This is a genomic window from Neisseria sp. P0018.S001 (assembly GCF_051957355.1).
GTDB lineage: Bacteria > Pseudomonadota > Gammaproteobacteria > Burkholderiales > Neisseriaceae > Neisseria > Neisseria subflava_A.
In genome coordinates this window covers 57,672-139,244 of record NZ_JBQCWN010000006.1, presented here as the reverse complement: position 1 = coordinate 139,244, position 81,573 = coordinate 57,672, and the positions used below count along the sequence as shown (strand labels likewise).

Annotated in this window: 75 protein-coding genes, 2 tRNA genes, 4 pseudogenes and 1 riboswitch (1 of these 82 cut by a window edge); of the genes and pseudogenes, 49 read left to right on the top strand and 32 right to left on the bottom strand. The window is 49.1% G+C overall.

What is annotated here, in order from left to right:
• Positions 1-100 precede the first annotated feature (100 nt).
• Entirely contained in the window at positions 101-514 is a 414-nt protein-coding gene (locus ACTHTJ_RS06005) for a type IV pilin protein (RefSeq protein ID WP_440362660.1), read from the top strand.
• Positions 515-584: 70 nt separating this feature from the next.
• Here ACTHTJ_RS06005 and ACTHTJ_RS06000 read toward each other — a convergent pair whose 3' ends face one another.
• The 6 genes from ACTHTJ_RS06000 to metK all read right to left on the bottom strand — a co-directional run bounded on the left by ACTHTJ_RS06000 (position 585) and on the right by metK (position 6,485).
• Positions 585-1,409, bottom strand: a complete 825-nt coding sequence (locus tag ACTHTJ_RS06000; protein ID WP_070583696.1) for an undecaprenyl-diphosphate phosphatase — start codon at positions 1,407-1,409, stop codon at positions 585-587.
• 44 nt (positions 1,410-1,453) lie between these two features.
• Complete coding sequence (locus ACTHTJ_RS05995; protein ID WP_070583709.1) at positions 1,454-2,095, bottom strand: thiol:disulfide interchange protein DsbA/DsbL; 642 nt, start codon at positions 2,093-2,095, stop codon at positions 1,454-1,456.
• Positions 2,096-2,106: 11 nt separating this feature from the next.
• Positions 2,107-3,222 carry an SPOR domain-containing protein gene (locus ACTHTJ_RS05990; protein ID WP_070583694.1) on the bottom strand — a complete coding sequence of 372 codons (1,116 nt, stop codon included), beginning with the start codon at positions 3,220-3,222 and terminating at the stop codon, positions 2,107-2,109.
• Positions 3,223-3,375: 153 nt separating this feature from the next.
• Positions 3,376-4,872, bottom strand: a complete 1,497-nt coding sequence (locus ACTHTJ_RS05985) for a YifB family Mg chelatase-like AAA ATPase (protein ID WP_070583690.1) — start codon at positions 4,870-4,872, stop codon at positions 3,376-3,378.
• Between the two features lie 13 nt (positions 4,873-4,885).
• Positions 4,886-5,206, bottom strand: a complete 321-nt coding sequence (locus ACTHTJ_RS05980) for an accessory factor UbiK family protein (RefSeq protein ID WP_003684455.1) — start codon at positions 5,204-5,206, stop codon at positions 4,886-4,888.
• Positions 5,207-5,315: 109 nt separating this feature from the next.
• Entirely contained in the window at positions 5,316-6,485 is a 1,170-nt protein-coding gene (gene metK, locus ACTHTJ_RS05975; protein WP_070583688.1) for a methionine adenosyltransferase, read from the bottom strand.
• A 173-nt stretch (positions 6,486-6,658) separates the two neighbouring features.
• Positions 6,659-6,769, bottom strand: a riboswitch (SAM-I-IV-variant riboswitch).
• 239 nt (positions 6,770-7,008) lie between these two features.
• Between metK and ACTHTJ_RS05970 the strand changes: the two genes are divergently transcribed.
• From ACTHTJ_RS05970 to ACTHTJ_RS05960, 3 genes are all read left to right on the top strand, one after another.
• Complete coding sequence (locus tag ACTHTJ_RS05970) at positions 7,009-7,206, top strand: hypothetical protein (protein WP_107858221.1); 198 nt, start codon at positions 7,009-7,011, stop codon at positions 7,204-7,206.
• A gap of 67 nt (positions 7,207-7,273) precedes the next feature.
• The gene (locus ACTHTJ_RS05965; RefSeq protein WP_070583685.1) at positions 7,274-7,738 is read left to right on the top strand and encodes a hypothetical protein; all 465 of its coding nucleotides are present in this window, start codon (positions 7,274-7,276) and stop codon (positions 7,736-7,738) included.
• A 151-nt stretch (positions 7,739-7,889) separates the two neighbouring features.
• Positions 7,890-8,768: a lysophospholipid acyltransferase family protein gene (locus ACTHTJ_RS05960; RefSeq protein ID WP_440360848.1), complete on the top strand. Its 879-nt coding sequence runs from the start codon at positions 7,890-7,892 to the stop codon at positions 8,766-8,768.
• 48 nt (positions 8,769-8,816) lie between these two features.
• On the opposite strand, the gene ACTHTJ_RS05955 is transcribed toward ACTHTJ_RS05960, so the two are convergent.
• A tRNA-Pro gene (locus ACTHTJ_RS05955) sits at positions 8,817-8,893 on the bottom strand.
• Between the two features lie 199 nt (positions 8,894-9,092).
• On the opposite strand from ACTHTJ_RS05955, the gene recC reads away from it, so the two are divergent.
• Positions 9,093-12,392, top strand: coding sequence for an exodeoxyribonuclease V subunit gamma (recC, locus tag ACTHTJ_RS05950; RefSeq protein WP_440360849.1), 3,300 nt, complete (start codon positions 9,093-9,095; stop codon positions 12,390-12,392).
• A 3-nt stretch (positions 12,393-12,395) separates the two neighbouring features.
• Positions 12,396-12,902: a thioredoxin family protein gene (locus ACTHTJ_RS05945; RefSeq protein WP_070461305.1), complete on the top strand. Its 507-nt coding sequence runs from the start codon at positions 12,396-12,398 to the stop codon at positions 12,900-12,902.
• A gap of 114 nt (positions 12,903-13,016) precedes the next feature.
• Here the strand turns inward: ACTHTJ_RS05945 and lapB are convergent, their stop codons facing one another.
• Both lapB and ACTHTJ_RS05935 read right to left on the bottom strand, forming a co-directional pair.
• Positions 13,017-14,186, bottom strand: a complete 1,170-nt coding sequence (lapB, locus tag ACTHTJ_RS05940) for a lipopolysaccharide assembly protein LapB (RefSeq protein WP_070461306.1) — start codon at positions 14,184-14,186, stop codon at positions 13,017-13,019.
• Positions 14,187-14,211: 25 nt separating this feature from the next.
• Complete coding sequence (locus tag ACTHTJ_RS05935; protein ID WP_070583678.1) at positions 14,212-14,535, bottom strand: LapA family protein; 324 nt, start codon at positions 14,533-14,535, stop codon at positions 14,212-14,214.
• Positions 14,536-14,748: 213 nt separating this feature from the next.
• Between ACTHTJ_RS05935 and ilvE the strand changes: the two genes are divergently transcribed.
• Positions 14,749-15,747 carry a branched-chain-amino-acid transaminase gene (gene ilvE, locus ACTHTJ_RS05930; RefSeq protein WP_107768908.1) on the top strand — a complete coding sequence of 333 codons (999 nt, stop codon included), beginning with the start codon at positions 14,749-14,751 and terminating at the stop codon, positions 15,745-15,747.
• A 1,076-nt stretch (positions 15,748-16,823) separates the two neighbouring features.
• Positions 16,824-19,064 carry a right-handed parallel beta-helix repeat-containing protein gene (locus ACTHTJ_RS05925; RefSeq protein WP_440360861.1) on the top strand — a complete coding sequence of 747 codons (2,241 nt, stop codon included), beginning with the start codon at positions 16,824-16,826 and terminating at the stop codon, positions 19,062-19,064.
• Between the two features lie 90 nt (positions 19,065-19,154).
• Here the strand turns inward: ACTHTJ_RS05925 and metE are convergent, their stop codons facing one another.
• The 3 genes from metE to iscX form a co-directional block, all read right to left on the bottom strand.
• On the bottom strand, positions 19,155-21,431 hold the full coding sequence (gene metE / locus ACTHTJ_RS05920; RefSeq protein WP_070814297.1) for a 5-methyltetrahydropteroyltriglutamate--homocysteine S-methyltransferase: 2,277 nt from the start codon (positions 21,429-21,431) through the stop codon (positions 19,155-19,157).
• An 89-nt stretch (positions 21,432-21,520) separates the two neighbouring features.
• Positions 21,521-22,402 carry a methylenetetrahydrofolate reductase gene (gene metF, locus ACTHTJ_RS05915; protein ID WP_070583669.1) on the bottom strand — a complete coding sequence of 294 codons (882 nt, stop codon included), beginning with the start codon at positions 22,400-22,402 and terminating at the stop codon, positions 21,521-21,523.
• Positions 22,403-22,573: 171 nt separating this feature from the next.
• Positions 22,574-22,771, bottom strand: coding sequence for a Fe-S cluster assembly protein IscX (iscX, locus tag ACTHTJ_RS05910; RefSeq protein ID WP_070583668.1), 198 nt, complete (start codon positions 22,769-22,771; stop codon positions 22,574-22,576).
• Between the two features lie 311 nt (positions 22,772-23,082).
• On the opposite strand from iscX, the gene ACTHTJ_RS05905 reads away from it, so the two are divergent.
• On the top strand, positions 23,083-23,703 hold the full coding sequence (locus ACTHTJ_RS05905; protein ID WP_070583666.1) for a hypothetical protein: 621 nt from the start codon (positions 23,083-23,085) through the stop codon (positions 23,701-23,703).
• Between the two features lie 76 nt (positions 23,704-23,779).
• Here the strand turns inward: ACTHTJ_RS05905 and fdx are convergent, their stop codons facing one another.
• The 3 genes from fdx to hscA form a co-directional block, all read right to left on the bottom strand.
• The gene (gene fdx, locus ACTHTJ_RS05900) at positions 23,780-24,121 is read right to left on the bottom strand and encodes an ISC system 2Fe-2S type ferredoxin (RefSeq protein WP_003745561.1); all 342 of its coding nucleotides are present in this window, start codon (positions 24,119-24,121) and stop codon (positions 23,780-23,782) included.
• A 92-nt stretch (positions 24,122-24,213) separates the two neighbouring features.
• The gene (locus ACTHTJ_RS05895; protein WP_070583664.1) at positions 24,214-24,576 is read right to left on the bottom strand and encodes a TIGR02328 family protein; all 363 of its coding nucleotides are present in this window, start codon (positions 24,574-24,576) and stop codon (positions 24,214-24,216) included.
• Positions 24,577-24,654: 78 nt separating this feature from the next.
• Positions 24,655-26,514: a Fe-S protein assembly chaperone HscA gene (hscA, locus tag ACTHTJ_RS05890; RefSeq protein ID WP_070583662.1), complete on the bottom strand. Its 1,860-nt coding sequence runs from the start codon at positions 26,512-26,514 to the stop codon at positions 24,655-24,657.
• Between the two features lie 245 nt (positions 26,515-26,759).
• Between hscA and rpsF the strand changes: the two genes are divergently transcribed.
• The 5 genes from rpsF to mltB all read left to right on the top strand — a co-directional run bounded on the left by rpsF (position 26,760) and on the right by mltB (position 29,421).
• Positions 26,760-27,131: a 30S ribosomal protein S6 gene (gene rpsF / locus ACTHTJ_RS05885; protein ID WP_004519252.1), complete on the top strand. Its 372-nt coding sequence runs from the start codon at positions 26,760-26,762 to the stop codon at positions 27,129-27,131.
• The gene (priB, locus tag ACTHTJ_RS05880; protein WP_180947864.1) at positions 27,128-27,430 is read left to right on the top strand and encodes a primosomal replication protein N; all 303 of its coding nucleotides are present in this window, start codon (positions 27,128-27,130) and stop codon (positions 27,428-27,430) included. Before rpsF ends, priB begins: the two co-directional genes overlap by 4 nt.
• 6 nt (positions 27,431-27,436) lie before the next feature.
• On the top strand, positions 27,437-27,667 hold the full coding sequence (gene rpsR, locus ACTHTJ_RS05875; RefSeq protein ID WP_003678863.1) for a 30S ribosomal protein S18: 231 nt from the start codon (positions 27,437-27,439) through the stop codon (positions 27,665-27,667).
• Positions 27,668-27,683: 16 nt separating this feature from the next.
• A complete protein-coding gene (gene rplI, locus ACTHTJ_RS05870) occupies positions 27,684-28,136 on the top strand; it encodes a 50S ribosomal protein L9 (RefSeq protein WP_036490126.1) in 453 nt (150 codons plus the stop codon).
• A 202-nt stretch (positions 28,137-28,338) separates the two neighbouring features.
• A complete protein-coding gene (gene mltB, locus ACTHTJ_RS05865; RefSeq protein WP_070583660.1) occupies positions 28,339-29,421 on the top strand; it encodes a lytic murein transglycosylase B in 1,083 nt (360 codons plus the stop codon).
• A gap of 60 nt (positions 29,422-29,481) precedes the next feature.
• Here mltB and ACTHTJ_RS05860 read toward each other — a convergent pair whose 3' ends face one another.
• Positions 29,482-30,195 carry an aldose epimerase family protein gene (locus ACTHTJ_RS05860; protein WP_070583705.1) on the bottom strand — a complete coding sequence of 238 codons (714 nt, stop codon included), beginning with the start codon at positions 30,193-30,195 and terminating at the stop codon, positions 29,482-29,484.
• 198 nt (positions 30,196-30,393) lie between these two features.
• Here ACTHTJ_RS05860 and dnaX point away from each other — a divergent pair, with 198 nt between their 5' ends.
• Together dnaX and ACTHTJ_RS05850 are read left to right on the top strand one after the other, a co-directional pair.
• Positions 30,394-32,397 (top strand): DNA polymerase III subunit gamma/tau, encoded by a 2,004-nt coding sequence (gene dnaX, locus ACTHTJ_RS05855; protein WP_070583656.1) that lies wholly within the window; start codon positions 30,394-30,396, stop codon positions 32,395-32,397.
• A gap of 90 nt (positions 32,398-32,487) precedes the next feature.
• Complete coding sequence (locus ACTHTJ_RS05850; protein ID WP_003678854.1) at positions 32,488-32,823, top strand: YbaB/EbfC family nucleoid-associated protein; 336 nt, start codon at positions 32,488-32,490, stop codon at positions 32,821-32,823.
• 149 nt (positions 32,824-32,972) lie between these two features.
• On the opposite strand, the gene ACTHTJ_RS05845 is transcribed toward ACTHTJ_RS05850, so the two are convergent.
• A tRNA-Asn gene (locus tag ACTHTJ_RS05845) sits at positions 32,973-33,048 on the bottom strand.
• A gap of 139 nt (positions 33,049-33,187) precedes the next feature.
• On the bottom strand, positions 33,188-33,673 hold the full coding sequence (locus ACTHTJ_RS05840) for a NemA protein (protein WP_070583654.1): 486 nt from the start codon (positions 33,671-33,673) through the stop codon (positions 33,188-33,190).
• A gap of 180 nt (positions 33,674-33,853) precedes the next feature.
• On the opposite strand from ACTHTJ_RS05840, the gene dapF reads away from it, so the two are divergent.
• From dapF to ACTHTJ_RS05820, 4 genes are all read left to right on the top strand, one after another.
• Positions 33,854-34,705 carry a diaminopimelate epimerase gene (dapF, locus tag ACTHTJ_RS05835; protein ID WP_070583651.1) on the top strand — a complete coding sequence of 284 codons (852 nt, stop codon included), beginning with the start codon at positions 33,854-33,856 and terminating at the stop codon, positions 34,703-34,705.
• Positions 34,702-35,304 (top strand): hypothetical protein, encoded by a 603-nt coding sequence (locus ACTHTJ_RS05830; protein WP_070713376.1) that lies wholly within the window; start codon positions 34,702-34,704, stop codon positions 35,302-35,304. Before dapF ends, ACTHTJ_RS05830 begins: the two co-directional genes overlap by 4 nt.
• Positions 35,305-35,410: 106 nt before the next feature.
• Entirely contained in the window at positions 35,411-36,343 is a 933-nt protein-coding gene (gene cysK / locus ACTHTJ_RS05825) for a cysteine synthase A (protein ID WP_100066632.1), read from the top strand.
• A 154-nt stretch (positions 36,344-36,497) separates the two neighbouring features.
• A complete protein-coding gene (locus ACTHTJ_RS05820) occupies positions 36,498-36,998 on the top strand; it encodes a membrane lipoprotein lipid attachment site-containing protein (RefSeq protein ID WP_371444493.1) in 501 nt (166 codons plus the stop codon).
• An 84-nt stretch (positions 36,999-37,082) separates the two neighbouring features.
• Here ACTHTJ_RS05820 and ACTHTJ_RS05815 read toward each other — a convergent pair whose 3' ends face one another.
• Positions 37,083-37,466, bottom strand: coding sequence for a YkvA family protein (locus ACTHTJ_RS05815; RefSeq protein WP_049329785.1), 384 nt, complete (start codon positions 37,464-37,466; stop codon positions 37,083-37,085).
• Positions 37,467-37,927: 461 nt separating this feature from the next.
• On the opposite strand from ACTHTJ_RS05815, the gene sdhC reads away from it, so the two are divergent.
• The 16 genes from sdhC (at position 37,928) to ACTHTJ_RS05735 (ending at position 53,822) form a co-directional block, all read left to right on the top strand.
• Positions 37,928-38,305, top strand: coding sequence for a succinate dehydrogenase, cytochrome b556 subunit (sdhC, locus tag ACTHTJ_RS05810; RefSeq protein ID WP_004519263.1), 378 nt, complete (start codon positions 37,928-37,930; stop codon positions 38,303-38,305).
• On the top strand, positions 38,299-38,640 hold the full coding sequence (gene sdhD, locus ACTHTJ_RS05805) for a succinate dehydrogenase, hydrophobic membrane anchor protein (protein ID WP_004519264.1): 342 nt from the start codon (positions 38,299-38,301) through the stop codon (positions 38,638-38,640). Before sdhC ends, sdhD begins: the two co-directional genes overlap by 7 nt.
• 2 nt (positions 38,641-38,642) lie before the next feature.
• The gene (gene sdhA / locus ACTHTJ_RS05800) at positions 38,643-40,406 is read left to right on the top strand and encodes a succinate dehydrogenase flavoprotein subunit (protein WP_440360850.1); all 1,764 of its coding nucleotides are present in this window, start codon (positions 38,643-38,645) and stop codon (positions 40,404-40,406) included.
• Positions 40,407-40,525: 119 nt separating this feature from the next.
• The gene (locus tag ACTHTJ_RS05795) at positions 40,526-41,233 is read left to right on the top strand and encodes a succinate dehydrogenase iron-sulfur subunit (protein WP_002241462.1); all 708 of its coding nucleotides are present in this window, start codon (positions 40,526-40,528) and stop codon (positions 41,231-41,233) included.
• A 3-nt stretch (positions 41,234-41,236) separates the two neighbouring features.
• Positions 41,237-41,485: an FAD assembly factor SdhE gene (locus tag ACTHTJ_RS05790; protein ID WP_003678830.1), complete on the top strand. Its 249-nt coding sequence runs from the start codon at positions 41,237-41,239 to the stop codon at positions 41,483-41,485.
• 124 nt (positions 41,486-41,609) lie between these two features.
• On the top strand, positions 41,610-42,893 hold the full coding sequence (gltA, locus tag ACTHTJ_RS05785) for a citrate synthase (RefSeq protein ID WP_070583645.1): 1,284 nt from the start codon (positions 41,610-41,612) through the stop codon (positions 42,891-42,893).
• A gap of 209 nt (positions 42,894-43,102) precedes the next feature.
• Positions 43,103-45,931 (top strand): 2-oxoglutarate dehydrogenase E1 component, encoded by a 2,829-nt coding sequence (locus tag ACTHTJ_RS05780; protein ID WP_070583643.1) that lies wholly within the window; start codon positions 43,103-43,105, stop codon positions 45,929-45,931.
• 99 nt (positions 45,932-46,030) lie between these two features.
• Positions 46,031-47,212, top strand: a complete 1,182-nt coding sequence (gene odhB, locus ACTHTJ_RS05775) for a 2-oxoglutarate dehydrogenase complex dihydrolipoyllysine-residue succinyltransferase (protein WP_063075931.1) — start codon at positions 46,031-46,033, stop codon at positions 47,210-47,212.
• A 259-nt stretch (positions 47,213-47,471) separates the two neighbouring features.
• Positions 47,472-48,905: a dihydrolipoyl dehydrogenase gene (lpdA, locus tag ACTHTJ_RS05770; RefSeq protein ID WP_070583641.1), complete on the top strand. Its 1,434-nt coding sequence runs from the start codon at positions 47,472-47,474 to the stop codon at positions 48,903-48,905.
• Between the two features lie 124 nt (positions 48,906-49,029).
• Complete coding sequence (locus ACTHTJ_RS05765) at positions 49,030-49,317, top strand: hypothetical protein (RefSeq protein ID WP_002242554.1); 288 nt, start codon at positions 49,030-49,032, stop codon at positions 49,315-49,317.
• A 71-nt stretch (positions 49,318-49,388) separates the two neighbouring features.
• Positions 49,389-50,555: an ADP-forming succinate--CoA ligase subunit beta gene (gene sucC, locus ACTHTJ_RS05760; RefSeq protein WP_049352726.1), complete on the top strand. Its 1,167-nt coding sequence runs from the start codon at positions 49,389-49,391 to the stop codon at positions 50,553-50,555.
• A 10-nt stretch (positions 50,556-50,565) separates the two neighbouring features.
• The gene (gene sucD / locus ACTHTJ_RS05755; RefSeq protein ID WP_002244992.1) at positions 50,566-51,456 is read left to right on the top strand and encodes a succinate--CoA ligase subunit alpha; all 891 of its coding nucleotides are present in this window, start codon (positions 50,566-50,568) and stop codon (positions 51,454-51,456) included.
• Positions 51,457-51,644: 188 nt separating this feature from the next.
• Positions 51,645-52,013, top strand: coding sequence for a DUF883 family protein (locus ACTHTJ_RS05750; RefSeq protein ID WP_070583639.1), 369 nt, complete (start codon positions 51,645-51,647; stop codon positions 52,011-52,013).
• Positions 52,014-52,123: 110 nt separating this feature from the next.
• Positions 52,124-52,537: a phage holin family protein gene (locus ACTHTJ_RS05745; RefSeq protein ID WP_070461328.1), complete on the top strand. Its 414-nt coding sequence runs from the start codon at positions 52,124-52,126 to the stop codon at positions 52,535-52,537.
• Positions 52,518-52,784: a hypothetical protein gene (locus tag ACTHTJ_RS05740; protein ID WP_049330958.1), complete on the top strand. Its 267-nt coding sequence runs from the start codon at positions 52,518-52,520 to the stop codon at positions 52,782-52,784. Before ACTHTJ_RS05745 ends, ACTHTJ_RS05740 begins: the two co-directional genes overlap by 20 nt.
• Positions 52,785-53,009: 225 nt before the next feature.
• A complete protein-coding gene (locus tag ACTHTJ_RS05735; RefSeq protein ID WP_070583637.1) occupies positions 53,010-53,822 on the top strand; it encodes a phosphatidylserine decarboxylase in 813 nt (270 codons plus the stop codon).
• A gap of 84 nt (positions 53,823-53,906) precedes the next feature.
• Here the strand turns inward: ACTHTJ_RS05735 and znuD are convergent.
• Positions 53,907-56,187 (bottom strand): annotated as a pseudogene (gene znuD, locus ACTHTJ_RS05730) (TonB-dependent zinc receptor ZnuD).
• 300 nt (positions 56,188-56,487) lie between these two features.
• Positions 56,488-56,964, bottom strand: a complete 477-nt coding sequence (locus tag ACTHTJ_RS05725) for a cupin domain-containing protein (RefSeq protein WP_070583635.1) — start codon at positions 56,962-56,964, stop codon at positions 56,488-56,490.
• A 160-nt stretch (positions 56,965-57,124) separates the two neighbouring features.
• Here ACTHTJ_RS05725 and ACTHTJ_RS05720 point away from each other — a divergent pair, with 160 nt between their 5' ends.
• Positions 57,125-57,487 carry a nuclear transport factor 2 family protein gene (locus tag ACTHTJ_RS05720; protein ID WP_045074377.1) on the top strand — a complete coding sequence of 121 codons (363 nt, stop codon included), beginning with the start codon at positions 57,125-57,127 and terminating at the stop codon, positions 57,485-57,487.
• A gap of 105 nt (positions 57,488-57,592) precedes the next feature.
• On the opposite strand, the gene ACTHTJ_RS05715 is transcribed toward ACTHTJ_RS05720, so the two are convergent.
• A complete protein-coding gene (locus ACTHTJ_RS05715; protein WP_070583633.1) occupies positions 57,593-59,002 on the bottom strand; it encodes a leucyl aminopeptidase in 1,410 nt (469 codons plus the stop codon).
• A 158-nt stretch (positions 59,003-59,160) separates the two neighbouring features.
• On the opposite strand from ACTHTJ_RS05715, the gene lptF reads away from it, so the two are divergent.
• The 4 genes from lptF to hflX all read left to right on the top strand — a co-directional run bounded on the left by lptF (position 59,161) and on the right by hflX (position 63,888).
• Positions 59,161-60,276, top strand: coding sequence for an LPS export ABC transporter permease LptF (gene lptF, locus ACTHTJ_RS05710; RefSeq protein ID WP_440360851.1), 1,116 nt, complete (start codon positions 59,161-59,163; stop codon positions 60,274-60,276).
• Positions 60,273-61,343, top strand: coding sequence for an LPS export ABC transporter permease LptG (lptG, locus tag ACTHTJ_RS05705; protein ID WP_440345730.1), 1,071 nt, complete (start codon positions 60,273-60,275; stop codon positions 61,341-61,343). The genes lptF and lptG overlap by 4 nt, the downstream gene beginning before the upstream one ends.
• Before the next feature lie 119 nt (positions 61,344-61,462).
• Positions 61,463-62,683: a glycosyltransferase gene (locus ACTHTJ_RS05700; RefSeq protein WP_440360852.1), complete on the top strand. Its 1,221-nt coding sequence runs from the start codon at positions 61,463-61,465 to the stop codon at positions 62,681-62,683.
• A 44-nt stretch (positions 62,684-62,727) separates the two neighbouring features.
• Complete coding sequence (hflX, locus tag ACTHTJ_RS05695; RefSeq protein WP_440360853.1) at positions 62,728-63,888, top strand: GTPase HflX; 1,161 nt, start codon at positions 62,728-62,730, stop codon at positions 63,886-63,888.
• Positions 63,889-63,956: 68 nt separating this feature from the next.
• Here hflX and ACTHTJ_RS05690 read toward each other — a convergent pair whose 3' ends face one another.
• Positions 63,957-64,082: a hypothetical protein gene (locus tag ACTHTJ_RS05690; protein WP_003678791.1), complete on the bottom strand. Its 126-nt coding sequence runs from the start codon at positions 64,080-64,082 to the stop codon at positions 63,957-63,959.
• Between the two features lie 360 nt (positions 64,083-64,442).
• Between ACTHTJ_RS05690 and ACTHTJ_RS05685 the strand changes: the two genes are divergently transcribed.
• Together ACTHTJ_RS05685 and ACTHTJ_RS05680 are read left to right on the top strand one after the other, a co-directional pair.
• On the top strand, positions 64,443-66,929 hold the full coding sequence (locus tag ACTHTJ_RS05685; RefSeq protein ID WP_070583627.1) for a heavy metal translocating P-type ATPase: 2,487 nt from the start codon (positions 64,443-64,445) through the stop codon (positions 66,927-66,929).
• Between the two features lie 37 nt (positions 66,930-66,966).
• Positions 66,967-67,407: a DNA polymerase III subunit chi gene (locus tag ACTHTJ_RS05680; protein ID WP_070583702.1), complete on the top strand. Its 441-nt coding sequence runs from the start codon at positions 66,967-66,969 to the stop codon at positions 67,405-67,407.
• Between the two features lie 87 nt (positions 67,408-67,494).
• Here ACTHTJ_RS05680 and ACTHTJ_RS05675 read toward each other — a convergent pair whose 3' ends face one another.
• The 3 genes from ACTHTJ_RS05675 to rph form a co-directional block, all read right to left on the bottom strand.
• The gene (locus tag ACTHTJ_RS05675) at positions 67,495-68,145 is read right to left on the bottom strand and encodes a hypothetical protein (RefSeq protein ID WP_070583625.1); all 651 of its coding nucleotides are present in this window, start codon (positions 68,143-68,145) and stop codon (positions 67,495-67,497) included.
• 336 nt (positions 68,146-68,481) lie between these two features.
• Positions 68,482-69,702, bottom strand: a complete 1,221-nt coding sequence (locus ACTHTJ_RS05670; RefSeq protein WP_070583623.1) for an aspartate kinase — start codon at positions 69,700-69,702, stop codon at positions 68,482-68,484.
• A 172-nt stretch (positions 69,703-69,874) separates the two neighbouring features.
• The gene (gene rph, locus ACTHTJ_RS05665; RefSeq protein ID WP_070583621.1) at positions 69,875-70,603 is read right to left on the bottom strand and encodes a ribonuclease PH; all 729 of its coding nucleotides are present in this window, start codon (positions 70,601-70,603) and stop codon (positions 69,875-69,877) included.
• 137 nt (positions 70,604-70,740) lie between these two features.
• Here rph and ACTHTJ_RS05660 point away from each other — a divergent pair, with 137 nt between their 5' ends.
• Together ACTHTJ_RS05660 and ACTHTJ_RS05655 are read left to right on the top strand one after the other, a co-directional pair.
• A complete protein-coding gene (locus ACTHTJ_RS05660) occupies positions 70,741-71,628 on the top strand; it encodes a YicC/YloC family endoribonuclease (protein ID WP_283120562.1) in 888 nt (295 codons plus the stop codon).
• Between the two features lie 203 nt (positions 71,629-71,831).
• Positions 71,832-72,782, top strand: a pseudogene (locus tag ACTHTJ_RS05655) (bile acid:sodium symporter family protein).
• Positions 72,783-72,850: 68 nt separating this feature from the next.
• Here ACTHTJ_RS05655 and ACTHTJ_RS05650 read toward each other — a convergent pair.
• On the bottom strand, positions 72,851-73,396 hold the full coding sequence (locus ACTHTJ_RS05650; protein WP_070583616.1) for a TIGR00645 family protein: 546 nt from the start codon (positions 73,394-73,396) through the stop codon (positions 72,851-72,853).
• Positions 73,397-73,592: 196 nt separating this feature from the next.
• Here ACTHTJ_RS05650 and ACTHTJ_RS05645 point away from each other — a divergent pair.
• Together ACTHTJ_RS05645 and ACTHTJ_RS05640 are read left to right on the top strand one after the other, a co-directional pair.
• Positions 73,593-74,159, top strand: a pseudogene (locus ACTHTJ_RS05645) (sulfite exporter TauE/SafE family protein); the annotation flags it as partial.
• A pseudogene (locus ACTHTJ_RS05640) lies at positions 74,146-74,316 on the top strand (IS3 family transposase); the annotation flags it as partial. The pseudogenes ACTHTJ_RS05645 and ACTHTJ_RS05640, both read left to right, overlap by 14 nt.
• A 24-nt stretch (positions 74,317-74,340) precedes the next feature.
• Here the strand turns inward: ACTHTJ_RS05640 and copM are convergent.
• The 5 genes from copM to ACTHTJ_RS05615 form a co-directional block, all read right to left on the bottom strand.
• Positions 74,341-74,724 carry a CopM family metallochaperone gene (copM, locus tag ACTHTJ_RS05635; RefSeq protein WP_036491551.1) on the bottom strand — a complete coding sequence of 128 codons (384 nt, stop codon included), beginning with the start codon at positions 74,722-74,724 and terminating at the stop codon, positions 74,341-74,343.
• A 241-nt stretch (positions 74,725-74,965) separates the two neighbouring features.
• Positions 74,966-76,561 (bottom strand): peptide chain release factor 3, encoded by a 1,596-nt coding sequence (locus ACTHTJ_RS05630; protein ID WP_070583614.1) that lies wholly within the window; start codon positions 76,559-76,561, stop codon positions 74,966-74,968.
• 213 nt (positions 76,562-76,774) lie between these two features.
• Positions 76,775-77,917 (bottom strand): NADH-dependent flavin oxidoreductase, encoded by a 1,143-nt coding sequence (locus ACTHTJ_RS05625; RefSeq protein WP_070583612.1) that lies wholly within the window; start codon positions 77,915-77,917, stop codon positions 76,775-76,777.
• Between the two features lie 118 nt (positions 77,918-78,035).
• Positions 78,036-79,100, bottom strand: a complete 1,065-nt coding sequence (locus tag ACTHTJ_RS05620; protein ID WP_003745670.1) for a 2,3-butanediol dehydrogenase — start codon at positions 79,098-79,100, stop codon at positions 78,036-78,038.
• Between the two features lie 233 nt (positions 79,101-79,333).
• Positions 79,334-80,392, bottom strand: a complete 1,059-nt coding sequence (locus ACTHTJ_RS05615) for a histone deacetylase family protein (RefSeq protein WP_070583609.1) — start codon at positions 80,390-80,392, stop codon at positions 79,334-79,336.
• Between the two features lie 177 nt (positions 80,393-80,569).
• Here ACTHTJ_RS05615 and yajC point away from each other — a divergent pair, with 177 nt between their 5' ends.
• Positions 80,570-80,836, top strand: coding sequence for a preprotein translocase subunit YajC (gene yajC, locus ACTHTJ_RS05610; RefSeq protein WP_003675720.1), 267 nt, complete (start codon positions 80,570-80,572; stop codon positions 80,834-80,836).
• A gap of 75 nt (positions 80,837-80,911) precedes the next feature.
• Positions 80,912-81,573, top strand: the 5' portion of a protein-coding gene (secD, locus tag ACTHTJ_RS05605; RefSeq protein ID WP_070583607.1) for a protein translocase subunit SecD. 1,192 nt of this gene lie beyond the right edge of the window; only the first 662 of its 1,854 coding nucleotides appear in the window; the start codon lies at positions 80,912-80,914; its stop codon lies off the right edge, out of view.

The window sequence follows — 81,573 nt, the reverse complement described above, 5'->3', positions numbered from 1 at the left end:
AGATAAAGGGAAGAAAGATATGTACTTAAAAGCATTTGACGGAAAACGGAATGGGGCAGCTGTACAGAGGGGCTACTCCTTGATACAGCTGTTGGTGGTGATGCTGCTGGTTTCGATATTGGCGACGGCGGCATTGACTGCCTATCGGGAGTCAGTCCGTTCGGCCAACTTGCGTGCGGCTCATGCTGCCCTGCTGGAAAATGCGCGCTTTATGGAGCAGTTCTATACGAAAAAGGGCAGCTTTAAGCTGACGTCGACGAAGTGGCCGGAGCTGCCGGTCAAGGAGGCGGGCGGTTTCTGCATTCGGATGAACGGTCAGGCTAAGGGGATCCTGGAAGGGAAGTTTACCCTGAAGGCGGTGGCGCTGGACAGGGAGGCGGAGCCGAGAGTATTACGCTTGAACGAGTCGCTGACGGTGGTGGTGTGCGGGAAGATGAAGGTGAAGGGAAGCTGTACGGACGGTGAGGAGATATTTAAGGGCAATGATGCGGAGTGTCGTCCTTTTACGGGGTAGAAATATGATCGAAAGGGAGGAAGCGGATAAAGAAAAGGACGTGCTCAGGCACGTCCTTTCGGGAGAGGGGTTATTCGCTCCAGCTGACCCAGCCCAGCATCCAAGTAAGGAGAATCAGACCACCAAATACAATACGGTAGTAGGCAAAAGGCACATAGTTTTTACTGGAGACAAATTTCAGCAAAGCTTTTACTGCCAATAAACCGGCGATAAATGCTGCGATAAAGCCGATGGCAATTTGTCCGACATCTTGCAAGGTAAAGAGTTTGTAATTTTTTAAGATGTCGTAACCTGTTGCCGCAATCATCATTGGTACAGCAAGGAAAAATGAAAATTCGGTAGCCGTTTTACGTTCCAGTCCCCACAACATACCTCCCATAATCGTACTGCCTGAACGTGATGTACCAGGGATAAGGGCGCAAATTTGGGCGCATCCTACAACAAATGCGTCGATTGGACGCATATCGTCTACATGATTGACTTTGGGTTTAGCTGTTGTTTGGCGTTTTTCAACCCATAAAATGAAGAAACCACCGAGTACCAGCATGGTAGCAACGGTAATTGGGTTGAAAAGGTGTAATTTGATTTGTTTGCTGAACAAGAGGCCAACAACCGCAGCAGGTATGAAGGCAATAAATAAATTCAGTACAAAGCGATTGGCTGTCCGTTCTTTACCGAGTCCTTTTATGATATGGGTGAATCGTTGGCGGTATTCGAATACGACAGCTAAAACTGCACCGAGTTGAATAGCAATTTCAAATACTTTTCCGTTGCTCTGAAAGTTCATTAAGTCACCGAATACAATCAAGTGACCGGTACTGGAAATAGGGAGAAACTCGGTTAAACCTTCGATAATACCGAGAATAAGTGCTTTAAATAAAATTAGAATGTCCATAAGTTTTCAGACGGCCTTGAGGCCGTCTTTCTTTTGTTGATTAGTTAAAGTGGTTTTGAGTATTGTTCGCGGCGGACTTTGACGATGAGCTCGTCTATGGTTTTCATACCGGCTTTCCAGTCGCCACCATTGAAATTGACTTTGTATTTACCACCGACAATGACAGTTGGTGTGTTTTCAATTCGATAAGTTTCCGTCAATTGCTGCATTTTTGCAGCAGTCGATGCGGCAGCAGGACTGTTGTAAGCTTGAAGCAGTTTTTTACTGTCAAAACTTGTCTGTTTACCCACCCATGATCGGAATACATTTGCATCAGCCAGGTTGATTTTTTGTTCGTAAACTGCTTTGAAGATGACTGGATTGGCCTGATATTTTAAACCTGAAAGATTGACGGCAGCGGCTACTTTGGCCAAGCCTAACATTTCAGGCATCCAAACGACGTGTTCTGTCCGTAAGGAAACATCTTTGGCAAAGGTTTTGCTGTGTTGCAACAAAACTGGATCGAGATGGTAACAATGGACACAGAAGTAGCCGAAAAATTCTAGCACTTCAATTTTTCCGGCTTGTTGCTGCGGAATAGGGCGACTGAGGACAGTATAGTCCACGCCCTCGGTAGCAGCCTGCGCACTCAGACTGAGCAGGCTCAGGCTGAGTGCGGCAATGGTTTGTTTTATACGCTGCTTCATCAGTGATTCCATTATTTGGTAGAACGAATCAAGCTGTTGATATTATGGCCTTGCAGGTTTTTTTGCAGTTTTACAGCGGTTTCCTGCGGCATGGTGTTACTTTGAACTCGGTAAATGGTTTTATCGCCGTTTTGCGATTCAACCACTTTGGAAGACACACCTAAAATAGCCAGTTTTGCACGTTGTGAGTCTGCGCTGGAGCGGTCTGCATATGAACCAAGTTGCAGGAAGGCTTTTTTACCGCTGTTGGCAGTTGCTTCAGCTTTTTCTGCTGACTGTTTACTTGCAGCGTTGCTGCTTTCTTTTGTTGCAGAGGCATTTGCTGCTTTACGTGCTTTTTCGATGCTGCCGCTGTTGAGGATTTGCTCAGGTGTCGGCTTGTTTTGTTTTTTGGCTTCGGCTGCTTTTTTCTCGGCCAGTTTGCGCTCGGCACGCTCTTTTTGTTTGGCAGTCAGTTGGTCGGCTGCTTTTTTGTCTTTAGCAGCGTTATCAGCAGCTTCTTTTTCCGCTTTGGCTTTTTCTTCGCGTTTTTTCTCTAATTCGGCTTTTTTCTCAGCTAGTTTTTTCTTAGTAGCTTCTTTTTCTGCTTCAGCTTTTGCAGCTTTTTCTTTGGCTTCGCGTTCGGCTTTATCGGCAGCAGTTTTGTCTGCTCTTTCTTTGGCTTCACGTTCGGCTTTATCGGCGGCGGCTTTTTCAGCTTTTTCTTTAGCTTCGCGTTCGGCTTTATCAGCAGCGACTTTCTCTGCTTTTTCTTTAGCTTCACGTTCTGCTTGTTCGGCTTTTTCCTGAGCTTCTTTTTCCGCTTGAGCTTTTTCTTCAGCTTCTTTGGCAGCCTTTTCAGCCGCTTCTTTAGCTTTGGCTTCTTTCTCGGCCGCTTCTTTTTCTGCTTTGGCTTTTTCTTCATCTGCTTGGGTAGATGAAGTGTCGGTAGCTGGGCGTTTCTCTGCTTTGTCCTGAGGTTTCAGGATTTCAGGTTCTTCGCTTTGTTTAGGCTGAGTCAGCTCTTTAAAAACGTTTTGGTTACCTTGGTTCAAGAAGAACAAAATACCGGCAATAATACCTGTTGCCAGTATCAGGCCGAAAAAGAAACCGGACAAGCCTTTACCATATTGTGTAGATTTTTTCATGACTTACCTTGTAATAATGTGTTCAGACGGCCTGAAAGGAGGCTGTCTGAGTTGGATTCGATATTTTATCAATAACCGTTATGGACGGCAAAATCCTGATGCTTTGTTTACTCTAGTTTTACTTAAACATAAAGATTCAGGCCGTCTGACAAGTTAAAGGGCGCGACGGAAGCCGATGGCTTTCATCACATGGGTTTTGCTGACTTCTTCGTCGCCTGCCAAATCGGCAAGAGTACGGGCAACGCGCATGATGCGGTGGAAACTTCGTGCGGAAAGGGACAGTTTTTCAAGCATGGTTCCCAAGGCTTCTTGCGCTTCTTTTTGAATACGGGCTTTGCCATCGAGCTCGCTGACACTCAATTCGGCATTAACTTTGCCTTGTCGATTGTATTGGATTTTGCGTGCGGCGGTAACGCGTTCCAATACGGTGGCACTGGATTCGCCTGCTTCTTGTTGCATCAGCTCGGCAGCGGAAAGGCTGGGTACTTCGATGGTTAAATCAATACGGTCGAGCAATGGCCCTGAAATTTTGTTGCGGTAGCGGGCAACGCTTTCAGGCGTACAGCGGCAAGGTTTGGACGGATGGCCAAGATAGCCACAAGGGCAGGGGTTCATGGCGGCGACAAGTTGGAACTTGGCCGGATAAACTGCTTGGCGTGCGGCGCGGGAAATATGGATTTCGCCGTTTTCCAAAGGTTCGCGCAATACTTCTAATACTTTACGGTCAAACTCGGGTAATTCGTCTAAAAACAACACACCGTGATGCGCCAATGAGATTTCGCCCGGACGTGGGTCTGAACCACCGCCTACCATGGCTGCCGAGCTGGCACTGTGATGAGGACTGCGGAAAGGACGGTTGCTGTCGAGTTGCTGTTGATGGTTGGGCAGGAGTGAACGCAATGCCCATACTTCGACCAATTCGTCTTCAGTCAAAGGCGGAAGGATACCGGGCAAACGTTGCGAAAGCATCGATTTGCCCGTACCCGGAGGGCCCATCATCAGCAGGCTGTGTCCGCCTGCCGCTGCGATTTCCAAAGCAAGGCGGGCGGTATGTTGGCCTTTAACATCGGCTAAATCAGGAATTTTACTTTGTTCAGACGGCCTTTGCGTCAGCTTGCATTCAGTTTGTGTCAACGGTTCGATACCGTTTAAATGCGCGGCCACTTCGCCTAAAGAACGCGCTCCATAAACCGCGATACCGCGCATGACGGCAGCCTGTTCGGCATTTTCTTGCGGCAAGACGAATGAACGGCCGGCCTGCATTCCCTGCCATGCCATGGCCAGCGCGCCGCGCACGGGACGCAGCAGGCCGGACAGTGCCAATTCTCCGGCAAACTCATATTGCACGAGCTTTTCAGGATTGATTTGTCCCGATGCGGCAAGAATGCCTAAGGCAATAGGCAAATCGAAACGGCCGGATTCTTTTGGGAGGTCGGCCGGTGCGAGGTTGACGGTAATTTTCTTGGCGGGAAAGTCGAAGCCGCTTTGGATGATGGCGGCACGTACACGGTCGCGGCTTTCTTTGACTTCAGTATCGGGCAAACCGACGATATTGAAATGTGGCAAGCCGTTGGCAAGGTGGGCTTCCACTTCGACCAACGGCGCATTCATGCCGCTTAAGGCGCGGCTGTAAACCAAAGCAAGCGACATGTTTCAGACGGCCTTATTCGGCAGCTTCGGTTTGTTGTTTGATTTCGGCAACAGCTTCTTCAGCAGCGGCTTCGGCAGCTTTCAAAGCCGCTTCTTCAGGCTCTTGAGCAGCTTCGAGTTTGGCCAAACGGGCTTCCAATTCGGCCAGTTTGGTACGGGTTTTAATCAAAACCTGTTGTTGGATGTCGAATTCTTCGCGGGTCACCAAATCCATGCGGTTGAACGCGCTGCCGAGCATGGCTTTAACGTTTTTCTCCATGTCTTTGGCAGGGCTGTTGGCGATGGTTTCGCTTATTTTAGAGCTGACTTCTTCGAAAAGTTGTTTGCCGAACATAATCCGTATCCTTTATTCAGAATGTATATAGAAATTTAAGTGGCTATTGTATAAGGAAAAAGGCCGTCTGAAAACGTTTTGCTTTTCAGACGGCCTCAAATGCGGAAGTTTACACGCCTGCGGCTGCTTTCAATGCGGCTGCTTTGTCGGTGCGCTCCCAAGTAAATTCAGGCTCCTCGCGGCCGAAGTGGCCGTAGGCGGCGGATTTTCCGTAAATTGGGCGCAGCAGGTCGAGCATTTGGACGATGCCTTTAGGGCGCAGGTCGAAATGTTCGCGAACCAGAGCGATCAGTTTTTCTTCGCTGATTTTGCCGGTACCGAAGGTATCGATGGAAATCGAAGTCGGTTCGGCAACGCCGATGGCGTAGGAAACTTGGATTTGGCATTGGGTTGCCAAACCGGCAGCTACAATGTTTTTCGCAACATAGCGGCAGGCGTAAGCGGCGGAACGGTCGACTTTGGACGGGTCTTTGCCGGAGAATGCGCCGCCGCCGTGCGGAGCTGCGCCGCCGTAGGTATCGACGATGATTTTGCGGCCGGTCAAACCGCAGTCGCCTTGCGGGCCACCGATAACGAAGCGGCCGGTCGGGTTGATCAGGTATTTGGTTTCGTCGGTCAGCAGTTCAGACGGCAGAACCGGTTTGATGATGTGTTCGATAACAGCGTTTTTCAGCTCTTCGTAACCGATAGACGGATCGTGTTGGGTAGACAGGACGACGGTGTCGATGCGTTTTACTTTGCCGGTTTCGCTGTCGTAAACCACGGTCAGTTGGGCTTTGGCATCAGGGCGCAGCCAAGGCAGGCGGCCGTCTTTGCGCAATTCGCTTTGGCGTTGCATCAGGCGGTGGCTGTAATAGATGGCAAACGGCATCAGGGTAGGGGTTTCGTCGCAGGCATAGCCGAACATCAAACCTTGGTCGCCTGCGCCTTGGTTCAGGTCGATACCTTCGCCTTCGTTCACGCCTTGGGCGATGTCTGGAGATTGTTGGTCGTAGTACACGCCGACTGCGCAGCCGTTGGCGTCAAAGCCCAGCTCGGAGGAGTTGTAGCCGATGCGTTTGATGGTCTCGCGTGCGACTTTGATGTAGTCCACTTGGGCAGTAGTAGTAATTTCGCCTGCCAATACGCACAAGCCTGTATTGACCAAGGTTTCTGCGGCGACACGCGCTTTTGGGTCTTGCGCCAAGATGGCATCCAAAATCGCATCGGATACTTGGTCGGCAACTTTATCCGGATGGCCTTCGGATACCGATTCGGAAGTAAACAGATATTCGCTCATTGCTATTCTTTCATTAAAAACAGGCTGCTGTGTTTTCAGACGGCCTTTTATTTCGGACAGCGGAAATCATAACAAAAACTCCGCTTTTTCTCTATACAAGTGAGAAACATTCGCACTTGTCTGCTGTTTCGGAATCCTGTTGCACGTTTCTTACAGGCAAAAAAATTCCCGCATTAAGCGGGTTTGGATTGCTCTGGCGAGCCACATCGGTTTTTCAACCGTCCACCTTACCTTTCTTTCGGAAAAGCAGGTTGGCATGGAATTCCCAACTCTTAATGCAGCGCGGATAGTAGCAGAAAAGCAGGTGTGCCGCAATATATTTGCCCGAAGTCTGTTTTGTTACCTTCCTTTTGCAAAAAAGAACTTTTAGTATTAAACTTCTAGAATGAAATAATTCCTTTATTTCACACAAAGAACGTACTTATTTACATAAAATAGTTCAGCATTCGCGCGTATATACATTTGTATGTGCATTTGTACAATTTAGTGAATAAGAAGAAAAAAGTTTTGAAAAGGATAAATCATGAGTAATAGACAAAAGAAACGTAATCCTCATGCGTATAGCTATGTCGATAAACGACCAGCTACTAAGCATCGAAATAATTTGCAACGATATGAACAGGATAATGACAATTATGTCATTCTTCAAAGGGATCCCTTTGAAATTGTAATGGGGCTATGCGCTATTGCTTTCATGGCTATTTTATTTTTCCTAGCTTAATTTTTTGCCTTTCATATATTAAATGCTATGCGTTATCGCAGTATTTTTTATTTGAAAGGAAATTCCTGTGGAAGATATGTACACCAAAAAAACCAATGCTCCTAGAGCTAATAACGTTAAAAAAATTAACTCGAAACCTTTTAATAGGTTCGTTACATTCCTATCGTTATTGATAATTATAGTAGCTTTTAGTATGGTGATCTTACCTAAAAAAACAATTAAGGTTGAAAACAAGACTGGAATACCAGCCTCGTCTTTACCTTATAATTTTACCGGTAATGGTTGGGATTCAAGTTTGGTTATAAAAATATCCTCACTTGGTCCAGAGATAGAAAGAACGATTTATTCGCCTAAAGGCGAAAGAAGTTATTTTTATGCTCAAGCAACATATTGTGATAAAAAAAATATTTGCTTCTATGATTACCAGACGAAATCTGATGTTGTAATTAGCCGTATTGATGATAAGTCAATCCGATATGATGCAACCTTTAAAGCAACAGGAGAAAAACAAACTCTTGTTTTTTCTCATTAATCACCAAAGAAGCCTTCGGGCTTCTTTTTTTGGTTAAGCTTTATATATATCATCAATCTGAGTCATAATTTCCAGTGTTTTTGATAAAGTCAAAATCACCCAGACGGCTTGTTTCGTTTACAATCTGTCCACTTCATTTTGGTAAAACCTTATGCAAACGCTTGTTACCTTTATTTTTAAATTTCTGGCCGCACTGCCTTTGGCTTGGTTGCACAAATTAGGCAATCTGCTGGGCAGTTTGGGTTTCCGCTTGCTGTCGAAAGATCGCCGGCGAGTTTTTGAAAACATGAAACTTGCCGGATTGAACCCGACGGACGAGGCGGTGAAAAAAGTTTTCCGTGAAACGGCAAAAGGCGGCTTGGAATTGCCGGTGGCGTTTTTCAGACGGCCTGAGGAAATTGAAAACCTGTTTGTCAGCGTCAACGGTTGGGAACATGTTCAGACGGCTTTGAGTGCGGGCGAAGGTTTGCTGTTTATCACGCCGCACATCGGCAGCTATGATTTGGCGGGCCGCTACATCAGCCAGCAACTGCCGTTTCCGCTGACGGCGATGTACAAGCCGCCGAAAATCAAGGCTTTTGATGCGGTGATGCAGGCGGGGCGCGTGCGCGGCAAAGGCAAGACTGCGCCGACCAGTATTCAGGGCGTCAAACAAATCATCAAAGCGCTGCGCGGCGGCGAAGCAACCATTGTGTTGCCGGACCATGTACCGTCTCCGGAAGAAGGCGGCGACGGCGTCTGGGTGGACTTTTTCGGCAAACCTGCCTACACCATGACGTTGGCGGGCAAGCTGGCGCAAGTCAAAGGCGTGAAGGCTTTGTTTTTCTGCGGCGAGCGTCTGCCTGACGGGAAAGGCTTTGTCTTGCACATCGAGCATTTGCGCGGCGAATTGAACGGCGATAAGGAGAACGACGCGCGCGTGATCAATGAAAATACCGAATATTGGATACGCCGTTTTCCGGAACAATATTTGTTTATGTACAACCGCTACAAACATCCCGAAGGCGCGCCTTTCCCGCCGGAAGTATAGGCTTGCCGAATGTAAAAAACCTGCTTGGACTCAAGCAGGTTTTGTATTTGGTCGGAATGAGAGGATTCGAACCTCCGACCCCTTCGTCCCGAACGAAGTGCGCTACCGGGCTGCGCTACATTCCGAATGTGGGAAATTATAGGATAGGAGAAGCCGGTTTGTACAGGGGTCGATAAATAATTAATAATTGGCTGCCGATGGGTTTGTTTTAGGCCGTCTGAAGCGATGCGTTTCAGACGGCCTGTGTTTTTGTTTGCCGCTTCTGCTGAAGCATTTGTCCTAATGGCATTATAATGTGGGCAATTGTTTTTTAGATTGTCTGCTATGTTTTATCTTTATCAGTCCGACCGTTTGGAAGCGCTTGCCGAAATGTGCGCGCATATTCATCAGGCCTTGCCCTTGGATTCTGTATTGGCGCAGGAAGAAGTGGTGGTGCAGAGCCAGGGGATGCGGCGTTATCTGAATGTGTTTTTCGCGCGCAAACTCGGCGTGGCGGCGAATTTGAAGTTCAGCCTGCCTGCCGGTTTGGCGTGGCAGCTGATGCGCAAATTGGTTCCCGATGTGCCACCGCTCAGTCCGTTTTCGCCTGAAGTCATGCGTTGGCGTTTGCTGGATTTGTTCCGCAGCGAAGCGTTTCAGACGGTCCCGGAATACGAAAACGTGCGCTTGAAGCTGGAAAGTTATTTGCATAGCTCGGCATCGGCGGATTATCAGCTTGCCGGACAGATGGCGGATATTTTCGACCAATATTTGGTGTACCGTCCGGATTGGATTGATGCGTGGCAGGCTGGGAAGCTGCTGGGTTTGGGCGATGATGAGGATTGGCAGGCGCGGCTGTGGCGTTATTTGGACGATGGCAGCCAATCTGCGCCGCATCGCGTGGCCTTGTGGGAAAAGCTGTTGGCGCAGTTGGATAAATCGGTCTTGCCGCAAAGGTTGTTTGTATTCGGCATTTCGACAATGGCGCCGATGTATCTGCAACTGCTGCACCAAATTTCCAAGCATTGCGATGTGTTTGTGTTTGCACTCAATCCGAGCAGCCAATATTGGGGCGAGGTCATCGACGAGGCGCAGATTTTGAAAAGGGGCGATGAGGCGGATTTGTCGCAGGCAGGGCATCCGCTGTTGGCTTCTTTGGGCAAGCAGGGGCGCGATTTCTTTGATTTTCTGTCGGAAGTGGAAACCGAGCAGGATATTCAGGTTTATGAAGAGGGAAAAGACGATACCTTGTTGCATTGCCTGCAAAACGATATCCAAAACTTAATCATGCCGTCTGAACGCTTATATCAACAGGAAGAAAGCGAAGCAGGCGCGCAACAGGCTTTGGTTCAGGTTCACGATGCGGACGGCAATTTAGTGTGTGTTGAGCCGGACAAGCTGTTGAATGACGGCTCGGTCAAAATCGTTGCGGCACACAGCCCTTTGCGCGAATTGCAGATTTTGAAAGAAGAGCTGTCGCTGGTGTTGCAAAAAAATCCCGACTGGCAACCGCACGATATTGCTGTTTTGACGCCGAACATCGAGCCCTACAGCCCGTTTATCGAAGCCGTTTTTGGACAGGAGCATGCAGGCAGTCAGGCTTTGCCGTATTCGATTTCGGATGTGAAACTCAGCCGCCGTCAGCCCTTGCTGTATGCTTTGGCGCAAACTTTGGACTTGCTGGAAAGTCGGTTTGAAGTGGACAAGGTTTTGCCTTTGCTGGAAAGCCGGTTGGTGCTGCAACGCTTCGGTTTGAGCGAGGAGGATGTGCCGCTGCTGCATGAGACTGTTGCCGGATTGAATGTGCATTGGGGTTTGGACCAAACCATGCGCGAGGGCAAAGACAACCTCTTTACTTGGCAGCAGGCGGTAGAGCGTTTGGCCTTGGGCTGGATGCTGCCTGAAGGCGGCAACGGTATGTGGCAGGGTGTGAGCGCGTGGCATAGCAATGTCAATCAGCTGGACGTGTTCAGCGGTTTCGCCGAATTTATCCGTACTTTGGCCGATATGGCGGCGCAATGGCAAGAGCCTGCCAATGTGGAAAGCTGGGTGCAGCGTTGCCGCGATTTGCTGGAGAAACTGTTTACTCCGGATACGGACGACCAATACGCCAAGCAGCAGTTTGAGCAGTCTTTGGCGAAATGGCAGGAAGAAGCGCAGTTGGCCGAATTTGACGGATTGTTGCCGTGTAAAACCGTTATCCGCCATATCCGCCGCTTTTTGGACAGCGAAAGCCAAGCCGGATTTTTGAGCGGCGGCATCACTTTTTGCAGTATGGTGCCGATGCGCAGCCTGCCGTTTAAAATGGTTTGCCTGTTGGGTCTGAATGACGGCGATTTTCCGCGCAATACCAAAGCGGTGGTGTTCGATCTGATTGCCAAACATCCGAAAAAAGGCGACCGCGCCCGCCGCGACGACGACCGTTATCTCTTCCTCGAAGCCTTAATCAGCGCACGTGAAATGCTGTATTTGTCTTATATCGGCCGCGATATACGCAATGATGCCGAGTTCGCGCCGTCTTCGTTAATCAGCGAGCTGCTGGATACCATTGCCGCCATGACGGGGAAAAGCGGGCGCGAGTTGTCGGAGAAATGGGTGAAACATCATCCGTTGCAGGCGTTCTCACGCCGTTATTTCCAAAAGGACGCGCTTTCAGACGGCCTCTTCAGTACGCGCCAAGATTACGCCGATGCGTTGAACCAACCGCAAGCGGAAGCGCAGCCGTTTTTCCTTGAGGCCTTAAGTCAGGAAGAGCCGGGCAAAACCATTCACCAGGGCGAGCTCATCAGTTTTTGGCGCAACCCTGTCAAAGTTTGGCTGAAGAAAAATTTAAGCTGGGATCAGCCGTATCTGGACGGCGCATGGGAATCTGCCGAACCGTTTGAGCCGCAACATGAAGGTCGGATTGCCGATGCTTATTTGGATGCGCGGCGCAAAGGTGAAGATTTTGAAGATACGGCCATTCGGCTGAATGCAGAAAGTCTGATGCCGGTAGGCGAGTTAGGCGGTTTGTGGCAGAAGCAGTATCAGATATCTGCGAAAAACGTGGATGTCGAGCTGATACGCAGTGACAAAAGGCCGTCTGAACCTTATGAAGAACACTTTGACGACTTGGTGTTACAAGGCACCATCGGCAATCTTTACGAATGCGGCCGCATTGTGTTCCTAAACCAAAAAGACAATGCACCCAACCGCATTGCCCGTTTATTGGAACATTTGATTTTTTGTGCCGTCGCCCCTAAATCCGTTGCAAACCGACAAACCTATATTGTCAGCTTGGGGCAGACCGAAACCTATGCCGCCATCGAGCAACAAACAGCAAAAGAACTTTTGAAAAAATGGTTGGTATATTTCCGAATCGGACAAAATACCCCCTTGCCGTTTTTTGCCAAAACCAGCCTTGCCGCAGCGGAGGAGTACAACAAGAAAGAGGATTGGGATGCTGCCTTGAGAAAAGCCCATGAGGTTTTTAACGGCAACAAAATGAGTAAAGGGCAGAAAGAATATACCGAAGTGAAGCTGGTGTTTGGTCATTCGGAAGAATCGCCTCTTGATGAGCCGCTATTTGAAAACCTTGTCGTCAATCTACTTGTGCCGCTTTTGACCGGCGTGGCAGGGAAAACCGATACAACAGAACAGGAGTAAAGCATGGCTACTTATGCAGAATATTTGGATTTTGATACCGAAGAAGACAAATTGAAACAGCAGCAACTCTATCAGGCGACCGAGCTGTCGGCGCAAACGGTAGCGGCGGTCAAAAAGATCAGCCGTCCGCAAAACTGGCTGCTTGCCGCTGCACCATATTGCCCTGATTGCCGCGTGTTTGTGCCGTTTATTCAGAAAATAGCGGAGTTGAATCCCAATATCCGCGTCAACTATATTGCCCGCAACGATTTTGATGACAGCAGCCGTTTTGAGAATCCGCGCCAACAGGAAATCGTCCGCGCCAATCAAAAAATCCCTGCGCTGTTTTTGATGGGGCATGAAGAGGCTGGGCCTGTGTTTAAAGAGTTTCCGCAAGTGGTGTTGAACCAAATTGCGGCAGATGAAACCCGTCGCACAGAATTGCGCGATGCGTACCGTGCCGGTGAGTTTAATGCCGATATTGAGGCTCAGATTGTAGCGGCGTTGGCATGGGCAGAGCAGCGTTGTTGAGCAAATAGTGCTGGTGTGTGCGCCTATGTTTTGAACTGTTTTGATATTTTGCTTCGTAATAAAAAGGCCGTCTGAAAAGATTTCAGACGGCCTTTTTTGATGCTTAACGCTTTATCAAATCTCGATTTTATTCGGCGTAAAGGTTTGCCATTTATTGCAGGCAGGACAGTGCCAGAAGAAGACTTGAGATTTGAAGTGGCAGTTGCGGCAGCGGTACATGACACTTTTTTGCAGCTGGCGGCCGATAATGGAACGAATCATATCGGTATCGGCTTTCCACTCTGGATTCATATTGCTGAGTTTCAATCCAAGCAGGCGGTACACGCCGTTGAGATCGGGTTTTTGGCGGACGAGTTCGACAGCGATTTGCGCCGCTTCGTTTTCGCCCTTGAGCAGCAAGGCTTTCTCGTAAATGACGTTGATCAGGTCAAGATCGGGGAAGGTCTGCATATAGCCGATAAGGCGGTTGAGGCCTTCTTCCTGTTTGCCTTGCGCAGCATAGGCTTCATAGAGTTTCTCGCCCACCATGCTCAAATAGGCGTGGTTTTGCTGCTCAATGGCGGAATACGCTTCCACTGCGGCAGGGAAATTGCCCTGACGGTATTCGATGTCGCCGAGGATGATGTTGGCACGCGTACATTTTTTGTTGGCTTCGAGTGCTTTGCCGATGTTGTAGCGTGCGGCATCGAAGTTGGATTTGAACAGCGCGGCTTGGGCGATTTCGCAATAGAACTGGGCGATTTCAAACTGGTAGGTCTGTTCGTCATGGCTCAAGAGCTGCGCCATTTCGATGGCTTTTTCCCAGTCTCGGTCTTGTTGGTAGATGCTCAAAAGGTGTTGGCGGGCTTCGCGTGCCATATCGCCTTCCTGCAAACCGAGGAAGATTTGTTCGGCACGGTCTACCAAGCCTGCGCTTTGGTAGTTTTGCGCCAATTCAAAAAGCACGCGTGCGCGTTTTTCGTTGACTGTGTCGGGCGAATCGAGCAGGGCGCGGTGCATATTGATGGCTTTATCGTTTTCGCCGCGCTGACGGTAGAGCTTGCCTAGGGTCAGGTTTAAGTCGTATGACTGCGGCTGTTGGTCAATCACTTCCGCCAATTCGCGCGCGGCGCGGCCGCTGTTGCGGTCAACGAGGGCGTCAAGGCTTTTGTAAAACCCTGCCGGTATGCTTTTAGCCTGTTTCAGGACAGTCTTCATATCGACGCGCGCGGCAAACCAGCCCATAGCGAAGAAAACGGGGAGGAGGACGATGGGCAGTAAGATGACCCACAATTCGTTGTCCATGGTATTCCTTTATTGATTGGTGGCGTTACGCTTTGGGAGTGGCTTCGGAAGTCGTTGCCGGTGTTTCGGTTTTGACCGGGGTCAGGTCTTTTTCGGAAAGGTGGGCGTATTTTTTCACTTCGGCACGCAGGCGGTTGTTTTCGCTGCGCAGGGACAGCAGACGGCCGAAGAGGGCAAACATACCGAACACGATGCCGATAATAAAGGCACCGAAAAGCACGACAATCAGTGGCAGATTGACGTTTTGGCCGGGCAGGTAGAAGAAGGATACGGTGTGGGTATTGGTGATGGCCAGCAGGAGGAAAACAAGAAGAATCAGGATTTTGATGATGGTAGAGATGAGTTTCATGGGTTACTCCGGGTTGGCTGCGGTTGGGGCAGGCCGTCTGAAAAATGGTATCAGTTTAAACGATTTGCCGGATTTCGGATAGGACGGCATGTTTCAGACGGCAGGGGGCGGTGTCTTTATGCTGACGGGTACTTGTCAAACCTATATTGAAAGGCGTATTGTTCAGTCTTTAATTAATTTATTTTGCACATCAGAATAAGAAAGGCAATCATCATGAGCAGACCAGTTCCAGCCGTATTCGGCAGCGTTTTTCACGCTGAAATGCCCGTTATCGCTTATCGTGAAGGTAAATGGCAGCCGGTAGAATGGCAATCTTCCAAAGACCTGACAATCGCCCCCGGCGCGCACGCCTTGCATTACGGCAGCGAATGTTTTGAGGGTTTGAAGGCATTCCGTCAGGCAAACGGCAAAATCGTGATGTTCCGCCCGACCGCCAATATCGCGCGCATGCAGCAAAGCGCAGATATTCTGCACCTGCCGCGTCCTGAAACGGAAGCTTATTTGAATGCTTTGATCGAATTGGTCAAACGTTCCGCCGAGGAAATTCCTGATGCGCCTGCCGCTTTGTACCTGCGTCCGACTTTGATCGGTACCGACCCTGTGATCGGTAAGGCCGGTTCTCCTTCCGAAACTGCTTTGCTGTACATTCTGGCTTCTCCTGTCGGCGACTATTTCAAAGCCGGTTCGCCCGTTAAAATCTTGGTGGAAACCGAACACATCCGTTGCGCCCCGCACATGGGTCGTGTGAAATGCGGCGGCAACTACGCTTCCGCCATGCCTTGGGTATTGAAAGCCAAAGCAGAGCACGGTGCAAACCAAGTATTGTTCTGCCCGAATGGCGATGTTCAGGAAACCGGCGCGTCTAACTTTATCCTGATTAACGGCGATGAAATCATTACCAAACCGTTGACCGACGAATTCTTACACGGCGTTACCCGCGATTCTGTACTGACTGTTGCCAAAGATTTGGGCTACACCGTTACCGAGCGCAACTTTACTGTCGACGAGCTGAAAGCCGCGATTGAGAATGGTGCGGAAGCGATTCTGACCGGTACGGCTGCGGTTATTTCTCCGGTAACTTCTTTCGTGATTGATGGTAAAGAAATTGAAGTGAAGAGCCAAGAGCGCGGTTATGCAATCCGTAAGGCGATTACCGACATCCAATACGGTTTGGCAGAAGACAAACATGGCTGGTTGGTCGAAGTTTGTTAAATAGAACGCATTCAATAAAAAAGGCCGTCTGAAATATTTTTTCAGACGGCCTTTTTTATTGGATTTTAGAGAGGGAAGACAAATAATAAAATGCTAAATTTTACAAACAAACGGTAGCATTTTAAGATAATCGGTATATAATGCGCAATTATGTTGTAAAAATACACATTGAAAATATCGAATTTTATTGATTTTTCGATGAAGTTAAAAACATTTATAGATATTTATTTTGTATATTTTGTAAATTTAGTTAAATGGGGAATGCTAAAAACATATTGTGTTAGAATTCCCCTCCTTTTTGGCTTCGCGGTATTAACTCTGTCACGCCAAAAAAGAAAACAATGCAAGATAAAACCATTTTTATTTTGCTATAAAAATCAAAAATAACTTAACTTTGGATGAACTAATCAATTAAAAAGGGACTCTGATACATTTTCCGTCAAAAATAACCGGACACATGGTGCGCGGACAGATTACCTATAAAAGTCATCCAAGGGTTCTGTCCAAACACCATTACCGTTTTCAATCAGAAAATCGGCAGAAGGGGAAACGCTGCCGAGTTTCTCAAAGTGGCCAGCTTTATACAGGCAATTGCTGTTACGACAGAATCCGTCTTACCTCTTTATTCATCGAACTTTTTTGTTGCACGCTTGTGCGGTGGGAAAGGACGATATTTGATACAAGGAAATACGCTGATTATGTCACATAAACTTGCCCCTCTTGGCCGTACCCATATCCGTCAAGGCTCCTCAACTCCTGAAACCACTTCCGAATCATCTTCTCCTCTAAAAGAATGGATACACACCCAAAATTTTGGGGGAAGTCCGTCTGTTTTTCCTGAACCCAAGCAATTAAGCGGTAAAAATACTGTAACGAGAGATGCGGTTCATGTGGCTGAGGCGGCAAGATTAAACAGTACCTCATCATCTTCAGACGGCGTTGTAACAAAAATGCGTGTCGTACGGGCCAGTGTTGCTTCTGCAAGTAGCGTTTCCGGTAAAAATACCATTGCGTCTAAAGTAATGGACAAACAGGTTGTTTCAAAAGAGCCGGTAAACAAACCGGTTAATCAATCAATGGAAAAAATTCTGGCTGAAAAGCAAAAAAAATACGAAGAGGCTAAAGCAAAAAAAATAGCCGAAGCCGCCACAGCCAAAGCAAACGCCGTCGAGCATGCAAAAGAAGCGCATAAAGCAGCAGTCGAAAAAGCGATTGCAGAGCGTAAAGCCAAACAAGACGCTGCCCGCAAAGAAAAAGAGGCAGAAGACAGAATTGCCGAAGGAAAAAAAACAGTCGAAATTGTGCATAAAAAGATTTTGAACGATTCAGACGGCCATAACAAAGTCGTGAGTGTTTCTTCAGGCAAACAAACAGCCATGAGTCACGATAGCCACCTCAGTTCAGTCAAAGAAAACAAAATTGACGATCATGCCGAAAGCAGGGCCGGTGTCTCTGGAAAATACCGCGTGTATCAATCTAAAGAGTACGGTAATTATGTTCGCGTGAATGATTTTGGTGCCGATGCGCAGGGTAAAAAAGACAGCCTTCAGGCATTTAAAGCGGCTTTAGAAGCGGCTCATAAAGAAAAAGCCATGGTCTTCTTGGATGGTACCTACTATATTTCCAACCAGATTGTGATGGATAAAACCGTTTCCGGCGCACGCGGTTTGTTTGGTTCGGGGATGGGTAAAACCAAAGTAACGTTTGATAAGGTGCAGACAGGCGTGTTCAATCCGAACACCAACCATGATGACATTCGCCAATTTGCCGGTATCTTGATCGATGGACAAAACAATAAAACCATTGCCAACTTGTCGGTTCAATATACCAACCCTGATTTTTACCGCAAAGGCTTAAGCTATTTTGGCAAGGTAAACGGCATTTTGGTGAACGATGCGGACAATACTTTAATCAGTAAAGTAGAGGTTTCCGGTGCCAATCGTGCTGGTGTGATGTTCACGTCGACCGCTTCTTTGGAAAAGGAAAAAGGTCATAAGCTGACCTTTAAAGAGCGCGTACAAAGCGGCGAAATTGATGAAAAATATGAAGCGCTGCCTTTGGGTGAAAACAACCGTATTGTTGATTCGTATCTGCACCACAACCGCGTTGCCGGTGCGCTGATCGGTTTCCAACAAAACTTTATCGGCGAGGGCAACCGTTTGGATTGGAACGGCCACGAAGCGGACGGCGGTACCGGCTACGGTATGGCTGTGGTTGCGGGCAGCTACAATTACGGTGTCACATACCGTAAAAACACGACCAACCACAACTACCGCAAAGGCTTGGATGTGCATGATGGTACAGGCATTGTCATTGAAGACAATGTGTTAACAGGTGACCGGCTGTATGGTATTGCTGCTTACAACCGCCAGTTTTCTATGGATAAAGTCAAAATTACCGGCAATACCATTATCCAAGACCCGAGCTTCCGTTTGAATGTTGATGATGACTTGGGCAAGTACTATCACATGTATTCAGGGATTCAGGTGCAAACCAATACCCAATACAAAGATTTGCACTCGGCTAACAAAGGCTATTTCGATATCAGCAATAATGTCATTAAAAATCTGACGGTTTATCAAAACAATATTCAGACTTACGCGATTGAGTTCCGTAACCATGAAAGCAAAATGGATTACACGCTCAATATGGCAAATAACAAGATCAGCGGCGAATCCACCAAATATCTGATTGCCGTCATCAACGATACCTACGACCGCGTTTTATCTAAAAACGGCATTGGCAGCGGTACTATTACCATTAGCGGCAATGATGCCGATATCGGCAAGATTATGAAAGGCGCAGTACCGGTTTATGTGGAAGAACACCATGGCAATGTCGCTATGCATGGTGCGGTGACAATTCACAACAACAAAATTTCCGTGCGTGAAAAATCTGACGGCTATGTCGAATTTGCTTATTTGAAAAGCAATGCCAAAGAGTACAACATCACTAATAACACATTGAAACTTGGTGGTGCCCTAGATGATGTTTTGGTAGACGTATACAGTACCAACCCTAAGGGCAAGGCATCTTTAAATGTAGCCAACAATAAAATCATGACGGACATCAAAGACGAACTGTATGATTCATGGCTGCGCTTTGAAAATAACATCAAAACGTATTCAGAAGGCAATAGCCATAATGGTGCAGCACTGACAAAGGTGAATACGACCGGCAGTAAAGTTGCCTTGAGCGATATCTTGTCAGAAGCCAACTATATTGTCGCAACAACTAAAGATGCTGTGTATCACCATACTAAGAACGTGTATACATCAGGAGTGGAAGAACATCATATAACGACAGGGATTTTGTAAACTGTTGAATTCATGATATTTATTTTTTAAATATCGATAAATAAAAAAGGCCGTCTGAAAATTTTCAGACGGCCTTTCATCTAACTCACATTATTTAGCCAGTTCGGCACGCAGTTTGTGGGTTACGTTCATCATCACTTGGAGTTGTTCCAGAGTTTCTTTCCAGCCACGTGTTTTCAGGCCGCAGTCTGGGTTAACCCACAGACGTTCAACCGGTACAACCTCGATGGCTTTGCGCAACAGATGCTCAACTTCAGCTTCAGTCGGTACGCGTGGGCTGTGGATGTCGTAAACGCCCGGGCCGATGTCGTTCGGATATTTGAACTCGCCGAACGCAGTCAAGAGCTCCATGTCGGAACGTGAAGTTTCGATGGTGATGACGTCAGCGTCCATGGCGGCGATGGCAGGCAGGATGTCGTTGAACTCAGAGTAGCACATATGAGTGTGGATTTGGGTGCTGTCTTCGCAACCGGTAGAGGACAGGCGGAAAGATTCACCGGCCCAGTTCAGGTAGGCATCCCAATCGGCACGTTTCAAAGGCAGACCTTCGCGGATGGCAGGTTCGTCAATTTGGATGACTTTGATGCCGGCTTTTTCCAGATCCAATACTTCGTCGTTCAGAGCCAGTGCGATTTGTTTGCACACGGTAGAGCGAGGAATATCGTTGCGGACGAAAGACCATTGCAGAATGGTTACAGGACCGGTCAACATACCTTTCATCGGGCGGTTGGTCAGGCTTTGTGCGTAAGTAGACCAGGCGACAGTCATGGCTTCAGGACGGCTTACGTCACCGAAGATGATAGGTGGTTTAACGCAGCGTGAGCCGTAGCTTTGTACCCAGCCGTATTGGGTGAATGCAAAACCGCTCAACAGTTCGCCGAAGTATTCGACCATGTCGTTACGCTCGGCTTCGCCGTGTACCAGTACGTCCAAGTCCAGTTTTTCTTGCTCTTCAACCACCAAGGCGATTTCTTTTTTCATCGCAGCTTCGTAATCGGCGGCAGACAGTTCGCCTTTTTTGAAGGCTGCGCGTGCTTGGCGGATTTCGGTAGTTTGTGGGAAAGAACCGATGTTGGTAGTCGGCAGCAGAGGCAGGTTCAACCATGCTTGTTGCGCTTTGATACGGTCGGCAAATGGAGATTTGCGTTGGTCTGCGTTGGCAGGCAAATCGGCCAGGCGTTTGGCAACGTCTGCACGGTGGATTTCGCTGCTGTTGGCACGGGAGTCGGCAGCAGCTTGGCTGGCGGCCAGTTCTTCGGCAACAGAATCACGACCTTCATTCAATGCGGCTTTCAGAACGCGCAATTCTTGGGTTTTTTGCAGGGTGAATGCCAACCAAGAGTACAGGTCAGGTTTATTGGCTTTCAGTTTTTCTTCAACTGACAAGTCAAATGGAGTGTGCAGCAGAGAGCAAGAGCTGGAGATCCACAAACGGTCGCCCAGTTTGGCTTGCAGAGGCTCAACAGTTTCCAAAACTTTGTTCAGGTTGGCGCGCCAAATGTTGCGGCCGTCGATAACGCCGGCAGACAGAACCTTGTCGTAGTCGGCAAATGCGTCCAGTTGCTCAGGGGCGCGTACCAAGTCGATGTGCAGGCCGTCAACAGGCAGGGATTTCAGCAAAGCAGCGTGTTCGGCAACAGAACCGAAGTAAGTGCTCAACAAGATTTTGGCGTTTACTTTGCTCAAAGTGGCGTAAACGTCTTTGTAGGCTTCCACCCATTCTTTAGGCAGGTCGACAGCTAAAGCAGGCTCGTCGATTTGAATCCATTCGGCACCGGCTTCAACCAAAGCGTTCAGGATTTCAACGTAAACAGGCAACAGTTTAGGCAACAGGCTCAGACGGTCGAATTCGACAGCGCCTTTTTCTTTACCTACCCACAGGAAAGTCAATGGGCCGACGATGGTCGGTTTGGCTTTCAGACCCAAAGCTTGGGCTTCTTGCAGTTGTTGAACGTAGTGTTTGGCGTTGGCTTTGAATTCGGTATCGGCGTGGAATTCAGGCACCAAGTAGTGGTAGTTGGTGTCGAACCATTTGGTCATTTCGATAGCGAATTGGTCTTTGTTACCACGCGCCAGTTGGAAGAATTGTTCCAAAGACAGGTTTTGGCTGTCGAAGCCGAAACGGGCAGGGATGGCACCGGTGGCAACTTGCAGGTCGAGGATGTGGTCGTAGAAAGTGAAATCGCCTACGGCAACGTAATCAGCGTTGGCCGCGGCTTGGTGTTTCCAGTTTTTCTCGCGCAAGTCTTTAGCAACAGCCAGCAATTCTTGCTCGCTGATTTCTTTGCGCCAGTATTTTTCTTGTGCGAATTTCAATTCGCGGAAGGCACCGACGCGCGGGAAGCCTGAAAAATGCAATGTTGTCATGTTAACTCTCCTAGTTGGAATTTTGAATCAGGCCGGTATGGCCTGAATGTTCGATATTGTAAATCAGAATGGGGAGGCCGTCTGTTTTATTAACGCGGACGCACGCCCAAAATATGGCAGATGGCGTAAGTTAGTTCGCTGCGGTTGAGGGTGTAGAAGTGGAAGTCTTTGACACCTTCGCGCGAGAGGACTTTGACCATGTCGATGGCGATGCTGGCGGCAACAAGGTTGCGCGTGCCTTGGTCATCATCCAAACCTTCGTACATTTTAGACAGCCAGCTTGGGATTTTGACGTTGGTCACTTGGGCCATTTTGGTCAATTGTTTGAAATTGGTTACGGGCAGGATGCCGGGAACGATTTCAACGTCAATGCCCATCATCACGCAACGGTCGCGGAAGCGCAGATAGCTTTCCACGTCGAAAAAGAATTGGGTAATAACGTGGTTTGCGCCCGCATCGATTTTGCGTTTCAGATTGATTAAGTCGGCTTGTGCGGATTTGGCTTCCGGGTGCACTTCTGGATAGGCTGCTACGGAAATATCAAAGTCGGCAACGGAGCGCAACAGCTTGACCAAATCTTCGGCATAGAAAGGTTTTTTCTCGTAGCCGGGCGGCTCGTCGCCACGCAGGGCGACAATGCGGCGGATACCGCTGTCCCAATAATCTTTGGCGATTTGGCGTAACTCGTCAGGGCTGGCATCGATACCAGTCAAGTGAGGGGCGGCTTCAAGGCCGGTTTCTTGTTTGATGCGTTTAACGATACTGTGTGTGCGGTCGCGTTCGCCGGAGTTTGCACCGTAGGTTACGGAAACGAATTTCGGATGCAAGGTTTGCAGACGATGGATGGAATCCCACAGCATGGTTTCCATTTGTTCGTTTTTCGGCGGGAAAAATTCGAATGAAACATTGATGTCGCCTTTCAAATCGGAAAGGCTGTTGTTTAAAGCGGCGATTTCTCGAGCGTGATTCATGGTTATGCACCTTCTGCATATCTTTTATTTGTTGTCAGGTTGCATAATAAATTTGAGGTTGGTATGAGTCAATTTCGAAATTTTCCGAAATTGTATGAATAGATTTAATAAAGACCTCAGGCCGTCTGAAAAAACAGCCTGAGGTCTTGTTTGATAGGGAAGGGAGAAAGATTATTCTGCTTCATCTATCCATGCTTGTTGCACGGCTTCGAGAATACGCTCGCCGCAACGCGCCGGATCATCGTCAAATTCAGGCAGAGTCATAATCAAATCACGCAGTTGGGTAAAACGAACGGTTTTCGGGTCGATGCTGTCGCCGTGTAAATCGTAGAGTTCTTCGGCGATGCGTTGAGTATCTGTCCATTTCATGATGTGTTCCTTTATTGGGTTTCGACTATTGCCAATTATTTTAATCAAGAAGAAGTCGGACTGCCAGATTGTTTTACGGAAGAAGGGCAGATAAATGATGGCGCTATTTTTTAACAAAATAGCATAGTTGCGTTAAAATACGGCAAGACACTTAAAATTCACGGCATATTCCTTTTGAATCTACCGTTTTATACTTTCTATTCCGTTTTGAATGATTTGGTTTCCATGCAAAATTTACATTTCGCTATGCAACCAAATTTTTTGGAACGGCTCTTAAGACAATCCATCGCTTAAAAATAAAAGGAAAAAAGATGAATAACGCACTCAACGCCAAGCTGTCCAAACTGATTTACGCGCTCGCTTCCGATGAGCCGGAGTATCTGTCCAAAGCAGGTGCATTTGACCGTTTGCTGTTGTTGGTTCGCGAATTTTATCGGATGCTGGACGAAACAGAAGGTTTGAAACAGCTGGTGTTCCGTCTGTATTACGGCAAACATTATGGCTTGATTAAACTGGATGCTGCTTCATCCAATGACGATGCAGGCGCATTGAGGTTGAAACGTTGGATGGTTTATTCGCGCATCGCCGAGCGTATCGAAAATTGCAGCAAGCATTTGTCGGTCGTGCTTGAAGATGCGGTGTTGGAAAATGGCGCGGACAAATCGCGTTATATAGAGGAAGCCAATGCCATTATCGAGCGTTTCGGTTTGGCAAGGGATGAGGCTGCACTTTCGGCGATTGAGGCAGAGGAAGCTTTGAAGGCTGAGGCTGAACTGCCGACAGTCAACAAATCTCAGAACGTTGCTCCCCGTTATAACGGCAATCTGCATCAAATCAGAATGCAAGAAAAAATTGAAAATTACTCCGCTACGCAGAAAGTGGCCTCCATGCAGATTTCGCGTATGCGTTTTATTTTTCCTCATATCAAATAGTTTGCCGCATAAGCAACAGGCCGTCTGAAAACCATGAATTTGTGGTTTCAGACGGCCTTTTTCATTAAGCCTTGTTCTAGTGGTCTTCACGTGCATGGTTGATCGTATATTTGGGAATTTCTACGACCAAATCTTCATCGGCAACAACTGCCTGACAGCTCAAGCGTGAATCGGCTTCCAAGCCCCATGCCTGGTCGAGCAGGTCTTCTTCCAGTTCGCTCGGCTCTTCCAAGCTGTCAAAACCTTTGCGGATGATAACGTGGCAGGTGGTGCAGGCGCAGGATTTTTCACAGGCGTGATCGACTTCGATATCGTGGTCGAGCAGTACGTCAAGGACGGTTTGACCTTCCGGTGCGTCTTCGATAACCGCGCCTTCGGGGCATAATGTCGCGTGTGGGAGTACGGTAATTTTTGGCATTTTTATTGTCTCGGTTGTTTAAGAGTGGTTGTGGTTAAAGTAGTTTCAGACGGCCTTGGGTATTCAATATTCAGGCCGTCTGAAAAATGGGTTTATAACATGATGCCTTTACTTTTTAAATTTTCCAGACATTCGTCCAAGTAAGCATCATCATGTTCGGCATAAATCGGCGAAGTAGCTGTTTCAGCCGCGTGCGAATGGTATGGGGCAATGGCTTTGCCGCGATATAGCGGGTCTTTCCATAAGGCATCGGGTTTGTAACCGCGCTTTTCCATCTCTTCCATAATCAAGGAATGGTAAAGATAGAGTTTGTAGGGCGAATGGGTAAAAACGTAATTTACCGTTGCATGCGTCCTGCCCCAGCCCGCCCCGCGTAAAGCAGCGCATTCGCGGTGTTGCCCCAAAAGCTGGGCACGGGGGAGTAGGGGGATAAGGGTTTGGTGCCAGAGTCGCATAAAAGAAATCGTTTCAGTTTTTGGATATTTAGATAGACGACCTTTGTATCTTCCGAGGCCGTCTGAAACTGTTTGCCGTCAAATATCATCCACACTCTGCCCTGTCAGCGCACGTTGGATGTTGCGGTTCATGCGTTTGGCGGCGAAGTTGTCAGTGCTGTGGCTGAGTTTGGCGACGGCGGCGCGGATGTCTTCGGCTTTGCCGTCTTTCAGATAGCCTTGCAAAGCGGCGATGTCTTGTTGAATCTGTTGCAATTCTTCGGCTTCCAATAAATCGCTGTCCAACTCAAGGGCGGCATTGACGGCGTCGGTCAGGCTTTCGGCTTCGACTACGGCTTCGGCGCGTGCGCGTGCGGCCATGTCTTCGGCGGCGTTGTTCATACTGTCTTTGAGCATTTGGGTGATGGTGCTGTCGTCTAAACCGTAGGAAGGTTTGACTTCGATTTGCGCCTGTACGCCGGTGCTTTGTTCTTGTGCGGAAACAGACAGCAAACCGTCGGCGTCAACTTGGAAGGTTACGCGGATACGCGCTGCGCCTGCGGCCATCGGCGGAATGCCGCGCAGGGTAAATTTGGCCAGGCTGCGGCAGTCGGAAACGAGTTCGCGCTCGCCTTGTACGACGTGTATCGTCATGGCGGTCTGGCCGTCTTTGAAAGTAGTGAAGTCCTGCGCGCGCGCGGTAGGAATGGTGGAGTTGCGCGGGATGATTTTCTCAGCAAGGCCGCCATAGGTTTCCAAACCGAGCGACAGGGGGGTAACGTCCAGCAGCAGCCATTCGCCGTCGGTTTTGTTGCCGGCAAGGACATTTGCCTGTATGGCGGCACCGAGTGCAACCACTTCGTCTGGGTTGAGGTTGTTTAGCGGAGTTTGTCCAAAGAAGGTGGCGACCGCTTGTTGAACATGTAACATGCGGGTCGAGCCGCCGACCATAATCACGCCTTTAATGTCGGCTTTGGTCACGCCTGCGTCTTTCAGTGCTTGTTTGACCGGCTCTATGGTTTTTTGCACCAGATTTTGGGTCAGATTGTGAAACTCTTGGCGGGTAATGACAGTATGGACTTTATGGCCGTCTGAAAGTGTAGTTTCGATGACGGCTTCGGTTTGAGTGGTCAGTTTTTCTTTGGCGGCACGGACAAGGGAAAGCAGAAGCTGGCTGTCTTGTTCGTTGAGTTTGGAAAGGTCGTTTTGTTCCAGCAGGTGGCAGAACAAGCGATGGTCGAAGTCGTCGCCGCCCAATGCGCTGTTGCCGCCGGTGGCTTTGACTTCAAACAGGCCTTTAGTCAGTTGCAATACGGATACGTCGAATGTGCCGCCGCCCAAGTCATAAACGACAAACGTGCCTTCTGAGGCGTTGTCCAGTCCGTAGGCGATTGCGGCGGCAGTCGGCTCGTTGAGCAGGCGCAATACATTCAAGCCTGCCAAACGCGCGGCATCTTTGGTGGCTTGACGTTGGGCATCGTCGAAATAGGCAGGAACGGTAATGACGGCGCCGACCAAATCGCCGCCCAATGTTTCTTCGGCGCGCAATTTGAGGGCTTTGAGGATTTCTGCCGATACTTCGATAGGCGTTTTCGCACCTTGACGGGTGTTTAATTCGACCACGCGCTCATTGGGGGTAAATTGATAGGGCAGGTATTGCGCATCTTGTGTAAGGTCGGTAAGGGTGCGGCCGATCAGGCGTTTGGCGGAGCTGACGGTATTTAGCGGATCGGTTTTTTGGGCAGAAAGGGCGTTTTTGCCGACTTCGACTCCGCCATCCAAATAACGGACAACCGAAGGCAGGGTGGTACGGCCGTCTGAATCGGGCAGGCAGACTGCGCTGCCGCTGCGTATGGTGGCCACCAAGCTGTTGGTTGTGCCTAAATCAATGCCTACGGCGAGGCGGTGTTGATGGGGGGCGGCGGACATGCCGGGTTCGGAAATCTGCAAAAGAGCCATGATTGTGTGCCTTCTGATGCTGTATTTATTAGGATGGGGCAGATTTTAGCAGATTTTTAGCAGATAGTTGAGTGGTTTGCTAGGAAATAACCCTAAGGCCTAATGTTGTTTTTTAATTGAAAAGAAAGTGGATTTTGAATCCGGACTTGTATTTTTTAAGAAATGCGGATAAAATTCAGCCTCTTTGCCTTGCCTTTTACTTCGCATGGTGAAAGGCTGTTTTTAATCATCCATAAGGAGATAACATGCGTCATTACGAGATCGTGTTTATCGTTCATCCTGATCAAAGCGAGCAAGTGCCTGCTATGGTTGAGCGTTACAAAACCATGATTACTGAAGCCAACGGTAAAATCCACCGTTTGGAAGACTGGGGCCGTCGTCAATTGGCTTACCCAATCAACAAAATCCACAAAGCACACTATGTTTTGATGAATATCGAAACTACTCCTGAAGTGGTTGAAGAGTTGGAAACTGCTTTCCGCTTCAATGATGCCGTACTGCGTCACCTGACCATCAAAACAAAACACGCTGTAACTGAAGCTTCCCCAATGCTGGGTGGCGAAAAAGCAAAAAACTTGCTGAACGGTGCGGCTGAAGAAGTTGCAGCAGCCGAATAAGATTGAATAATCTGATTAAGCTTACCGCCCGTATCTTGCAGGTTCAGCCTTTGAGATATACGCCGGCAGGAATTCCTGTTTTAGATATTGTGTTGCAACATGAATCTTGGCAGGAAGAAAACGGACAGAAATGTCTGGTCAAATTTGAAATTCCTGCACGGATTTTAGGTAAGCAGGCTGAGGAATGGCAGTATCGGCAAGATGCCGTCATCGAGTCGGAAGGTTTTTTGGCGCAACGCAGCCAACGCTTCCCCAAGCCGGTACTACGCATACAGAACATTAAAGAATATAAAGGTTAAACGACAATGGCTCGTCAATCATTCAAACGTAGAAAATTCTGCCGCTTTACGGCTGAAAAAATCCAAGAAGTTGATTACAAACAAGTTGATTTGTTGAAAGACTTCATCTCTGAAAACGGCAAAATCATCCCTGCCCGCATTACTGGTACTAAAGCACACTACCAACGTCAGTTGGCTACTGCTGTGAAACGTGCCCGTTTCCTGGCTCTGTTGCCTTACACCGATCAACACAAATAATTTTGGAGTTTAAATCATGCAAATTATTCTGTTAGAAAAAATCGGCGGTCTGGGTAACTTGGGTGATATCGTTACCGTTAAAAACGGTTACGCACGCAACTTCCTGATCCCTGCCGGTAAAGCAAAACGTGCAACCGAAGCCAACATGAAAGAATTCGAAGCACGCCGCGCTGAATTGGAAGCCAAACAAGCTGAAATCTTGGCTGATGCTAAAGCCCGTCAAGAAAAACTGGAAGGCCAAACCATTACTGTTGCTCAAAAAGCCGGTGTTGATGGTCGTCTGTTCGGTTCTGTTACCAATGCTGACATCGCTGAAGCGATTGTTGCTACCGGTATCCAAGCTGCTAAAGCAAACGTACGTCTGCCTAACGGTCCTCTGAAAGCTGTTGGCGAATACGAAGTTGAAGTGGCTCTGCACACCGACGCTGTTGCTAAAATTACCGTTGCTGTTGTTGCAGCCGCTGAGTAATTGATTCATTCAAGGCCGTCTGAAAATCAAGGGTTTCCTTGAATTTCAGACGGCCTTGTTTATCTGCTTGAGCCGAATTAAGTAAATATCGATTTGTCTATATTTTTTAAGTCTGTCTGGAAATATAGCGGAAGAGATGATGTATTGGCCGAATATTCATTCGTGTTCGGGTTTGTCGTATTATTTAGTAAAGAGATTATTTATGAATAAAATCAAAATCTTTGGGATAGGTCTGACTGCTTTGGCTTTAGCTTCATGCGGCACTCCGCAAAAGCCTGCTGTTGATACGGCAAAACCTGTCGAGCCTGTTTCCTCTGCAAAACGACCTGTATTTGATGCTGCGGCTGAATCTGTTGCCAGCAGTGGTTTTAATGAAAACGTCAATGTTCAGCAGTTTATCCAATATGAAGTGAAAAACCGTCGTTTCAGTGCGGAAGAATTGCGTAACTTCTTCAATGGCGTGGTGTATAAAGGCAATATTATTACCATTATGTACCGCCCAAGCACTTCGCGTCCGTGGTATGAATTCCGTACCGGTAACTCCGGTGTAGCCAAATTTAACGGCGGCAGACAATTCTATGCGGCAAACCGTGCCGTAATCGATGATGTGGCGCGCAAATACGGCGTACCTGCCGAATTGATTGTGGCGATTCTCGGTATTGAAACCAATTACGGCAAAAATACGGGCAGCTTCCGCGTTGCCGATGCCTTGAGTACATTGGCCTTTGATTATCCCCGCCGTGCCGAATTTTTCCAAAACGAATTGAGCGAATTTTTGCTGATGGCAAAAGAAGAAAAAGAAAATATTTTTGACTTCAAAGGCAGCTATGCTGGCGCGATGGGCATGCCGCAATTTATGCCTTCAAGCTACCGTAAATGGGCGGTGGACTATGATGGTGATGGTCATCGCGATATTTGGAATAATGTCGGCGATGTGGCGGCTTCTGTTGCCAATTATATGAAACAGCATGGTTGGCAGACCGGCGGTAAGATGGTTGTGCCGGTCAGTCTGACGATTACTCCACACTTGCAGGCGATTATCGATGAGAAAACTGCCTTGACGCGCACTGTCGCAGATTTCAAAGCTTTGGGTGTCGTGCCTCAAGCTGCTGTTGCGGATAATGAAAAGGCTGTATTGTATGCTTTGGAAACCAGCCCGGGCGTATTTGAATACTATTTGGGCCTGAATAACTTCTACACGGTATGGCAATATAACCACAGCCGCATGTATGTAACAGCGGTACGCGATATTGCGAATGCAATCAATAATAATAATGGCCTGTAAGCCATAAGAAAACCACCCGTTTGGGTGGTTTTTAAGTATTTATGACTTTTGCAGAACAATTTAAGCTGTTAGTCTGATTTTCATGGCGTAACGTTTTTTGCTGTGCCCTGAAACAAATTGTCCGCCTCGGGCAGGGGATAAAAACGCATTGCCTTCTGCGGTTGGTTCCGCACAAGTATATTGACCGTTTCGATCGCTCCAGAGGGCATACACAGGTAGATTGTGGGTGCGGATATCCAGTTTCAAGCCGTCAAATGCAACGTGTGCATCCTGGTCGGAGGAAACAAATTCGGTATGGGAGATATAGTCGGCATCGTATGGGGCGCCGTTGAAATCAAATTGTGTGCCAGCGGCGGTAAAGTAGGGGTGGAATCCCGGGGATGTGCGGACGGGCGATTCGCCGTAATTGCAGACAGTTAGGATGGCGATAGCTTCATCTTCGTTAGGCAGGCTGTAATCAAGCAACCATTCGACGTGTTCATAGCCTTTTTCTGTGCTGATTAATTTCAAACCGATATCCGATTCATTTTGATGGCGGATTTCCCAGTCTGAAGTTCTGCCGAAACCATGTTGGGCCAGATGATTTTTGCTGTCCGGTCCGAATTGGGGTAAGCAAACGTGCATACCGCCGCGTAATTTTGTGTCATTGGCGACTTGAACGCTGGTTTTCGGAAATAAGACTTCCCGTCCTTTTAGAGTCAGGGAGTCAATATATCCGCCCATCGTATTGACTCGCATAGTGGCTGATTGATTGCGTAGTATGATTTCAGACATAATGATTTGAGCTTCAAATTGTTTATCATTTGTGTAGCATTCTAACATTGCGATGACATGCTGTCGCCGTCGGCTTGATAGAAAATCCTTAATAAAAATCAAAAAAATGCTAGAATATATACCATTTTCTGAGGCCGTCTGAAGAGCGGATAATTCTTTTCAGACGGCCTTCCGATTTATTTCCCGTAGAGAAACAACATGGCTTATCAAGTTCTTGCACGAAAATGGCGTCCGAAAACCTTTGCCGATTTGGTCGGTCAGGAACACGTCGTCAAAGCCCTGCGCAACGCGCTGGACGAAGGCCGTCTGCACCATGCCTATCTGCTGACAGGGACGCGCGGTGTGGGTAAGACCACGATTGCCAGAATTTTGGCCAAGAGCTTGAACTGCGAAAATGCCGTGCATGGCGAGCCATGCGGTCAGTGTGAAAGCTGTACGCAAATCGACAGCGGCCGTTATGTGGATTTATTGGAAATCGATGCGGCATCGAATACCGGTATCGACAATATCCGCGAAGTGTTGGAAAACGCACAATACGCGCCGACTGCGGGTAAATACAAAGTCTATATCATTGACGAAGTGCATATGCTTTCCAAAAGCGCGTTCAATGCCATGCTGAAGACTTTGGAAGAACCGCCTGAACACGTTAAATTCATTTTGGCGACCACCGATCCGCACAAAGTCCCCATTACCGTATTGAGCCGCTGTTTGCAGTTTGTTTTACGCAACATGACAACCCAACAGGTTGCCGAGCATTTGGCACATGTCCTGGACCGTGAAAACGTTCCTTATCAGCCGCAGGCCTTGCAGCTTTTGGGACGTGCCGCCGCCGGTTCGATGCGTGATGCGTTGAGCCTTTTGGATCAGGCGATTGCCATGGGTTCGGGTAAAGTTGCCGAACAAGATGTCCGCCAGATGATCGGAGCGGTCGATAAACAATACTTGTTTGAGTTGCTTGAAGGAATCATTAATCAAAACGGTGAGGCCTTGCTGGAAAAAGCTCAGGAAATGTCTGCCAGAGCGATTGGTTTTGACAGCGCATTGGCAGAATTGGCCATGCTGTTGCAACGTTTGGCTTTGATTCAAACCATTCCTTCTGCCTTGGCAAATGACGACCCTGAACGTGAAACTTTGCTGCGATTAAGTCAGGCTTTGAGTGGCGAGCAGATTCAGCTTTATTATCAATGTGCTATTCATGGAAAACAGGATTTGCCGCTGGCTCCGGACGAGTATGCCGGTTTTGTCATGACGCTTTTGCGCATGCTTGCATTTGCGCCGTTGGCTGCTTCGGGTTGCGATACGCAAAGCCAAATTGAACACACGGATTTGCATTCCGACCATCAGAAAGCTGAGGCCGAAAAAAAGCCTTTTCAGCTGCCGAAATCTGAGCCGATAGCAGCAACGGCGGTTGAGAAAGAGGCTGCTTCTGCCAAACAGGATGCCGTTGAAAGGCCGTCTGAAGAAACCGTTCAGCCTGTTCTGCAACAACAGGCGGATGTACCGCCTTGGGAGGAAATGCCGAGCCAAGTATCGGCTGAGCCGCCTAAAACACAAACGGTGCAGATGCAAGAAGCGGAGGCGCCATTGCCTGTTGCAAAAGTTCAGACGGCCCCTGAGCCGGAAGAATATCCGCACATGGATGAGGAAATTCCACCTCCGTATTTTGATGAAGCATATGCATTTGAAGATTCACATCGTGCTGATGTGATGGAAGTACCGCAGCCGGTTGTGTCTGCTGAGCCTGAAGAAGAGGAGGGAGATGAAGAAGAGCTTCAGTTCGCTCCTTTGCCTGAGTTTAAAACTGAGAATTGGCACAGCATTATCGAACGTTTCGCCCGTAAATTAGGTGCGGCGCAGATGTTGGCACAAAATGCGGCATGGACGAGTTATGATGCGGAAGCAGGATTAATCATGCTGTCGTTGACGGATGAGGCCAAAGCCACTGCCAATAAAGAGCGCTTGGATAAAATCTGCCAGACGTTGAGCGAGGCATACCATCTTGGCAATTTAAGGCTGCAAACCGAGCCTTGGCAGGATGATAAAGGCTGGGAAACGCCGGTTATGCGCCGCAAACGTATTCAAGAAGAAGGGCGGCAGCAGGCGCAAGATTTGCTGGAAGCGGATACAACGGCGCAGAAAATCTTACAAACCTTTGAAGCGCAATGGCTGCCGGATTCTTTAGAATTGGCAGGACATTCTTAAAATACTGATATACAAGGCCGTCTGAAAGGCAAGAGCGTTTTTCAGACGGCATGAGTGAACCCATTTATTTCAAACCCATAGGAGTAAAATATGTTCGGAAAAGCCGGATTAGGCGGCCTGATGAAACAGGCTCAACAAATGCAGGAAAACATGAAAAAGGCACAAGCCAAGCTGGCTGAAACCGAAGTTGAAGGTGAAGCAGGCAATGGTTTGGTGAAAGTTGTGATGACGTGTTCGCATGTTGTCCGCAAACTTGAAATCAGCCCTGATTTGATTCAAGAAGCCGCTGACGACAAAGAAATGTTGGAAGATTTGGTATTGGCCGCTATCAATGCCGCTTCTGAAAAAGCCGAAGAAACCACCAACAAAACCATGGGTGCATTCACCCAAGGCCTGCCTGCAGGTATGGGCGATTTCTTCCGTTGATTTAAAAATAAATAAAAGGCCGTCTGAAGCCAGATTTGGGTTTCAGACGGCCTTTTTTATTATGAGGATTCATGGGCTTTCTTTGGGAAAGAACAAGCGTTCCTTATTGATGTAAGGAAGCCTGAACAGCAGTTCAGGCTTTTGAAATTTGGCTCCCCGACCTGGGCTCGAACCAGGGACCTGCGGATTAACAGTCCGTCGCTCTACCGACTGAGCTATCGGGGAATGGGGCGTATTATAATGGCTGGAAAAAATGTGTCAATCAATATTTTTAAGAAAATGGTGCAAAATATTTCAAATGTTTGAATGTTAAAAATATTTTGTAATCAAGTTTCACATGCTCCCCAGCCGTTTCAGACGGCCTTTAGTATTTGGCGTTAACCAATTTGCCGTTTTGGAACACTTGCTGCTGCATCACCGTGCCGTTGTAGGCGTAAGTGGTCAGCGAGCCGTTGCTTGGCGTGGCGCGGAACTGCATCAGTTGGTTGCGGCTGAGGACGTAGGGGTCCGTGCGTTTTTGGCTGTTGTCGCTGTAAAAGTCTTGGACGACATATTCGTTGTTGCGTTTGCTGATCAGTTGGCGATGGAAGCCGCCTTTGACTGCGCTGTTGCTGGGTGTGCCGTGTGCATCGAAATAGGTCACGATTTGTTCTTCTGAGATACGGATGCCGTCTGAATCCGTGCCTTTGGTGGTTTTGTCCAAGCCAACAGGGATGTTGATGGATGTGCCCAAGCCGACGTGGCGGCCGATACTTGTGCCGACGCCTAAGCCGACGGAAACGCCGGGTGTGCCGACTGTACATGCGCTGAGTGAAGCGGCCAAAAGGGCAGGTAAGAGAACTTTTTTCATAATGTGTATCCTTGTAATAAGAAATGTTTGTAATGTGGGAAGTATAGTATTTTTGCGGGGTGGCTGGTGTTAGTATTGGTAAAAGGGCGCAATGCCGTCTGAAAAACAAGATAGAAACGGATATATCATTCTGGTGTAGAATGTGCCGAAATAATGATTTAATAAGAATGTGAATGAATAATGAAAACTTTAAAATTTACGAAGATGCACGGCTTGGGCAATGATTTTATGGTGGTCAATGCCATCGAGCAGGACTTTGATCCGTTGGCTGCGCCGCTTGCTCAATGGGCAGACCGCTATCGCGGCGTGGGTTTTGATCAGTTTTTGGTAGTGGAGAAGCCTTCTTCTGATGCGGTCGATTTTCGGTACCGCATTTTCAATGCCGATGGTCGGGAAGTAGAGCAGTGCGGCAATGGAGCGCGTTGTTTTGCGCGTTTTGTCGCGGATAAGGGTTTGACGGATAAAACGGAAATTTTGGTCGAAACGGCCAAAGGGATTATTGTGCCGAAGCTGTTGGATAACGGTTTGGTTGCCGTCAATATGGGTAAACCGCGTTTCATGCCGTCTGAAATTCCGTTTGTGCCTGCACATGGTGAAAATGAAGATGCGCTGACACATATTGTCTTAGTCGGTTTGGAGTCTGTACCGGTAAGCTGTGTGAATATGGGTAATCCGCATGCGGTGATTTTGGTTGATAATGTTGAAACCGCACCGGTGGAGCATTGGGGCGGCGCTATTGAATCTCACGAGCAGTTTCCTGAACGGGTCAATGTCGGCTTTTTGCAGGTTGAAGATGAGTTGTCAGTCCGCCTGCGTGTGTTTGAACGCGGGGTGGGGGAAACTCAGGCTTGCGGCACCGGAGCGTGTGCGGCGGTGGTGGCAGGCGTGCGCAATGGCTTGCTGAAAGCGGGTGCGCCTGTGCGTGTTACTTTGCCTGGAGGCGAATTGTTTATCAGTTGGGAAGAAGGTGGCGATGTGCAAATGACCGGCCCTGCTGAAACCGTTTTTGAAGGCGAGTTGCAGTATTCATGATGGTTTCTTTGGATTTTTGGTTTGCCATTGCGTATGCTGCGGTATCGTTGGCATTTATTTTTCGCGCACAGCGGTTTCAATGGCTTTGGGCTACGGTGTTGTTGTGGCTGGGGATTTCGGCACTGGGCGCACGCTTGTTGCCCGGAATGTGGGGCTTTACGCATACGGGCCCTTTGTTTATCCCTCATTTTTATCTGACAATCGCCAGTATTTTCTTCTTTATTGATGACTGCAGTAAAACGGAAGACAAAAAGTTTTGGTCGGCAGGCGAATATGCCGGTTTGACCTTATTTGCGGTTTCCAATGTCGTCATGACTTTGGCTTTTGTTTTCTTGGCAGGCGTGGTTTATTTCATCTTGCCGCTGGCAGGCTCGGTTTTTGCATGGGTGGCCTTACTGAAAATTTATGCTTTGAAACCCATTTATTGGTTTGCATTGCAGGGCGTCCTGATGCTGGTGTTTTATCTGCACAGAGTGGTTGTTTGCAAGCAGTCTGCCTCTCTTTTCAGTATGCGGCAGATGTGGGCAGGCTGGATGGTTGCCGTCGTGATGCAGGCTGTGGTTGCCGTTGCATTGATTTTTGAGCGCAGTGGATATTGACCGCGCTTGAACCAAAAGTTATAAAGAAAGAAATTTTCGATATTGGTTTTTCAGACGGCCTGAGTTTAATATGCAGGCTGTATTACATCTAAATCAGGAGCAGGAAATGAAAATTGCAAATAATATTACCGAGCTGATCGGCAACACACCTCTGGTGAAACTGAACCGCCTGACCGAAGGTTTAAAAGCGCAAATCGCCGTTAAACTTGAATTCTTTAATCCAGGCAGCAGCGTGAAAGACCGTATTGCCGAAGCCATGATTGAAGCGGCCGAGCAAGCCGGTAAAATCAATAAAGATACCGTTATCGTCGAGGCAACCAGTGGCAATACCGGTATCGGTTTGGCCATGGTGTGCGCGGCCCGCGGTTATAAATTGGCCATCACCATGCCTGAAAGCATGAGTAAAGAACGCAAAATGCTGCTGCGTGCGTTTGGTGCAGAATTGATTTTGACTCCTGCTGCCGAAGGCATGGCAGGCGCTATTGCCAAAGCCCAATCTTTAGTGGACGAACATCCGGGCACTTATTTCATGCCGCGCCAATTTGATAACGAGGCCAATCCTGAAGTTCACCGCAAAACCACTGCCGAAGAGATTTGGCGTGATACAGACGGTAAAGTAGATATTTTCGTGGCCGGTGTGGGTACTGGCGGCACGATTACCGGCGTGGGCGAAGTGTTGAAAAAATACAAACCCGAAGTTCAAATCGTGGCTGTCGAGCCTGAAGCTTCTCCGGTATTGAGTGGTGGCGAAAAAGGCCCACATCCGATTCAAGGTTTGGGCGCAGGCTTTATCCCCAGCGTTTTGAATACGACTGTTTACGACAGCATTGTCAAAGTACCTAACGAAGCAGCGTTTGAAACTGCACGCGCTATGGCTGAAAAAGAAGGCATTTTGGTAGGTATTTCTTCAGGTGCCGCAGTATGGAGCGCATTGCAACTGGCCAAAAAACCTGAAAACGAAGGTAAGCTGATCGTTGTCTTGTTGCCATCATATGGCGAACGCTATCTTTCTACGCCTCTCTTTGCCGATTTGGCATAATATAGGATTGTTGTTAAAAGGCCGTTTTCAGACGGCCTTTTTTGCGTATGGGCTTGAGATATCGTATGAAATCTGTTGTAATTCAGTTAATGAGCTTTGAATACCGTTATTCAAAAGTTGGTTTCTTCAACGAATCATGCTTATAATGCGCATCATGAAAAAATACATTCTTCCTATCCTTGCTGTGGCGGCACTTGCCGGTTGTGAATCAATTTATGTTCCAACATTGAAAGAAGTGCCAGTTCGACCAACCAACGTCAAGAAACCTAAGGCTGATTCACAAGTTTCAGCTACCGGTTATCATTTGGCTCCTTCGCATTGGGCAGATGTTTCCAAGATTCATGATGAAGCACGTCGCTTGAGTACCCAAGTGAGCCAAGGTAGTCTGACTAAAGTTCAGGCTGCCCAATATTTGAACCGCTTCCGTATCCAACAAGTGGGACGCAACTCTGTCGATGACAGTATGTACGAAGTTTATCTGCGTTCTGCCGTTGACAGCCAACGTGGTGAAATTACTACCGAGCAATCCAAACAGTACATCCAAGGTGCTTTGCGTGGTTGGCAGCAACGTTGGAAAAACATGGATACCAAGCCAAGCAATCCTGCGTTTACCAATTTCCTAATGGAAGTTATGGGTATGCAACCTTTGAAATAAAAAAGTCATAAACTGAGAAGGCCGTCTGAATATTCAGACGGCCTTCTTCTCATATTTATATATGTGTAGTCGAATTGTATCCAATTAAGAACCAAACAGCTTGTCAGCCGCTTGACGGGCTTTTTCTTGAATATCTTCGGTCAGATAGTTTTTCATCTGAGAATAAACCAGCGCAATGACGGCAATGTCATCGCTGAAGCCAAATGGAATCAGAAGGTCGGGAATGCTGTCGATAGGGCTGAGGAAATAAACCAGTGCGCCGACAATAATCATTTTAGCCCGTTTGGGCGTGTGTTCAGATTCCCAAAGGTAATAAAGTGCATAAAGCTGTCGGACGACAGGTTTGCCCAGGCGGCCGGCAAAGCGTCCGAGTTTTTTCATAAAACCGGATGTGTCCAAGTTTCGACGGCGGAAGGAGGGGATGTAGTCTTCCGGATCGGGTGTGTTTTGATGAGGGGAGTGTGTCATGATGCAGCTTCCTTATAAGGTATGGAAACATTGTTGGTGTTGTGCCGTATTTTAGTCCATCTAGAGATGGATGAAATGTCTTTGAATGTATAACTATGTAAGAGTAGTGGTGATAATGCAATGGTAATAAGTTAAGAATGGCTTATGCCTTTGTAAAGATTAGGTATCAAGAGTGAGAATTTATCTCACAATAGATACAATTCTCAAACAATAATGATGTTATCGTAAGTGCTTTGATGGGGAGATGCTTAATTGCAGGAAAGTAACAAAAAAGGCTAGCCACGCAAAAAAAAATCTAAGAATGATTGTTTGATTTTATTAGTCTTTTGGTAAAAATCATTAGAGCATTCATAAATTGCACTGTTCAAAATGAGATAAAACAGGTAAATTATGGTTTATGTAGCTTATTGTAGTGCTGAGCTATAGGTTTTGAGCTGATAATAAATCTAGAGGAACTGACCATGTCCGCCAAATCACGCCCGGTATTTTTGGAAATTCCGAATATCCGATTGCCCATACCGGGGATTGTTTCTATTCTTCACCGTATCAGCGGCGTCGGCTTGTTTGTGATGCTGCCTGTTCTCTTGTATTTCTTCTCTGGAACGCTGGATCGCGAAGCGTCGTTTGAAGCATATCGTTCTGCTATTTCCAATCCGTTTGTGAAGCTGATCCTTATCGGTCTGTTGTGGGCATATCTGCACCACTTTTTTGCCGGTATCCGCTTTCTGTTTTTGGATGTGCATAAAGGCCTGGAATTAAATACTGCCCGTACTACTGCTAAAGTTGTATTTGCTTCTGCTTTGATTCTGACCGTCGTTTTGGGAGCTTTGTTATGGTAGAACGTAAATTGACAGGTGCGCATTACGGTTTGCGCGATTGGGCAATGCAACGTGCAACTGCGGTCATCATGCTGGTGTACACCGTGGTTCTTTTGGTTGTTTTGTTTACGTTGCCTAAAGAATATTCGGCATGGCAGGCATTTTTTGATCAAACTTGGGTGAAGGTGTTTACCCAAGTGAGCTTCTTGGCCGTATTCCTGCATGCATGGGTAGGTATCCGTGATTTGTGGATGGACTACATTAAGCCTTTCGGCGTGCGTTTGTTTTTACAAGTTGCCACCATCGTTTGGTTGGTAGGCTGCTTGGTGTATTCAGTTAAAGTAATTTGGGGGTAAATATGGGTTTTCCTGTTCGCAAGTTTGATGCCGTGATTGTTGGCGGTGGTGGTGCAGGTTTACGCGCAGCCCTCCAATTGTCTAAATCCGGCCTGAATTGTGCTGTTTTGTCTAAAGTCTTCCCAACCCGTTCTCATACTGTAGCGGCTCAAGGTGGTATTTCTGCTTCATTGGGTAATGTGCAGGAAGACCGTTGGGATTGGCATATGTACGATACCGTGAAAGGTTCTGACTGGTTGGGCGACCAAGATGCGATTGAGTTTATGTGTCGCGCCGCGCCTGAAGCCGTAATTGAGTTGGAACACATGGGTATGCCTTTTGACCGTGTGGAAAGTGGCAAAATCTACCAACGTCCTTTCGGTGGTCATACTGCAGAACACGGTAAACGCGCGGTAGAACGTGCATGTGCTGTTGCTGACCGTACCGGTCATGCGATGTTGCATACTTTGTACCAACAAAACGTCCGTGCCAATACACAATTCTTTGTGGAATGGACAGCACAAGATTTGATTCGTGATGAAAACGGCGACGTAGTCGGTGTAACCGCCATGGAAATGGAAACCGGCGAAGTTTATATTTTCCACGCTAAAGCTGTGATGTTTGCTACCGGTGGTGGCGGTCGTATTTATGCTTCTTCTACCAATGCTTATATGAATACCGGTGACGGTTTGGGTATTTGTGCCCGTGCAGGTATTCCGTTGGAAGACATGGAATTCTGGCAATTCCACCCGACCGGTGTAGCCGGTGCCGGTGTATTGATTACCGAGGGTGTGCGCGGTGAGGGCGGTATTCTGTTGAATGCCAACGGCGAACGCTTTATGGAACGTTATGCTCCAACCGTAAAAGACTTGGCTTCCCGTGACGTGGTTTCCCGTGCGATGGCGATGGAAATTTACGAAGGTCGCGGCTGCGGTAAAAACAAAGACCACGTATTGCTGAAAATCGACCATATCGGCGCAGAAAAAATTATGGAAAAACTGCCGGGCATCCGCGAGATTTCCATTCAGTTTGCCGGTATTGACCCGATTAAAGACCCGATTCCTGTTGTGCCGACTACCCACTATATGATGGGCGGTATTCCGACTAACTATCATGGCGAAGTTGTTATTCCGCAAGGTGAAGATTACGAAGTGCCTGTAAAAGGTCTGTATGCGGCAGGTGAGTGCGCATGTGCTTCCGTACACGGTGCGAACCGCTTGGGTACCAACTCCCTGTTGGACTTGGTGGTATTCGGTAAAGCTGCCGGCGACAGTATGATTAAATTCATCAAAGAGCAAAGCGACTGGAAACCTCTGCCTGCTAATGCCGGTGAATTGACCCGTCAACGTATCGAGCGTTTGGACAACCAAACCGATGGTGAAAACGTTGATGCATTGCGTCGCGAACTGCAACGCTCTGTACAACTGCACGCCGGTGTGTTCCGTACTGATGAGATTCTGAGCAAAGGCGTTCGAGAAATCATGGCGATTGCCGAGCGCGTGAAACGTACTGAAATCAAAGACAAGAGCAAAGTGTGGAATACCGCGCGTATCGAAGCTTTGGAACTGGATAATCTGATTGAAGTAGCGAAAGCGACTTTGGTGTCTGCCGAAGCGCGTAAAGAATCGCGCGGCGCACACGCTTCAGACGACCATCCTGAGCGCGATGACGAAAACTGGATGAAACATACCCTGTATCATTCAGATACCAATACTTTGTCTTACAAACCGGTACATACCAAGCCTTTGAGCGTGGAATACATCAAACCGGCTAAACGCGTTTATTGATGAGTTTTCAGACGGCCTTTATCTTAAAGGCCGTCTGAAACCTAACCATACCCACATTGAACTGCTTGAATTCATAATACAAAATCATTGGGCAGTTTATGAGAAAAGGAACACTTCTCATGGAAAAAATGAGTTTTGAAATTTACCGTTACAACCCGGACGTTGATGCCAAGCCTTATATGCAACGTTACGAGTTGGAATTGGAACCAACCGACGTTAAACTTTTGGATGCTTTAGTGCGCCTGAAAGCACAAGACGATACATTGTCTTTCCGCCGTTCTTGCCGCGAAGGTATTTGCGGTTCTGACGGTATGAACATCAACGGCAAAAACGGCTTGGCATGTCTGACCGATCTGCGCGGCCTGAAACAGCCGGTTAAAATCCGTCCTCTGCCAGGCCTGCCTGTTATCCGCGACCTGATTGTGGATATGACCCAATTCTTCAAACAATATCACTCCATCAAACCTTACGTTGTCAACGATAACCCTATCGATGCGGACAAAGAGCGTCTGCAAACTCAGGAAGAGCGTAAAGAGTTGGACGGTTTGTACGAATGTATTTTGTGTGCTTGCTGCTCGACTGCCTGCCCGTCATTCTGGTGGAACCCTGATAAATTCGTTGGTCCGTCTGGTTTGCTGAATGCTTACCGTTTCATTGCGGATAGCCGTGATACCATTACTAACGAGCGTTTGGATAATCTGAACGACCCATACCGTTTGTTCCGTTGCCACACCATTATGAACTGCGTAGACGTATGTCCTAAACACTTGAATCCGACCCGAGCCATCGGTAAGATTAAAGAGATTATGTTGAAACGAGCCGTTTAAGAAATGATGGTTTTTGACGATATTGCCAAACGGAAAATCCGTTTTCAAACCCGCCGGGGATTATTGGAATTAGATTTAATCTTCGGCAGGTTCATGGAAAAAGAATTCGAGCACCTGAGTGATCAGGAGTTGTCCGAATTTTCCGAAATCCTCGAATTTCAAGACCAAGAGTTGCTTGCCTTGATTAACGGACATTCGGCGACGGACAAGAAACACCTGATTCCCATGCTTGAAAAAATCAGACAGGCATGACGTGTTATAGAGCTTGTTTGCGATGCCAATCCGAACAAGCTCTTTCCATACGGAGGCCGTCTGAAAAAAAGGACCGTGCCGCTTGGGCGGCAACGAAAGCCCCAACTTACAAAGGAGTTTAAGAATGTCTAAATCAGTCAAGCTCACCACCCCAAATCAAGAGACCTTGGAACTGCCAGTATTGGAAGCAAGTATCGGCCATGATGTGGTTGATATTCGTGCTTTGACAAAAAATACAGGTCTGTTTTCCTTCGACCCCGGATTCGTGTCAACTGCAAGTTGCGAATCCAAAATCACTTATATTGATGGCGATGAAGGTCTGTTGTATTACCGTGGTTATCCTATCGAGCAGTTGGCCGAAAAATCCGATTACTTGGAAGTTTGCTACCTGTTGATTTACGGCGAACTGCCTACCCCTGAACAGAAAAAAGAATTTGATGCCACAGTCGGTCGCCATACTATGCTGCATGAGCAGCTGACTTGGTTCTTCCGCGGTTTCCGTCGCGATGCGCATCCGATGGCGATGATGGTTGGCGTGGTTGGCGCTTTGTCTGCTTTCTATCAAGACAGCTTGGATATTGCCAATCCTGAACACCGCAAAATTGCGATTTACCGCTTAATCTCCAAAATCCCGACAATTGCAGCAATGTGTTACCGTTATTCCAACGGTCTGCCGTTCAATTATCCAAAAAATAACCTTTCCTATGCTGAAAACTTCTTGCACATGATGTTTGCAACACCATGTGAAGAATACAAACCTAATCCAGTATTGGCTCGCGCGCTCGACCGCATCTTTATTTTGCATGCCGACCACGAGCAAAACGCTTCTACTTCGACCGTACGTTTGGCCGGCTCTTCTGGTGCAAATCCATTTGCCTGTATCGCTGCCGGTATTGCCTGTCTGTGGGGTGCTTCACACGGCGGTGCAAACGAAGCTGTGTTGAAGATGCTGGACGAAATCGGCGATGTATCTAATGTTGCCGCATACATGGAAGGTGTGAAACAACGTAAATACCGTCTGATGGGCTTCGGTCACCGCGTATACCGCAATATGGACCCACGAGCCAGCATCATGCGCGAAACCTGTTATGAAGTCTTGAAAGAATTAGGCTTGGAAGACAGTCCTAAATTCAAGCTGGCGATGGAATTGGAACAAATTGCACTGAAAGATCCATTCTTTGTTGAACGCAAGCTGTATCCAAATGTCGATTTCTACTCCGGCATCGTCTTGTCTGCATTGGGCATTCCAACTGAAATGTTTACCGTTATCTTCGCATTGTCGCGCAGTGTAGGTTGGATTTCTCATTGGCATGAAATGATTAGCGATCCGGCACTGAAAATCGGTCGCCCACGTCAACTGTATACCGGTGCAGAGCGTCGCGATTACGTTCCGGTAGATAAACGCTAATAAACAATACATTAATATATTGTTGAAAAGTCGTTTGAAAAAATCGAATTGCCGTTTTCAATGAGGTTGGTCGTAATTAATTAAGTTGATAGCAGGTAATTTGATTTGAAATAGGGTAGAATAAAGTGTCATTTCAGACGGCCTGAATTCCGTTCGGAGAACACGGGATTCTACCCTTTGTTTATATTTTAAAGAAAAGAGCTCACGCCATGATGGACGAAAAACTCAATTTCTCTTATCTGTTTGGTTCTAATGCGCCATACATCGAGGAGTTGTATGAAAAGTTTCTGGATAATCCGGAATCTGTCGATGAAAAATGGAAACAGTACTTTACCGATTTGAGTAAACAGCCGGGCGCAGTCGCTGTCGATGTTGCCCATACACCGATTCGTGAATCATTTGCCACTTTGGCTAAAAAGAAAATTGCCGCAGCCGTCGCAGGCGGTGTGGATGAGGCAATGATGAAAAAGCAAGTCAGTGTTTTGCGACTGATTTCTGCCTATCGTATCCAAGGCGTGGGTGCAGCCCAACTTGATCCGCTCAAACGTATTCCTCCTCAAAATATTGAAGCTCTCGATCCTAAATTCCACGGTCTGTCAGATGCCGATATGGCGCTTCAGTTCAATATGGGCGAGGGCGATTTTTCCGGTCAGAGCAAACTGCCTCTGTCCCAAATCATCAGCAACCTCAAACAAACCTACTGCGGCCATATCGCGGTAGAGTACATCTACATTCCAAATACCGAAGAGCGCCGCTGGGTTCGCAATTATTTTGAAAGCGTACTGTCTACGCCAAGCTACAACGTTGAACAAAAACGCCGTATCTTGAAAGAAATGACTGCTGCCGAAACTCTGGAACGTTACCTGCATACCAAATATGTTGGTCAAAAACGCTTTGGTGTAGAAGGCGGCGAAAGCGCTATTGCCGGTTTGAATTACTTGATTCAAAACGCTGGTAAAGACGGCGTGGAAGAAGTCATCATCGGTATGGCACACCGTGGCCGTCTGAATGTTTTGGTTAACATTTTGGGCAAAAAACCGGCTGATTTGTTTGCTGAATTTGAAGGCCGTGCCGAAATCAAATTGCCTAGTGGCGACGTGAAATACCATATGGGCTTCAGCTCCGACATCGCTACGCCACACGGCCCAATGCACGTTTCTTTGGCATTCAACCCGTCACACTTGGAAATTGTTAACCCAGTAGTGGAAGGTTCTGCGCGCGCTAAACAAAAACGTTTGGGCGAAAACGGCCGCGATAAAGTCTTGCCAGTATTGATTCACGGTGACTCCGCATTTATCGGTTTGGGTGTTAACCAAGCAACATTCAACCTGTCTAAAACACGCGGTTATACCACCGGCGGTACTGTTCACATCGTGATCAACAACCAAATTGGCTTTACAACTTCCGATACCCGCGATACCCGTTCTACCGTACATTGTACCGATATTGCGAAAATGGTTTCCGCTCCGGTTATCCATGTGAATGGCGATGATCCTGAACGCGTTTGCTTTGCCATCCAAGCCGCTTTGGATTACCGCAAAAAATTCCATAAAGACATCGTGGTCGACGTTGTCTGCTACCGTAAATGGGGCCACAACGAGGGTGATGATCCGACCCTGACCCAACCGATGATGTACAAAAAAGTATCGCAACACCCAGGTGCGCGTGCTTTGTACACCGAGCAACTGATTGCCGAAGGTGTGGTAACTCAAGCTGAGGCTGATGGTTACATCCAAGCCTACCGTGATGCTTTGGACAAAGGCGAACATGTTGAGCAAACAACTTTGAGCAATTTCCAACGCACACAAATCGATTGGAGCAAATACCAAGGCAAAGATTGGCGCGAACAAATCGAAACCGGTTTGCCTGCCGCAGATATTGAGCGCCTTACCGAGAAATTTACCGCTGTACCGGAAGATTTTGCCCTGCATCCGACTGCAAAACGTGTGATCGAAGCGCGTAAAGCCATGGCATCCGGCAATCAAGCCATCGACTGGGGTATGGCCGAAACCTTGGCATACGCAAGCCTGCTGACTAAAGGTCATGGCGTGCGTATCTCCGGTGAGGACTCCGGCCGCGGTACATTCTCACACCGTCATGCAGTGTTGCACGATCAAAAACGCGAAAAATGGGACGACGGTACTTATGTTCCTTTGCGCCATATGGGCGAAGGCATGGGCGAGTTCCTGGTTATCGACTCCATTTTGAACGAAGAAGCCGTGATGGCGTTCGAGTACGGCTTTGCCTGCTCCGCACCTGACAAGCTGACCATTTGGGAAGCTCAATTCGGTGACTTCGCCAACGGCGCGCAAGTGACTATCGACCAATTCCTGTCTTCAGGCGAAACCAAGTGGGGTCGTTTGTGCGGTCTGACCACCATCCTGCCGCACGGCTACGACGGTCAAGGCCCTGAGCACTCTTCTGCACGCGTAGAACGTTGGCTGCAACTGTGTTCTGAGAACAATATGCAAGTCATCATGCCGTCTGAAGCGTCGCAAATGTTCCACCTCTTGCAACGTCAAGTCTTGGGTTCATACCGCAAACCGCTGGTGATTTTCATGTCCAAACGCCTGTTGCGCTTTAAAGGTGCAATGAGCCCGCTGGAAAACTTCACCGAAGGTTCGACTTTCCGTCCGGTTATCGGCGATACCGCCGAACGTGCAAGCAATGACAGCGTGAAACGCGTAGTATTGTGTGCCGGTCAGGTTTACTATGACTTGGAAGCTGGTCGTGCCGAGCGTAAACTGGAAGATGATGTTGCTATCGTCCGCGTTGAGCAGCTGTATCCGTTCCCATACGATGAGGTTAAAGCTGAACTGGCGAAATATCCGAACGCAAAATCTGTGGTTTGGGCGCAAGAAGAGCCGAAAAACCAAGGTGCGTTCTACCAAATCCGCCACCGTATCGAAGACGTTATCAGCGAAGAGCAGAAACTGTCTTATGCCGGTCGTCCAAGCAGTGCATCGCCTGCAGTGGGCTACTCAAGCAAACACATTGCTCAATTGAAACAATTGGTTGAAGACGCTTTAGCGTTGTAAGCCAAGCAGCATTCCGTCTGAGGCTGCTCAGGCGGAATGCCCATATGCAGAATTAAAAACACACAACAGGCCGTCTGAAAGGGCCATTGGAGACACAAAATGATTATTGATGTAAAAGTACCTATGCTGTCTGAAAGCGTATCTGAAGGCACGCTCTTGGAATGGAAGAAAAAAGTTGGCGAAGCAGTTGCCCGTGACGAAATCCTGATCGATATCGAAACTGACAAAGTGGTTTTGGAAGTACCTTCTCCACAAGCCGGCGTATTGGTTGAAATCGTAGCGCAAGACGGTGAAACCGTTGTTGCCGACCAAGTTTTGGCGCGCATCGATACAGCTGCTACTGCCGCTGCTGAAGCCCCAGCCGCCGCGCCTGCCGAAGCAGCCCCAGCTGCCGCTCCTGCTGCTGCACAAAACAACGCCGCTATGCCTGCTGCCGCCAAACTGGCTGCCGAGACCGGTGTTGACGTGAACGCATTGCAAGGTTCTGGCCGTGACGGTCGCGTATTGAAAGAAGACGTACAAAATGCCGCTGCCAAACCTGCCGCAGCCGCTGCTCCTGCTGTTGCACTTCCTGCCGGCGCACGTCCTGAAGAACGCGTACCAATGAGCCGCCTGCGTGCCCGTGTTGCAGAACGCCTCTTGGCTTCTCAACAAGAAAACGCCATTTTGACTACATTCAACGAAGTCAACATGAAACCGATCATGGACTTGCGTGCGAAGTACAAAGATAAATTCGAGAAAGAACACGGCGTAAAACTGGGCTTTATGTCCTTCTTCGTTAAAGCCGCTGTTGCCGCCCTGAAAAAATACCCGGTTGTGAATGCTTCTGTTGACGGCAAAGACATCGTGTACCACGGCTACTTCGACATCGGTATCGCAATTGGCAGCCCACGCGGTTTGGTTGTGCCAATCCTGCGCGATGCCGACCAAATGAGCATTGCCGACATTGAACAAGCAATTGTTGATTATGCGAAAAAAGCAAAAGACGGCAAAATCGCTATCGAAGATCTGACCGGCGGTACATTCAGTATTACCAACGGTGGTACTTTCGGTTCTATGATGTCTACCCCGATCATCAACCCGCCTCAATCTGCGATTTTGGGTATGCACGCCACTAAAGAGCGCGCCGTGGTTGAAAACGGCCAAGTTGTTGTCCGTCCAATGATGTATCTGGCTCTGTCTTACGACCACCGTATCATTGACGGCCGCGAAGCTGTATTGACCTTGGTAGCCATTAAAGACGCGTTGGAAGATCCAGCTCGCCTGTTGTTGGATCTGTAATCGTTTCAGACGGCCTTTTATTTGTTAATGAAAAGGCCGTCTGAATTTTTATTTAGATGTAGCGTAATGTAGTATCGTGCTACAATAGGCTCAACGAACGATTGAGGCCGTCTGAAACATTTGATTCGAATGAATCGACAGATATGGACTTTCAGACGGCCTTTTCTTAAAACCATCAAAACGCAGTCATTCAAAATAAAAAAGAAACAAAAAGTATCGTTTTTATTTTGAGATACTGCAAAAAGCAAAGGATGACACGATGTCTCAATATGATGTAGTAGTGATTGGTGCTGGCCCGGGCGGATACGTTGCCGCCATCCGTGCCGCGCAACTGGGTTTCAAAACCGCTTGCGTCGACGCAGGCGTTAACAAAGCAGGCAATGCCCCTGCATTGGGCGGTACTTGCTTGAACGTAGGCTGTATCCCTTCTAAAGCCCTGTTGCAATCCAGCGAACATTTTCACGCTGCGCAACACGATTTTGCCGAGCACGGTATCACTGTCGGCGACGTAAAATTCGACGCAGCCAAAATGATTGAGCGCAAAGATGCCATCGTGACCAAGCTGACCGGCGGCGTGAAATTCCTGTTCCAAAAAAACAAAGTAACCAGCCTGTTCGGTACTGCTTCCTTTGCCGGTAAAAATGGCGATGCCTACCAAATCGAAGTCGATAACAAAGGCGAGAAAACCGTTATCGAAGCCAAACACGTCATCGTAGCGACCGGTTCCGTACCGCGTCCGCTGCCACAAGTCGCTATCGACAATGTGAACGTGTTGGACAACGAAGGCGCATTGAACCTGACCGAAGTGCCTGGCAAACTCGGCGTAATCGGTTCCGGCGTGATTGGTTTGGAAATGGGTTCCGTATGGAACCGCGTGGGTGCAGAAGTTACCATTCTTGAAGCTGCGCCGACCTTCTTGGCTGCCGCCGACCAACAAATCGCAAAAGAAGCCTTCAAATACTTCACCAAAGAGCAAGGCTTGAGCATTGAATTGGGCGTGAAAATCGGCGACATTAAATCTGAAGGCAAAGGCGTTTCCGTTGCTTACGAAACTGCTGCCGGCGAAGCCAAAACCGAAGTATTCGACAAACTGATCGTTGCCATCGGTCGTATTCCAAACACCAAAGGCCTGAACGCCGAAGCAGTAGGCTTGGAAAAAGACGAGCGCGGCTTTATCAAAGTAGATGGCGAATGCCGTACCAACCTGCCTAACGTATGGGCAATCGGCGACGTGGTTCGCGGCCCGATGTTGGCACACAAAGCCAGCGACGAAGGCGTTGCCGTTGCCGAGCGCATTGCCGGTCAAAAACCGCATATCGACTTCAACAACGTGCCGTTCGTGATTTACACCGACCCTGAAATCGCTTGGGTGGGTAAAACCGAAGAGCAGCTCAAAGCCGAAGGCGTGGAGTACAAAAAAGGTACTTCAGGTTTCGGTGCAAACGGTCGCGCATTGGCAATGGGCAAAGCTAAAGGTACGGTTAAAGTATTGGCAGATGCCAAAACCGACCGCATCTTAGGCGTACACATGATTGGTCCGGTTGTCAGCGAATTGGTTACCGAAGGCGTGACTGCGCTCGAATTCTTCGCCAGCAGCGAAGACATCGCCCGCATTATCCATGCCCACCCAACTTTGTCCGAAGTGGTTCACGAAGCTGCATTGGCGGCCGACAAACGCGCTTTACACGGTTGATAGACATTAAGGCCGTCTGAAATTTTTCAGACGGCCTTAAGGCCTTCGACAAATTGAATGTTCCGAGCGCTTCGTTTTCTGATTTATAATTCAGTCAGACAAACACACAGCATTTACATTCATTATGAACAAAGAAATAGTCGGTATTTTCTTTATACCGGCGGGCATCATCAGCATGTGTATGGCCGCATTGTGGCAGATGTATGTGATGATGACCGAAACTTATACGCTCAACCGTTTCAAAGATAAAGAATTGGTTTGGCGCGTGGCATTGTTGTTTATCAGTTTCAGCCTTGCCGTTTATCTGCTCTGCCCGAATTCGCGTAAAAAAGGCATTGTCTTTTTTATTCTCGGAGGAGGCGGCGCAACCATGTATCTGCTGGCGCGGATGTGGTTGCCCTTCAGTAAATAGTAGGGCCGTCTGAAAATATGGGATTGGCCGCAGGGCGATTCCTAAAACCCACTCACCTTAAGGAGAAATCCATGAATTTACACGAGTATCAGGCTAAAGAACTGCTGGCTAGCTACGGTTTGCCCGTACAAGGCGGTATTTTGGCACACAACGGCGAAGAAGCCGCTGCAGCTTACGACAAATTGGGCGGCAAATTCGCTGTTGTCAAAGCACAAGTACACGCCGGCGGCCGCGGTAAAGCGGGCGGCGTAAAAGTCGTTAAAAGCCGCGAAGAAGCTAAAGAAGTGGCTGAAAGCCTGATTGGCACCAACTTGGTAACTTACCAAACCGATGCCAACGGCCAACCTGTCAACAGCGTTTTGGTTTGCGAAGACATGTATCCGGTTCAAACCGAGCTGTACTTGGGCGCAGTGGTTGACCGTTCTACCCGCCGCGTTACATTCATGGCTTCTACCGAAGGCGGCGTGGAAATTGAAAAAGTTGCTGCCGAAACTCCAGAAAAAATCTTCAAAGTAACCGTTGATCCGCTGGTCGGCCTGCAACCTTGCCAAGCTCGCGAAGTTGCCTTCCAACTGGGCTTGAAAGACAAACAAATCAACGAATTCGTCAAACTGATGACCGGCGCGTACAAAGCGTTTGTCGAAAACGACTTCGCCCTGTTTGAAGTAAACCCATTGGCAGTCCGTGAAAACGGCGACTTGGCCTGTGTGGACGGCAAAATCGGTATCGACAGCAACGCGCTCTACCGCCTGCCAAAAATTGCCGCTTTGCGCGACAAATCTCAAGAAAACGAACGCGAGCTGAAAGCTTCCGAATTCGACCTGAACTATGTTGCCCTGGAAGGCAACATCGGCTGTATGGTTAACGGTGCCGGTTTGGCGATGGCCACTATGGACATCATCAAACTCAAAGGCGGCCAACCTGCCAACTTCTTGGACGTTGGCGGCGGCGCAACCAAAGATCGCGTGGTTGAAGCGTTCAAACTGATTTTGGAAGACAAATCCGTTAAAGGCGTATTGATCAACATCTTCGGCGGTATCGTACGTTGCGACATGATTGCGGAAGCCATCGTGGCAGCCGTTAAAGAAATTAACGTCAACGTTCCTGTCGTTGTTCGTTTGGAAGGTAACAACGCCGAACTCGGCGCGAAAATCCTGAACGAATCAGGTCTGAAACTGACTTCTGCAGACGGCCTGAATGACGCAGCCGAAAAAATTGTTGCAGCCGTAAACGCCTAAGGAGAAAAGAATGAGCGTATTGATTAATAAAGACACCAAAGTATTGGTTCAAGGTTTCACCGGTAAAAACGGTACTTTCCACTCCGAACAAGCTCTGGCTTACGGCACTAAAGTTGTCGGCGGCGTTACCCCAGGTAAAGGCGGTCAAACCCATCTGGACCTGCCTGTATTCAACACCATGAAAGAAGCCGTTAAAGAAACCGGCGCTGACGCATCTGTAATTTACGTTCCAGCTCCGTTTGTTTTGGACTCTATCGTTGAAGCCGTTGATTCAGGCGTAGGCTTGGTCGTTGTGATTACCGAAGGCGTGCCTACTTTGGACATGCTCAAAGCCAAACGTTACTTGGAAACCAACGGCAACGGTACCCGTTTGGTCGGCCCTAACTGCCCAGGCGTGATTACTCCGGGTGAGTGCAAAATCGGTATTATGCCGGGCCACATTCACACTCCGGGCCGCATCGGTATTATTTCCCGTTCCGGTACATTGACTTACGAAGCTGTAGCACAAACCACCAAACTGGGCTTGGGTCAATCAACCTGTATCGGTATCGGCGGCGACCCGATTCCTGGCATGAACCAAATCGACGCACTAAAACTCTTCCAAGAAGACCCAGATACCGACGCCATCATCATGATCGGTGAAATCGGCGGTACTGCGGAAGAAGAAGCAGCCGAATACATCCAATCCAACGTAACCAAACCTGTTGTAGGTTACATTGCTGGTGTTACCGCTCCTAAAGGCAAACGCATGGGCCACGCCGGTGCGATTATCTCCGGTGGTAAAGGTACTGCCGAAGAAAAATTCGCCGCTTTCGAAAAAGCCGGTATCGCTTACACCCGCAGCCCTGCCGAGTTGGGCACTACCATGCTGGAAGTGTTGAAAGCAAAAGGTTTGGCATAAGACTCAAGTCTTTAAGCTGAATTGAAAAGGCCGTCTGAAGTTTTCAGACGGCCTTTTTTAATTTCATTGGGTTGCTTTCGTTATAGGAACTTAATTTAATTTAAATTAACGTTTATTTGGAAATAAATGGTTATAATACTATTAACAGATAAACAATCTGTGATCATATCAATCTATAGGAGAGTAGTATGAAAAAACATAATTTTGAAAAACGTCGTGATGCTTTGTTGGAAGATATCCGAGAAGTAATGGATGATGTGGATGAACTGTACCGCAATGGTGTTGAAGCCGGTTCGGAAGAGGGTAGTAAAATTCGCGCTAAATTGGAAGCAAAATTGGCAGAAGCCAAAGAGCGTTTTAGCAGCTTCGAAGAAGAAATTAGCGAACGATTTAAAGATGGTAAAGAGCTTTTTTCCGATTTAGAATCAGATGCTGGTGCACGCTTGAAACGCGGTGCCAAACAAGCTGATGAAGCGGTACATGAAAAACCATATTATGCAATGGGTTTTGCCGCATTGGCCGGTTTGGTTGTCGGTGTGTTGTTGAACCGCCGTTAATGCGAATATGTTAAGGCCGTCTGAACAGGCGTGTACATGAAATCATGGATTTCATTGCGCCGTACAGACGGCCTCTGCCTTATGTTTTCCTGAAAAAAAGGATAGTTAAGATGGGAATTCGCCAGCGTTTTGAACATGGCAAGGCTTTGTTGAATCAGGGCGCGGATTTGCTGTTGCTGCGTTTGCAGGTATTGAGCTTGGATTTGACACGTCAGGCTGAGAATGTGTTCCGTTTAGCGATATGGCTGGTGTTGTCCGGCGCGCTGTTGATGGTGGGCTTGGTCGGTTTGCTGTTTGGCTTGAACCGCATGCTGTCGGATGTGGCCGCTTTGTGGGTATTTTTCGGCATTTTCTTTGTAAGCCTGCTGATTATTGCCGTATTGTTCCGCAAAGTATCGGCGGACTATCGGGAGCAGGGCAGTCGTGTGGCTGAAACCTTGCAGGATATTCGATCGGATATTGCGTATTTGCGCGGTGAGGGTGAGATAGATAAGGATGCGGACGATGAAGCAACAGGAGTATGAAGAAGAGCGTGAGCTGCTGCTTTTAGAGGCTAAGCTGGTGCGGCTGCGGATTGAAGCGGAAAATTTGAAACTGCGTAAAGTGGAAGAAAGCAAAACACGACAGGGCAATCAGTTGATTAAGCTCGCAGATGTGGCGTATCAGTTGAGCCAAACGCGTTTGCTGTCTCAACGCTCTTTGTTCTCTACATCGCGCCGTCGGCATTGGATTTGGCTGGTATTGGCGGTCATACTGGGCTTGTCGAGATAATCGAGGGAAGAGGTTTGGTCAAAATGATATTTGCGCCGAGTTGTTGTCTCGTGTGAGCCGCTTGTTGAGGACGCTGCGTCATTGTGTTGCCGAAACTGAAACTTTATCTATGTTGAGTATTTTTTACAAAAGACACCGGCCGTCTGAACATTTCAGACGGCCTCAATGTTTGGAGTTTCAGATATAATGGCGGCAATTTTGAAATTATTAAATGAAGGATAAGTGATGAACCGTTTGTATCCCCACCCGATTATCGCCCGTGAGGGCTGGCCGATTATCGGCGGCGGTTTGGCTTTGAGCCTGCTGGTGTCGATGTGCTGCGGCTGGTGGTCTTTGCCGTTTTGGGTGTTTACTGTATTTGCTTTGCAGTTTTTCCGTGACCCTGCGCGTGAGATTCCGCAAAATCCTGAAGCGGTGTTGAGCCCGGTTGACGGCCGTATCGTGGTGGTTGAGCGTGCACGCGATCCGTATCGTGATGTCGATGCTTTGAAAATCAGTATTTTTATGAACGTGTTCAACGTGCATTCGCAAAAATCGCCTGCTGATTGTACGGTAACGAAAGTGGTCTATAACAAAGGCAAATTCGTGAATGCGGATTTGGATAAGGCCAGCATGGAAAATGAACGTAATGCGGTTTTGGCGATTACGGCTTCTGGTCGTGAAATTACTTTTGTTCAAGTGGCCGGTTTGGTGGCGCGCCGTATTTTGTGCTACACCCAAGCCGGTGCGAAACTGTCCCGTGGCGAACGCTATGGCTTTATCCGCTTTGGTTCGCGCGTGGATATGTATCTGCCTGTCGATGCGCAGGCGCAAGTGGCGATTGGCGATAAAGTTACCGGCGTCAGCACTGTATTGGCGCGTTTGCCGCTGACTGCGCCGCAAACTGAATCTGAGCCTAAAGCCGCAGCTCCACAAGCCGCGCCTGCTTCTCAAGCAGCCCCGGTTGAAACAGTGGCAAACCCATCTACCGAACAGCAGCAAATCGAAGCAGCGGCGGCTAAGATTCAAGCGGCTGCGCAAGATGTGTTGAAAGATTAATAGTCAGTTTTAAATGATTGGTTAAAACAAGAAAAAGGTTTTCAGACGGCCGTCTGAAAACCTTTTTTGTTTGTCTATCTGATTTTAAAACTTCACGTTCACACCGCCGGTAAAGCTGCGGCCCATTTGCGGCGTATCAGAGAGGAAGCTGCTGTGGGCGTAAACGGATTGGTTGAGCAGATTGTCGGCTTTGACGTACCAATTCCACTCGCCATAGCGCGTATTGCGGCGGTAGTTTGCGCCGAGGTTGAGCATATGGTGTCCGGGTGTGCGCGTTTCGTAGCGGGCGAGTTTGTTTTGGGCGAACACGCGGTAGTAGTCCAAATTGGCATCGATGCGGTCGGTCAGCGCGGCTTTTAGGTGGACACCGAGGCGCGCAGCCGGAACGCGGGGGGCGTTTTGGTCGTCCTGTGCGATGAAAGGACGGTTGCCGTAGGCATCTTCCCTGCCGGGTAGGGACGGCAGGTTTTTCAGACGGCCTCGAACATAGTCGCCGGAAACGCCGATGCGGTAGCGCGGTGTCGGTTTGAAGTAGATTTCGCCTTCTGCGCCGTAGAAGTCCGCGCCGGATTGGTTGTAGCGCACGAGCTTCATTTCGCTGTCGTCTTCGATGGATTTGGGGCCCCGTCCGTCGTTTAAGGTTTGGGCGTAGATGTAGTTGCCGAAGCGGTTGCGGTAGAGTGCCAGATTGTATTGCCAGCGGTCGCCTTCGTAGCCCAGCGCGAGTTCGATGTTGTTGGAACGCTCTTTGTTGAGGTGTTTGTTGCCGACTTCAAAGGTATTGGTGGCGACGTGTTTGCCGTGTGCGTACAGCTCTTGCGTTGACGGCAGGCGTTCTTGATGGGAGGCGGTCAGGCTGAGTTTGTGTTGTGGCGTGAAATACCAGTTGCCGGAAAGCGCGAACGAGCGGGCGGTTTGGCGGTGCGCGCCGAGGTCGGGCAAGGGTTGGTTGTAGTAGTTTTCCCGATCAATCAGGGCTTTGTCGTACTGAATGGCGGCTTTTTGTTTTTCCACTCGCACGCCGCCTTCAAGCGAGAAGTTGTCCCAATTTGCCTGTTCTACGCCGAAAAAGCTGTAATGATGCACATCGTTGTCGATCAGCATCGGCTGTTGGACGGTTTCGGGAATGGCGGAAAGCGCGCTGGATTTTTGGGTGAGGTATTGCACGCCCCAACTGCCTTTCAGACGACCTATGGGCAGGTGGCGCAATTCGATGCGGGCATTTTGCGTTTTGTTTTTAAAGAAGTTTTCCACCGCATCGCCCGCTTTTTCGTCGTGGCGGTAGTCGTTGCGGTTCAGATGCACGCGCAGGGCTTCGAAACCGGGGAGCGGCTGCTTCCATTCGGCGCGGATTTCGTAGCGTTTGTTGCGCAGGTCTATCCACGGTTTGCCGCTGTGGACGTGCGCGTGTGCATTATCGTCGTCGTGGAAGCCGCAGCTCAAGCCCGGATTGTCGTAATCGATGTCTTCTTCGGTCAGCAGGTGCGGATAAAGCTGCAAATAGCGTTTGTTAATCAAACTCTTCTGCCAAATGATGTCGGCGTGGCAGTCGTCGTAGAGATGGCTGTGCGCAGGCAGGCCGTAGCGGTCGCGACGGTCGCTGTACGCTGCGCCGATAAAGCCTTTCTCGCCCACCCAAGACAGTCCGATGCTGCCTGTTTGCGAATCGGCGTGGCTGTCAGGCAGGCGTTTCAGACGACCTTCTTCCTTACGGTAACGCGGTACGGCATAGTCGCCTGATTTGCGGTACAGCCCTTCCGTGTGCAACACGAAGTTTTTGCCCAGTCCGACATTGATGCCGCCGGACGTGAGTTTTTCCAGATTGCCGCTGCTCAAACGCAGCCCCAGTTCGCCCGATACGCCGTTTTCAGGCATTTTTTCGGGGATTTTTCCGTCGGCGACATCCACCAAACCCGCCACATTGCCCGAGCTGTACAACAGCGTTACCGGCCCGCGCAAAATTTCGACCTGTTGCGACAAGGCGGTGTCCACCATCAGGGCATGGTCGGGCGAGAAATCCGCCATGTCGCCCGTTTCGCCGTGATGGTTCAACACTTTAATCCGTCTGCCCGCGTATCACAGGCGCAGACGCGCCGCCGCCGTATTGCGAAGCATGGACGCCCGGCACGCCGTTGAGCGCGTCGCCGAGATTGACGGCTTTTTGCCGCAAAGTATCGCCGCTGATGATTTTGTCGGAGGCGGTTGAACTGTGCAGCAGCCCCGAAGTGGCGCGCGGATGGCTTTTACCGACGACGTTGACCGTTTCCAAGTCCACCGTCTGCTCGGTTTCATGCGCTTGGGCAAGGATGGGGGAACTGATTAAAAGAATAGATAAAACAATAGGTTTAAGCGTGGTTTGTGTCATTTTGGGTTTCCCGTCATATTTCAAATAGATTGTTATTATATAACATCACATCATTAATATGACAAAAATTCAAGGAACAAACCGCATTTGATTCGGCAAAACAGCCAAACCCAAGCCCATACAAACAGCGAAAACCAAAGGTCGTCTGAACCCAATATCTTGAAAATGATGAAAAAGACAGAAACAGCGGCAGCGCGCCATCCCCCGTTTGTTTGGAAAGCATCATGTTGCCTAAACAACAAAAAAGGTCGTCTGAAAACGCAATATGGTTTTCAGACGACCTTATCGGTTTGATGACTGCTATTTGGCAGCTTGGGCGACGGCGGTCTCGGCAATCAGGTCAAGGAAAACCAGCGGTTCTTTGCCGGTGTTCTTCAGCGCATGGGACTGGCCGGGGCGGGCGATGGTGATGTCGCCGGCGCCGACTTGGGTCTGTTTGCCCGTGCTGTCGGTAAACAGGCCTTTGCCCGATACGATGATGTAAACGTCTTCGTTGTCGGTGTGTTTGTGTTCGCCGATGGATGCGCCCGGCGGCAGGGTCAGCCAGCCGATTTCTCTGAACGCGTCTTGAGCGGCGGTCTGGTGGCGGTTGAAGGCGAAGCGGCCGAGCAGTGGGCCTTTGCCTCCGGCTGCGTTTTCGCGGTTCCACTCCGCCAAATCGGCTTTTTTGTACACTTGGACGCTGCGGTCGGTAGGTTTGGCCTGTTCCGCGGCGTGAACGCTGACGGTCGTGCCGAGCAGAAAGGCGACGGACAATGCGGCAAATAGCGGTTTCATCATGGTTCTCCGTTTGTTTTTTGGTGGGCAGATAAAGCGCAGGCTGCATTCAGGTAGCGTTTGTATCAATATTGACGACAGGTAAGATTGCATAGCATCATTTCCCAGCTTTTCAGCACAGGATTTTCCTTATTACCCAACACCGTTAAGAGACAAAAACATGACCGAAACACAAAAAATCTATACTGCATGGACACAGATGTGGAATGGCAATCTCAACATTGCCGATGAACTGCTGTCAAACAACTTCAAAGCACATCTGACCGCTGATTCCACTCCACCACCCGCGCCCGTAACCGACATAGCCAGTGCAAAGGCTTGGATAGCTACCATTCGTGCTAAAGCAGATTTGCATTATGAAATCGTACTCGGTCCGTTCCGCGACGGCGACACAATTTCTGCATATTGGCGTGTAACCGCTACGCTCGGTAACCAAACCGCCGTCAAAGTCGGTACGGATTTTCTGAAAATCAAAGACGGTAAGATTACCGACTGCTGGACAATGAACAACAACGCTGCATAATGGGGTTACCAAACCCGATATGTTTTCGATCAGCCTGCATTAGTTGATGCGTTCCGTTTTCAGACGACCTGCGGGGTCGGTTGCTTGCCCCGCAGGTGTCCAGGCTTATTTCACGTTGCGCAGATAGTTCAGCAACAAGGGAACGGGGCGGCCGGTCGCTCCTTTTTCGCTGCCGGATTTCCATGCCGTACCCGCGATGTCGAGGTGTGCCCATGGATAGTCTTCGGTAAAGTAAGACAGGAATGTTGCGGCGGTAATCGTGCCTGCACCCGGCGTGCCGATGTTTGGAATGTCGGCAAAGTTGGATTTGAGTTGGTCTTTGTAGGTTTCAAAGAGCGGCAGTTGCCATGCTTTGTCGTCCACGTTGCGGGAAGCGGCCAGCAGGCTGTCGACCAAATCTTGATTATTGCCCATCACGCCGCTGACGTCATGGCCCAGGGCGATAATGCACGCGCCGGTCAGGGTGGCGACGTCGATAACGGCTTTGGGTTTGAATTGTTCGGCATAAGTGAGCGCGTCACACAAAATCAGACGGCCTTCGGCATCGGTGTTCAACACTTCGATGGTCAAGCCTTTCATGCTTTTCACGACATCGCCCGGTTTGTTGGCCGCGCCGGAAGGCATATTTTCGCAGGTGGCGACGACGGCGATGAGGTTGATCGGCAGTTGCAGTTTGACGGCGGCACAGAAGGTGCTGATGACGGTTGCCGCGCCGCACATGTCGAATTTCATTTCGTCCATGTTCAGGCCGGGTTTGAGGGAGATGCCGCCGGTGTCGAAGGTAATGCCTTTGCCGACCAATACGACGGGGGCAGCTTCTTTGTCGGCAGCACCGAAATAGCTCAGTTCGACCAAATATGGGTCTTCGACGCTGCCTTTGGCGACAGACCAGAACGAACCCATGTTTTCTTTGATGTAGTCTTTTTCAATGATTTTAGCGTGTGCGCCCAGTTTTTCAGCTTCGGCTTTGGCGGTACGCGCGAGGAATTCAGGCGTGCATTCGTTGGGTGCGGCATTGCCCAAGTCGCGGCAGAGGCTTTGTCCGTAAACTTGTGCTTCGGCAACGCGCAGGGCTTCTTTGACGGCAGCTTCGTGTGCGCTGTGGAACACGGCTTCTGCAAATTTGGCCGGTTTGGCTTCTTTTTTGTAGCGGTCGAAACGGTAGGCAGCATTGCCGAACGCAATTGCAAACGCTTCGGCAATGGCTGCTGCTTGCGCTTCTTCAAAGGCGTGAACGTCCACATTGACCGTTTCTTGATTTTGCGCCCATTTGGCGGCTTCGGCTGCGGCTTTGTTCAATGCGGCACGGTCGGTTTTTTCGAGGCGGGCGACGGCAATGGCTTGCAAACCGTTGTCCGTCGGGATTTTGGTGTCGGCGAAATTTTGACCTTCTTCAAGGGAAGCGAAGAGGGCGAGGGCAGTCGGGTTGCTCAGTTGTGATGCTTCGGCGCAGACAAATAATTGCGCACCTGCCTGTTGAGCCTGCAAAGTTTCGGCTTTTGTGCTAAATTTCACGTTTATTCTCCTGATTGGAACGGTTGTCGGTTGTTCAGACGGCCTGTTGACCAGCCGTCCGAACAGATGAAAATCATTGTACTCCATTTGTGTCATGCCGTCTGAAGCCTTATTAATAAATATAGGTTTCCCATAAACCGTATACCACGCTCAATCTTATGATTTACCAAAGAAACTTTATTAAAGAACTTTCCTTTACCGCCGTCGGCATCTTTGTCGTCCTCTTGGCGGTATTGGTGTCCACGCAGGCCATCAACCTGCTTGGCCGCGCAGCCGACGGGCGTGTCGCCATCGATGCCGTGTTGGCCTTGGTCGGCTTCTGGGTAATCGGCATGACCCCGCTTTTGCTGGTGTTGACCGCATTTATCAGTACGTTGACCGTATTGACCCGCTACTGGCGCGACAGTGAGATGTCGGTTTGGCTCTCTTGCGGATTGGCATTGAAACAATGGATACGCCCGGTCATGCAGTTTGCCGTGCCGTTTGCCATTTTGATTGCCGTCATGCAGCTTTGGGTGATGCCGTGGGCAGAGTTGCGCAGCCGCGAATATGCCGAAATCTTGAAGCAGAAGCAGGAATTGTCTTTGGTGGAAGCCGGCGAGTTCAATAGCTTGGGCAAGCGCAACGGCAGGGTTTATTTTGTCGAAACCTTCGATACCGAATCCGGCATCATGAAAAACCTGTTCCTGCGCGAGCAGGATAAAAACGGCAACGACAACATCGTTTTTGCCAAAGAGGGCAATTTTTCGCTGACCGACAACAAACGCACGCTTGAATTGCGCGACGGCTACCGTTACAGCGGTACGCCCGGCAAAGCCGATTACAACCGCGTTTCTTTCCAACACCTCAGCCTGATTATCAGCACCACGCCCAAACTCATCGACCCTGTATCACACCGCCGTACCATTCCGACCGCCCAACTGATTGGCAGCAGCAATCCACAACACCAAGCGGAATTGATGTGGCGTATTTCCTTGACTGTCAGCGTTTTGCTGTTGTGCCTGCTTGCCGTGCCGCTTTCCTATTTCAATCCGCGCAGCGGCCATACCTACAATATCCTGATTGCCATCGGTTTGTTTTTGGTTTACCAAAACGGGCTGACCTTCCTGCGCAATGCTGTGGAAGACGGCAAAATCCATTTTTGGCTCGGACTGCTGCCTATGCACATCATCATGTTCGTGATTGCCATCGTCCTGCTGCGCGTGCGCAGTATGCCCAGCCAACCCTTCTGGCAGGCGGTTGCCAATAGTCTGACATTGAAAGGCGGAAAATGAACCTGATTTCACGTTACATCATCCGTCAAATGGCGGTTATGGCGGTTTACGCCCTCCTTGCCTTCCTTGCTTTGTACAGCTTTTTTGAAATCATCAACGAAGTCGGCGATCTTGGGAAAGGCAGCTATAACGGCGCGAAATTGGGGCAGTATGTTTTAATGCAGATGCCTGCGCGCGCATATGAACTGATGCCGCTCGCCGTTTTGATCGGCGGCCTGATTTCCCTCAGCCAACTGGCTTCAGGTAGCGAGCTGACAGTTATCAAAGCCAGCGGCATGAGCACCAAAAAGCTGCTGTTGATTCTGTCGCAGTTCGGTTTGATTTTCGCCATTGCCACCGTCGCTCTTGGCGAATGGGTTGCCCCCACGTTGAGCCAAAAAGCCGAAAACATCAAAGCCGCCGCCATCAACGGCAAAATCAGTACCGGCAATACCGGCCTTTGGCTGAAAGAAAAAAACAGCATTATCAACGTGCGCGAAATGTTGCCCGACCATACGCTTTTGGGCATCAAAATTTGGGAGCGCAACGATAAAAACGAACTGACCCAAGCGGCGGAATCAGAATCAGCGGTTTTGAATCCAGACGGCAGCTGGCAGCTGAAAAATATCCGCCGCAGCATATTGGGCGAAGATAAAGTCGAGGTTGCCACTGCTGCCGAAGAAAACTGGCCGATTTCCGTCAAACGCAACCTGATGGATGTATTGCTCGTTAAGCCCGACCAAATGTCTGTCGGCGAATTGACTACCTACATCGACCATCTGGAAAAAAACAACCAAAATACCCAAGTCTATGCCATCGCATGGTGGCGCAAGCTGGTGTATCCCGTAGCCGCATGGGTGATGGCGCTTGTTGCCTTCGCCTTTACCCCGCAAACCACGCGCCACGGCAATATGGGCTTGAAACTTTTCGGCGGTATCTGCCTCGGTTTGCTGTTCCACTTTGCCGGACGGCTCTTCGGCTTTACCAGCCAGTTGTACGGTGTGCCGCCGTTTTTGGCCGGTGCCTTGCCGACGGTTTTGTTTGCGCTGTTGGCGGTATATCTGATACGTCGTCAGGAAAAAAGATAAGGCAAAATAAACTTCAGGCCGTCTGAAAGGCAATCTTCAGACGGCCTGAGTATTTTGTGTGCAAAAAACAAAATGCTAAAGTAAAATAATACCTTTCCAAACCAATGCGGCTATTGAAAATGTCCCAAACCATCTGCTTGAATATGATTGTCAAAAACGAAGCGGCAATCATCGAAGAAACACTGGCCAACATCACCGACCACATCAAACTTAACTACTATGTCATCAGCGACACCGGCTCGACCGATGATACCGTCGGCGTGATCCGTCGCTTTTTCGATGCAAAGGGCATCGCGGGCGAGATTCATCATGATGGTTGGCAAAATTTTGCATACAACCGCAATCAGGCGTTGAAACACGCAAAAGGCAAAACCGATTATGTGTTGATTTTTGATGCGGACGACCGCTTTGAAGGCAAATTGGAATTGCCCGAGCTGACAGCCGACCGTTACCGCCTCCGCATGAGAAATGCCATGGGCAGCGTGGTTTATTACCGTCCGCTGTTGTTGCGCAATGACGGTACATTCTACTGGCGCGGCGTGTTGCACGAGTTTATCGAAACCGACAAACAAGATACCAGCGAAGCCACGCTTCATGGCGACTATACGGTTCTCAGCGGCCGTTTCGGCGCACGCAGCAATATGGCGAACAAATACCTGCTTGATGCCGTTTCCTTGGAAAAAGCGTTTTACAGCCCTGAAGATGAAGACCTGAAACCACGTTACGCCTTTTATGCGGCGCGTTCTTATTGGGATTCCGATATGCCCGAGCGCGCGAGTGAATGGTTTAAAAAACGTATCGAGTTGGGCGGTTGGATAGAGGAAGTGACGGTTTCTTACCAACAGCTGGGCGAGTGCTACAAATTAATGGGCAAACGCGATGAAGCCTTGGCGACTTGGTTGGCAGGCTACGATTACAACCCGCGCCGTGCCGAGTGTCTCTACCTTGCGCAAACCATGCTGCGTCAGGAAGGAAAATACCGTATTTCCCATGCAATCGGCCTGATGGCGAAACGTATCCCGTTCCCGAAAGACGATATTCTTTTTGTCCAAAGCAATGTTTATCAGTTGGACATCGACTATGAATTGTCGGTTACCGCCTATGCGGCCGGCGATTTGCGCCAAGGCTATGAGTCTTGCCGCCACTTGCTCTTGCTGAATGTACGCGAGGCATTGACCACGGTGACTATGCAAAATATGTGGCTCTACCGCGAACACGCGCAAACAGAAACGCGTGAAGTGTTGGAGCAACTGGTGGCCGTCATGCAGCCTTATGCCGAGCAGGGCGGACGTTTGGCGGAAGTGACCGAATATTTTGCCGATATTTTGAAAAACCGTTAATCAGCACTTTGCCCCGGCCATAAGGCCGTCTGAAAGGAAATTTTTTGAGCAAGCGCAATCTGTTTTCCGTCGATAAATCTTTGGAAAAGCCCGAACGCGTCCTCTTGGTCGGTGTGATGCTGACGGCGGACTATTCCGGCGCAAACGAAACGCGCGAGCGCGGCTTTCAGACGGCTTTGACCGAAGCGGCAGAATTGGTGAGCGCGGCCGGCGGTGATTTGGTTTCTATCGAAACTTCACGCCGCGACAAACCGCATCCGGCTTTGTTTGTCGGTACGGGCAAGGCGGAAGAGTTGGCGGCAGTGGTCAAGCAGCATGATGTCGGGCTGGTCGTGTTCAACCACGAACTCACGCCGACGCAAGAGCGTAATCTGGAAAAAGAGCTTCAATGCCGTGTCCTTGACAGAGTGGGTTTGATTTTGGCGATTTTTGCCAAACGCGCCCAGTCGCAGGAAGGTAAGTTGCAAGTGGAGTTGGCCCAGCTGAACCATTTGAGCGGAAGGCTGGTACGCGGTTATGGACATTTGCAAAGCCAGAAGGGCGGCATCGGCTTGAAAGGGCCGGGAGAAACCCAGTTGGAAACCGACCGCCGTTTAATCGGACAAAAAATCACGGCATTGAAAAAACAGCTTGCCGATGTCCGCAAACAACGTGCCACGCGCCGCAAATCGCGCATGAGCGGCCGTCTGAAAACCTTTGCCATTGTCGGCTATACCAATGCCGGAAAATCCAGCCTGTTCAACCGCTTGACCAAAGCGGACGTATTGGCGAAAGACCAGTTGTTCGCCACTTTGGATACCACTGCGCGTCGGCTTTTTTTGTCGCATGAGGCGAGTGTGATTTTGACCGATACCGTCGGTTTCGTCCGTGATTTGCCGCATAAGCTGGTGTCAGCGTTTTCCGCTACTTTGGAAGAGACGGCGATGGCGGATGTGCTGCTGCACGTCGTTGATGCGTCCAATCCCGATTTTGAACGGCAGATGGACGATGTCAACGAAGTCTTGGAAGAAATTGGCGCGCATGAGATTCCGCAATTAGTGGTGTACAACAAAATTGATTTACTGCCGTCGGGTATGCGTGAAACTGGCATTTTGCGCGACAATTCCGGACAGGCGGTCGGCGTGAATATTTCCGTTGTCGAAAGTTTGGGCATGGACGGTTTGCGTGAAGCGATGATTGAATTGGCCGTACAGCCAAGTGCTTGATAGTATGGAATGAAACAAGGCCGTCTGAATGTTCAGACGGCCTTACCGTAAAATTCTAAATCTGAGGATTATGCCGACAGAGGGCTTTTCTTTTTGAACACGCTTTCGTAAAGCATCCAAGCGGCGAGGCTCAGGTATACGGTGCTGGACAAAATGCCGATAACGGCGAAGATAGGCATAAGGCGATCAATCATGGTGAGGTTTCCCAATAAGTTAGTTTTATAAGTAAATGTGTGTTTTTTATTTCCGTCTTCGCGGAATGCCTAAAGTATGCTGCTTAAATGGATTGAGGTCAATAAAAAATATATTTGAATTTTTAAAAAAGTTCCATTTTTACATTAAAATAATTGGAAGTTTTTAAAGATAAACGGTATTTATATGTTACCGTTCATCATATGATAAACGGTCAATGCTTTGTTTTCCATATTTTTTATAAAACTCGACAGTCTATTAATTCAAAAGTAAATGAAATGAGGCGGAAAAACGCTTTTTGCTAAAATGTAACACTCTGAAACGATTGTTTCAGGCCGTCTGAAAAATAAATCGAACACATTATGACATCTTCCACACATCCCCAAAAAAACTGTTTCCATTGCGGACTTGAAGTCCCGGAACATCTGCATCTGACGGTTCGTTTTGAAGACGAAGAACACGAAACTTGCTGCGCCGGTTGCCAAGCGGTGGCGCAGAGTATTATTGATGCAGGTTTGGGCAATTATTACAAACAGCGTACTGCAGACGCGGAAAAATCTGAATTGCCGCCGCCGGAAGTGTTGTCGCAATTAAAGCTATATGATTTGCCCGAAGTGCAGGCTGATTTTGTCGAGGTTGGCGCAGGGGATGAGCGCGAGGCGGTGTTGATGCTGGGCGGCATTACCTGCGCCGCGTGTGTGTGGCTGATTGAACAGCAGTTGTTGCGTATGAAGGGCGTGGTGCGCGTGGATTTGAATTACAGTACCCACCGCTGCCGCGTGGTGTGGGACAGCGCCCACATTGAATTGTCGGACATTTTGCTGAAAATCCGCCAAACCGGTTATACCGCCGCGCCTTATGACGCGCAAAAAATCGAAGTGCAGGCTCAGAAAGAGCGCAAACAGTTTATCGTCAGATTGGCTGTGGCCGGTTTGGGTATGATGCAGACAATGATGTTTGCCCTGCCGACTTATTTTTACGGCGGCGACATCGAGCCGCTTTATTTGGAAATCCTGCATTGGGGCGGCTTTTTGATGGTGTTGCCCGTTGTGTTTTATAGCGCGTTGCCGTTTTATCGCGGCGCATGGCGCGACTGGAAAAACCGCCGTGTCGGCATGGATACGCCGATTGCCATTGCCATTGTGATGACCTTTATCGCTGGTATTTACAGCTTGGCTACCAACGCAGGGCAGGGCATGTATTTTGAATCCATCGCCATGCTGCTGTTTTTCCTGTTGGGCGGGCGTTTTATGGAACAGATTGCCCGACGCAAAGCCGGCGATGCGGCGGAGCGGTTGGTCAAACTGGTTCCGGCATTCTGCCACCGTTTGCCGTCTTATCCTGAAAGCGAAGCCATCGAGGAAGCCGCGGTCGTCCGCCTCAATATCGGCGATACGATTGTTGTGAAGCCCGGCGAAGTCATTCCGGTGGACGGTACGGTTTTGTCCGGCGAGAGTGAAGTTAACGAAGCCATGTTGACCGGCGAAAGCCTGCCCATCGTGAAAAGGCCGTCTGAAAAAGTAACCGCCGGCACGCTCAACACCAGCAGCCCTTTAATCATCCGCACCGACCATACCGGCGGCAACACGCGCCTGTCCCATATCGTCAAACTGCTCGACCGCGCGCTGGCGCAAAAACCGCGTGCCGCCGAGTTGGCCGAAAAATACGCGTCCAGTTTTGTGTTTGGCGAACTCTTGCTTGCGATTCCTGTTTTTATCGGTTGGGCTTGGTATGCAGACGCACACACCGCCTTGTGGATTACCGTTGCCCTGCTGGTCATTACCTGCCCGTGTGCCTTGTCGCTTGCCACGCCGACCGCGCTGGCTGCTTCGACTGGCGCACTTGCCAAAGACGGCATTCTCATTAGCGGCAAACAAAGCCTGGAAACCCTTGCCCAAATTGATGATGTCGTGTTCGATAAAACCGGTACGCTGACCAAAGGGCAGCTCTCCGTCAGCCGTATGTTGTCCGCTGGCCGTCTGAACGAAGTCCAAGCCCTTGCTATCGCCCAAGCATTGGAACAGCAATCCGAACACCCCATTGCCCGTGCCATTTTGAACCATACGCTTTCAGACGGCCTGGTATCCGCGCTTGATGTGAAAGTGCAGCAACGGGTCAACCGTATCGGACACGGCGTCAGCGCGCAAATCGAATTTGATGGCGAAACCCAAGTTTGGGCTTTGGGCAAAGCGGCGTTTGTTTCGGAAATTGCCGGTAATCTGCCCGAAGACTTTGCCCATATCGACCACACAGGCGGCATTATTTTCTTGGGTAATCAAAGCGGTTTTCAGACGGCCTTTTTGCTGGAAGACCAAATCAAAGACAGCGCCGCTGAAATGTTGCAAAACCTGAAACAACACAGCATCCGTCTGCATCTTTTAAGCGGCGACCGTCAGGCTGCCGTAGCCCAAGTCGCGAAAGAGCTGGGTTTGGATGCTTATTGCGCCGAAGCCACGCCTGAAGACAAGCTGTCTTATGTGGAAAATCTGCAAAAACAAGGGCGTAAAGTCATGATGATCGGCGACGGGATCAACGATGCCCCTGTCCTTGCCCAAGCCGACGTGTCGGCCGCAGTGGCCACGAGTGCCGATGTAGCGCGAGACGGTGCGGATGTGGTTTTGCTCAATGATGATTTGAACGTTTTGCCCGTGATGATGGAACAGGCACGCCGTACCCATCAAATCATCCGCCAAAACCTGACTTGGGCGAGCGCATACAATCTGGTTGCCGTTCCGCTGGCCGTGTTTGGTTACGTTACCCCGTGGATCGCCGCGCTCGGCATGAGTTTCAGCTCGCTGCTGGTGTTGGGCAATGCCTTGAGATTGTTGAAAACCAAAAAGGCCGTCTGAAAACGGCAAATCCATTGCCTAAATGAAAGAATACGCCATGCCTAAAGCCACTTTTTATACACACGTCGCCCAGCCGGCCGCCTTTGCCTGCCGCCTGATTGCCCGCGCCATACGCGATGGCGGGCAGATTTTGGTATGGTCGGATTCTGCTGCGGCCATGCAGCAACTCGACATTGATTTGTGGCAGCAGATTCCCGAAAGCTTTATTCCGCATGAAGTCTGGCTGCCTACCGACCCCATGCCGTCTGAAACGCCGGTATTGCTTGCGTTTGGAAACGTATTGCCGAATATTCCTCAGGATTGTACGGTTTTAAACCTGTCTGCCGACTTTTGGAGCCAAGCCCCGGCCATTCCAAACCGTATCCTTGAAATTGTGGGCAACAGCTTAGAAGATTTGGCCGAAGCCCGAGACCGTTTTCGAGCTTATCGTCAGAGCGGATTTGAGATTGAGCATTTTTCGAGAGAAGGGAAGGATTGAGGATTGAAGATATTCAAGGCTGTCTGAATATAAATAAAGGGACATTTTGATGATGTCCCTTTCTGCTATTTATTGGAAACAATAGGCTTATTGGGAGTATTTTTTGCCTAAAGCTTCGGCAGCTTTTTGTACTTCTTGATTGGCTGCACGCAGGGTTTCTTGCAATTTTTGAGATTTTTCTTGGAAATCATTGGCAAATTTGAGTGAATCTTTATCTTTGCCGTTGATAGTCAGCTCAGAAGCATGCTTACCTGCATAAATCATCAGGTTGTTGGCAGCACTGCTGACTTGTATAGTTCGGTCTAAAACTGCTTTGATTTCAGGATCTTTGATATCGAGGGCAGCTGCGCTCTGATGGAATTGCTCCAGTGCATCAGTCAATTTTTTCATCTGCTCTAAAGTCTCGGCTTCTTTACCTTGGCTGGCCAGTTGTTGCAATTCTTGTCCCATTTTGCCGATGTTTTGTGCTTCTTCACCGGTGGTGAAATGAATGAATTTTTGTAATTCGGCAAGACCTTCTGGAGATTTTTTATCGGAAATGACGATAGGTTCGGCCAGTTTAGGATCTGCTTCCGGGAATTCGCTCAGGGCTTTTTCGTATTTGTTGGCCGGGCTAGATTCGCTTTGGGCAACTTGTTCTGCCGGTTTGTCGCTGCTGCCTTTATTGCCGGAGTCACCGCAGGCTGCCAGCAGGGAAGCGGACAAGATCAGCATACCGAATTTGTTTAATACGTTCATATTAGGATTCCTTCTTAAGTTAGGAGAAAATTGGGGGAAATTTGTTTTTATTGATGAGCGTAGATAAATGTTTGTACTTTTGTTCTATTTTATTACAGATTTGTTTATTTTTCTCAAATTAGGTTAAGTGGTATGTTTTTGGAATTAAACGGCGAAGGTGGATAGTTGTAAAATATTGAACATATAATGAAATTAATAAGGGTAATAATAAGCCAGGCTACACTGTTTTGAGCTAAAGTAGATTTTTTTATTAAGATGTTGTTGATTTATGTAATGGAAATAAAAAAGGCCGTCTGAAACAATAAAGTTTCAGACGGCCTTTTTGACTGGTTGGAATTAGTTGCCTAAGTCGAATGCTTTATGCAGAACGCGGGTAGCCAGTTCCATGTATTTTTCGTCAATCAGGACGGATACTTTGATTTCGGAAGTTGAAATCATTTGGATGTTGATGCCTTCTTCTGCGAGGGTGCGGAAGATTTTGGCGGCTACGCCGACGTGTGAACGCATGCCCAAGCCGACTGCGGAGACTTTGCATACGGTGTCGTCGCCGTCGATGTAGGCGGCGCCGATGCTGTCTTGGCGTTGTTGCAGCAGTTCGATGGTTTGTTTGTAGTCACCGCGTGGGACGGTGAAGGAGAAGTCGGTTGTGCCTTCGCTGCCGACATTTTGGATGATCATGTCGACTTCGATGTTGGCATCGGCAACAGCGCCGAGGATTTGGTAGGCAACGCCGGGTTTGTCAGGTACGCCGCGTACGTTGATGCGTGCTTGGTTTTTGTCGAATGCGATACCGGTTACGGCTGCTCTTTCCATGTTGTCGTCCTCTTCAAAGGTAATCAGGGTGCCGTTGCCGCCATCTTGCAGGCTGCTGAGTACGCGCAGGCGCACTTTGTATTTTCCGGCGAATTCTACGGAGCGGATTTGTAAAACTTTTGAGCCGAGGCTGGCCAATTCGATCATTTCTTCGAATGTGATCGTGTCCATGCGGCGTGCTTCGGGTACGACGCGCGGGTCGGTGGTGTAAACGCCGTCCACGTCGGTGTAAATTTGGCATTCGTCGGCTTTGAGGGCTGCGGCGATGGCAACGGCGGAGGTGTCGGAACCGCCACGACCGAGGGTTGAGATATTGCCTTCGCTGCTGATGCCTTGGAAACCGGCTACGATAACGACTTTACCGGCGGCCAAATCGGCACGCATTCTTTCGTCGTCGATATTTTCGATGCGGGCTTTGGTGTGGGAAGTGTCGGTTTGGAGGGCGACTTGCCAGCCGGTGTAGCTCTTGGCGTCAATGCCGATGTCTTTCAGAGCCATGGCCAGCAGGCCGATGGTCACTTGTTCGCCGGTAGCGAGAACGACGTCGAGTTCGCGCGGATCGGGATGCTCTTGCATTTCGTGTGCCAGTGCGACCAGTCGGTTGGTTTCGCCGCTCATGGCGGATACGACGACTACGATGTCGTGTCCTTCGGCGCGGGCTTTGGCGACACGTTTGGCTACGTTTTTGATGCGTTCGGGCGAGCCTACTGATGTGCCGCCGTATTTATGTACGATTAACGCCATGTTTCGTGCTTTCTTGTGGGGGTTGTCGGGCAGCTTGGTTTGCTGGAAAAAGGGTTATTATTACTATTTTTTACATGGAATTCAAGGATAGAACGCGCTTTTTTGAGTAAATACGCATAAAGGGGTTTAGTTAAAAAAAGGCCGTCTGAAAGTTTTCAGACGGCTTTGCTGATTATCGGGCTAAAAGGGCGGCCTGCTGGTGTTGAACCAATTCGGCAATGCCTTTATACGCGAGGGCAATGAGTTTGCCCAATTCTTCGATGCTGAACGGTGCGCCTTCGGCTGTACCTTGGATTTCGATGATTTTGCCGGATGCGGTCATGATGATGTTGACGTCGCTGTCGCAGCCTGAGTCTTCGGGATAGTCTAAGTCCAAAAGCGGTACACCGCCCACCACGCCTGCGGAAACGGCAGCAACAGCTTCACGGATTGGGTTTTCGCTGATAAGGCCGTCTGAAAGGAGTTTGTCCACAGCGATTTGCAGGGCAACGTAGGCGCCGGTAATGGAGGCGGTACGCGTGCCGCCGTCGGCTTGGATAACGTCGCAGTCAATCAGGATTTGGCGTTCGCCGAGTTTTTCCATATCGACAACGGCGCGCAGCGAGCGGCCAATCAGGCGTTGGATTTCTTGTGTACGGCCGGACTGTTTGCCTGCGGCGGCCTCGCGGCGCATACGGGAGGCGGTGGAAGCCGGCAACATGCCGTATTCGGCCGTCACCCAGCCTTGTTCTTTACCGCGTAGGAAGGGTGGGACATTTTCGTCGATGGAGGCAGTGCAAATCACTTTGGTGTTGCCGCACTCGATAAGGCAGGAGCCGTCGGCGTGGGGGAGGAAATTGGGGGTAATTTTGATGTTGCGCAGGCTGTCGGCGGCGCGGCCGGTGCGGGTGTAGTCGCTCATGATGGTCCTTTGGGGGAATAAAAAATAGGCTGCCTTGAATTATAGAGGAATTTGGCAGCAAAGGCCGTCTGAAAATCGTCGGTCGGGTGTGTTATAGTGTCCATACTTTCACTCGTATTTGGAAACGGAGTAAAACCATGGCTACAAGACGAACTATTCAAATCCACAGCATGACCGGCTTTGCCAATGCCGCAGGCGAATGCGGCGGCAAGCGGATTAATTTGGAAATCCGCGCGGTCAACCATCGTTATTTGGATGTCCAATTCCGTATGCCGGAAGAGTTGCGTTATTTGGAAGGCGCATTGCGTGAACAGATTGCCGCGGCTGTGGCGCGCGGTAAATTAGAGTGCCGTGTTCAGCTGCAAGATGCAGCTTCGGGCGGTCAGACTTTGGAAGTCAATCAGGATTTGGTTGCCCAACTGGCGCATTTAAACAAAACTTGGCGTAAGGAGCATGATTTTGCCAAATTGAGCGTGGCCGATGTTTTGCGTTTTCCCGGTGTTTTGGCAGGGCAGGGCGAAGATGCCGAGGCTTTGGCCAAAGGCGTTAAAGATTTATTGACCAGCGCTTTGAAAGAGTTTGCAGCCGCCCGCAAACGTGAAGGCAAAAAACTGGGTGAACACCTGCTGCAACGTCTGGACGGCATGGAAGAGATTGTGGACGCTTTGAACGAATTGTTCCCAAGCCTTTTGCAAGCGCATATGGACAAAGTCAACGCCCGTTTGGCAGAAGCCGTCGGCAATATCGACAACGACCGTTTGCAACAGGAATTTGCTTTGTTCATCCAGAAATCCGATGTAGATGAGGAATTCAGCCGTTTGCGCACCCATATCGCCGAAGTGCGCCGCATCGTTACCGAAGGCAAGGGCAGCACAGGCAAACGTTTGGATTTCCTGATGCAGGAACTCAACCGCGAGGCCAACACTTTGGGCAGCAAAGCCATTGCCGCCGAATGTACGCAAGCTTCGGTAGAACTGAAAGTCTTAATCGAACAAATGCGCGAACAGGTTCAAAATATCGAATAAATCAATAACAAACAGATAAAACAAGGCCGTCTGAAAACTTTCAGACGGCCTTTGTGTCGATATGGGACGGAACCGGTTGAGTTTATTTTTAACATTATTGGAGGTGGGCTTCCTGTTTCGTGACTGTTATTGCGCTAAAGAGTTAACATGTGTTAAATTATGGCAATTATTGTCATGATAAGAACATACAAAGGAGTAAAAACATGAACTTTCTGACCGCTATCAGTCGGCAAATGACCCGCTTCACCGCCCTAATTATCGTCCTTGCCTCCATCATCGCCTTTATTGAGCCTGCCACTTTTTCATGGGTAAAAGGCGATACGTAAGTCGTCGTACTCGGCATTATCATGCTGGGTATGGGCATGACTTTGGGCAAAGAAGATTATCAAATTCTGGCGCAACGTCCGCTCGATATTTTTATCGGCGCCATCGCCCAATATACGATTATGCCCTTGCTTGCCATCGGTATTGCCAAAGCCTTTGACCTTTCGCCCGGATTGACGCTGGGTTTGGTTTTGGTCGGTACTTGTCCGGGCGGTGTTTCGTCCAATATCATGAGTTTTTTGGCTAAAGGCGATGTCGCCTTTTCGGTTGGCATGACCACGGTTTCCACCGTCCTCGCGCCTGTGATGACGCCGCTGTGGATGACTTATTTGGTCGGACAAACCGTCGAAATGGACGGCTGGGGCATGTTCAAATTTATGCTGCTTGTAACGCTTTTGCCTGTTGTCATTGGTTCGGTGGCCAATATTTTGCTGCACAAAAAACACTGGTTTGAAGACGTGCGCGCGATTATGCCGGCTGTTGCCGTTGTCGCGTTTGCCTGCATCGTCGGCGGCGTTGCTGCCGTTCACGGCCACCGCTTTGCTGAATCCGCCTTCGTTATGGTACTGGCCATCGCTGCCCACAACATCGGCGGCTACATCCTCGGCTATTACAGCGGTGCACTGACCGGCATGAACACCGCCAAAAAACGCACCCTTGCCATCGAAGTTGGCGTACAAAATGCCGGACTTGCCACCGGTTTGAGCGCTAAATTCTTCCCCGGTAATGCCGAGTCTGCCGTTGCCGCCGCCGTTGCCTGCGTTTGGCACTCTGTGTCAGGAACGGTTTTGGGTAACTTGTTTGCCTGGTGGGACAAGCGTAAGCAATAAGCTGTAAACATTGCCAGATAATAAAAGGCCGTCTGAAACACTTCAGACGGCCTTTTGATTGTTTTTTATCAATGCGCTTTATGTGTCGTGCTGTACACGATTTTGTCCGTTAAAGCCATGGCGAGGGCGGAAATCAGGAAGCAGATGTGGGTAATACATTGCCACATGATTTGTTTTTCCGACAGATTGGCGGCGTTGAGAAAGGTTTGCAGCAGATGGATGGAGGAAATGCTGATGATGGACATCGACAGCTTAACCTTTAAAACCGAAGCATTGACATGGCTGAGCCATTCGGGCTGGTCGGGATGTTCGTCAACGTGGAGGCGGGAAACGAAGGTTTCGTAGCCGCCGACAATGACCATGGTCAACAGGTTGGCAATCATCACGACATCAATCAGGTTCAATACGGCGATCATGATGGTGTTTTCATCCATGATGCTGAAATTGGATACCAAGTGCCACAGGGATTTGAGGAACTTACAGGCATAAATGACTTGGGCGATAATCAAGCCTATATAAATCGGCAGTTGCAGCCAGCGGCTGGCGAAAATGAAATGCGCGAAGATACCCATTCGTTCGTGGGCTGTGCGTTTGGTCGGGGTGGAATGTTCCATAAAATGTGTTGTGTGTAGGAAAGATAAGGGGCGGCATTTTAATGGAAAAGTTTTTAAGCTGCAATTTGAGTGGCTGAATTTAAAAAGAAAGGCCGTCTGAAAACAGGATATGGCTCCTTGTTTTTCAGACGGCCTTGTAGGTTGTCAGGACAGGCAAATACGCGCAAAATCGCTTTGCTTTTTAGAGATGGACATTATGCTTGCAGATTCGTTTTTTTATTATCTGGTATTGGTCGGCTTTGCCGCCGGGCTGATGGATGCGGCGGTTGGCGGCGGCGGACTGTTGCAGATTCCCGGATTGTTCAACCTATTGCCAAACGCTACGCCTGTGGCTTCGGTGATGGGTGTCAATAAATTTGCTTCCTGCTGCGGCACGCTGACTGCGACGGGGCAATACCTGCGCCGAATTCCCGTGCCGTGGAAAATGCTGCTGCCTGCCGTGGCGTTGGCATTTGCCGCTTCATATTTGGGCGCGAAAACGGTGGTGTATTTCCCCGTTCAATACATGAAACCGACGATGTTGGTCATTATGATTGCCATGTGTCTGTACACTTTTTTGAAAAAAGACTTGGGGCAGACGGTGTGCACTGAAAAGCTGACGCGCCGTGAAACCTTATGGGGCTTGTTTTTCGGCGCGTTAATCGGGTTTTACGACGGCGTGTTCGGGCCGGGGACGGGCAGCCTGCTGGCTTTTGTGTTCGTCCGCTTTTACGGCTATGATTTTTTAGCGGCTAACGCTTCGGCAAAGGTCATCAATTGGACGATTAAAAATGGAATGTTATTACGGTAAATGATTTGAGACGTTCTAACAACTGGAAAAAACGATTCATGAGTACATTCATTATTATAACCACGAGCGCATTCAGGGGAAACTAAAAGGACTGAGCTCTGTGAATTACAGAACTCAGTCCTTGAACTAAATCAGTCTAACTTTTGGGGTCAGATCATTTTACGGAGCTTTTTTTGTTGTGTGCTTTAAGCCATTTTTGCATTTGTTCAATTTCCGCTTGTTGTGCGTTAATAATATCCTCAGCAAGCTTACGCATCTCAGGATCCTTTCCGTATTTTAATTCAACTTCCGCCATTTTTACTGCGCCAATATGGTGTGGCAACATACCTGCTGCAAAAGCAACATCAGGATCTTTATATTGCGCAGCTGCCATCATGTCTTGATTCATTTGATTCATACCTTGCATTAATTCTTGTTGCATTGCAGAATCTGTCGACATTGGCATATTCATGTGTGCTTGATGCGGTTGTTCATTAGCTTGGGCATAATTTGAAATTGCAACAGCGCTAAGTGTGATAAAAGTCATAAGTTTTTTCATGTTTTTCGCCTATGTGATAACTGAAGGAGCACAAATTATAAACTTTGACCTAAAGTTAAAGTCAACATTTATTCCGAAAATGTTTGGTGAGGTGCTAAAAGCTAAAATAAGACAATATTTGAGCTGCGTTACGGATTTATGTTGCTGCTGTGCCTGACCATTGGAAAGTTTGCTTGGGATTTATTGGGTTGATATCGAATGAAAAAAAGGCCGTCTGAATGTTTCAGACGGCCTTTGTGTTTTACAGTTTAACCGAATGCTCGCGTGTTTCGTGGAACACGATGTCCGGCCAGCGTTCTTGTGTCAGATTCAGGTTGACGCGGTTAGGCGCGAGGTAGGCGAGGTTGCCGCCAGCGTCTATCGAAAGGTTGCCTGCGTTGGCTTTTTCAAATTCCGCCAGTTTTTTCTTGTCTTCACACGATACCCAGCGCGCCGACCAGATGGATGCGCTGTCGAACACGGCTTCTACGCCGTATTCGTTAGCGAGGCGCGAGGTAACGACTTCAAACTGCAACACGCCGACCGCACCTAAAATCAAATCTGCGCCGCTCATCGGTTTGAAAACCTGTACCGCGCCTTCTTCGCCAAGCTGTTGCAAACCTTTTTGCAGTTGCTTGATTTTCAGCGGGTTTTTGATGCGAACGCTGCGAAATAGTTCGGGTGCGAAGAATGGGATGCCGGTAAACGCCAGTTGTTCGCCTTCGGAGAAGCTGTCGCCGATTTGGATGTTGCCGTGGTTCGGGATGCCGATAATGTCGCCGGCGTAGGCTTCTTCCACCAGCTCGCGGTCGTGCGACATGAAGGTTACTACGCTGGAGGCGGCGATTTCGCGGTTGATACGCAGGTGTTTCATCTTCATGCCGCGCTCAAATTTACCGGAGCAGACGCGCAAGAAGGCGATACGGTCGCGGTGTTTCGGGTCCATGTTGGCTTGGATTTTGAAGATAAATCCGGAAAACTTCGGCTCGTCCGGCTCGACCATGCGTACGGTCGCATCACGCGGTTTCGGCGCGGGCGCCCATTCAATCAATGAATTGAGGATTTCCTGAATACCGAAGTTGTTAATCGCAGAGCCGAAGAACACGGGCGTGAGTTCGCCGGCGAGAAATTCGTCGAGATTGAACTCGTTGGAAGCCGCCTGCACCAATTCGATTTCGTCGCGCAACTGCTGGATTTCCAACGGAAAGCGTTGTTCCAATTCGGGATTGTCGATGCCTTTGATGATGTCGAACTCGTGCGGCAGGCGTTCGCCGCCCGCTTCAAAGAGATAGATTTCGTCGTTCAGGATGTGGTACACGCCTTTGAAGTTCTTGCCCATGCCGATTGGCCAGGTGACGGGCGCGCAGCGGATTTGCAGGATGTTTTCCACTTCGTCCAGTAATTCCAAAGAATCGCGCACTTCGCGGTCGTATTTGTTCATGAACGTCACAATCGGTGTATTGCGCAGGCGGCAGACGTTCAAGAGTTTGATGGTTTGCGCCTCCACGCCTTTTGCCGCGTCGATGACCATCAAGGCGCTGTCCACGGCGGTCAAAACGCGGTAGGTGTCTTCGGAGAAGTCTTGGTGTCCCGGCGTGTCCAAGAGGTTGACGGTATGGTCTTTGTAGTCGAACTGCATCACGCTTGATGCCACGGAAATGCCGCGCTGCTTCTCGATGTCCATCCAGTCGGAGGTGGCGAATTTTCCGGTTTTCTTACCTTTCACCGTACCCGCGCTTTGAATCGCACCTGAAAACAGCAGCAATTTTTCGGTCAGCGTGGTTTTACCCGCGTCAGGGTGGGAGATGATGGCAAACGTGCGGCGGCGGCGCACTTGGTCGAGGATTTCTTGGGACATGGTTTTCTTTGCAAAAAGGTTCAGGCCGCTTTTTCAGACGGCCTGAAGGATATGGGTGTTGGAAAACAGGCTAAAATAAGGGCGTGTGCAACACGCCCTGCAATAGATTGAAAGATGCGGAATTGTACAAAAAAATGCTTGATAATTCAATGTTTGTACCAAAACAAAGGCCGTCTGAAAAGTTTCAGACGGCCTTTGTTTATGAATCGATGATTAAATATCCATCGGTTTCCATTCTGCGCCTTTTACCGGCGGCAGCCATGATTGCGTACCGCTGGAGGCAAATCCCCACAAGGTGTCGGGAAGGCCGTAATGGTCGGCACGCGTCGGGTCGAGTTGCGTTTCGATTTCATCTTCGCGGCCTTCACGGATTTGCGTGGCGATATGCGGATTAATCATCACGGTTTTGCCCAATGCGATAAATTCTGCCCAGCCGGTTTCATAGGCGGCCAAAATTTGGTCGGCGGTAAACAGGTTGCCCACGCCGATAAGCGGCAGTTTGCCGTTGATGCGTTCGTGGATGAACTGCATACGGGTTTGGGCGGTATCGCCGCCGCGACGGATTTTTTTATCAAATTCCCACAGGGAAACGTGCAGATATTGCAGCGGTTTTTGTACCAATGCGTCAATCAATGCGCCGGTTTCGGTCATGGTTAAGCCGTCATCGCCCGGTTCTTCAGGGGAGAAGCGGTAGCCGATAATGAAGTCATTGCGCTGGTGTTTTTCACGGACGGCAACCACGGCATCGATAACGGCCAGCGGGAAGCGCATTCTGTTTTCCAAGCTACCGCCCCATTGGTCGTTGCGGCGGTTGCTTTGGGCGGAGTAAAACTGTTGGATTAAATAGCCGTTCGCACCGTGGATTTCCACGCCGTCAAAACCGGCACGAAGCGCCAAATCGGCGGCTTGTGCATAAGAAGCGATGAGTGCCTCGACTTCTTCTGCTGTCGCTTCGCGTGCGTGTTCGGCTTCGTTGGCGGAAGCGCTGATTTTGTCGAGACCGTCCAAAAGTTCATCAATGGCTTTGGAACCGCCGTGATGGATTTGCAAAATCGCTTTTGCGCCTTGTTGTTGCAGGATTTGTGCGGTTTCTTTCAGGCTGTCGAGGCAGTGTTCGCCTGTGGCTTCAGGTTGGCCGTGAAAGGCTTTGCCGTCTTTTTGAACCAAAGTGGCGGCAGTGATAAACATGCCCATATCGCCTGCACGGTTGCTGAGAAAGGTACGCTCTTGGTCGCTGATCAAACCGTCGGCTTGTGAGCCGAAATGGGTCATAGGGGCGACGACAAGGCGGTTTTTGACGGTTACGCCGTTGTTGAGGGTAAGGGGTTGGAAGAGCGGAGCGTATTTGGGATTCATGGGTATGCCCTGTGATGAGTGGACGATTGTTAAAGAATTGGGCCGAGTGCGGATTTATCAAGCGTAAAGGCCGTCTGAAACTATTTTTCAGACGGCCTTTTGTCCTTAAACGCTTATATTACAGGTTCGGATTAACGATGATTTTGACGGCGGATTCGTTGTTGTGAATCAGACGCTCGAAGCCTTCGGAAATCAGCTCGTCCAGCTTGATGCGCTGGGTGATGAAAGGTTCGAGGTTGATTTTGCCTTCTTCAACCAATTTGATGGTTTCTGCGTGGTCGTTGCAGTAGGCGATGGTGCCGCGCACGTCCAGCTCTTTCATCACAACGCTGTGGACGTTGATGGTAGCGGGGTGGCTCCAAATGGATACGATGACGACTTTCGCAGTCGGACGGCACGCTTCGACCATGGTGTCCAGCACTTTGTTGACGCTGGTGCATTCGAATGCAACGTCTACGCCTTCGCCGTTGGTCAGTTTTTTCACTTCTTCAACGACATCGACTTCGGACGGGTCGAGGATGTAGTCGGCAACGCCGGCTTCGCGTGCTTTGTCTTTACGTGCTTTGCTCAATTCGGTGATGATGACTTTGATGCCTTTGGCTTTCAATACGGCAGCCAACAGCAAACCGATTGGGCCTGCGCCGCCGACCAATGCGACGTCGCCTTCTTTCGCGCCACTGCGTACATAAGCATGGTGGCCGACAGACAGAGGCTCAATCAAAGCAGCTTGGTCCAATGGGATTTTGTCGGAAATAGGGTGTACCCAACGGCGTTTAACGGCAATTTTTTCAGACAAGCCGCCACCGCAGCCGCCCAAGCCGATGAAGTTCATGTCTTTGGAGAGGTGGTAGTTGCTGCCTTCGCCGGTCGGTACGTCGTCGCGGATGATGTAGGGTTCAACAACAACGTGTTGGCCGACTTTGATGTCGTCCACGCCTTCGCCTACGGCATAAACCACGCCGGAGAACTCGTGACCCATGGTTACAGGGGCTGACTCGCCGGAGATTGGGTGTGGATGGCCGCAAGGCGGAATGAAAATCGGGCCTTCCATGAATTCGTGCAGGTCGGTACCGCAGATACCGCACCACGCAACATTGATGCCGACAGTACCCGGAGCTACGGTTGGCTCGGGAATGTCTTCGATGCGGATGTCGCCTTTGTTGTAAAAACGTGCTGCTTTCATTGTAACGCTCCTTTTTTTAAGTGGAGGCCGTCTGAAAAAGACGGTCAATTGGGGAAAGGGAAGCAGTGTGGCGTGTGAAATGTTTTTATTGATATGTTTTATGTTTGTTATTTTACTACTGATAATATGGAAATGGTTTGTCTTTGCTCAAATTAAAGTTTGTAAATGAAAAAAAAGGCCGTCTGAAATGGATAATCTGTTTTCAGACGGCCTGGGGCAATAGTTTGAATGCGTTATGGTGTAGGATTGTTACTTTTGCCGCGCTTCAGATGCTTTTGGTAGGCGATGACGTAGTCGGCCTTGCTTAAGCCAGCCAATACGCGGATGTGGGCGGCAGCGGATTTAGACATGGATTCCAAGGTATATCCGCCCTCCAGTACGGAAACGACACGTCCTTGACAGCTTGCCGTTGCTTGGACGATTTTGTGCGTCAGCCAGGCAAAGTCGGCTTCATGCAGGTTCAGACGGCCTGTTTCGTCTTGTTTGTGCCCGTCAAAACCTGCCGAAAGCAACACCAACTCGGGGCGGAAGGCCGTGAGCTTGGGCAGCCATTGTTTGCGGATGGTCGTGCGGAAGATACGGCTGCCTGTGCCCGGTTTGAGGGGCGTATGCAGCATATTCTTATTGCCGGCGTATTGTTCCGCCTGAGGGAAGGGAAAGATGTCGGTTTCAAACAGGTTGAAAAACATCACGCGCGGATCGTCTTGGAGAATCTCCGCCGTACCATCGCCGAAGTGGACGTCGAAATCGATGATGGCGATGCGTTGCAAGCGGTATTGGGCAATGGCATGCATCACGCCGGCGGCAACGTTGTTGATCAGGCAAAAGCCGCCGGCGCTGTTGCTGTGGGCATGGTGGCCTGGCGGGCGGATGGCGCAAAAAGCATGCCAGGCCTTTTTGTTCATCACCATATCGACTGCCTTGACGACGGCGCCGGCCGCAAAACGGGCGGCTTGGAGGGAGTCGTGGCAGATGACGGTATCGTCGTCGATACGGTGGATTTTACCGGGGAGCGGCTGGGCGGCTTCCAATTCGTGCAGATAGTTACGCGAGTGGACCAATGCCAGCTGCGCATCTTTGATTTCCGGTGCTTCGGTGGTTTGCAGGCGACGCCAAATGCCTTCTTGTCTTAAGGCGGTTTGAATGGCGCTGATGCGTTCGGGCCTGTCGGGATGGTTGGGCCCCGGCAGGTGCTGTAGGAATATCGGATGCGAAATCCATACGGTGCGGGCGTTTTTGCCAAACAAACGGCGTAGGCGGGTGCTGATGCGCCAAAGGATTTTTTTGAACATGGAACAGTATGTGTCGGACAAGTCGTAAAGACTGCTAAATATGGTTAATAAATACGGAAATACTTGGAAATTTTTCAGACGGCCTTTAGAATAGCTCAATTTTGCAGTCCAACCAATGTGTTTGATTGCAGTGTGCAGTTTTTTACTTAATCTAAAACTTGAAAGAACGGATATATTATGAATCAAGCAGTGGCTCAATTTGCCCCTTTAGTGCTGATCATGGTGGTGTTCTACTTCCTGATTATGCGTCCTCAACAAAAGAAATTCAAAGCGCACCAAGCGATGTTGGCCGCTTTGAAAGTCGGCGATAAAGTCGTTTTGGCAGCAGGTTTCAAAGGCCGTGTGACCAAAGTCGGCGAGCAATTCTATACTGTCGACATCGGTCAAGGTGCGAAAATCGAAGTGGAAGTTGAGCGCAACGCGATTGCCGCGAAAGCCGAATAATCCGTTTTTTTGCAAAAAGCCGCCTCATTTTCCGAGCGCGGCTGTTTGCCTTTATAAATAAAGCAAAGGTTTACCATGAACCGTTATCCTTTATGGAAATACCTGCTGATTGCGTTCACGATTGTGGTTGCGGCTGTTTACTCGCTGCCCAACCTTTTCGGTGAAACGCCTGCCGTACAGGTATCAACCAACCGACAAGCCATCGTGATCAACGATCAAACCCAGTCTAAAGTGGATGCCGCGCTGAAACAGGCAGGTATTCAGACTGATGGTATGTTCATCGTCGACAACTCGCTGAAAGTGCGTTTCAAAGATACCGAAACGCAATTGAAAGCGCGCGACGTCATCGAAAATACTTTGGGCGAGGGCTATATTACCGCGCTCAACCTGTTGGCAGACAGCCCTGAGTGGATGGCGAAAATCAAAGCCAATCCGATGTTCCTGGGTCTGGACTTGCGTGGCGGCGTGCATTTCACCATGCAGGTGGACATGAAAGCCGCGATGCAGAAAACGTTTGAACGTTACGCCGGCGACATCCGCCGCGAATTGCGTCGCGAAAAAATCCGTACCGGTACGGTGCATCAGGCTGAAAATGGTCTGACTGTGCCTCTGCAAGATGCTGCCGATGTACAAAAGGCTTTGCCTCAGTTGCAAAAGATGTTCCCTGAAGCCACTTTGCTTGCAGACGGCAACAATATCGTGCTGACTCTGTCTGAAGAGGCGATCAATAAAGTACG

Excerpts from the sequence above, each read along its gene's own strand:
- ACTHTJ_RS05780 (WP_070583643.1), top strand. The coding sequence starts at position 43,103 with ATGATGGACGAAAAACTCAATTTCTCTTATCTGTTTGGTTCTAATGCG.
- ACTHTJ_RS05895 (WP_070583664.1), bottom strand. The coding sequence starts at position 24,576 with ATGCGACTCTGGCACCAAACCCTTATCCCCCTACTCCCCCGTGCCCAG.
- ACTHTJ_RS05680 (WP_070583702.1), top strand. The coding sequence starts at position 66,967 with ATGCCTAAAGCCACTTTTTATACACACGTCGCCCAGCCGGCCGCCTTT.
- ACTHTJ_RS05935 (WP_070583678.1), bottom strand. The coding sequence starts at position 14,535 with ATGAAACTCATCTCTACCATCATCAAAATCCTGATTCTTCTTGTTTTC.
- ACTHTJ_RS05650 (WP_070583616.1), bottom strand. The coding sequence starts at position 73,396 with ATGGAACATTCCACCCCGACCAAACGCACAGCCCACGAACGAATGGGT.
- ilvE (WP_107768908.1), top strand. The coding sequence starts at position 14,749 with ATGAGCAGACCAGTTCCAGCCGTATTCGGCAGCGTTTTTCACGCTGAA.
- metF (WP_070583669.1), bottom strand. The coding sequence starts at position 22,402 with ATGAATCACGCTCGAGAAATCGCCGCTTTAAACAACAGCCTTTCCGAT.
- ACTHTJ_RS05995 (WP_070583709.1), bottom strand. The coding sequence starts at position 2,095 with ATGAAGCAGCGTATAAAACAAACCATTGCCGCACTCAGCCTGAGCCTG.
- ACTHTJ_RS06005 (WP_440362660.1), top strand. The coding sequence starts at position 101 with ATGCTGCTGGTTTCGATATTGGCGACGGCGGCATTGACTGCCTATCGG.
- ACTHTJ_RS05925 (WP_440360861.1), top strand. The coding sequence starts at position 16,824 with ATGGAAAAAATTCTGGCTGAAAAGCAAAAAAAATACGAAGAGGCTAAA.
- ACTHTJ_RS05905 (WP_070583666.1), top strand. The coding sequence starts at position 23,083 with ATGAATAACGCACTCAACGCCAAGCTGTCCAAACTGATTTACGCGCTC.
- hscA (WP_070583662.1), bottom strand. The coding sequence starts at position 26,514 with ATGGCTCTTTTGCAGATTTCCGAACCCGGCATGTCCGCCGCCCCCCAT.
- ACTHTJ_RS05740 (WP_049330958.1), top strand. The coding sequence starts at position 52,518 with ATGAAGCAACAGGAGTATGAAGAAGAGCGTGAGCTGCTGCTTTTAGAG.
- yajC (WP_003675720.1), top strand. The coding sequence starts at position 80,570 with ATGAATCAAGCAGTGGCTCAATTTGCCCCTTTAGTGCTGATCATGGTG.
- ACTHTJ_RS05985 (WP_070583690.1), bottom strand. The coding sequence starts at position 4,872 with ATGTCGCTTGCTTTGGTTTACAGCCGCGCCTTAAGCGGCATGAATGCG.
- odhB (WP_063075931.1), top strand. The coding sequence starts at position 46,031 with ATGATTATTGATGTAAAAGTACCTATGCTGTCTGAAAGCGTATCTGAA.
- copM (WP_036491551.1), bottom strand. The coding sequence starts at position 74,724 with ATGAAAAAACTTATGACTTTTATCACACTTAGCGCTGTTGCAATTTCA.
- ACTHTJ_RS05615 (WP_070583609.1), bottom strand. The coding sequence starts at position 80,392 with ATGTTCAAAAAAATCCTTTGGCGCATCAGCACCCGCCTACGCCGTTTG.
- dapF (WP_070583651.1), top strand. The coding sequence starts at position 33,854 with ATGAAAACTTTAAAATTTACGAAGATGCACGGCTTGGGCAATGATTTT.
- lptG (WP_440345730.1), top strand. The coding sequence starts at position 60,273 with ATGAACCTGATTTCACGTTACATCATCCGTCAAATGGCGGTTATGGCG.
- lapB (WP_070461306.1), bottom strand. The coding sequence starts at position 14,186 with ATGGACAACGAATTGTGGGTCATCTTACTGCCCATCGTCCTCCTCCCC.
- ACTHTJ_RS05945 (WP_070461305.1), top strand. The coding sequence starts at position 12,396 with ATGGCTACTTATGCAGAATATTTGGATTTTGATACCGAAGAAGACAAA.
- ACTHTJ_RS05860 (WP_070583705.1), bottom strand. The coding sequence starts at position 30,195 with ATGTCTGAAATCATACTACGCAATCAATCAGCCACTATGCGAGTCAAT.
- ACTHTJ_RS05630 (WP_070583614.1), bottom strand. The coding sequence starts at position 76,561 with ATGTCCCAAGAAATCCTCGACCAAGTGCGCCGCCGCCGCACGTTTGCC.
- sucD (WP_002244992.1), top strand. The coding sequence starts at position 50,566 with ATGAGCGTATTGATTAATAAAGACACCAAAGTATTGGTTCAAGGTTTC.
- ACTHTJ_RS05795 (WP_002241462.1), top strand. The coding sequence starts at position 40,526 with ATGGAAAAAATGAGTTTTGAAATTTACCGTTACAACCCGGACGTTGAT.
- sdhC (WP_004519263.1), top strand. The coding sequence starts at position 37,928 with ATGTCCGCCAAATCACGCCCGGTATTTTTGGAAATTCCGAATATCCGA.
- iscX (WP_070583668.1), bottom strand. The coding sequence starts at position 22,771 with ATGAAATGGACAGATACTCAACGCATCGCCGAAGAACTCTACGATTTA.
- ACTHTJ_RS05840 (WP_070583654.1), bottom strand. The coding sequence starts at position 33,673 with ATGAAAAAAGTTCTCTTACCTGCCCTTTTGGCCGCTTCACTCAGCGCA.
- ACTHTJ_RS05750 (WP_070583639.1), top strand. The coding sequence starts at position 51,645 with ATGAAAAAACATAATTTTGAAAAACGTCGTGATGCTTTGTTGGAAGAT.
- lpdA (WP_070583641.1), top strand. The coding sequence starts at position 47,472 with ATGTCTCAATATGATGTAGTAGTGATTGGTGCTGGCCCGGGCGGATAC.
- lptF (WP_440360851.1), top strand. The coding sequence starts at position 59,161 with ATGATTTACCAAAGAAACTTTATTAAAGAACTTTCCTTTACCGCCGTC.
- ACTHTJ_RS05970 (WP_107858221.1), top strand. The coding sequence starts at position 7,009 with ATGAGTAATAGACAAAAGAAACGTAATCCTCATGCGTATAGCTATGTC.
- ACTHTJ_RS05820 (WP_371444493.1), top strand. The coding sequence starts at position 36,498 with ATGAAAAAATACATTCTTCCTATCCTTGCTGTGGCGGCACTTGCCGGT.
- dnaX (WP_070583656.1), top strand. The coding sequence starts at position 30,394 with ATGGCTTATCAAGTTCTTGCACGAAAATGGCGTCCGAAAACCTTTGCC.
- ACTHTJ_RS05765 (WP_002242554.1), top strand. The coding sequence starts at position 49,030 with ATGAACAAAGAAATAGTCGGTATTTTCTTTATACCGGCGGGCATCATC.
- ACTHTJ_RS05720 (WP_045074377.1), top strand. The coding sequence starts at position 57,125 with ATGACCGAAACACAAAAAATCTATACTGCATGGACACAGATGTGGAAT.
- ACTHTJ_RS06000 (WP_070583696.1), bottom strand. The coding sequence starts at position 1,409 with ATGGACATTCTAATTTTATTTAAAGCACTTATTCTCGGTATTATCGAA.
- sucC (WP_049352726.1), top strand. The coding sequence starts at position 49,389 with ATGAATTTACACGAGTATCAGGCTAAAGAACTGCTGGCTAGCTACGGT.
- ACTHTJ_RS05670 (WP_070583623.1), bottom strand. The coding sequence starts at position 69,702 with ATGGCGTTAATCGTACATAAATACGGCGGCACATCAGTAGGCTCGCCC.
- ACTHTJ_RS05830 (WP_070713376.1), top strand. The coding sequence starts at position 34,702 with ATGATGGTTTCTTTGGATTTTTGGTTTGCCATTGCGTATGCTGCGGTA.
- mltB (WP_070583660.1), top strand. The coding sequence starts at position 28,339 with ATGAATAAAATCAAAATCTTTGGGATAGGTCTGACTGCTTTGGCTTTA.
- ACTHTJ_RS05790 (WP_003678830.1), top strand. The coding sequence starts at position 41,237 with ATGATGGTTTTTGACGATATTGCCAAACGGAAAATCCGTTTTCAAACC.
- ACTHTJ_RS05625 (WP_070583612.1), bottom strand. The coding sequence starts at position 77,917 with ATGAATCCCAAATACGCTCCGCTCTTCCAACCCCTTACCCTCAACAAC.
- cysK (WP_100066632.1), top strand. The coding sequence starts at position 35,411 with ATGAAAATTGCAAATAATATTACCGAGCTGATCGGCAACACACCTCTG.
- ACTHTJ_RS05815 (WP_049329785.1), bottom strand. The coding sequence starts at position 37,466 with ATGACACACTCCCCTCATCAAAACACACCCGATCCGGAAGACTACATC.
- rplI (WP_036490126.1), top strand. The coding sequence starts at position 27,684 with ATGCAAATTATTCTGTTAGAAAAAATCGGCGGTCTGGGTAACTTGGGT.
- gltA (WP_070583645.1), top strand. The coding sequence starts at position 41,610 with ATGTCTAAATCAGTCAAGCTCACCACCCCAAATCAAGAGACCTTGGAA.
- metK (WP_070583688.1), bottom strand. The coding sequence starts at position 6,485 with ATGAGCGAATATCTGTTTACTTCCGAATCGGTATCCGAAGGCCATCCG.
- ACTHTJ_RS05980 (WP_003684455.1), bottom strand. The coding sequence starts at position 5,206 with ATGTTCGGCAAACAACTTTTCGAAGAAGTCAGCTCTAAAATAAGCGAA.
- ACTHTJ_RS05700 (WP_440360852.1), top strand. The coding sequence starts at position 61,463 with ATGTCCCAAACCATCTGCTTGAATATGATTGTCAAAAACGAAGCGGCA.
- sdhD (WP_004519264.1), top strand. The coding sequence starts at position 38,299 with ATGGTAGAACGTAAATTGACAGGTGCGCATTACGGTTTGCGCGATTGG.
- ACTHTJ_RS05685 (WP_070583627.1), top strand. The coding sequence starts at position 64,443 with ATGACATCTTCCACACATCCCCAAAAAAACTGTTTCCATTGCGGACTT.
- ACTHTJ_RS05960 (WP_440360848.1), top strand. The coding sequence starts at position 7,890 with ATGCAAACGCTTGTTACCTTTATTTTTAAATTTCTGGCCGCACTGCCT.
- ACTHTJ_RS05725 (WP_070583635.1), bottom strand. The coding sequence starts at position 56,964 with ATGAAACCGCTATTTGCCGCATTGTCCGTCGCCTTTCTGCTCGGCACG.
- ACTHTJ_RS05620 (WP_003745670.1), bottom strand. The coding sequence starts at position 79,100 with ATGAAAGCAGCACGTTTTTACAACAAAGGCGACATCCGCATCGAAGAC.
- rpsF (WP_004519252.1), top strand. The coding sequence starts at position 26,760 with ATGCGTCATTACGAGATCGTGTTTATCGTTCATCCTGATCAAAGCGAG.
- rpsR (WP_003678863.1), top strand. The coding sequence starts at position 27,437 with ATGGCTCGTCAATCATTCAAACGTAGAAAATTCTGCCGCTTTACGGCT.
- ACTHTJ_RS05850 (WP_003678854.1), top strand. The coding sequence starts at position 32,488 with ATGTTCGGAAAAGCCGGATTAGGCGGCCTGATGAAACAGGCTCAACAA.
- recC (WP_440360849.1), top strand. The coding sequence starts at position 9,093 with ATGTTTTATCTTTATCAGTCCGACCGTTTGGAAGCGCTTGCCGAAATG.
- ACTHTJ_RS05735 (WP_070583637.1), top strand. The coding sequence starts at position 53,010 with ATGAACCGTTTGTATCCCCACCCGATTATCGCCCGTGAGGGCTGGCCG.
- ACTHTJ_RS05990 (WP_070583694.1), bottom strand. The coding sequence starts at position 3,222 with ATGAAAAAATCTACACAATATGGTAAAGGCTTGTCCGGTTTCTTTTTC.
- fdx (WP_003745561.1), bottom strand. The coding sequence starts at position 24,121 with ATGCCAAAAATTACCGTACTCCCACACGCGACATTATGCCCCGAAGGC.
- sdhA (WP_440360850.1), top strand. The coding sequence starts at position 38,643 with ATGGGTTTTCCTGTTCGCAAGTTTGATGCCGTGATTGTTGGCGGTGGT.
- ACTHTJ_RS05675 (WP_070583625.1), bottom strand. The coding sequence starts at position 68,145 with ATGAACGTATTAAACAAATTCGGTATGCTGATCTTGTCCGCTTCCCTG.
- rph (WP_070583621.1), bottom strand. The coding sequence starts at position 70,603 with ATGAGCGACTACACCCGCACCGGCCGCGCCGCCGACAGCCTGCGCAAC.
- ACTHTJ_RS05660 (WP_283120562.1), top strand. The coding sequence starts at position 70,741 with ATGGCTACAAGACGAACTATTCAAATCCACAGCATGACCGGCTTTGCC.
- ACTHTJ_RS05745 (WP_070461328.1), top strand. The coding sequence starts at position 52,124 with ATGGGAATTCGCCAGCGTTTTGAACATGGCAAGGCTTTGTTGAATCAG.
- metE (WP_070814297.1), bottom strand. The coding sequence starts at position 21,431 with ATGACAACATTGCATTTTTCAGGCTTCCCGCGCGTCGGTGCCTTCCGC.
- ACTHTJ_RS05690 (WP_003678791.1), bottom strand. The coding sequence starts at position 64,082 with ATGATTGATCGCCTTATGCCTATCTTCGCCGTTATCGGCATTTTGTCC.